The organism is Rhodanobacter sp. FW106-PBR-R2A-2-24 (genome assembly GCF_058789615.1).
In genome coordinates this window covers 2,667,405-2,779,849 of sequence record NZ_JBYTBV010000002.1, presented here as the reverse complement: position 1 = coordinate 2,779,849, position 112,445 = coordinate 2,667,405, and the positions used below count along the sequence as shown (strand labels likewise).

The window sequence follows — 112,445 nt, the reverse complement described above, 5'->3', positions numbered from 1 at the left end:
CCTTGAATGACGTTCTCGGCTTCAGCGACTACGTGAAGAGTGACTCGCTCACCTGGACCGAGGACGCCAACGCGCAGATCAGCAACACCAGCCTGTTCACCCTGCCAGGCGGCGACGTCGGCGTCGCGGCGGTGTTGCAGGCCGGCAAGGAATACTGGAACCAGCCAATCGACCCGCGCGTGGCGGCTGGCGAGTTCTGGGGCACTGGCGGCACCACCGGCAAGGGCAGCCGCACACACAGCGGCATCGCGGCGGAATTCAACCTGCCGATCATCAGCACGCTCACCGCCGACCTGGCCACTCGCTACGACAAGTACCGCTACGCCGGCAACAGCGACAGCCGCATGACCTGGAAGGCCGGCCTGGAATTCCGCCCATGGGATTCGCTGCTGCTGCGAGGCAACTACGGCACAGCCTATCGCGCGCCGGAAATGAGCTATGTCTTCGCCGGCCCCAGCCGCAGTTACACCAACGTCTACGATTACTACCAGTGCCGCCTGCAGTACGGCGACCAAGTGGTATCGACCACCAACTGCCCCTCGACCCTGAGCAGCGTGCAGGTGCAGAGCGGCACCTCCGGCAACCCCAAGCTGAAGAGCGTGACGGCGCGGTCATGGGGCTTCGGCGCCGTCTGGTCGCCGACGGCCAACCTCAACCTGCACGTTGATTACGCCCGCATCGCGATCAGCAACGAGGTCGCCAGCCGCAGCGTGGGCAACATCGCCTCACTGGAAGCCAGCTGCCGCCTCGGCCACACCGTGGACGGCACGCCAATCGACGGCAATTCGACGATGTGCCAGCAGGTCTACGCCCTGATCACCCGCAACCCGGCCAACGATCCGTTGAATCCCAATGGCCTGGCCGTCTCAAACTCCACGTGCAACACCTTGCCGATTCTGACATAGGCTGTTGCGATGAGAACGTACAACGAACTGACCCTGGAAGAGCGAGTGGAGATTCAGCGCCGCTTGGAGGCGGGTGACAGCCTGCGTGCCATTGGCCGCTCGCTGGGACGTGCGACGAGCACGATCAGTCGCGAGCGCCGCCGGGCACGTGTCGACCCGGCGAACTACAAGGCGCAGGCGGCGCATCAGCGTAGTCGGGAATGCCGGAGCAAACCGCGCGTGACGCGAAAACTGGACGACCCTGCGCTGTGGGAAACCGTGCAGGCGCTGTTGCGGGCACGCTGGTCGCCGGAGCAGATCGCCGGGATACTGGCGAGGGCCTTTCCTGACGCGGCGAGCTATCGGGTGTCTCACGAAACGATCTACACCGCGGTGTACCTGGTGCCGCGCGGCGAACTGCGCAAGGAGTTGATCGACTGCCTGCGCCAAGGCCGCAGCACGCGCAAGCCACGCACGCGCGGGATGGATCGACGCGGCCAGATACCGAACATGCAGAGCATCCACGTACGTCCACCGGAAGTGGCGGATCGCTTGATTCCCGGACACTGGGAGGGCGACCTGATCAAGGGCGCCGGCAACCGTTCGTCCGTGGGGACACTGGTCGAACGCACCAGCGGCTTCGTGGTGCTGGCCAAGATGAGCAGCGCCAGCGCAGCCGACGTACTGGAGAGTTTTGGCAAGGCGCTGAAGAGCATCCCTGAAGCCTTGCGCAAGACGCTGACATACGACCAGGGTAAGGAGATGAGCTACCACGACGCCCTGACCTTGCGTACCGGCGTGCAGGTGTACTTCGCCGACCCGCACAGCCCCTGGCAGCGCGGCAGCAACGAGAACACCAATGGCCTGCTTCGACAGTACCTGCCCAAGGGCACCGACCTGTCGGTCTACAGCCAGGACGAGCTCAACCAGATCGCCCTCAGCCTCAACACCCGACCGCGAAAGCGTCATCAATTCCGTACCCCGCTGGAGGTCTACAACGACCACCTGAGGCTCGCCGAAGCAAGCGCCGGAACAATTCATTGATCATGTTGCACGTGGACCTTGAAACCGCCCCTGCAAAAGATCATCACCTACCCGCTGAACATGTCTTCGGAACAGGTGGCCAACGTCACCGCCGGCGCACAGTGGCGTCTGGATGCCGGTCGCTTTGGCGGCTTCGTGTTCAGCGGCGACTTCTTCCGGCCGCTGTTGCACACCGAGCGGGTGAACCCGGAAGACCCGTCCTATGACCTGCTGAACAGCCGCGACTGGGGCTTCGGCACCGAGATCAAGAACATCTTCAGCGGCTCGGTCACCTGGAACTTCCATGACGTCAGCACAACGCTGTACGGCATCCGTTATGCCCCGACATGGAGCTACGACGGCAACCGCCATGTTGGCCCATGGATTCGCTACAACGCCAGCATGAACTGGAAAGTGCGCGACAACGTCACCCTGTCGCTGATCTCGAACAACATCCTCGACAAGATGCCGCCGCGCGACAAGAGTTTCAGCGCCTTCCCGTACTACGACGTGTTCGACTACAACATCTACGGCCGCTCGATCATGGCCGAAATGCAGTTCAAGTTCGGCGGCAGTCACTGAGGCCCCGACTCACGCGAAGGGCCGGCGCAAGCCGGCCCTTCCTTGTACCGGCCGCCATGCGCGAGCCTCCAGGGCTCCCCGCCACTGGCGGTGCCATCAAGCCGGCATCCGACGCCATTCGCAGCATCTGCCAACGCTACCGAAGCCTGCAGCGCCTCACCCCCAGCGCGGCCCCAGCACCAGCGCCCAGCTGAGCACGGTGAGCATCATCAGAGTGAAGGTGGCGGCCGAGCCCATGTCCTTGGCGCGGCCGGCCAGCTCATGATGGTCGGGGCTGACCAAGTCGACCACCGCCTCGATGGCGGAGTTGAGCAACTCGGCGCAGAGCACCAGGAAGATCGGCGCCGCCAGCGCGAGCTTCTCCAGCGCGCCCTGCCCCAGCCACAAGCCCAGCGGCACCAGCCCGATGGCCAGCATGGCTTCCAGCCGGAATGAAGCCTCGTGCGTCCAGCCCGCGCGCAGACCGCGCATCGACCAGCGCAGGGCATTCCAGAGTTGGCGTGGGTTGCCGCGAAATCCGTGGCCAGGCATGGGGCGAGAGTCTCCGGGGGAAAGCCGCCGCGCGGCGCGCGTCAGGCCCGCGATGATGCCACATCGCACCACGCCGACCCCAGCCGATATTGCGCTGCAACGTGGCCCGCGTGACGGATGCGTTACGCTTCGGCGGTTGTGGTGTCGTTCAGCACCGCCTTTCACCGGTCACGTCCGCGTGGCCGTTGTATTCCCAATGTACGGAACCGATGCATGGCCATCCAGAATCCACCTGTTTCGCAAACCCGGTCGTTCAGCACCGTCTTCCTGATCGAGATGTGGGAGCGCTTCGGCTTCTACGGCATGCAGGTGCTGATGGTCACCTACATGATGAAGAAGCTGGGCTTCGTCGATACCAAGGCGAACCTGGTGTGGGGTGCGGCGGCGGCGCTGATCTACGTGACGCCGGCGATCGGCGGCTGGGTGGGCGACAAGCTGATCGGCACCCGCCGCACCATGCGCATCGGCGCCATCGTGCTGATGCTGGGCTATGCCCTCCTGTGGATCCCCACCGAAAACGCCAACTTCCTGTACTTCGCGCTGGGCGTCATCATCGTCGGCAACGGCCTGTTCAAGCCCAACGCCGGCAACCTGGTGCGCAAGATCTACGAGGGCGACGACACCAAGATCGATAGCGCCTTCACCATCTACTACATGGCGGTGAACATCGGCTCGACCATCTCGATGCTGCTGACGCCGTGGATTCGCGACTACGTGGGCGCGCGTTATGGCGACGACTGGGGCTGGCACACCGCTTTCGGCGTGTGCGCCATCGGCCTCGTACTGGGCCTGGCCAACTACGCACTGATGAGCCGCACGCTGCGCCACATCGGCTCGCCCGCCGACGACGCGCCGGTGAAGCTCGACCGCCTTGCCGGCGTGTTCGGCGGCGCCATCGCGCTGGTGTTCGTCTCCGCCTACATCCTCAACAACGAGACGGTGGCGCGCATCTGCGTGTATGCCGCCGGCGTGGTGTTGCTCTTCATCTTCGGCTACCTGATCTCCAACAGCCACCGCGACGAGCGCGCCGGGCTGATCGCCGCGCTGGTGCTGGTGGTGCAGACGATCTTCTTCTTCATCTTCTACCAGCAGATGTCCACCTCGCTGAACCTGTTCGCGCAGAAGAACGTCGACCTCAGCATGAACCTGTTCGGCTGGCACGTGTTCACCTGGATTCCCGAGCAGTACCAGGATCTCAACGCCATCTGGATCGTGCTGCTCAGCCCGGTGCTGGTGTGGATCTACAACGGCCTGGGCCGGCTGGGCAAGGATCCGTCGGTAGCCGCCAAGTTCGCCTGGGGCTTCGCCGCCGTGGCCGCCGGCTACTTCATGTACGGCATCGGTGCACGCTACGCGGTGGCTGGCCAGGTGTCTTCGTGGACGATGGTGTGGGGCTACGGCCTGTACTCGCTGGGCGAGCTGCTGGTAAGCGGCCTGGGCCTGGCGATGATCGCCCGCTACGTGCCGGCGCGCATGGGCGGTTTCATGATGGGCGCCTACTTCGTGGCTTCCGGCATCTCGCAATACCTGGGCAGCGTGGTGGCGAACTTCGCGCACGTGCCCAAGGACGTGGTCGATCCGGTGGTGTCGCTGCCCATCTACATCGACCTGTTCGACAAGCTCGGCTTCGCCGGCGTGATCTGCACCGCCATCGCGCTGGCCATGCTGCCGCTGATGAACAAGCTCTCGGCCAGCCACTCCGACGTGGCGACGAACCACGACCCGCTGCCGGCCGTGCGCAGCGAGGAATTCGAGACGCCGTGACCCTCCCGGCCCGCCGTTTCGCCGCGGCGGGCCGCTTCAGCGCATGCCGCATCGCCACCTGAAAAACCGCCTCGGCCCCTTCGCGCTGGCGCGCACGCTGGCGTGGCTGCGGCTGTGCGCAATCGGCGGCCAGAGCGTGGCGGTGCTGGTGTGCGCCTTCGTGCTGCACCTGCCGATCCCGCTGTTGCCGCTGCTGGCCTCGATCTGCCTGCTCGCCGTGTTCGCGGTGCTGGCCGCGTGGCGGCTGCGCCGGCCCTGGGCGGTGGGCGAATGGGAGACACTCGCCCACGTTGGGGTGGATACCCTGGTGCTGGGCGTGCTGCTGTATTTCACCGGCGGCGCCAGCAATCCCTTCGTCACCCTGCTGCTGGTGCCCATCGCGCTGTGCGCCGCCGCGCTGTCGATCCGCGCCACCGTCGCGGTAGCCGCCATCGTCGGCACCGCCTACCTGCTGCTGCTGGGCCACTACGTGCCACTGCCGGTGCCGCCGGGCGCGCACGACAACGGCTTTGCCCTGCACGTGGCCGGCATGGGCGTGAACTTCGTCATCACCGCCCTGCTGCTGGCTTTTTTCATCAACCGCCTGGCCCGCGCGCTGCACATGCAGCAGATGGCCACCCAGCGCGTGCATGAGCGCGCGCTGCGCGACGAGGGCATCCTCGCCATCGCCACCCAGGCCGCCGGCGCGGCGCACGAGCTGAACACACCGCTCTCCACCATGCGCACCCTGCTGCCCGAACTGCGCCGCGAGCACGCCAACGACGAGGTGCTGGCCGAAGACCTCGCCCTGCTCGAAGGCCAGGTGGACCGCTGCCGCGACATCCTGCGCGAGATGGTGGCCTTCGGCCAGGCCCAGCTTTCACAAGAGCCCGAGCGGCTCAGCGTGGCGCAGTTCGTGCACAACTGCACCGAACGCTTCCAGTTGCTGCGCCCCGAGGCCGAGCTGGAAGTGCAACTCGACGAGGGCGTGGCCGGCTTGCCCCTGCGCGCGCCGCCGGGCCTGCGCCACGCCCTGCTCAACCTGCTCAACAACGCCGCCGACGCCTCCGCCCAATGCGATGCGCGCGAAGTGCTGCTGCAGGTCGGGCGCGAAGGCGGGCATCTGCAATTCCTGGTGATCGACCGCGGCCCCGGCTTCACCGCCGCCAGCAGCGACGCACGGCTGGGCAAATCGCAAAAGCAGACCGGCCTCGGGCTGGGCCTCACCCTTACCGTGGCCACCGCCGAGCGACTAGGCGGCGAGGTGACCACGCGCAATACCGAAGACGGCGCGGTGGTCTGCCTGCGCCTGCCGCTGAGCGCCATCTCGCCGCGCTGAGCGCCAGGCGCGCTTCTGCGCGCATCCCGCCACCAAACCACCGCTGCGACAACGCGCCATCTGCCGCGGGCATGGCAGCGACCTATTCTTGCAACCCTAGATCCCCATCCAGAGTATCGCCTTGAACGCCCTCCCCCTCGGCCTTTGTGCAGTGGCACTCGCCGTGTCTGCCAGCCCGCTGCCGGCCGCCGATGTTCCCGCTCCCACCACCACGCTCGCCCCGGTCTCGGTGCATGCCAGCGACACCATGGTGATGGAAACGCCCAGCGTGCAGGTGCGCATCCGGCGGCAGAAATTGCAGCAGCAGAACGTCACCGAAAGCGCCGACGCGCTGAAGTACGCGCCGAACATGCAGGTGCGCAAGCGCTACATCGGCGACCCCAACGCGGTGATCAGCGGCCGCAACGCCGGCACCCTGCAGAGCGCGCGCAGCCTGGTCTATGCCGACGGCCTGCTGCTCTCCAACCTGATGACCAACGGCTGGGACGGCGCGCCGCGCTGGGGCATGGTCGCGCCCGCGGAAATCGGCGCGGTGGACATCCTGTACGGCCCCTACTCCGCGCTATATCCGGGCAACTCACTGGGCACCACGGTCTTGATCCACACCGTGCTGCCGCAGCAGTTCACCGCCACCGCAAGCACCCAGTTCTTCAGCCAGGAATACCGCGACGCCTACGGCGCCGGCGGCCATTACAACGGCCACCAGGCCGCCGCCACGCTGGGCGACAAACAGGGGCGCTTCAGCTGGTTGCTGGAACTCAGCCGGCTCGACAACCACGGCCAGCCGATGCAGTACGCCACCGCGAAGGCCGGCGGCAACCCGGCTGCCGCAGTGCCGGTCAGCGGCGCCGTGCTGGACCGCAACCCGAATGGCTCGCCGCGACTGGTCTACGGCGCCAACAGCATCGAGCACACCGTGCAGGACCAGGGCAAGCTGAAAGTCGGCGTCGACCTCACCGAGCGCGTCGCCGCGCTGTTCACCGTCGGCTGGTGGCACAACCGCGCCGAGGACCGCACCCGCAGCCTGATCCGCGACGCTGCCGGCAACCCGGTCGCCGGCGGCGTGATCAGCGCCGCCGGCCAGACCTGGACGCTGCCGGCCAGCGGGCTGGCGCCTTCCTCGTCCAATGACACCCACCTGCTGTACGGCGCCGAGTTCAATGGGCGTCTCGACAACGGCTGGCGCTGGACCGCAGTGGCCAGTCACTACGACTTCCTGCGCTCGCAGGCGGCCACGGCCAACCGGGCCGAACCGGGCGCGCCCAGCGGCGGCCCCGGCACCATCGCCGACCGGGCCGGCTCCGGCTGGGACACCTTCGACCTGCGCAGCTCCGGCCCGCTCGGCGAGCGCCACTTGCTGTACGTCGGTGCACATGGCGACCGCTACGTACTGGACAGCCGCGTGCGCAACGCCAGCGACTGGCGCGGCGACGCCGACGGCGCGCGGGTCAGCGCGTTCGCTGGTCGCACGCAGACCCGCGCGCTGTACCTGCAGGACGTATGGAGTTTCGCCGACGCCTGGGCCCTGACTCTCGGCGGCCGGCTGGAGCAGTGGCGCGCCTACGGCGGCCTGCGCGCGAACGCGACGAGCACGCTGCGCTACGCCGATCGCCGGCGCACCGACTTCTCGCCCAAGGCCGCGTTGAACTGGGACATCACCGACGGCTGGGAACTGCGCCTGGCCTACGGCAAGGCGGTGCGCTACCCCACCGTGACCGAGCTGTTCCAGGGCAGCCTGTCGGCCAACGCGATCGTCAACAACAATCCCGACCTCAAGCCCGAGATCGACCAGTCCACCGACCTCACCCTGACCCGCCACCTCGAGCATGGCCACTGGCGCGTCTCGCTGTACCAGGACCGCATCGCCGATTCGCTGTACTCGCAGACCGACATCACCGTCACCCCCACCGTCACCAGCGTGCAGAACATCGACCGCATGCGCAGCCGTGGCGTCGAGGGCGAAATCAGCCTCACTGACGCATGGATCAACGGCCTCGATCTTTCGGCCAGCCTTGCCTTCAACGACGCCAAGACGCTGGCCGACCGCCAGTACCCGCTGGCCAACGGCAAGTCTTTCCCGCGCATCCCGAGAGTCCGCGCCAGCGTATTCGCCGATTACCGCTTCGCGCCGCAATGGGACGCCTCGCTCGGCATCCGCCATTCCGGCCGCCAGTACGGCACGCTGGACAACAGCGACCCCCTGGACACCTACGGCGCGGTCAGCCGCTTCACCGTGGCCGACGCGAAGCTGCGCTGGAAGTTCGCGTCGGACTGGAGCGCCGCGCTCGGCGTGGACAACCTCACCAACGAACACTACTGGGTCTACCATCCCTACGCCGGTCGCACCTGGTTCGGCGAGTTGCGCTGGGAGTTGTGAAAAGCTGCCAGACCCTGCGTGCACTACTCCCTCCCCTGCTCGCAGGGGAGGGTTGGGGTGGGGTCGCTCTTGATTGCAAAGTCAAAAGCCACCCCCTCCCAACCTCCCCCTGCAAGCAGGGGGAGGAGCCAGAAACCGGCTCTCGAGGAAAACTTGTGCGTCGTCTATTGATCACCCTGCTCTGCCTGCTGCCACTTGCCGCATTCGCCCACGACGGCATGCGCATGGAGATGCCGAAAGGCCCGGAGCTGGGCGCCAGCGCCGCGTTCGACAGCCATGGCCGGCTGTACGTGATGGATGCGGCCGACGGCCACGTGCGGCTGCGCCACTCCGACGACGACGGCCGCACGCTGAGTGCGCCGGTCGAGGTGAACGCCACCGCCGAGCGCATCTATGCCGAGGGCGAGAACCGTCCAAAAATCGCGTTCGGGCCGCATGACGAAATCTACGTGAGCTGGTCGCAGCCACGCGTCGCGCCATGGACCGGCTTCGTGCGTTTCGCCCGCTCGACCGACCGCGGCGAGCACTTCAGCGAACCGCTGACCGTGCACCACGACCGCGCCGAGATCACCCACCGCTTTGACGCGCTGGCGGTGGACGGCAAGGGCCGCATCGTGATCGCCTGGATCGACAAGCGCGACCTGATCGCTGCCGGCAAGCCGTACCTGGGCGCGGCGATCTACTACAGCTGGTCGGACGACGGCGGCAAGAGCTTCTTGCCTGAACGCAAGCTCATCGACCAGAGCTGCGAGTGCTGCCGCATCGCACTGGCGCGCACGCCCGATGGTGAGGTCGCCGCCTTCTTCCGCGCCATCTACGGCGCCAACATCCGCGACCACGCCTACGCCGTGCTGCATACGGACGGCCAGACCAGCCCGGTCGCCCGCGCCACCTTCAGCGACTGGCAGATCGCCGGCTGCCCGCACCACGGCCCCGGCCTGGCGATCGGCAGCGACGGGATTCGCCATGCGGTGTGGTACGAGGCCAAACAGGGCCCGGCCATCCATTACGGCCAGCTCGACCCAGGCCACCCGCCGCAACATGCGCTGACCATCGCCGGCGCTGGCGCCAGCCACGCCGACGTGGCGGTGGACGGCCGCACCGTATGGGTGGTGTGGAACCAGGTGAACGCCGGCGGCTACGCGCTGATGCTGCGGCGCTCGAGCGACGGTGGCGTGCACTTCGACGCGCCCCGCGACATCTCCCATAGCAGCGGTGCGGTGGGCTCGCCGCAGCTGCTGCTGAAACAGGGCCGTGCGTTCGTGGCCTGGAACACCGCCGCCGGCTTCCGCCTGGTCGAGGTAACACGATGAAGCGCCTGCTGCTCGCTTTCGCCCTGTGGTTGCCGGCGCTGGCCTGTGCCGGCACGCTGCAGCCGCTGGCCGGCGCCGACGTGCCCGCCCTGCTGCAACCGCCGGCGCACGGCATGCGCATCATCGCGCTGTGGTCGCTCGACTGCGCCTACTGCGAGCCGAATCTCGAGGCGCTCGCCAAGCTGCAGCGTGCCAACCCGCACGGCATCGAACTGGTCACGGTGACCACCGACAGCATCGCATTGCGCACGGCGATCGAGGCGCGCCTGCACAGCATGAAGATGGACGTCTATCCCGCTCGCGCCTACGCCGAGGCCTCGCCCGAACGCACCAACTTCCTGCTCGACCCGAACTGGGGCGGCGAGACGCCGCGCGTGCTGGTGATCCGCGCCGACGGCGGCCGGCGCGGCATCAGCGGCGCGCTCACCCCGGCGCAGCTGCGCAAGCTCCCGTAGCACGGGGGCATCCCACAGGCGTCCTCACGGCGGCGCCGTACTGCCTGCCGGCGCCGGCATCACGGCGCTGCCGTCGCCCCCGCCGCCGTACCGCCCCTGCTCAACAACGCCGCCGACGCCTCCGCCCAATGCGATGCGCGCGAGGTGCTGCTGCAGGTCGGGCGCGAAGGCGGGCATCTTCAATTCCTGGTGATCGACCGCGGCCCCGGCTTCACCGCCGCCAGCAGCGACGCACGGTTGGGCAAATCGCAAAAGCAGACCGGCCTCGGGCTGGGCCTCACCCTTACCGTGGCCACCGCCGAGCGACTGGGCGGCGAGGTGACCACGCGCAATACCGAAGACGGCGCGGTGGTCTGCCTGCGCCTGCCGCTGAGCGCCATCTCGCCGCGCTGAGCGCCAGGCGCGCCACATGCGGCAAAATGGGTGCCGGCCCTCCTCCGGATTCCCCCATGACCGAATCAGTTCAACCCGCCCCCGCCCACCCTCTCCTGCTGGTGGACGACGACGCCACCTTCGTGCGCGTACTCGGTCGCGCGCTGGTGTCGCGCGGTTTCGAGGTCTACACCGCCACCAACCTCGGCGACGCACGCCAGCTGGCGCGCCGCCACCAGCCGCGCTACTGCGTGCTCGATCTCAAACTCGGCGAGGAAAACGGCCTGCGCCTGATCCCCGAGCTGCACACCCTGGTGCCGGAGATGCGCGTGCTGCTGCTCACCGGCTACGCCTCCATCGCCACCGCGGTGGAAGCGATCAAGCGCGGCGCGCACGACTACCTTGCCAAGCCGGTGGACGCCGACGCCGTGGTGCGCGCCCTGCTCGACGGCGACAACGGCGGCGACACCGACGACGACGACCTGCCCGACGCCCCCGAAGCACCGCTGGCGCTGCGCCGGCTGGAGTGGGAACACATCCAGCGCGTGCTCACCGAATGCAACGGCAACATCTCCGAAACCGCGCGCCGGCTCGGCATGCACCGCCGTACCCTGCAACGCAAGCTGAGCAAGCACCCGGTACGCGAGCGACCCGACAGCGAGGATTGAGCCGCCTGTGAAAAAATCGCCCGCCCGCCGCGCCCACCGCCAAACGCCGTGATGCACCACGCGCCGCGCTGTCGTAGCATGGCCGGGCACGGAGCCGGCTGGTCGCCGGGGCGCCGCGCCCACGGGGGTGGTATGGCGGACAGCAGCGGCAAACGCGACAACCGGGTCGGCATCCGCGTCGGCAGCGCCGGGTCGCGGCCTGCAACCCGCAGCCCGGAGCCCGCCCCCCGCATCCGGACTCGGCAGGAGACTCGCGACAGCCACGACCCGCTGCCCGTGTGCGCGCCCGCGCCGACCTTGGCGTCCCTGGAAACGACGCGCCTGCGCCTGCGCCCGCTCTGCGCGGCCGACCACCAGCTCTACCTCGATCTTTATACCCACCCCGACACCATGCGCTACATCGGCCGCCCCCTGACCTAGGCGCAGGCCACCGCCCATTTCAGGCGGGCCGTGCAGCGACAGGCGCGGCCCACCCTGGATGACAAAATCCTCATCATCGAGGAGAAGTCGACGCGGCATCGCCTCGGGATTTGTGCCACGGCAAGCTTCGACGAGCGCACCGCGAGCATCGAGGCCGGCGTGATGTTGCTTCGGCCCTTTCGCGCCTGCGGCTATGCCGGGGAGGCGCTGACGGCGCTCGTGGACGGAATATTCACCCACTCCCCGGTAGATGAGGTTCGGGTGCGATTCTCGGGGCTGTCCCGGGCCGCCGTGCGGCTCAGCGGGCGCCTTGGCCTGCAACCCGTCGCCGCCGTGCCGCAAGACACCGGCCCGCTGTCCGTGCGCACCTGTTCGATGCGAAGGGCAATGTGGCCGCGGCGCCCCGACCCGACTCGATTTTCCCAGCAAGGCCACCCCATGTCGGACGTCATCGGTTTCCTTGAAAGTGTCGGACGCGATGCCAGCCTGCGTTACGCCACACCAGAGACGCTCGAAGATCGGCTGCGCGACGCCAGGCTCGATGTTGGCATCCGGGACGCGATCCTGGCTGGCGACCGGAATCAGCTCGGCGCCCTGCTCGGCTGCCAGGAGCTCTATTGCATGGTTGCCCCCGGCGAGGAGGATGACGACGAGGATCAGGACGACCCCGACGCGCCATCGACGCCAGCCGCATCCCGCTGGGCCCGCATCCGGTAAGCGGCGTCCATCCATGCCAGGACATCCCGCCATATCCAGGATCGGCGACAGCACGGCACCACCCGCCCCTAGCGCGAGGTTCCGCCCGGCGCAAACGCCGTCGCGTCCCGTCGCGTTCAACCGCCGACTGTGGTGGCAAGACGTCGCGCACCGGCTGTTGTCCGCGCGCCAGTTGCTTGCGTGCTGCCTCCTGCTGCTGGCATGCCTGCACGTCGGCCAGGCGCACGCTGCCGGCGATACGCCACCACCTGGTGTCGACCAGTTGCTCGACCAGGCTGACCGCGTCAAAACCTCCGACCATGCCCGCTTCCTGTCGATCCTCGCCCAACTGTCCACCGGCAGCGGCAAGCTGTCCAAGGATCAGCGCCAGTACCTCGATTACCTGCAGGCGTGGCAGTTGGTCTTTAACGGAGACAACGCCGCAGCGATCGCCCGCATGGATGCGATCGTCACCGGCGCCAGCGACCCTAATCTCCGCTTCCGCGCCAATGCCAACATCATCAACATCCTCGGACTCGACTCCCGCTACAAGGAAGCCTTTGCGCGGCTCGCCACCCTGGTGGCCGACTTGCCCAAGGTGAATCGGCAACAGGAACGCGTGCCAGGGCTCGTCACCATCGTGCAGCTCTACATCCAGGCCGGGCAACACGATCTGGCCGTGAACTACGCGAACCAACTGCTGCTGGCCGACACCAGCGACGACGGCCAGTGCAAAGGGGGGTTCTTCCTGGCCTACGCGATCTACAGCGACAACAACGCGCACCAGCCCGACCGGCGCATCCAGCAAGGCCTCGATGCTTGCGAGCACCTCGGCGACCGCATCTACGCGAACGGCATCCGTACTTTCCTCGCCAGCTCGCTCCTGGCCGACCACCAACCCGATGCCGCCATTGCCCTGTTGCGCCGACACTACGCCGAGGCTCTCGGCACCCGTTACAACCGGGTCATCGCCCAGTTCGAAAACCTGCTCGCCCAGGCCTACCTGGCCAATGGCGACGCCACCCAGGCCAGCCGCTTTGCCCTTGCGGCCATTGATCATTCCGCCAAGGGTGAGTCCAGTGCGACGCAGGCACAGGCCTACCGCACACTCTTCGAGGTCGCCAAAGCAGGCCAGAACTGGCAAGCCGCCCTCGGCTACCACGAACAGTACATGGCGATCGACAAGGCTTATCGCGGCGACAGCAGCGCGCGCGCGGTGGCCTACGAGGTCACCAAACTGCAGATGCAGGAACGGCAGCAGAAGATCGCGGCGCTCAGCAAGCAAAACCAGATTCTGCGACTGCAACGCACGCTGGATCGTCAGACGCTGGAAATAAGCCGGCTCTATATCGCCCTGCTGGCACTGGCCGCCGCGGCGATCGCCCTGCTGGCGCTCCGCCTCTGGCGCTCGCAATTGCGCTTCAAGCGCATGGCGCACCGCGACGGCCTCACCGGCGCCTTCAACCGCCAGCAGTTCGTGGCCCTGGCCACCAGCCAGCTCCTGCAGGGCCAGCGCGCGAACCGCGACCTCTGCGTGGCCATCCTGGACATGGATCACTTCAAGCCGATCAACGACCAGCACGGCCACGCCATGGGCGACCGCGTGCTGCAGATCGCCGTGCAGACCTGCCAATCCCATCTGCGCACCCACGATCTGTTCGGCCGGCTCGGCGGCGAGGAGTTCGGCATCCTGCTGCCCGACTGCAGCCTCGCCCAGAGCCGCCTGCGCATCGAGCAGATCCGCACCGCCTTGGCGGCGCAGGCGGCCGATGCCGCAACGGTGAGCATCCCGATTTCCGCCAGCTTCGGCATCGCGCACACCTCGGTGCACGGCTACGAGCTGGGCAAGCTGCTGATCCACGCCGACGCCGCGCTCTACCGCTCCAAGCACGAAGGGCGCAATCGCGTCAGCCTGGCCGGCCGCGACGAAACCAGCTTCGACTGGCCCGCCGCGTCATCGTCCGACCCGGATCAGCCGGTGACGCTGCAGTAGCTCGCCGCATGACGGGAGCAGCTCAGCAACCGATGCTGGGCGTCAGTTCGATCCTGAGCGTATCGTCCTCGACGGTCTTGCCCTGCTTGTCGACGTGTTCGCTGCCAAACTGGATGACACCCATCTCCCCTGGCCTCGTGCGCACCCAAGGACTGCTCGGTTCACTCAGCGGGCCACCACTCATGCTGCCCCGGATTTCCAATTGCCCATGTTCGGCAGGAACCACGGTGAATCGACCCTTCCACGGCGGCATCTTGCCAAGATTCGTCTCCGTCAGATCGTAGAACTGGCCGGGCTTCAGGCACACGGTGGCCTGCAGGCGTGGCGGCTGGTGGCTCACACCAAAGGTCACCTTCAAGGTATAGCCCTGCTCGGTTGTCGCCGAACCGACTCTCCCCGGCGACACCGGCGACGTCGTCGCATAGACGCTGCCGGCAAGCGCCAACGCCGCGTTCAAGACTACAAACGAACCACACGCGCGACGCAACTTTCCCGGCTGATGCAGCTTCAACATGGCAATACGCTCCGTAAGTGGATGCCGCGGGGACCACGTGCAACCCACCGGCAGCGCGAATGCCGCCGACTGGGTTTTCAACATGGCGTTGGCGTAGCTGCGCCGTTGCGTGCCGTGCCTGCGCAACACCGCCGCGTCGCAGGCCAGTTCCTGGTCGTGGCGCAGGGCGGCCAGTGCCCACCAGGCCAGCGGGTGGCACCACAGCAGTGCGACGAACAGTTGCGCGAGCAGGCACCACCAACCGTCGCCGCGCCGCGCATGCGCGTCTTCGTGGGCAAGGATCAAGGCTTGCTCGACGGCGTCATAGCGTTCGGCGAAATCCGCCGGCAGCACGATGCGGCTGCGCCACGCGCCGACCAGGGCCGGGCCGATGTCGCTGCTCGCGGCGCGCAGCACCGGCCGACGCGACGGCATATGCATGAGCGGTGCGGCGTCACGCAGTCGTTGTCGATAGCGGCGTTGCGCCAGAACGGCCAGCGCGAGCACGACGGCGGCACCGGCCAGCCACAGCAACAGGGCGCCGACGCGACCGTCGAATCCGCCTGCGGCGCTTGCGCGCGGTGCTGCCGTGCCCATCGCCGAGGTGATCGTGTAGACCAAGGGCGGCAACGGCGTGGTCGCCACGACAGCGTGCGGCAACTGGCTGGCCAGCAGCGCCAGCGGCGGCAGCAGCCACAACTGGAACGCGCGTTCGGCGCCGAACCCGCGCCGGCACGGCTTGCGCAGTGCGGCGACGAACAGCACCGCCGCGGTGAAGGCCAGCAGCGCCAGCCAGCCGCGCGCGGTCCAGGCCGCCGCCAGCGCTTCAAGGCCCGGCATCTGAGGATTATTCATCGTCGAGCTCCTTCAGCAGCTTGCGCAGTTCGGCAATGTCCTTCTTGCTGAGCTTGCGCTGCTCGGAGAAATGCGCCACCAGCGGCGCCACGCGGCCGTCGAACAGGCGGTCGAGCAGGCCCTTGCTCTCCTGCGAGACGTATTTCTCGCGGGAGAGCAGCGGCGTGTAGAGGTAACGGCGACCATCCTTTTCCGCTTTCACCGCCTTCTTCTTCAGGAGGCGGTTGAGCAAGGACTTCACCGTGCCTTCCTGCCAGTCCTGCGCCGGACCGACCTCGGCGAGGATCTCCTCTGCACTGCGCGGCGATGCGTACCACAGCACCTCCATCACCACCGCCTCGGCTTCACTGATTGCCATGGCACCACCGTTTACACGTGTAAGTGAATCGATGTTTACATGCGTAATTGATCGAGTCAAGCGCTATCCCACGCCGGCATTCCCCGCGCACGGGGGAGGGAGAGCAAGCTTTTGCGACCACGGCACTGAGGCAGGCAGGTGGGTATCCGTCGTATCCTTGGCGTCTGATTCCCACGCATGAAGGCACGGCAATGGACAAGGTTTGCGCTAGCGCTGGCAAGGCTCTCGACGGGCTGCTGTTCGACGGCATGACGATCGCGGCTGGCGGCTTCGGCCTGTGCGGCATTCCCGAAAACCTGATCGGCGCGCTGCTGGAGGCCGGCACCAAGGGGCTGACCATCGTCGGCAACAACGCTGGCGTGGACGATTTCGGCATGGGCCCATTGCTCAAGACCCATCAGGTGAAGCGCGTGTATGCCTCCTACGTGGGCGAGAACAAGGAGTTCGAGCGCCAGGTGCTGGCCGGCGAGCTGGAGCTGCACCTCACCCCGCAGGGCACCCTGGCCGAGAAGCTGCGCGCCGGTGGCGCCGGCATCCCGGGCTTCTACACGCGCACCGCGTTCGGCACCCAGCTGGCCGAAGGCAAGGAAACCAAGCTGTTCGACGACAAGGAGTACGTGCTGGAGGAAGCGATCCGCGCCGACGTCGCCATCGTCAAGGCGTGGAAGGGCGACCGCCTCGGCAACCTGGTGTTCCGCGAAACCGCGCGCAACTTCAACCCGATGATCGCCACCTGCGGCAAGGTCTGCGTGGCCGAAGTCGAGGAACTGGTGGAAGTCGGCACGCTCGACCCGAACAACATCCACGTGCCGGGCATCTACGTCGACCGCATCATCCAGGGCGCGACGTACGAGAAGCGCATCGAGTTCCGCACCATCGCCGGCGCCAACACCGGCAAGGAAAGCCCCTTGCGCACCGCACTGGCGCAGCGCGCCGCGAAGGAGCTGCGCGACGGCTACTACGTGAACCTCGGCATCGGCATCCCCACCCTGGTGGCGAACTTCATCCCCGCCGGCATGGACGTGGTGCTACAGTCGGAGAACGGCCTGCTCGGCATCGGTCCGTTCCCCACCGAGGCGCAGATCGATCCCGACCTCATCAACGCCGGCAAGCAGACCGTGACCACCCTGCCCGGCTCGGCGTTCTTCTCCAGCGCCGAATCGTTCGCGATGATACGCGGCGGCCACATCGACCTGGCGATCCTCGGCGGCATGGAAGTCTCCGCCACCGGCGACCTCGCCAACTGGATGGTGCCGGGCAAGATGGTGAAGGGCCCCGGCGGCGCAATGGATCTGGTCAGCGGCGTGCGCCGCGTGGTGGTGCTGATGGAGCACTGCGCAAAGGACGGCTCGTCCAAGATCAAGAATCAGTGCGACCTGCCCATCACCGGCCGGGAGTGCGTGGATCTCATCATCACCGACCTGGCCGTGTTCGAGGTGGCCAAGGGCAAGGGCCTCACCCTGATCGAGCTCAACCCCGGCGTGACGCTGGACGAGGTGAAGGCCAAGACGGGCTGCGCCTTCGCCGTGGGCGCCGCGCTGGCACGCTGACGCTCACTCCACCACGGGCAGGGCCGCCGGGAAGCGCACGCACGCACAGCCTGGCTGCCCCGGCCCACCCTGCAACTCGAACTGCCAGGCGAAGCGGTCGCTGATGCGCTGGGCGATGGCCAGTTCGAAGCTGTGCCGCGTGTCCTGCGCGGTGACATGGCGCGGCACATGGCTCACCGTGATCGCGGCGGGCTGCACCACGATCCGCACCCGGCCATCTTCGGCATGCTGGCAAGCATCGCGGATCAGCTGCCAGCACAGCACCGAGAACGCGCGCACCGAACCCTGCAGGGCGAAGCTCGCCGACTCGTCCAGTTGCAGATCCAGCGGCTGCTCAGCCATCAGCTCGCGTGCCGTTTCCAGCTCGCGTCGCAGCACCTCGTTCACCACGAAGCGCTCGACGGTGCAGCCGAGGTCGGATTCGCGCGCGAGGATCAGCAGCACCTCCACCAGCGCCTCCAGCTCGCGCGTGGCGCGGTGGATGCGCCGCACCGAGCGCTGGCCGGATTCGCCCAGGCCAGCGTCATCGGCAAGCATGTCCACTGCCACGCGGATCACGGTGAGCGGCGTGCGCAGTTCGTGGCTGGCATCGCGGGTGAAGTTGCGCTCGCGCTCGCCGTAGTCGGCCACCCGCCGGGCCAGACCATGCACGCCGCCGGCCAGCACGGCGAGATCGTCGCCAGCCGGCTCGCGCTGCGCGTGATCCTGCAGCGCGCGCAGGCTCGGCGCATCGCCGCGCCAGTCGCCGACCAGCCGCGCCAGCGCGCTCACCGGCTGCCACGCCCGCCGCAGGCCGACCCAGGCCAGTGCACAGCCCACCGCCAGCGCCGCCAGCACCGGCAACAGCCAAGCCTGATCCCGCGCCACCACGACGCAACCCGTGGTCGCCACCGCCAGCTGCAGGACGAACCACCCGGCGACACGCCGGCCAAATGCGCTCCTGCGGACGAGCGCCGCGTCCCGCCCTGCTTCTGCTTTCATCTACGGACTGATTACCTGCTTGTCACGCCATCTGGGCGACGCCAGCCACTTCCGCATCGAGATCCGCGAGCCGGTAGCCAGCCGAATGGATGGTATGTAGCAGGGGACGCGCGAAGGGTTTGTCGATCACCCGACGCAGGTTGTACAGGTGTGAGCGCAAGGTGTCCGAATCGGGCAGCATGTCGCCCCAGATCTCGCGCTCGATGTCGCGCCGGGAAACCACTCGCGGCGACTCGCGCATCAGGATCGCCAGCAGCTTCAGGCCGATCGGCGAAACGGTGAGCTCCTGCCCCGCGCGCGTGAGCCGCAGCGTGGCGGTATCGAGCACCATATCGCCCACGTTGAGCACCTCGGCGGAAACCTGGCGGCGATCGCGACGAATCAGCGCGCGCAAGCGCGCCTCCAGCTCACGCACCTCGAATGGCTTGACCAGGTAGTCGTCGGCACCGGCTTCCAGGCCGATCAGCTTGTCTTCCAGCGTGTCGCGCGCGGTGAGCATCAGCACCGGCGTGGCCTTCTTCGCCTCGCGGCGCAGCTTGCGGCACACCTCCAGGCCATCCAGGCCCGGCAGCATCAGATCCAGCACGATCACGTCGTAGCTGCCTGATATCGCCAGGTGCAGACCACTGGAACCATCGGCGGCGTAATCCACCGAATAGCCGCGCCCTTCCAGAAACTCCCCCACCGTCTCGGCGATCTGGCGATTGTCTTCCACCAGCAGAATCAGGCCGGCCTGCTCGTCGCGTCCGCTCATGACATCCCCCTGTGTGGTTTCACGTTTGTGAAGGCGAGTCAAACGGGTGCGATGTGATATTCGCGTGAAAATACGTTATCGCACCAACGGACGCAGCTTTTCCCATACATTTTCAAGCACCTGCGGCTCACCGGCAGCAGTCGGATGCAGGCCATCCGGCTGCATCAGGGCCGGCTGGAGCGCCACGCCCTCCAGCAGGAAGGGCAGCAGGGCCACGTGCTTGCGCCTGGCCAGGCCGGCGTATACCGCGCGCAGGCCGTCGCGGTATTGCGGGCCGTAGTTCACCGGCAATTCGATGCCCAGCAGCAGCACTTGCGCATGCGTGGCCTGGGCCGCGCTGACCATCGCGGTGAGGTTGTCGCCCAGCTGGTTCAGCGGCAGGCCTTGCAGGCCATCGTTCGCGCCCAGCTCGATCACCACCACGCGCGGCCGGTAAGTGGCCAGCAGCGCCGGCAAGCGGTTGCGCCCGGACAGCGAGGTCTCGCCACTGATGCTGGCATTGACCACGCGCCACGGTGGCACCATCTTGCCAAGGCGGATCTCCAGCAAATGCACCCAACCTTGATCCACGGCGATGTTGTGCGCGGCGGAAAGCGAATCGCCCAGCACCAGCACGCTACGCGTGGTCGTCTGCGCCATCGCGGCACCCGTCACCAACAGCAAGCACAGCACCCACAGGAAACGACGCATGAGCGGCACGCCTCAAGCCATCCTCGAAGCCACGGATGTTAGCAAGTCGGTGGACGGCCCCGAGGGCCGGCTCGCGATCCTCGACGGCGTGAGTCTCGCCGTGGCCGCGGGCGAGAGCTTCGCCATCGTTGGCGCCTCGGGCTCGGGCAAGACCACCCTGCTCGGCCTGCTCGCCGGGCTGGACACGCCAAGCCGCGGCGGCATCCGCCTGGCCGGCCATGCGCTGGAGACCCTGGATGAGGAAGCGCGCGCCGACCTGCGCCGCCGCCTCGTCGGCTTCGTGTTCCAGTCCTTCCACCTGCTGCCCGCGCTCAGCGCCGAGGAAAACGTGATGCTGCCGCTGGAACTGGAAGGCGATGCGCAGGCGCGCACGAAGGCCCGCGATGCGCTGGATGCGGTAGGCCTGTCGGCGCGGCGCCGGCACTACCCGGCGCAGCTTTCCGGTGGTGAGCAGCAGCGCGTGGCGATCGCCCGCGCCTTCGTGCACGGCCCGCGCCTGCTGTTCGCCGACGAGCCCACCGGCAACCTTGACCAGCGCACCGGCCACCACATCGCCGAACTGCTGTTCGCGCTGAACCACGACCATCGCACCACCCTGGTGCTGGTCACCCACGACGCGCAGCTGGCGGCACGTTGCCAACGGCGCATCGAGTTGGAGGAAGGACGCGTGGTGGCACACGCGGCGGTGGTGGGCGCATGAGCGCACCCATTTCTCCCCTTACCCGCTTTTTACGCTTGTTCCCCTCGCCCGCTTGCGGGAGAGCGGCCGGGGGAGAGGGAGCACATCGGGTCGCACTAACAGATACGGGAAGCAGAACATCGCGCCTCCACGCGCAGGACACCGCGCCCACGTCCACCGGGGCGCAGCCATGAAGCTGCTGCGCCTGGCCCTGCGCAATCTGCGCCGTGAATGGCGGCTACCCGAGCTGCGCACGCTGGCCGGCTCGCTGCTGTTGGCCGTGTTGGCGCTGGGCGTGGTGGCCACGCTGGCCGCGCGGGTGGAGCGCGGCATCCTCGCCAGCGCGGCGGAGTTGATCGGCGGCGACATCGGCATCTCGGCGCCGCAGGCCGTACCGGATGCGTTTGCCGACGTGGCGCGTCGCGATGGCCTCGCCATCAGCCACGCCGCCGGCTTTCCCAGCGTGGCCTTCGCCCATGGGCACAGCCAGTTGCTCGACGTCGAAGCCACCGACGGTGCGTATCCGCTGCGCGGCAAGCTGGTGTTGGCGGATGTGCACGACCACCAGCGCAACGGCCATGGCCCGGCCGTCGGCACGGTCTATCTTGACCACCGCGCGCTGGTGGCGCTCGCGCTCAAGGTGGGCGATACGCTGCAACTGGGCGGCAAGCCGCTGCGCATCGCCGCCGAACTGGTGCAGCAACCCGACGGCGGCGCGCTGGTGTCGCTGGCGCCGCGCGCGCTGATGAGCCTGCCCGACGCGGAGCAAGCGGGCCTGCTCGGCAACGGCAGCCGCGCGCATCACCGACTGCTGCTGGCCGGCACGCCCGAGGCCGTGCAACGCTGGCGCGCCTGGGCACAGCGCCAGACCCTGCCGCAGGGCGCGGAACTGATCACGCCGGAGCAGACGCAGGAACGCATGCGTACCGCCTTCGACCGCGCTGGCGCCTTCCTGCATCTCACCGCTTTGCTGGCCGCGCTGCTCGCCGGCGTGGCGATCGCACTGTCCGCGCAGCGCTATGCACGACGCAAGACGCCCGAGGTAGCCCTGCTGCGCGCGCTGGGCACGCCGCGCCGACGCGTGCTGGGCCTCTTGCTCGCCACGCTCGCCGCGCTGGCGCTGCCGGTGGCGCTCGCCGGCGTGCTGCTCACGCTGGGCGCGGCGCAGCTGGCCTGGCAGTTCGCACGCACGCTGTTCGGCGGCATGCCCACCGAGCTGCCACTGTGGCCCGCGCTGGGTGCTGCGGCGATGGGCCTGGCGGTGCTGGCCGGCTTTGCACTGCCGCCGCTGCTGCGCTTGGCCGACGTACCACCGGTCGCGGTGTTCCGCGAGAGCATGGCGCGCCGGGTGCGCCGCTTCGACGTGTTGTATCTGCTGCCTGCGCTGGTGGTGCTGGCGTTGATCTGGAGCCAGAGCGGCTCGCTGAAACTCGCCGGCATCCTCGCTGCCAGTCTCGCCGGCGTGGCGCTGGTGGCCGCGCTGCTCGCGGCGCTGCTGCTATGGCTGGCGCGGCGCGTGGCGCCGGGCGCGCATCCCGCGTTGCGGCTGGGACTCGCCGCCCTCGCCCGGCGCCGGGGCTTGAGCGTGGTGCAGGCCACCGCGCTCGCGCTCGGCCTTACCGCGCTGCTGCTGTTGTCGGTGGTGGCGCCCGCCCTGCTCGACGGCTGGCGCCAGGAGCTGCCCGTCGACACGCCGAACTGGTTCGCGCTGAACCTGCAGGACGACCAGCGTGCCGGCTTCACGCAGGCGCTGGCAGGCATCGGCGCCGACCAGCTCAACATGATGCCGCTGGCGGTGGGCAAGCTCGTCGCCATCGACGGCAAGCCGATGGACAGCCTGCACTTCGCCGACCCGCGCGCGAAGGACTGGGCGGATCGCCAGCTGCGCCTGTCCTGGGCCGCTGCGCTGCCGGGCGCGAACCGGGTGATCGCCGGCCATTGGTTCGCGGCGCAACCGGCGCAGGCCGAGGTATCGGTGGATCGGATGTGGCGCGACATGTTCGCGCTGAAGCTGGGCGACACGATGCGTTTCGACGTGGGCGAAAGCCGCGTCGACGCGAAGATCACCAGCTTCCGCAACGTGGACTGGAGCTCGTTCCGGGTCAACTTCTTCCTGCTGCTCGACCCCGCGCACGCCGGCGCGCTGCCGCACACCTGGCTGGCCAGCTTCCACCTGCCGCCCGGCCACGCGCAGGCGATGGCGCAGCTGTCGCACGACTATTCCAACCTGAGCCTCGTCGACGTGGACGACCTGCTGACGCGCATCCGCCAGATCGTCGACCGCGTCGGCGGCGCGGTGCGCTGGATCCTTGGCTTCAGCCTGCTCGCCGGCGCACTGGTGCTGGCCGCCTCGCTGGCCGCCAGCGCCGCCGAACGTCGCCACGAAGCCGCCCTGCTGCGTACGCTGGGCTCACGCCGCAGCCAGTTGCGCGTGGCCGCCGCCTGCGAGTTCGCCCTGCTCGGCCTGATCGCCGGACTCACCGCCGCGCTGGGCTCCGCCGGCGCGGGCCTGTGGCTGGGACGCGCGGTGTTCCGCATCGATGACTTCGCGCCGCCGGCATGGCCGCTGGCGCTGGGCGCGCTGGGTTGTGCGCTCGTGGTGATGCTGCTGGGCCTGGTGGGCACACGCAAGGTGACGCGCACCTCGCCGATGCGGCTGTTGCGGGAAGGATGAGGCAACCGTCACCATCCGCGGGTTCGCATCACCACGCGGAGATCCCATGTACACGCTCCACTACGCCCCCGGCACCGCCAGCATGGTGGTGCACCTGGCCCTGCTGGAAATCGGCGCGCCCTACGAACTGCGGCTGGTCGATTTCGAGCACGACACGCAGCACAGCGACGCGTACCTCAGGCTCAACCCGCGCGGCGTGGTGCCCACGCTGGTGATCGACGGCCGGCCGCGCCACGAATCGGCCGCGCTGCTGACGATGCTGGCCGAGCGCCATCCCGAGGCGAAGCTGATCCCGCCGCCGAGTACGCCGGAGCGCGAAGCCTGGCAGCAGTGGGTGGTCTATCTCAGCAACACGCTGATGTCCACCTACCGCTGCTGGTTCTATCCCGCCGACCTGGGCATGGCGGAACATACGCCGGAGGTGCGTGCGGCCCTGCAAAAGAAGATCGAGGCGGTATGGAAGCTGCTCGACGCCCAGCTCGCACAGTGCGGCCCCTACCTGCTCGGCACGGCCTTCTCCGGCGCCGACCTGCTGCTCACCATGCTGATGCGCTGGTCGCGCAACATGCCGCGCCCCGCCACCGAATGGCCGGCGCTGAAGCAGCTGGCTGATCTGGTCCGCGCACGCCCAAGCTGGAAGAAGCTGTACGAACTGGAAGGCCTGGGCGGGTGGTGATGCCCGGCGGCAATGCCGCTGTCGCGGACGGATCGAGCCTGTAGAGTGCGTTCTCCACCCACCAAGGAAACACCCATGGCCGACCAGACCCCACCCGGCAAACCCGGTTCCGGACGCCAGCGCAACATTGGCGTCGGCATTGCCCTCGGCGTAGCCATCGGCTCGGCCATCGGCGTCGCGATACACAACCTGGCGCTGGGCATCGGCGTGGGCGTCGCCATCGGCATCGCGCTCGGCGCCAGCCGCCGCGGGAACGGCAGACAGGATCGCGAGTGATCCCAGCCGCCGTCGCCACCGGCTGGCGCACCAGGCTGCGATCCGAATGGCTGTTGCTGCTGTTCGCCGCGCTCGCCTTCGCACTGGCGTTGCTCGACCCGCACCCGCTGGCGGACTACCGCCGCTGGTTGCAGCTCCCCACGCTGGCCGGCTTGCTGGGCCTGATGCTGGCGATCCAGGGCGTCCGCGACAGCGGGCTGGTGCAACACGCGGCGAGCGTGCTGGCCGCGCGCGTGCACAGCCTGCGCGCACTGGGCCTGCTGCTGGTGACCAGCGCCGCCCTGCTCGCCACGGTGCTGACCAACGACGTGAGCCTGTTCCTGATCGTGCCGCTGACGCTGGCCATCGGCGCCATCTCCAACCTGCCGGTGGCGCGCATGGCGGTGCTGGAGGCGTTGGCGGTGAATGCGGGCAGCACGCTCAGCCCCATCGGCAACCCGCAGAACCTGCTCTTGTGGCAGCACTCGCAGTTGCCGTTCCCGCACTTCGTGCTGGCGATGCTGCCCGTGGCGGCCGTGATGTTCGCCCTGGTCGCCGCGCTCACGCTGGCATGGCTGCCGAAAGGCCGCGCGCAGTTCCATCCCGCGCAGGTGGACGGCCATCCGATAACCCTGCCGTTGGCCGTCGGCTCGCTGCTCGCGCTGGCGGCCATGGTGCTGGCGATGGAATACGGCCAGGCCTTGCCGGGCGCGCTGGCGCTGGCCGTGGCCTATGCGCTTGCGGCGCGGCACGTGCTGGGGCGCATCGACTGGCTGCTGCTGGCCACGTTCGCGGCGATCTTCCTCGGCCTCGGCCACTTCGCCGCATTGCCGCTGGTGCAACACGGACTGGATCAACTCGCGCTGGATGATCCCCGCGCCCTGTTCATCGGCGGCATCGCGGCCTCGCAGCTCATCAGCAACGTGCCGGCCACGGTACTGCTGCTGGACCGCGCGCCCGACGCCATCGCGCTGGCGGTCGCGGTGAACGTGGGTGGCTCGGGGCTGGCGATCGGATCGCTGGCGAACCTGATCGCGCTGCGGCTGGCGGATCAGCCGCATGGCCTGCGGCTGTTCCATCGCGTGTCGATACCATTCCTGCTGGTGTGCGCGCCACTGGCGTACCTGGCGTGGCGGTACACCAGCCTGTAGGAGCCTGCCGGCGGGCGGTTTCTGCCTTGCGGCCCCATGCTGGAAAGGGCGTCGCCCGCACGCGGGCTCCCACGAAAATCGTGATCGACCGGTGCCGGGTCAATCGTCCTCGCGCGGCACGCTGACCTTGCCGCGCACGCCGCTGTGGTTGACGTCGCCGCTGCCCTTCGCGCCCAGCGCCAGGTCGCCAGCCACGTCGTGCACGCCGAGATCGCCCGAGCCCAGCGTATCCACCCGCACGCTGCCCGCCACGTTGCGCAGGGTGACGTCGCCCGAGCCGATGCTGCCCACCTTCGCATCGCCGCGGATGTCGCGTGCCTTCAGGTCGCCCGAACCGACCGCACCGACCTGCAGGGCGCCGACGTCCTGCGCATCGACATCGCCCGAACCCACGCTGGCGCTGAAGCGACCGGCGACATGGCTGGCGTACAGGTCGCCGGAACCCACCGTGCCGGTCAGCTCGCGCACGCCGGTCACATGGGCATCGCCCGAGCCCACGCGCACGGTCAGCGGCAGCTCCGGCGGCAACTGCACGTTCGCCTCCAGGCTGGCATGGCTGCTGCCGAACAGGTGCAGGGTGAACACCCCGCCGCCATCGCCCAGCTCGACGATGAGCTGGTCGCCTTCGCGGTGCTGCCTGACCACCAGATGGGGCAGCATGGCCTCGTCCGAGGCGCAGGCACGGCCATCGAGCAGCAATTGCTTCGCACCGGGCACGCCGGTGACGTGCAGGTCGTGGCTGTTCACCTCGACCTGCACGCCGCGCACGCCGGCCAAGTCGAGCTGCAGATGCCGCGGTGCTGTATAGCGGCAGTTGCCGGCCAGGGCGGACAACGGCAGGCACAGCAGGATGAGCGGGACAAGACGACGCATGTGGCAACTCCTCGGGTTGGCGGTACGGTAGTTGGATGCCGCGTATCGCCAAACGGTTGCAAGACCCTTGTGCAGACGCGGTCAACCGGCGACGAAAGCGGGCGTTTGCATGAGCGCCACCTCCCATGGAGCCACCCCATGCAACACCGCAACCTGATCCTCACCGCGCTCGTCACCCTGCTTGCCGCCGGCCCGGTGGCGATGGCGCAGACAGCCGCCCCGGCCACTCCCGCCCAGCCCACCGCCAGCCCCGCCCATGCCGCCGCGCCGGCCTGGCGCCACGATGGCATGCCGTCGCTGGCCCGCATGCACGACATGCGCGGCATGCGCGACATGCGCGACATGCGCGACATGCACCACGACCACGACGTCGGCGTGATCGGCGACCTGCACAGCCTGGAACACCTGTACCGGCAGAACGGCCACAGCAAGGAAATGGTCGCGGTCTACCAGAACGTGCTGGCCAAGTCGCAGGATCCGCGCGTGCGCGACTATGCCTACCACCACCTCGCCCGCCTGCAGGCACAGCCGGCCGACGTGGATCAGGCCATCGCCACGCTGAAGAAAGGCCTGGACGAGAACCTCGCCAATGAGGCGAAACTGCGCGCCGAGCGCGAGCAGATGCGTGCGGCCTGGCAGGCGCATCACGCCAAATCCGCAGCCGCCGCACCGACGGCAGCCACACCCGCCGCACAATGAGCCGGCGGGCGACGCGGCCTCACCCTGTCGCGTCGTCCCGCTTGGCGCGCTGCCACAAGGCTTCCTGCGCGGCGAGGTCGTGATCGGACAAGGCACCACCCGCTTCGGCGGCGAGTGCTTCCATGCGGCGGAAGCGCCGCTCGAACTTGGCATTGGCGTGGCGCAGCGCGCGCGAGACATCCACCCCGGCATGGCGAGCCAGGTTGGTCGCCACGAACAACACGTCGCCGATCTCGTCCTGCAGCCGCGCGGGATCGGCGCCGGCCTCGAACTCGACGCGCACCTCATCCATTTCCTCGGCCAGCTTGTCCAGCAGCGGCCGATGATCGGGCCAGACGAAGCCCACCGTGGCGGCGCGCTGCTGCAGCTTCACCGCGCGCTTCCACTCGGGCAGGCCATGCGAGACGCCGGCCAGCGCGCTGGCATCGGGCGCCACGCCCTTGGTGGCGCGTTCGGCGGTCTTGAGTTCCTCCCAGGCCTGTTTCTGCGCGTCGAGATCGGCGTAGCTCACGTCGCCGAACACGTGCGGATGGCGACGGATCAGCTTGGCGTTGATCGCCTGCGCCACGTCGGCGAAACCGAACAGGCCGCGCTCGGACGCCATCTGTGCGTGGAACACCACCTGCAGCAGCAGGTCGCCCAATTCCTCGCGCAGGTCCTCATGGTCGCCGCGGTCGATGGCGTCGACCACCTCGTAGGCTTCCTCGATGGTGTAGGACGCGATGCTGGCGAAATCCTGCGCCACGTCCCACGGGCAGCCGCGCGCGGGGTCGCGCAGACGCGCCATGATCGCCAGCAGTTCCCCAAGCTGCTCCTGCGCGGCGGTGGCGTCTGGATGGCTCACGGCAGGCCGGCGGCGCGCAGCTTCGCCGGCCAGTCCAGGCTGGCGTCGCCCACCGCGATGAATTCGGGGTTGAGCAGGGATTCGCCGCGGTCGTAGCGCAGCGGCGCGCCGGCCAGATCCAGCACGGCGCCGCCGGCTTCCTCCAGCACGCATTGCGCGGCGGCGGTATCCCACTCGCTGGTGGGGCCGCGGCGCAGATAGACGTCCGCGCCACCGCGCGCCAGCAGGCAGAACTTCAGCGAGGAACCCAGCGGCCGCAGCGCGTAGCCCTCGCCCACCAGCTGGCGCAGGGTGTCCTCCTGCGAACCACCGTGCGAGCGGCTGCCGGCGACGATGACCGGCGACGCCAGCGTACGGGTGGTGATGCGTTCCCAATCGCCGTTCTCGGCCCGCTGTCGCCATGCACCGAGGCCGCGCGCGGCGGCAAACAGCTCGCCACTGGTCGGCGCCAGCACCACGCCGAGCACGCTCTGGTGGTTTTCGACAAGCGCAATGTTGACGGTGAACTCGCCGTTGCGCTTGATGAATTCGCGGGTGCCGTCCAGCGGATCGATCAGCCAGTGCCGCGGCCAGCTGCAGCGCTCCTGCCACGGCCGCTGGCTGGCCTCCTCGGACACCATCGGCAGGGTGGGATCGAGCGCGGCCAGCCCGGCGGCGATCACCTGCTGCGCGGCCAGGTCGGCGGCGGTGAGCGGGGAGTCGTCGGCCTTCCACTCGATGGCGAAGTCGCCGTCGTAGATCGCCATGATGGCTTCGCCGGCGCGGCGCGCCAGCGTGCCGACGGCCTGCAGCACGGGATGATCCGGAGCGTGGCTCATGCGATTTTCAACCGGCCGGCGAGGTATTCGCGCGCCATGAACAGCGCGGCGATGGAGCGGCCCTCGGTGACGTCGCTGCGCGTCACCAGGGTGTGCAGCTCGGCGAGTTTCCACGGCACCACTTCCAGCGGTTCGGGCTCGTCGCCGGGCAGGCGTTCGGGATAGAGCTCCTGCGCCAGCACCACGTGCGCCAGGTGCGACATGTAGGACGGCGACAGCGACAGCGTGTGCAGTTCCGTGAGCCGATGCGCGCCAAAACCCACCTCTTCCTTCAGCTCGCGATTGGCGCCGTCCAAGGCGTGCTCGCCAGCGTCCAGCCGGCCCTTGGGCAGGCCCAGCTCGTAGCGCTCCAGGCCCACGCCGTACTCGCGTACCAGCAGCACGGTTTCCGCATCGCGCATCGGCACGATGATGACTGCGCCCAGCCCGCCGGGCCGCATGCGCTCGAAGGTGCGGCGCTCGCCGTTGGAGAACTCCAGGTCGACCTGTTCCAGATGCAGGAAGCGGCTGTGCTCGATCGCACGCGTGGCATGAATGATGGGCTTGGACATGCCGCGATTGTATCCGCCTCAGTGCGCCAGCCGCCGCAGCGCCTCGGCATGGATCGCCGGCACCCCGGCCAGTACGCTGGTGGTGTCCAGCGTGAGCGGCTGGCCGTCCAGATCGCTGAACACACCGCCAGCCTCGCGCACGATGGCGGCCAGCGCGGCGACGTCGAGGATGTTCACGTCCGACTCGATCACCAGATCCAGGCTGCCGCGCGCCAGCAGGTGGTAGTGGCAGAAATCGCCATAGCCGCGGATGCGGTTGCTGTCGCGGATCATCGCGCCCAGTGCGCCCCAGCGCGCATCGCCGGTCAGCGTCTTCACGTTGCCGGTGGAAAGCGAGGCCTGCGCGAAGTCCGCGGTATCGGCCACGCGCACGCGCGCGCCCTCGAACCACGCGCCCTGGCCGCGGCTGGCCCACATCGTCTCGCCGTAGATCGGGGCGCTGGAAACGCCCAGCACCAGTTCGCCGCGTTCCATCAGCGCGATCTGGGTGGAGAAGAACGGCGTGCGGCGCACGAAGCTCTTGGTGCCGTCCAGCGGATCGACCAGCCACAGCAGGCCGTCGCGCGCGCTATCGAGGCTGTCGCTGTCGATGCCAAATTCCTCGCCGTAGATCGCGGCTCCGGGCAAGGCCGCGTGCAACACCTGGCGGATCGCCTGCTCGGCCTCGCGGTCGGCGACGGTCACCGGCGTGGCATCGCGCTTGAGCTCCACCGCCACCCCGCGTTTCCAGTAATGCCGGATCACCTCGGCGGCGGCGGCGGCGGCTTCGCGGGCGGCGGCGAGCGCGGCGGCGAGGGTCTCGGGCTTCATCGGGCGGGTTTCTCCGGGGGAAGGGCCGCGGCCAGTCCGCCGCGACGTTGTATGTGCACTGAGCCATCGGCCGCGGGCTTGCCCAGGGCGAGCAACCAGCGATGCAGCGCGGCATCGTTCTGCCGCGCCTGCGCGATGGCGTCGAGGCGCCAGCCCAGCGGGCTCAGCAGCAGCTCGCCCGAGGTGCGCAGCGGGCCGTTGCCGTCATCCTGCCATGACCCGCGGATCACGCCATCGGCTGCGGCGAGCTCGCCATGCAGGTTGCCCAGCGCCACGTCGCCGGTGCGGCTCGCCAACGCCGCCCGCCGCCACTGCCAATGCGCCTGCAACTGACTGGGCCAGCCGCTGCGCAGCAAGGCATGGTCGACGGTGAGCTCGAACTCGCCTCGCACCTGTCCCAGCGGCAGGCGCGGATGCGCCCCGGCAAGCAGCGCAGCGTCCAGCCGCAGGCGCACGTCCGACCATTCGTCCGCGCCATCGACGTGCCGACGCAGCCCGCCGTGCAAGGCGAACTGCGGCCCATCGACATCCAGTCGCAGGGCAACCCTGCCGAACAGCGCGCCACGCGACAGCTGCCACTGCGCCGCGCCGAGCGTATGGCCATCGCGCGTCAGCACTTGGCCGGCGCGGCCATCCCACAATGTGCCACTCACCTGCCGCACGTCCAGCCCGTGCAGCGCTCCCCGCAGCCAGGGCATGGCCCAGCGTGCCGGGAACCACCACAGCAGGGCGGCGGCACCCAGCAGCACGGCGGTCGCGGTCGAGAGGATTTTTCCCGGAGTCTTCAAGCGGCGCATCCGAAAGCCCGCACGCAGCACGGCGTGTGGCGGCGACCCATGATGATAACCGCCCCATGCCCATGCGGCTCATGCTCGCGCGGCGAGGCGGCTTCCTTCATGGGCATATGGAAGCCGGCAACGCGCGCCTCGTCTATGCTTGCCTTTTGTCCGGAACCGCCGCATGCGCACCATCCGCATCCATGTCGACCTGCCGCTTGCCGTCGGCGCCGAGCTGACGCTGCCAGCGGCGGCCGGCGAGCATGTGGCGCGCGTGTTGCGCCTGACCGTCGGCGACCCGCTCACCCTGTTCAACGGCGACGGCGCCGACTATGCGTGCGCCATCCTCGCCGCAGGCAAGCGCGAGGTACGGGTGCAACTGCAAGCGCGGCGGGAGGTGCACAGCGAATCGCCGCTGCGGCTGACTCTGGCGCAGGGCGTGGCGCGCGGTGAAAAAATGGATCTGATCGTGCAAAAGGCCACCGAACTGGGCGTGGCGCGCATCGTGCCGATCTTCACCGAACGCGCGGAGGTACGACTGGACGCCGCGCGTGCCGAGAAACGACTGGCACACTGGCGCGCGGTGGCCGCCAGCGCCTGCGAACAATGCGGCCGGGCCCATCTGCCGGAGATCGCGCCGGCCGCGTCGCTGGACGCCTGGCTGGCCACGCTGGCCGACGACGGCGCGCTGCGTCTGGCGCTGTTGCCCGAGGCCACCACCAGCGCGCGCGCGCTGCCGGACGCACCGAACGGCATGCTGCTCGTGGTGGGGCCGGAAGGCGGGTTGGGCGAGGCCGACGTGGGCGCCCTGTCGGATGCCGGTTTCCATGGCCTGCGGCTGGGGCCGCGTATCCTGCGCACCGAAACCGCGGGTCTGGCCGCGCTGGCCAGCTTGCAGGCGTTGCGCGGGGATTTCTAAAGGGCGTGGCCTCAGGCCGCGTCGCCGTCCTGCGCAGCAAACGCCACCGGCTCATCCTCCGGCAGGTATTGCATCAGTTCCAGCTCGATGCCTTCGAGGTCGGGGATGACGGCGACGTCGTCGCGCACCAACACCCGGGCGGCCACGCCCTGCGGCAAGGCATGCCCGTCGTGGGTGGGAATGACCAATTCGGAGTTCACCGTGGTCAGGCGCGGAAAGCCGCGCGTAAGCACGGCAATGAACGGCAGCCTGGGGTTTTCACCCAGCGCCTTCAGCACGGCGACGCGCACGGTCAACTCGGTATCGCCCTCGCCGACGCCAGCCAGTTTGGCAAAGGCGATCAGCGGCACGCGCCAGCCACGCCAGGCAATACGGCCGACCAGCCAGGCCGGCGCACCAGGCAAGGCCTCGTGCTCCGGCTGGGTGATGACTTCCGCCACGGTGGTATTGGGCAGCAGCAGGCGCAGGCTGCCGGTGGGCACCAGCACGCAGCGGATTTCGCGGGGCAGCACGTCGCTCATGGATAAACCTCGATCAGGTGCGCCGCCAACTCCTGCGGCGTTCCGGAATAGCCCACCAGGTGTTCGGCATAGATGGCGCCGACCATATCGCCGAGGTGCTCCCCGGCGCCGGATTCCACCCAGATTTGCCCACCACGGTCGTGGATGGCCTGCGCTCCGGCCACCGCGTCGGTGGCGCGGCCGGCAAACACGATGCCCAGGGCGTCGCGACCGAACACGCCCGCGGCCATGCTGAAGCTGGCGTCGATGGTGGGCATGCCCGCAGCTGCATCGGCGCTGCCCGGTTTCAATTCGATGCTGCCGTCGCGCAGCAATTGCACCTGGTTGCCGGCGGGCACCAGCAGCACCTCGCCGCCGCGCGCACGCGCGCGATCCGCGGCCAGCCGCACCGGCAAGGCACTGGCGGCCTGCAGGTGTTGCAATATCTCATCCGCGCCGCGCTCACCGTAGTGCTGGGTGAGCACCAGCGTGTAGCGCGCCGTGCCAGGGATGTCCGCCAGGAAGCCGCAGGCCGACGCCAGCCCATCGGGTGCAGCGCCCAGCCAGACCACCCGGGTCGGTACGGCACCGAGATCGTCCAGCAGCATTTCGGTGGGTTCCCACGCCGTGGGCGCCACCGCCTCTTCCATCGACACCAGTTCCAGGCTGAAGGTGGGCTCCAGGTCGGAGGCCACCGGCGCCACGTCGGGCGCGAGGAAATCCGCCGCGCTCAGTTTCTGGATGCCGAACTGGGCGGCATCGGGGCGGGCCGTGTCGGCGGCTGGCTGCGTGTCGTCGACCAGCGACCAGCCTTCCGGCACCGCCGGCGGGGTGGGCGCCGGCGCCTCTCCCACGGGCGCAGGTTCGGCCACGATCCCGGGCGCTGGCGCAAGCGCCGCAGCGGCCTCGGACAATTCTGACCACGCGCTGGACAACTCGGGATTGAGCTCGTCCAGGCGCACAGGTTCGCCGTGCCCCAGCGTCGGCTCCGCCTCGCCATGGTGGGCAAAGTCGCCTTCGGGCGCATCCAGCAACGCGGCAAGCTCGGCTTCCAGATCATCCGTGGTGGCGCGTTCCAGCGGCGCCACTTCCGTGCCCTCGATGTGCGCGTCGGGCGATGCCAGTTCATTCGACGCGGCGAACGCCTCGGCAGGCATGTCCTGCGCGTATCCGGTCGCTGCGATAGCGGCTGTCGGCGCGGGGGGCTCCACGGTGGGAGCCGGCGCTGCCACGGACACCTCCACGGGCTGCGCGCCCGGCGGTCGTGGCGGATCCACGTCGGCGCCGGCCAACACCTTGGCGGCCAGATGGCGTGCCCAGCGCGCGCGATCCCAACCGCCCAACCCCCGGCTTGCGCTGGCGTCGTTGAACACCAGCCGCGGCCGCTCGCCGCCGATCAATGCGTACAGGCGGTCAAAGGCTGCGTCGTCGTCATCGTCGAGGTTGACCACCAGCACGTCGGGATCGAGCTGGCGCAACTGCTCGCCATCCAGGCCGGCGACCTGGCCTTCGTGCACGATCGCCGCGCCCAGCTCCTGCAGCACCTGCCGCAATTGGCCACCCAGTTCGGCATCGTCGAACAGCAGCGCTACCGTCGGCCGGGCCTCAACCATGGTTCGGCTCCGTCGAGGTCAGCTGTCGGGCGCGCTGATCCAGCACTTCGCCGATCTGCACCAGCAGCTCGGCCTCCTGGTAGGGCTTGCCGAGGTAGCGATCCACGCCGATGTCGAAGGCACGCTGGCGGTGTTTCTCGCCGGTACGCGAGGTGATCATGATGATCGGCACCCCACGCAGGCGCGGGTCGGCCTTCATGTGGGTAGCCAGCTCGTAGCCGTCCATGCGCGGCATCTCGATGTCGAGCAGCATGAGGTCGGGCACGCGCTCGACCAGTTTCTCCAGCGCATCGACACCGTCCTTCGCCGTGCTGACGTCGAACTCGTGGCGCTCCAGCACGCGGCCGGTGACCTTGCGCATGGTGATGGAGTCGTCGACCACCATCACCAGCGGGCGGGCACGCTGCTCCTCGATCATCGGCACCTGCACGACGCTCAGGCCTTCGGCCAGGCGCTGCTCGCGGCGTGCCGCGCTGTGGCGTACCAGCGGGGCGAGGTCGAGAATCATCAGCACCGAACCGTCACCCATGATGGTGGCGCCCAGCACGCCGGGCACCGAGCTGACCTGCGGGCCCACCGACTTCACCACCACCTCGCGCGAGCCGAGCACGGCATCGATGCGGATGGCCGCGCGCAAGTCGCCGGTGCGCGCGAGCAGCAACGGCGGCTGCTCGCCCTCCGGCACCACGCCGGGCGGCAGGCCAAGCAGTTCGGCCAGCTCGTGGATGCTGTAGTCCTCGTTGCCGTGGGTATAGCTGGGGTTCTGTTCGGCCAGCCGGGCCGCCAGTTCTTCCGGCGTGACGCGGGCCACGCCCTGCACCGAGGTCATCGGAATGGCGAAGGTGGCTTCGCCGATGCGCACCAGGATGGCCTGGGTCACTGCGAGGGTGAACGGCAGGCGCAGCACGAAGGTGGTGCCACGCCCCTCTTGCGACTCGATCGCCAACGAACCGCCGAGCTGCTTGATTTCGTTGGCCACCACGTCCATGCCCACGCCACGGCCGGCCAGTTGGGTGACCGCGCTGGCGGTGGAGAAGCCGGTCTGGGTGATGAGGCCGAGCAACTGTTCGTCGCTCGGGTTCGCGTCGGCATGCAGCAGGCCTCGCTCGATGCCGCGCTGGCGGATCGCCTCGCGGTTCAGGCCGCGGCCGTCGTCGCTGACGCGAATCACCACTTCGGTGGCCTCGCGCGCCACGGCGATGCGCACGGTGCCCTCGCCGTCCTTGCCAGCCTTGATGCGCTCGGCCGGCAACTCGATGCCGTGGGCCACGGCGTTGCGCAACATGTGCTCGAACGGCGCCTTGATGCGGTCGAGCATGTTGCGATCCATTTCGCCATGCGCCCCGTCCACGTGCAGCTGGGCGAGTTTGCCTTCCTCCTGCGCCGCCTGGCGCAGGGTGCGGCGCAGGTTGGGCACCATGGTGTCGAACGGCAGCATGCGCGTGCGCAGCAGGCCTTCCTGCAGTTCGGTGCTGACGCGCGACTGCTGCACCAGCAGGTTTTCGGCCTGGCGGGTGAGCTCGTCCAGCGTGCCCTGGATGGACACCAAGTCGGAGACCGACTCGGCCAGCGCGCGGGAGTACTGCTGCAACTGCGAGAAACGGTCGAGCTCAAGCGGATCGAACGCCACCGCGCTGCCCGCCTCGCGGTGCTCGCGCTGGAAGCGCGCGATGATCTGCGCCTCGGTTTCGATTTCCAGCATGCGCAGCTGGCCGCGCAGACGCTGCACCGTCTGGTCGAGTTCCACCAGGTTGGAGCGGTAGCCGGTGACCTGCTGCTCCAGGCGGGAACGGTAGATCGCCACCTCGCCGGCATGGTTCACCAGGTTGTCCAGCAGCTCGGCGCGAACGCGGATCTGCTCCTGCACGACGTGCGCCGCCTCGGTCGGCTGTTCGAGCGGCAGCAAGGCGGGCAATCCGGGCTCGGCCGCCATCGGCACGGCAGCCGGCGCAATCGCGACGGGCGCTTCGACCGCTGCCTCGGCGGGTTTCTTCTTGCCGGCCAGTTCCAGCAGGTGATCGATGGCGGCTTGCGGGTGGGCTGGCATCCGGCCCTGCGCTACCTGTTCGGCCATGGCGTGCAACTGGTCGAAGCTGACCTCCAGCTCGCCGATCAGCAGTGCCGCCCGTTCGGCGTCGGACACCGGCTTCTCAAGTACGGTTTCGATGGCGTGGGTAAGGTCACCCACCGGCATCAGGCCGGCGATACGCGCGCCGCCCTTGAGCGTATGCAGGTCGCGCTGCAGTTCCGGCAGGTGCGCCGCCGTGGCCGCCGGCTCGGCGCGCCATTGCGCCAGCACGCCATCGGCATGGTCGAGGATCTCGCGCGCCTCCTCCACGAACACTTCGACCAGGTCGGCGTCCAGCGTCAAGGCCTCGCCCGCCGGAGCCACCGCCTCGGCGGCGGCCCTGGCACGCGCCGCACGCTGTTCGGCTGCCGCGCGTTCCGCCGCCGCACGCATCTGCGCCTCGGCCGCCTCGCGCGCCGCCTGCTCCTGCGCCAGGCGCGCCTTTTCGGCGCGTTCCTGCTCGACGCGTTCCTGCTCGGCGCGCTCCTGCTCGATACGCTCCTGCTCGGCGCGCTCCTGCTCGATACGTTCCTGCTCGGCACGCTCCTGCTCGATACGCTCCTGCTCGGCACGTTCCTGCTCGATACGCTCCTGCTCGGCACGTTCCTGCTCGACACGCTCCTGCTCGGCGCGTTCCTGTTCGATACGTTCCTGCTCGATGCGTTCCTGCTCGGCGCGAGCGGCGGCTTCGGCGCTTTCTTCGTGCGCGGCCTGCGCGGTGTCCGGGTCGAACGAACCCAGGGCCGCCATCAGTTCGCCGACGTAGTCGTCGTGCGCGGCCTCGTGGTGCGCCTCTTCAGGCAGGGTCGGCGTCGCGGGAACCGGCGCCGCCTCATCCGCCTCGGGTGACGACTCGGGCGCGGGCTCGTCGCCGACGGCCGCCTCTTCCGGCTCCACCACGGCAATACCGGTGTCGCCGTGGGCCGTATCCGCATTGACGTGCGCCACCAGCGATTCCGGATAGCGGTCACGCATTTCGGTCAATTGCGCCGTCAGCAGGTCGACATTGGGCAACTGCGGCATGGCGACATCGAACTGCGCCATGACGTGGTCGACCACATCGGCGGCGCGTTCGAGCAGGCGCACGCCGTCTTCCGGCAGCGGCTGGTTTGCGCCGCGTACCCGCTTGAGCAGGCTTTCCAGTGGCGCCAGCAACTGGGTCAGCACGGGAATCTCGACCATCGCGATGGCGCCGTGCAAGGTATGCACCGCACGCAGCAGGCCTTCGCCCACCGACATGGCACCACCGCCACGCTGCACGGCGGTGCGAATGGTCTGCAGGTACTGCGCCACTTCGCTGCGCAGGATTTCGAGCAACACCGGATCGACCGAAGGCAACGGCGAAATGGCAATGGTCGACAGCGGCTCGACCGGCTCGGCAGCGGCAAGACTGAAGGCATCCGTGACGTCGGCCACCGGCACTTCACCCGCACGGGCATCGAGCCGCGGCACGCGCCGGCGGACGATACGGCGCACGGTTTCGGTGGCGGCGCGGGCATGATCTTCGACGCGCGCGTCGGCATCGCCGGCCGCCAGCCGGTTGGCCGTTTCCATGATGGCTTCGAGCGGCGCATGCGGCACGCCCTCGCCCTTCAGGGAAGCAAGCAATTGCGGCAGGGCCTCGATGGCCTGACGCACCACCGCCTGCACGCCATCATGCGGCTCGATGGAGCGATCGAGCACGCGGTTCAGCATGTTTTCAACCCGCCAGGCGAACTCGCCCAGCGCAGCGATGCCGACCAGGCGGCCGGAACCCTTCAGGGTATGGAAGGAGCGGCGAATCGGCGTCAGCGCCTCGAACTTGGTCGGGTCGGCCAGCCAGATGCTCTGCGCACCCTTGAGGCTGTCGATCTCCTCCTGCATCTCCTCCAGGAAGATGTCGCGGATATCGTCATCGATGCCCTCGGCCTGGTCGTCGAAGCGCATGGCCTCGGCCAGCACGTCGTGTGCGGGCACCTGCTCCTCGATTTCTTCCTCGATCTCCATCCAGTCGGCATCGTCGACCGACGCGGCAACCATCGGCGTCGCGGTGGGCTCGGTCTGCGCCAGGCGCAGGCCCCCGATATCGTGTGCCGATGTTTCGGCCGGCGTTTCCGGGGCGACGAACAGCTGGGTCGCATCGCTGCCCGGGTACAGGCTGACGGATTCGGAAAGCGACTGCGCCACCGGTTCCGGCGCGGCTTCCACGGCGGGCTCCGGCAACGCCCGCAGTGCCGGCAACGGCCAGTAGCCAAGCTGCTGGAGGCTGTGCTCGGCCACGTCGATGATGTGATCCAGCCCGGCGCGGTGCTCGCGCGCCGCCTCGAGGTAATACTCCAGCGCGGCCAGCGCATCGGCGAGGTGATCCATCTGCGCGCTGCTGGGCACACGATGGTCGACCAGTATCTCGTTGTGGATGAAACGGCCGATGCCTTCGGCCAACGCGGCGGGACGCTCCGCCGACAACATGCGGACAGCGCCGGCCACTTCGTTCATCTGCGCGGGAACATCAGCCAGGCCGCTTTGATCCCAGCCGGACTCGACGAAGCCGACGACGGCTTCCTTGACGTTTTCGATATTGCGGATGGCCTCGGCCATCACCGCCGTCAGCACGCCTTGCGCCTCGCTGCGCGGCAGGCCGGGCTTCTCATCGCCGGCGTGCGGTTGCTCATCCGAGCCGAGGCTCTCGATGTGGTCGTCCAGCGAAGCCTCGACGTAAAGCAGCGCCCCGGCGATGTCGAGCAGGGCGGCGTCGTTGGCGGCACGCATCTTGCTGGCGATCTCGTCCAGCATGCGGCGTTGTTCGTCGACCACCCGCCGCGGCACCGAGAGCGCCAGCATGCCAAGGGTGTCGGCCACGCGGCCGAGCAGGTCGCACTGCGGCGCCAGCGACGCCGGGTCGGCGCCGGGCTGGCGCTGGAACAGATCCAGCGCCTCCTTGACGCGCAGGAGATCCTCCTTGAGCGCCTTGGCCACCGAGTCGAGCAGGGCGCGGTTGTGCCCGGCCATCGAGCCGCGGGCGTGTTCGAGTTCCTCGGCGTCAGGCAGCAGACTGTCCAGGGCGTAGGTGCGGTTCATCAATTCCATCTGCGGGCTGCGCTGCCGCGACTGCGCCACGAGATAGAGCAGGCGATTGCACAATTCGTCGGTATCACCGCCGCGCAGGCTGTCCTCGCCCAGCTCGATCAGCTGGCGGATGTGGCGATCCACCTTGCCCAGAAGCTGCCGCAACTCGGTGGCTTGCGCCCCGAGCATGCCGTGTTCCAGGCCTTCGATCGCGCCAGCGGCGATCCACCACAAGCGGCGGCCGTGCACGTGAAAGCAGCGTGCGGCGATGGCCAGCAGGGCGCGTCGCATGCCGCCCAGCGGCCGCGTCTGGGTCTGTCCGCGGAACCAGGCCAGCAGATATTGCTGGAACTGCAGGCGCAACTCGGGCAGCTCGCTGCGCTTTTCGCGCGCCTGCGACTCGCTCATCGCTGCCGGCGCCTGCGCCGGCAGGAAGGCGTCGAGATTAGGGCGGAACAGCGCCGCTTCGGTCAGCGCCTCTTCGTTGCGGCAGGCACGCAGGTCGTTCAGCAGCGGCAGCAGCACCACCGGCACATCGCGATGGCCGCCGGCGATGCGTTCCAGGTAATCCGGCAGCTGCATCAGGCCACGCATCATCGTGGCGTAGGCATCCTCGCGTTGCGCGACACGGTTGTCGAGCAGCGCCCTGGCCAGCGCTTCCAGTTCCGTGGCGACCAGCGCCGGCCCCTGCAGCTCCACCATCCGCAGCGTGCCATGCACCTGGTGCAGGTACGCCGCGCAGCTGCGCATGGCGGCGCCGTCGGCGGGGTCGTCGACGTAGGAGGACAGCGCCTCGCGGGCGTCCGAAAGCGTCTGTTCGAGCTCTGGATGCACCCATTGCAGCGTGCTGAAATCGATGTGGTCTTGAATTCTCATGCGACTCTCTCAGCAGCTGCGTGGCACCTTGCCACATCACCAGCGAGACTGCCCCCTGTTGTGTGGATCGCCGTCAACCCGGCAGCTTGAAGTGGGCCACCGAACGCCGCAGGTCGCTGGCGAGCTGGGCCAACGTACCGATCGAATCGGCGGTGCGGCTGGCACCCTGCGAGGTTTGCGAGGTGATTTCCCGGATCGCGTTCATCGATTGCGAAATATCGGTAGCCGCCACCGACTGCTGGCGCGCCGCGCTGGAGATGTTCTGAATCAGCGCCGACAGATCGTGCGACACGCGCTCGATGTCGCCCAGCGCGCTGCCGGCGTCCTCCGCCTTGCGCGCACCGGCCACCACTTCGGCGGTGGTCTGTTCCATTGAGTTCACCGCCTCGTTGGTATCGGACTGAATGGTCTGCACCAGGGTTTCGATACGCTTGGTGGCGCTGGTGGAGCGTTCGGCCAGTCGCTGCACTTCGTCCGCCACCACCGCGAAGCCTCGGCCCGCCTCGCCGGCCGAGGCCGCCTGGATCGCCGCGTTCAAGGCCAGGATGTTGGTCTGCTCGGCGATGTCGTTGATGAGTTCCACGATCGAGCCGATTTCCTGCGAGGATTCGCCCAGCCGCTTGATGCGCTTGGAGGTCTCCTGGATCTGGTCGCGGATCGAGTCCATGCCCGAGATGGTTTCCCGCACCACCTCGGCGCCGTGCGAGGCGATCTGCACCGAGCGCTCGGCCACGTCGGCCGATTCGGCGGAGTTCTTCGACACGTGGTCGAGCGAGCTGGCGATCTCGTTGATGGCGCCGGTGGCGGTGCTGATCTGCTGCGCCTGCTGCTCGGCCGCGTCGGCCAGGTGGCGCGCGGTGGTCTGCGACTCCTGCGCCGAGGTGGACACCTGCTCCGAGGTTTCGTTGATGGTGGTCACCAGGGTGCGCAACTCGTCGATGGCGTAGTTCACCGAGTCGGCGATGGCACCGGTGATCTCCTCGGTCACCGTGGTTTTCACCGTCAGGTCGCCTTCGGCCAGCGCGCCCATTTCGTCCAGCAGGCGCATGATCGCCTCCTGGTTGCGCTGGTTGAGCGAGGTGGATTCGGCGAAGCGGCGGCGCTGGTCGCGCACCAGGCTGACCACCAGCAAGAGGGCAAAAGCCACCGCGGCAATGGCCGACAGCAGGCCCCACCACACGTTGGGGAAGAAACGGCGCAGCGGCAGCTTGCCGATCTGGTCGGCGAGGTCGTTCGCGCGCAGCAGCACGGACTGCGAGTCCAGCGAGGCCTTGGTACCGGCCTGCTTCACCGTGGCGAGATTGCCGGAAGCGGACACCAGTTTGGCCAGCGGATCGGACAACTTGTTCCAGTCGTTCGCCATCCCGGTGAGGATCTTGCGCGCATTGGCGTCGCCGATCGGCTTGACGCCGCTGTCGGCATTGCCCGAGATCAACCCCTGCAGCACGTTGCCGTACAGCTGGCCATCGCGCTGCAGGCCGTCGGCGGCCGCCTGGGCGTTGTCGCCGCCCTGCAGCACCTCCTGCACGCGGCGGATGATGCGGTCGGCCGACAGCATCTGGCGCGAGGTGCCCAGCATCTGCTCGGCGCTACCGTTGTGCTGCTGCAGGATGTTGACCACCTGCTCCATGCTGGAGTTGAGCAACGGCATCTGTTGCGACACGGTGGCCGCGCGCTGGCCCGAATCGAGTACCACGGCCTTGTTCGACAGAATCTGGTTGATGTCGCTGTCGAGCTGTTTCCAGGCGACGTCCAGCGTGCCCAGCGCACGCCCGGCCGGCGTCGCGTTGCCGGAGTAGGCATGCATGCCGGTGGCCGGATCGCCCTTGTCGAGGCGCCGCACGGCGGCATCAATTGCGTTGCGGGTGCCCTCCAGCTCCTTGTACGAGTTGGCATTGCCGTCGGACGACTCCAGCGCGAACTTCGCGGTCTGCTGCGACAGCACCTGGATCTGCGTGGTCAAGGCCACCGCCTGGCGATCCTCGCCGTTCTTCACGTTGAGCTGCCAGAAATCCAGTGCCGCGAAACCGATCGCGACCAGCAACAGGACAATGAGAGTGGTATTGCCACGCTCCTTGCCGACGCCCCCTGTAGTGCTCATGTTCACCTCTGTCCGTCTGCTTCGCCGGATGCCGGCCCGCCTTCGCGGAATTCGGCCCCGTGGATTTGTCGCCTCAAGATACCCGGCCCGTACCAGCGCCCGCCCTGCCCGCCCGCCGCTGCCGTGGCGTCAAGCCGCAGCCTGGCGAAAGTCGGGTGCCCGCACCAACCGGTTCATGCTCAACACCACCACCTGTCGCTCGCCCTCGCCCACGCGCTGCTCGGCGAAACGCACCAGCCGCGGATCGTCCTCCGGCACCGCAGCGCGCCACTGCTCCTGGTCGACGGTGCGCTGGCCGAACACTTCGTCGACCAGCAGCGCCACGCTGCCGCCGGCTTGGCGCACCACCAGGAGCCGGGTGCGGTCGGTCATCGCCGTGCGCTCGTCGAACAGGAAGCGCCCCAGGTCGATCACCGGCATCAGGTTGCCGCGCACATTGGCCACGCCAAGCAGCCACGGCAGGGTGCCCGGCACCGGGGTCAGCGCAGGAATGGCGAGCAGTTCGTTGATCTCGCCGATCTCGCTGGCCAGCGTCCGCGCGCCCACGCGATAACCGATGCCGCGCCACAGGCCGGGCGCGTCCATCCGCCCGCTGGTGTCCGAGGCGTGCGCCAGCGACAGCCGCTCGTAGCGGGCCAGTATCTCGAAGGGGGTAAGGCCTGGGGTTGCGTTCATGCCGCGCTCGACAGCAGTTGGTTGATGCAGGCGAGCAACTCGCCCTCGTTGACCGGCTTGGTGATGAAGGCGCGCGCGCCCTGGCGCAGCCCCCACACGCGATCGGTTTCCATGGCCTTGGTGGTGATCATCACGATCGGCACCATGGACGTGGCCGGGTCGCGGCTCAGCGTGCGGGTGGCCTGAAAGCCGTTCATGCCAGGCATGATGACGTCCATGATGACCAGCGCCGGCGGCGCGCTGCGCACACGCTCGATGCCTTCCTCGGCCGTACCTACCGCCACAGCCTGATGCCCGGCCCGCTGCAGCAGTGCGGTGAGCACGCGCACATCGGTCGGCGAGTCGTCGATGATGAGAATGTCCGCCACAGGTTCCCCCCGAGGATCTGCGGTCAGCGGCTGGCAGGCGTACTGACGTATTGATGGATCGCACCCAGCAGCTCGTCGCGCGTGAACGGCTTGGTGAGGTACTGCTCCGCGCCCACGATGCGTCCACGCGCCTTGTCGAACAGGCCGTCCTTGGAGCTGAGCATGATAACCGGCGTGTTGCGGAACTGCGGATTGTTCTTGATGAGCGCGCAGGTTTGGTAACCGTCCAGCCGCGGCATCATGATGTCGACGAAGATGATCGCGGGCTTCTGGTCGGCGATCAGCGCCAGCGCCTCGAAGCCATCGACCGCGGTGAGCACTTCACAGCCTTCTTTTTTCAGCAGGGTCTCTGCCGTACGCCGGATGGTCTTGGAGTCATCGATCACCATGACCCTCAAACCAGCCAGACCATCCGTATTCGCGTTCAGATTCATTCTCTCCCCCTGCCACCCCGACCGGGCCCAGGACAATCGCAACCGATGGGTGGCTAGCATGACGTCAGCGCACCCGACAAACAATCCCTGCACGCGAACCTTTTGCAGCCCGCACGGCGGCTGCGCTTCCACGTCAGTTGTTTACTGCCTGCCCGCAAGCGCGTCAAGCAACGGCATGCGAGCGCGCGCGTGCGCGGCGGTGCAGCAAGCTGGCGCCACGGGCACGCCCCGCAGCAACACCGCTTGTGGTCGACCGGCGCGCTGGGCGACCATCGCGTCTGCGCCGAGCCCGTCATCGTCCAAGGAGATCCCCATGCCGTTCGCTGTCGCCGTACTGATGGACCCCATCGGCGCGATCAAGCCGGCCAAGGACACCAGCCTGGCGATGCTGCTGGAGGCGCAGCGCCGCGGCCATGCCCTGCACTACATGGAACAGGGCGATCTGGCATTGCGCGACGGCGCGCCGTGGGCCCGGTTGCGCCCGCTGACCGTGCGCGACGACGCCTGCGACTGGTTCGCGCTGGGCGAACCCGCCTGGCGCAAGCTCGCCGACATGGACGTGGTGCTGCTGCGCAAGGACCCGCCGGTGGATGCGCAATTCATCTACGACACCATGGTGCTGGAAGCCGCCCAGCGCCTCGGCGTGAACGTGGTGAACGACCCGCGCGCGTTGCGCGACTGCAACGAGAAGCTGTTCGCGCTGCAGTTTCCGCAATGCATCGCGCCCACCCTGGTCAGCCGCGATGCCGGCGAGCTGCGCCGTTTCGTGGCCGCGTGCGGCGAGGCGGTGCTGAAGCCACTGGACGGCATGGGCGGGCGCGGCATCTTCAAGGTCAAGGCCGGCGACGGCAACCTCAATTCCATGCTGGAAACCCTGCTCGCCGGCGGCCCGCACGGCGAGGGCCGGCAGTTCGCCATCGCGCAGCAGTTCATCCCGGCGATCAGCGCGGGCGACAAGCGCATCCTCGTGATCGACGGCGAGCCGGTGCCCTACGCGCTGGCGCGCATTCCGCAGGGCGACGAGTTCCGCGGCAACCTCGCCGCCGGCGGCCGTGGCGAGGGCGTGCCGCTGTCCGAGCGCGACTGCTGGATCGCCGCCCAGGTGGCACCGGAGCTGCGCCGGCGTGGACTGCGCTTCGTGGGCCTGGACGTGATCGGCGACTACCTCACCGAGATCAACGTCACATCGCCGACCTGCGCCCGCGAGCTGGATCGGCAATTCGGACTTAATATCGCCGGCTTGCTGTTCGACGCCATCGAACAACACCCTGCCGGACATCCCGCTACGTGAGTACCGTTGCCGCACGCCCCGCCGATCCGATCGGTGCCACCTTGCTGTTTTCCCTGCTGCTGCACGGCGTGCTGCTGCTGGGCATCACCTTCCATTTCGCCAAGCCGCGGCCCAGCCTGCCCACGCTGGACGTCACCTTGGTCAACGTGGCCAACCGCGAAGCGCCGGACAAGGCCGACTTCCTCGCCCAGGCGAACAACCGCGGCGGCGGCCAGGACGACCATGCGGCGCGCCCCTCGCAGCCCTTCACCGGCGCCCTGCCCAAGCCCACGCCCGGCACCGCCGAGCAAGCCGTGACGGCGGCCACCCCGGCGGCGCGTGAAGCCACCCCCGAGCGTCTCGTCACCACCCGCGGTCAGACCGACTTTGGCGCACCCAGCGACACCGCACAGACCGCGGTGCCAGCCGACACCGCGCCCAATGCCGCCGAACTGCGCCGCGCACAGGAAATGGCCCAGCTTGCCGCCGAGGTACGCGCGCAGTCGCAGGCCTATGCCAGGCGCCCACGCAAGAAGTACATCTCGGCCAACACCACCGAATACGCCTACGCCGCCTATATGCGCGGCTGGTCCGACCGCGTCGAGCGGGTGGGTAACCTGAACTACCCGGAGCAAGCGCGCGAACGCGACCTGCACGGCGACCTGCTGCTCACCGTGGGCATCAACCGCGACGGCTCCATCCGCAGCATCGACATAATCCGCAGCTCCGGAGAGCCGCTGCTGGACGCCGCTGCCAAACGCATCGTGCAGTTGGCCGGGCCGTTCCCGCCGCTGCCCGGCGACGCCCCGGTGGATCAGCTCTACATCACCCGCACCTGGCAATTCCTGCCCGGCGGCGTCCTGCGCAGCAAGTAGGCCGGCGCTGCCGACTCTTCACGGTCGCGGGCTTACAATGGGCGCATGAGTCGCACCGCTCCCTCCTCGCTCACCGGCCACTTCCTGATCGCCATGCCGGCGCTGGCCGAGCCGCCGTTCGCACGTGGCGTGGCGCTGTTGTGCCAGCACAGCGAAGAAGGCGCGGTCGGCCTGCTGGTCAACCAGATCTCGCCCTACCGCTTCGGCGACGTGCTGGCACAGCTGAAACTGGCCTGCAGCGACCCCGAACTCATCGACGCGCCGGTGCTGATCGGCGGCCCGGTGCAGCCCGAACGCGGCTTCGTGCTGCACCGCGAGCACGGCCACTGGGAAGCCAGCTATCGCGTCAATTCGGCCTGGTCGGTCACCACCTCGCGCGACATCCTGGTGGCCATGGCCGCTGGCGAAGGCCCGCACCAGGCGATCATGGTGCTGGGCTATGCGGGCTGGGACGCCGGCCAGCTCGAACAGGAGTTGATGGCCAACGCCTGGCTCACCACCGAAGCCTGCGAGCGGGTGATCTTCGACACGCCGCTGGAAGAACGCTGGAGCGCCGCCGCCGGCCTGGTCGGCTTCGACCCGCGCCAGCTCGCGATCTACGCGGGCCACGCATGAGCTGCGCCTTCGGTTTCGATGTCGGCAGCAAGCTGATCGGCGTGGCGGTGGGCAACGCGCTCACCGCCAGCGCCCGTGCGCTGGCCACCGTGGCCGTGCACGACGGCACGCCCGACTGGCCGGCGCTCGATGCCCTGCAACGCGAATGGCAACCTGCATCCTTGGTGGTCGGCCTGCCGCTCACCCTGGACGGCGGCGAACAGCCCGCCAGCCGCCGCGCCCGCCGCTTCGCCGAACAGTTGCAGGCACGCTACGGCACCCCCGCCATGCTGGTGGACGAACGCCACAGCTCGCAGGAAGCCGCGCGCCGCTTCGCCGCCGCGCGCGCCGCCGGCCAGCAGCGCCGCCGCGATGGCGCCGCCATCGACGCCGTGGCTGCCGCCGTGATCCTCGAACGCTGGCTCACCCTGCCCGCGCCCCTTTCCGTCATCGATACCACCACGCCATGAGCCCACGCCTGCGCCATCTCACCACCCTGGAAAACCTGCCACGCGAGAGCATCGAGCGCCTGCTCGATCGCGCCATCGCCATGCGCGACGCCTGCGCCCACGGCACGCGCAAGCTGGACACGCTGGCTGGGCGCACCGTGCTGAACTTCTTCTTCGAACCCTCCACCCGCACGCGCACCTCGTTCGAGCTGGCGGCGCGCCGGCTCGGCGCCGACGTGGTGAACTTCAATATCGGCGCCTCCTCCACCGTGAAGGGCGAGGCGCTGTACGACACCTTGCACACGCTGGAAGCCATGCATCTGGACGCCATCGTGGTGCGCCACAAGGTTTCGGGCACGCCGGACGAGATGGTGCGCCACGCGATGAGCGGCGTGTCGGTCATCAACGCCGGCGACGGCAACCGCGCCCATCCCACCCAAGGCCTGCTCGACGCGCTCACCATCCGCCAGCACCGGCCGGATTTCGAGGACCTCACCATCACCATCTGCGGCGACATCCGCCACTCGCGCGTGGCGCGCTCGGATGTGCACGCCTTCAGTGCATTGGGCGCGAAGGAAATCCGCCTGTGCGCCCCGGCCGCGCTGTTGCCCGAGGCCGCCGAATTCCCGCAGTGCCGCCTGCTGGACAACTTCGACGACGCCATCGAAGGCAGTGACGTGGCCATCATGCTGCGCCTGCAAAAGGAGCGCATGGCCGACACCGAACTGCCCGACGAGGCCGCCTACTTCCAGCACTACGGCCTGGATGCGCGCCGCCTCGCCCGCGCCGCCAAGGGCTGTCTGGTGATGCACCCGGGCCCGCTCAACCGCGGCATCGAGATCGCCGACGAGGTGGCCGACGGCGCGCAATCGCGCATCCTCGAACAGGTCGCCAACGGCGTGTTCGTGCGGATGGCCGTACTGGGCGAACTGTTGGCGCGCTGAGCGCCGTTTTGCGCCGCAACAAAGTCGCGAAACCGGGCATAATCCCCGCTTTCCCCACTCTCCGGAATTCGTCATGGCATCGAGGACGCGGTTGACCGCGCTGGGGCTGGCCTTCGTTCTGCTGACGGCCTGCTCGCACAAGGACAAGAACGCGCCACTGGCCTTCGTACCGGCAGACACGCCCTACGTCGTCGCCAACCTGGACGTGCCGGACGAGGCCACGCGCCAGGCGCTGCTGGCCCAGAGCGATGCGCAGCTGCCCGCACAACTGGCGCAACTGGACGCCTTCGCCACTCGCCTTGCCCCGAACGATCCCGACGCCGCCCGCCTCGCGCGCGCCTTCTCCGCCGAACTCAAGGGCAAGACCATCGAGGCCTTCGCCCAAGCCAACGGCCTCGACCTCAAGGGCCATTTCGCGCTCTATGGTGAAGGCATGGCGCCGGTGCTGCGCGTGGAACTGCGCGACCCCAAGGCCTTCGACGCCTTCGTCCGCCGGCTGGAAACCGCCTACGGCAAGCCGCTCGACACTGCCACGCTGGCCACGCAAAGCTACCGCCGACAGGTGCTCGCCACCGCCGGCACGCAGGTGATCCTGGCCGTGGTCGGCAAGCAGATGGTGGCGGCCCTGCTGCCGATGGATGCCTCCACCGCCCTGTTGCGCCAGACGCTGGGGCTGGATCGGCCGGCGAAGAGCCTGCAGGACGACGGCCGGCTCGCCACCCTGGCCAAGGGCAAGGGCTACGCCAAATGGCTGGTGGGCCAGCTCGACCTCACGCGCGCCCTGCCGCTCCTGCTCGGCGGCAACGACCCGCTGATGGCCGCGATCGAACAAGCCCATGCCCGCGCCGAATCGGCCCGCACCGGCGAGCCGGTGGCCAACCTGCTCACCAGCCACCCGCCCGCCTGCACCAGCGAAGCGGCCCGCATCGCCGCGCGGGTGCCCACAGCCAGCTTCGGCTACACCCGGCTCGACGCCCACCACCAGGACGCACGCTTCGACGTGGCGCTGGCCGGCGACATCACCCAGGCCTTCGGCGGCCTCAAAGTGGCGCTACCCGGGCTGGGTGGCGGTGACGCCGCGCCGCTGGACGTGAGCCTCGCCCTGCCGGTGGCGGAGCTGCGCACGTTCTGGACGGCGCAAGCCGACGCAGTCGCGGCCAAACCCTTCGCCTGCCCGGCGCTGGCCGACCTCAACGACACCTTCGCCAAACTGGGCGAGGCCTTGCCCAAGGCGGCGATCCCGCCGTTCGGCAACCTGCTCGGCCTGCGCATCGCGCTGGACAGCTTCGGCGCCGCCAAGGCCGACGGTCTGCCCGACATCAGCGGCCGCCTGGTGATCGGCAACAGCGACCCCACCGGCCTGCTCGCCACCAGCCAGATGATGGTGCCCGCGCTGGCCAAGCTGCGCGTCGCCCCCAATGCCGCGCCGGTGGCTCTGCCCAAGGAGATGAGCGCCCTGTTCGGCCAGCCGGCATGGCTCGCGCAGGGCGACCGGGCGCTGGCGCTGGGCGTGGGCGCGGGCGAGGACGCCAAGCTGGCCGCCAGCCTGCACGACCGTACCGGCGAAGCCGGGCAAATGGCCCGTATGCACCTCGCCGGCGGCATGTACCTCGCCTGGCTGAAGTTCATGGAGGCCAAGGCCGACGACCTGGCCGCCGTCGCCGGCCAGTTCGACCAGCACGATGCGGCGCCGGACGATGCCGCCGCCGTGGCCGCCGGCACCGACGTCGCACGCAACAAGGCGCAGTTCGCCAGCATGGAGGCCCAGGCGCAGCGGGTGGAAAGCATCGACGCCGAGCTGCGCGTGGACACCGCCGGCCTCGTCGTCACCAGCCACACCACGCTGAAGTAGCCCGCCGCCGGCCGGCCGTGAACGAAGAAGGCGCCCCATGGGCGCCTTCTTCGTTCACGGCACGTGCCGTTTCAGCGCTGCAGCAGCCGCCCGTTGAAATTGTCGCCACCACGGGTTTCCTCCACCTCCACGCCCTCCAGCCCCTGCGACAGCGTGTGCGCGTCGCCACCCTGGGCCAGCTTGATGCGCAGGCGCACCTCGTTGGCGCTGTCGGCGTGGCGCAGCGCATCCTCGTAGCTGATCTCGCCGGCGTGGTAGAGCTCGACCAGGCTCTGGTCGAAGGTCTTCATGCCGAGCAGGTTGGAGTCCTTCATCACATCCTTGAGTTTGTGGATGTCGCCCTGGCGGATGTAGTCCTGCACCAGCGGTGTGCCCAGCAGGATTTCCACCGCCACCCGCCGCGCCTTGCCGTCCGGGGTGGGGATCAGCTGCTGCGCCACCACGCCCTTGAGGTTCATCGACAGATCCATGAAGAGCTGCTGGCGGCGATCCTCGGGGAAGAAATGCAGGATGCGATCCATCGCCTGGTTGGCGTTGTTCGCGTGCAGCGTGCACAGGCACAGGTGGCCGGTCTCGGCGAAGTTGATCGCGTGCTCCATCGTCTCGCGCGTGCGCACCTCGCCGATCATGATGACGTCGGGCGCCTGGCGCAGGGTGTTCTTCAGCGCGTTGTCCCAGCTGTCGGTGTCGATGCCCAGCTCGCGCTGGGTGATGATGCAGCCCTCGTGCTTGTGCACGTATTCGATCGGGTCCTCGATGGTGATGATGTGGCCGGTCGAGTTCTGGTTGCGGTAGCCGATCATCGAGGCCAGCGAGGTGGATTTGCCGGTACCGGTGCCGCCCACGAAGATGATGATGCCGCGCTTGGTCATCGCCAGCTGCTTGATGACCGGCGGCAGGCTCAGCTCCTCGATGGTCGGGATCTTCGACTCGATCCGACGCAGCACCATGCCCACGCAGTTGCGCTGGTAGAAGCACGACACGCGGAAGCGGCCCACGCCCTGCGCGGAGATCGCGAACTGGCACTCGTGGGTCTTCTCGAACTCCTCGCGCTGCGAGGGCGTCATCACGTTCAGCACCATGTCGCGCGACTGCTGCATCGACAGCGGACTCTGCGTGATCGGCACGATGCGCCCCTGAATCTTCATCGACGGCGCCACGCCCGCGGTGATGAACAGGTCGGAGGCCTGCTTGTGCACCATCAGCTTGAGGAAGGAGGTGAAATCGAAGTCGCTCATGGCTTTGGTCCGGGCATGGGGGATCGAGGATAAGGCACAGGTGGAAGCAGCGGATGCGCGGCAGGAAACCGCGTGGCGTCGGGCAGGCATGAAACAGGCTTTCCCATGCCCCGCTCCCGCTTCCCGATGCCCTCGTCCGTCAGCGGAAGAGATCCTTGTTCTTGGCGTAGCTGCCCGCTTCCTGGCGCGACACCAGGCCACGCTTGACCAGATCCTGCAGGCACTGGTCGAGCGTCTGCATGCCGAACTGCTGACCGGTCTGAATCGACGAGTACATCTGCGCCACCTTGTCCTCGCGGATCAGGTTGCGGATCGCCGGCACGCACACCATGATCTCGTGCGCCGCGATGCGGCCGCCGCCGGTCTTCTTCAGCAGCGACTGCGAGATCACCGCGCGCAGCGACTCGGACAGCATCGAGCGCACCATCGGCTTCTCGCCAGCGGGGAACACGTCGATGATGCGGTCGATGGTCTTGGCCGCCGAGCTGGTGTGCACGGTGGCGAACACCAGGTGGCCGGTTTCCGCGGCGGTCAGCGCCAGGCGGATGGTCTCCAGATCGCGCAACTCGCCGACCAGGATGAAGTCCGGGTCTTCGCGCAGCGCCGAGCGCAGCGCCTCGTTGAAGCCGTGCGTGTCGCGATGCACCTCGCGCTGGTTCACCAGGCACTTCTGCGAGGTGTGCACGAACTCGATCGGATCCTCGACGGTGAGCATGTGACCGTATTCGGTCTTGTTGATATGGTCGACCATCGCCGCCAGCGTGGTGGACTTGCCCGAGCCGGTGGGCCCGGTCACCAGGATCAAGCCCTGCGGCTGCTCGATCAGCTCGCGGAACACCTTGGGGCAGCCCAGATCATCCAGCGACAGCACCTCGGAGGGAATCGTGCGGAACACCGCGCCGGCGCCGCGGTTCTGCGTGAACGCATTGACGCGGAAGCGCGCCAGGCCCGGGATCTCGAAGGAGAAGTCCGTCTCCATGAACTCCTCGTAGTCGCGCCGCTGCTTGTCCGACATGATGTCGTACACCAGCGAGTGCACCTGCTTGTGCTCCAGCGCGGGAATGTTGATGCGGCGGACGTCGCCATCCACGCGGATCATCGGCGGCAGACCGGCGGACAGGTGCAAGTCCGAAGCTTTGTTCTTCACCGAGAAGGCAAGCAGTTCGGCGATATCCATGGTGGTTCCCCTCAACCGGTCGTCGGGATGCAGTGTGGCGATGGCCGCCCAGGCAACGATGGTCGCCGCGTCCGCGACACGATCCGCGAACGCCGACCATCCGCCTCCCTTTGCAGCGAGCCGATACTACTCGCGGCACAGGGCGAACGGCCAGCCTCCGGCGCGATTTTCGCGCACGCCATCACCCACGCGACGCGCAGTACGCGGCCGGCTCGGGTAAGGTAGGCGCCCGTTCCCACCCGCGAGGTTTTCCACCCATGACATGCATTGCCTTCGTCGGCGGCGGCAACATGGCGCGCAGCCTGATCGGCGGGCTGCTGAAGACCGGCCTGGCGCCTGCCGACCTCCGCGTGACCGAGCCGCAGGCCGAGGCGCGCGACCGTCTGGCGCGCGACTTTGGCGTGGCCGCCTGGGCCGAATGCCAGGCCGCCGTGAGCGAAGCCGATGCCGTGGTGCTGGCAGTGAAGCCGCAAGTGATGCCGGCCGTCTGCGCCACCGTGCGCAGCGCACTGCAAGGCCGCCATCCGCTGATCCTCTCCATCGCCGCCGGCGTGCGGCTGGATCAGCTGGAACGCTGGCTGGGCGCCCTGCCCCTGGTGCGCTGCATGCCCAACACGCCGGCGCTGATCGGCGAGGGCGCCAGCGGCATGGTGGCCAACAGTCGCGTCACCCCGGCCCAGCGCGCACTGGCGCAGCAGATCATGGATGCCGCCGGACTCACCCGCTGGATTGCCGACGAGGCGCTGATGGACACCGTCACCGCGCTCTCCGGCTCCGGCCCGGCCTACTTTTTCGCCCTGGTCGAGGCGTTGGAGGCAGCCGCCGTGGCGCAGGGGTTGCCGCGCGACACCGCCCGCGCACTGGCCGCGCAGACCTGCCTCGGCGCCGGGCGCATGCTGATCGAGAGCGGCGAAGATCCCGCCGAGCTGCGCCGCCGCGTCACCTCGCCGAACGGCACCACCCAGGCCGCGCTGGAAAGCTTTGCCGCCGACGGCCTGACCGACATCACCGCCCGCGCCGTGGCCGCCGCCACCCGCCGCGGTGCCGAACTCGCCGCCGCACTGGATCGGGAGCCGCGCCCGTGAGCTACTTCCTCAACGCCTTCGCGCTGCTGATCGAACTGGCCTTCGACGCCATCACCACGCTGTTCCTGCTGCGCGTGGCCGCCGAAGCCTGCCGCGCCGAGTTCCACAACCCGCTCAGCCAGTTCATCTACCGCTCCACCAACCCGGTGCTGGCGCCGCTGCGTCGCGTGCTGCCCAACTGGCGGCGACTCAACCTCTCCGCCCTGCTCATTGCCTGGCTGGCCATGCTGGCCAAGCGCCTGGCGCTGTTCGCGCTGGCCGGTTTCGCGCCGCAGTTCGCCGGTCTCGTCGCGCTCTCGCTGGCCGAACTGCTCGACTATGCGCTGCTGTTCTACCTGGTACTGGTCTTCGCCTGGTCGCTGATGAGCATGTTCGCGCCCGACCCCTACCAGCCCATGCAGCGCCTGCTCGGCAGCCTGATCGATCCGCTCGTGCGCCCGCTGCGCGGCCGGCTCAGCGTGGGCATGCTCGACTTCTCGCCCACCGTGGTGATCGTGGCGCTGCTGCTGGCGCGCATGCTGGTGGCGGCACCGCTGCTGGACTGGGGCATGCGCCTGGCGGTGACGGGCTGAGGGGCCGTGATTTTTTCAGCCTCGACGCCCGGCCACGGAGGGCCGGTCGCGGGTCGATCACGCAAGCAATTGATCCGCAAAGGCGCGTACGAACCTGCGCCGGACGCGCCGATGAGGATTTCCGCAGAAAGCGGAAATCCTCATCGGCTCTGAGGCTCACGCCGCGAAGAACTGGCGAAACGCCTGCGCCACGCGCTCGATGCCGACGTCGTCCACGTCGAGGTGGGTCACCAGCCGCAGCGTCGGCAGATAGCCGATGCTGATGCGGATACCGGCCGCGCGCAGGTGCTCGTCCAGCGCGCGCAGGCGCGCGGCCGGCACGTCGACGAAGACCATGTTGGTGTGCTGGCCAAGCAGGTTCACGCCCGGGATCTCGCGCAGGCAACCGGCAAGGTGGGCGGCGCGGCGGTGGTCGTCGGCCAGCCGCGCCACGTGGTGGTCGAGCGCATGCAGGCCCGCCGCGGCGAGCAGGCCGGCCTGGCGCCAGCCGCCGCCGGTCACCTTGCGCCAGCGCCGCGCCTTGCCGATCAGCGCCGCCGAGCCCAGCAGCACCGAACCCACCGGCGCGCCCAGTCCCTTGGACAGGCATACGGAGACGCTGTCGAAATGCTGCGCGATGGCGCGCGCGGGTACGCCGCACGCCACCGCCGCGTTGAAGATGCGCGCGCCATCGAGGTGCAGCGCCAGGCCGTGCCCGCGCGCGAAGTCGTGCGCGGCGGCGAGGTAATCCAGCGGCAGCACACGGCCGTGCCAGGTATTTTCCAGCGCCAGCAGGCGCGTGCGCGCGAAGTGCGGATCGACCGGCTTGATCGCCGCCGCCACGCGATCCAGCGGCAGGCTGCCATCCTCGTCCTGCACGATGGGCTGCGGCTGGATCGAGCCCAGCACCGCCGCGCCGCCGCCCTCGAACTTGTAGGTATGCGCGTCCATGCCCACCAGGTATTCGTCGCCGCGCTCGCAGTGGCTCATCAGCGCCAGCAGGTTGGACTGCGTGCCGCTGGCGACGAACAGCGCATCCTCGAAACCGAGATCCCCGGCCAGGCGCCGCTGCAGCGCGTTGACGGTGGGGTCTTCGCCGTAGACATCGTCGCCGACGGCGGCGGCCAGCATCGCCTCGCGCATTGCCGACGTGGGCACCGTGACGGTATCGCTGCGCAGATCGATCAGGTTCATGGCACAAGCCTCAGGCATGTTTGCGGAAATGCAGCCACGCCAGCACCGCCAGCAGCAGCGCCGGCAGCAGGTTGGCCAACAGCGGCGCGAGCCCGTAGACCGTGCCAAAATTCACCATCGCCTTCTGCAGGAAATACCAGCCGATCGCCAGCAGCATGCCGATGAAGATGCGCTTGCCCAGGCCGCCCGAACGCATCGCGCCAAAGGCAAAGGGCATCGCGCACAGCACCAGCAGCAGCACGTTCAGCGCGTACAGCGCGCGGCCCCAGAATGCCACCGCGTAAACCCCGGGGCTTTCGCCGTTGCGTTCGAGGTAAAGCATGTTGCGATGCAGGTCGCGCATGGAGAGGTACTGCGGCTGGATCACCGACTGCGCCAGCACCTGCGGGTTGAGGCTGGACTGCCATGCCTCGCTGGGCACCGTGCTACTGTGCACGCCCGTCGCATCCAGCGTGGTGCTGCGCACGCCGTGCAGCACCCAGGTCTGGCCGTCGTGGTCGGCGCTTTGCGCCCAGTCAAGGCGGCGGAGCTGGCCGTCGGGGGCGAGCGTGAACACGCGCACGTCGGCGAGCTGCACCGCATCGTGCTCGCCCACCCGGCGCATCACCCGGCCGCGTGCGTTGATGATGCGGTCGCCGTCCTTCGCCCACAGCCCGCTGCCCGTGGTGCCGAGGTTGCCGGACTTCAGCCGCAACTGCATGGCCTGTCCGAGCTGGTCGCCCCACGGCGCTGCCGTTTCGCCCAACACCACCACGCCCAGGGTCAGCGCGGCGATCACCCCGGTGGCCGAAGCGGCGATGCGCAGACGCGACATGCCGGCGGCGCGCAGCGCGGTGAGCTCGCCGCTGGCAGCCAGACCGCCCAGACCCAACAGGCCGCCGATCAGCGCGGCGTTGCCGAACATCTCATAGGCGCGGCGCGGCGTGGTCACCAGCACATAAACCGTCGCGTTGACCAGGGTGTAGCCGTGCTTGCCCACGTTGCCGAGCTGGCGCAGGAACTGCGTGACCGCGTCGAAGCCGGTGAGCACCAGCCACACCGCGACGATCGAGCCCAGTACGCTGAGCGCGACCAGCTTATCCACGCGCTTGACGGAAAGCCTCACGCGGGTAGCGCCTTGTCGTCGCGCGGCTGGCGCGCCGCATGCTGCTTCCACCACAGCCAGCCGGCGAAGGCCAACATCAGCGCGTGCAGCACCCACAGCGCGGTCTGGTGGTGCCAGTGGCCCTTGCCGATCTGCGCGCGGCCCAGCGCCAGCAGCAGGTAGTACAGGTAGAAGCTCAGCATCGCCAGCATCAGGCGGCCGTAGCGCGGCTCGCGCGGGCTCTGCCGCGACATCGGCAGGGCCAGCATCAGCATGACCAGGGTCAGCGCCGGCGCGTTGGTGCGCCAGGCCAGCTCGGCGCGCGCATCGGGCGAGCCGCTGTGCCACAGCGCGGCGGTGGTCATGCTCTCGGCCGGGTCGCCGCCGTCGTCGCTGGTCACGCTGGACAGCGCGGTATCGTTGCGCCGGTACTGCATGCGCCGCCAATTGTCCGCGCCCAGCGGAATGTCGTACTGCCAGCCGTCGCGGAAGGAAATGAAACGGTTGTCGCCGCTGCTTTCCTGGTACAGCCCACCGCTGGCGGCAGTGACCACCTTGAGGTGCGCCTTGCCGTCCTTGCCCTCGCGCTGGGTGGCGACGAAGGCGCGCCCGAGCTGGGTGCCGTCCTTGCTCAGCGCATCGACGAAGATGATGCCGCCCTTGCCCGGCAGTTCGGTAAAGCGGCCGGCGTCCAGCCCGGCGGCGATCACCGAGCGATTGGCCGCCGTCACCAGGGCGTCGCTGGTGCGCGCGGCCCATGGCCCCAGCCACAACGACACCAGCGCGGTGAGCGCCACCAGCACCGCCGCCAACGCCAGCACCGGCCGCAACAAGCCGTGCGGCCCCATGCCGGAGGACATCAGCACGTGCATCTCGCTCTCCCGGTACATGCGCCCCAGCGCCATCAGCACGCCGATCAGGCTGGCCAGCGGCAACATGTTGGTGAGCTGGCCCAGCGTGCGCAGGCCCAGCACCTGGAACATCACGCTGGCGGGGAAGCTGCCCTTGGCCACCTGCTGCAGCACGGCGGCAAAGGCGGTGCCGGCCACAATCAGCATCAGCACCACGACGGTGGCGGCCACGGTCTGCGCCAGCTCGCGCAGGAAATAGCGGTCGAGAATGCTCGGCATCGTATCGGCTAGAATGATCGGCTGGTATCCACGCCGAACGCTCGGCGAACCGTCAGTCTAACGGGTTCGCCCCGCCTCGCGCCCCTGCAGGAACACTCATGACCCTCCAGTTCAGCTTGACCGCCAGCCACCCCGAAACCGCCGACACCGCCTGCCTCGTGGTGGCCGTGTACGAACACGGCGTGCTGAGCAGCGCCGCCGCTCGCGCGGACGGCGCGATGGCCGGTGCGATCAAGCGCTTGGTGGAAAGCGGCGACGTCAGTGGCAAGATCGGCAGCAGCCTCGTGTTGCACGCCCCTGCCGGCCTCAAGGCACGGCGTCTGCTGGTGATCGGCCTGGGCGCGCAGCAGGGCTTCGACGCGGCGCGCTTCCGGAAGGCGGCCATCGAGTCCGCCCGCGCATTGGACAAGCTGCCGGTGGCCGAGGCCGTCTCGTACCTGTGCGAAGTGGACGTGCCCGGTCGCGACGCCGCCTGGCGCATGCGCACCGCCGCGCTGGCCGCCGACCACGCCGCCTACCGCTACACCGCCACCATCAAACCGCGCGAGCAGGGCGCACAGCCGGAACTCGCCGCGCTCGCCTTCGCCGCCGGCGTGGATGCGGAGGTCGGTCTGGCGCAGGCGCGCGGCATCGCCGCCGGCGTGCGTTTCGCGCGCGAACTGGCCAACCTGCCGCCGAACATCTGCACGCCGGCCTACATCGCCAGCCGCGCGCAGGCCTTCGCCGAAGGTCGCGAGAAGATCGACTGCCGCGTGCTCGACCACGTGGAGATGGAGCAGTTGGGCTTCGGTTCGCTGCTCGCGGTCGGCCGCGGCTCGGCCAACAAACCGAAATTGATCGCGCTGGAATACCACGGCGGCGCCGCGGGAACGGCGCCCTACGCCTTCGTCGGCAAGGGCATCACCTTCGACACCGGCGGCATCAGCCTCAAGCCCGGCCCCGGCATGGAGGAGATGAAGTACGACATGGGCGGCGCCGCCGGCGTGCTCGGCGCCTTCGTGGCCGCGGTGGAAATGGGCCTGCCGCAGAACCTGGTGTGCGTGGTGCCCTCGGCCGAGAACATGCCCGACGGCGACAGCTACCGCCCCGGCGACGTGCTCACCAGTCTGTCCGGCCTCACCATCGAGGTGCTCAACACCGACGCCGAAGGCCGCCTGATCCTGTGCGACGCACTCACCTGGACCGCGCGGACCTTCCAGCCCAAGGCCATCGTGGACGCCGCCACGCTCACCGGCGCCTGCGTGATCGCGCTGGGCAAGCACGCCAGCGGTCTGTTCAGCAAGCACGACGACCTCGCCGACGAACTGCTCGCCGCGGGCGAACACACGCTGGATCGCGCCTGGCGCATGCCGCTGTGGGACGACTACCAGAGCCAGCTCGACTCCGGCTTCGCCGACGTCGCCAATATCGGCGGCAAGAGCGCCGGCGCGATCACCGCCGCCTGCTTCCTGTCGCGCTTCGCCGAAGGCCAGCGCTGGGCGCATCTGGACATCGCCGGTACCGCCTGGGACGAAGGCCGCAAGGGCATGGCCACTGGCCGCCCGGTGGCGCTGCTGGCGCAGTGGCTGATCGACCGCGCCAGCTGATCGGCACGGCCCGCATCGAGAGTCCGTCGCCATGCCACGCGCCGACTTCTACCTGATCGCCAAGCCGCGCTTCCGCGAGCAGCCCCTGCTGCTCGCCTGCGAGTTGGCGAAGCGCGCGTTCGCGGCGCAGCAACCCATGCTGATCCTCGCCCGCGACCACGCGCAGGCCGAGGCGCTGGACGAGCTGCTGTGGGCGTTCGACGAAGACGCCTTCATCCCGCACCAGCTCGCTGGCGACGACGACGATGCGGGCGCCGCCGTGCTGATCGTGCCACCCGGCGTGGACACGCCCGACCGACCGCTGCTGCTCAACCTGCGCGAGCACTGCGCGCAAGGCAGCTTCCAGCGCGTGCTCGAAGTGGTGCCCGCCGACGAGGCCGAGCGCACGGGCTCGCGTGAGCGGTGGGGCGAATACAAACGGCGCGGCCTCGAGCTGGCCAAGCACGACATGTGAGGAAGGCCGCGACGCCAAGGATCATTCCCACGTCAAGCCGGTGCCTGAAAGCCCATGGTCATTGCCGTTTCCCCTTTGGCGCAGGCATGCCAGCGCATGGCGGCGGAATACGGCAAGGCTACGCCAGCGCCACGCCGTCCAGCACGCTGCGCAGTGTCGCCGCCAGTTGCTCGCCGCTGAGCGGCTTGCGCAGGAAACCGTCCATGCCTGACGCATACGCCTCGGCCTCGCCCGCCTCACCCGAGCGTGCGGTCACCGCGACGATGGGCAGGCGCGTACCCGCCCAGCGCTGGCGTATCAGTCGCGCGATCTGGAAACCGTCCACGCCGGGCAGGTCGAGGTCGAGCAGCACGGCGTCGTAGCGCTCGCTCTCCAGCTCGGCCAGCGCCAGCAGGCCATTGCCGACGTGGCAGACCGCATGCCCCTGTTGTTGCAGCAAGCCGGTGATGACCGTCGCCACGATGGCATCGTCCTCCACCAGCAGCAGGCGCAGCGGGCGATCCTCGGCGAACGCCGCCACGGGCGCGGGTGCGGCCGGTGCCGCCTCGACCAGTGGCAGGCGCACCTGGAAATGGCTGCCCGCACCCAACTGCGATTGCAGTTCGATCCGGCCGCCCATCATCTCCACCAACTCGCGGCAGATCGCCAGACCCAGCCCGCTGCCCACCCGGCGCTGCGGGCTGTCTTCCTGCTCGAAGCGCTGGAACAGGCGCGACTGGCTACCTGCGGGAATGCCCGGGCCGGTGTCGATGACGTCGAACAGCAGCCAGGCATCCTCGCGTTTCGCGCCCAGCGTCACGCCGCCGTGCCCGGTGAATTTCAGCGCGTTGCCGACCAGGTTGAGCAGCACCTGCTTGATGCGCACGGCGTCGCCGAGCACCTGCGCCGGCAAGTCGTCGGCAAGCACCAGCTCGAAGCGCAAGCCCTTGCTCCACGCCACGCCTTGCTGCAGTTGCGCCACGTCCTCCAGCAACTGGCGCGGATCGTAGGGCGCTGGCTCCAGCGCCAGCTTGCCGGCATCGATGCGCACCAGGTCGAGCGCATCGTTGAGCAGCTTCAGCAGCATGCCGCCGGAACGTTGCATGGCGCGGGTGTAGCCCTGCTGGCGCGTATCCAGCGGGGTGTGCAGCAGGAGCTCGGCCATGCCCATCACGCCGGTCATCGGCGTGCGGATTTCGTGGCTCAACGTGGCGAGGAATTGCGTCTTCGCCGCGCTCGCCTGCTCGGCAAGCTGGCGGTGCTGCTCGCTCAGCTCGATGCGATGGCGCTGCGCCAGGCGCTTGCGCCACGCCCACAGCACCAGCCCCAGCGCCGCGAGCAGCCACAGGACGTACAACAGCCAGGCCCACCAGCGCAGCCATGGCGGCGCCTGCACATGGATGCGCAACGGCTGCGGCAACCGCACCCACGCTCCATCGGCACCCGCCGCCATCAGATCCAGCGTGTAGTCGCCACTGCCCAGACCTGAAAGATCGCGCTCGCCGGCGCTGCCCACATCCACCCAGTTGCTGTCAAAACCATGCAGGAAAAAGCGGTAACGGTTGGCTGTCGGGTCGAGGTAGGAATACAGCCGCGCCTGGATACCGAGCTGGCGATCGCGCCAGCCCACCCGCACGCGACCTCCCGACGCCGACAGGCTCTGCCGCACGCCGCGCCGCTGCACGCTGATGCCGGTGACCGCCAGCGGCGGCGCGCTCTTGCGCGCATGGATGCGGTTGGGATCGAAGGCCACCACGCCACCCAGGCTGGGCGCATAGATGTAGCCGCTGGGCATGGCTGCGTAGCCGCGCGAGAATTCGCTGTTGGCCAAACCGTCCTGCAACCCGAACGAACGGAACGATCCGTCCGCCGGGTCGTAGCGCCACAAGCCGTCGTGGCCAAATACCCACACCCGCCCGCGGCGATCCACGTTGAGGTCGACCACGCTGACCGAAGGCCAGCCCTGCGCCACGCCCACCATACGGTCGCGCACCACGCCGCCCGCCTCGATGCGGTAATGCGCCAAACCGTCGGCATTGCCCATCCACACGCCGCGCGCGGTGAAGGCGAAGGCATCCACGCTTTTGCCCGTGGGCCCACCCGGCACCATCACGAAGCGCCGGTGGCCACTGTCCAGCCACAGCATGCCGCCGTCGCTGGCGTACCAGAACACGCCATCGCGCAAGGTCATCTGGCTGCCCCAGCGCACCTTGTCGTTGGCCATCTGCGTCGGCACGGGGTGCACCGCCAGCGTGTCCGGGTCGATGCGGAAGATGCCTTCACCGAAGCTGCGCGCATACATCTGGCCATCCGGCCCCGGCTCCACTTCCAGCGGTATCTGCATGCCGCTGGAACCCGGATTCACGGCCGTGCAGCGATGGTGCGTGGTATCGCATACGTCGATGCCGCCCTGCACGATCACCCACAGGCGGTCGCGGCTGTCCTCGGTCATGCCGGCCACGTCGCCGCCGAGGCCGGAAAAACTGTGCTCCACCTGCCCGGTGACCGGATCGAGCCGATCCACCCGGCCGGCGCGCTCGCCCACCCACACGTGCCGGCCGTCGCGGCCGCGCGCCATGGTGGCGACGATGGAATCGCGCAGGCTGGCCGGGTCGTCGGGCACATGGGTGAAGCGGCTGAAGCCGCCCCAGCCGGGTGCGAGGTAGGCCACGCCACCATCGAACAAGGCCAGCCACAGGCCACCGGCGCGATCCACCCACATCTGCCACACCCAAGTGCCTGGCAGGTTGCCGGCCAGCGCGGGTTGGTTGGTGATCGCCAGCGGCGCCGCATCGGCGCGCGACTGCATGAACAGGCCACGCTGGGTGCCGATCCACAGGCGCCCCTCGCGATCACGCACGCTGTCCATCACGTTGGTGGCGGGGATAGCCGCGCCGCCAAAGCGACGCGCCACGTCGTCCGGCCCGACCATCAGCAGATCGTGGGTGGTGGCGAGGCGCACCTCGTCGCCGTCGCCCGCGATGTTCCAGGCCGACAGCGACAGGCCGGGCTCGGCGGCCCGCACCGGGTGCATGACGCCCTGCGCATCGCGGCGGAACACGCTGCTCGCGCGACCTATCCACAACTGGCCGCGCGCATCGGCATAGAGCGCCGCCACCTCGCCGCAGGTGGCGGGCTTGCCCGTCGGCGTGGGGCAGTCCACATGCGCAAAACCACGCCCACCGGGCAACAGGCGATCCAGTCCGTGGCCGGTGCCCACCCAGATCGTGCCATCCTTCGTTTGCGCCACCGCCCAAGCACGGTCGCTGGACAAGCTGGCCGGATCGTCGGGGTCGTGGCCCCAGTGGATGAACTTGCCGCTGGCGGCGTCATAGCGGTTCAAGCCGGCATTCAGGCCCACCGCCCACAGCCGGTTCTGCGCGTCCACCATGAGCGCCGCGATGCCGTTGTCGTGCAGCGAGCCGGGATCGTTCGCCACGTGGCGGAACACCTCGAAGCGCACGCCATCGAAACGCGCTATACCGCCCTTGGTGCCGAACCACAGCGCGCCGTCATGATCCTGCACCACCGCATAGACATTGGAACTGGGCAGGCCATCGTCCACCCCGTAGCGGCGAAACTGCGGCGTGGCCAAGGGCGCGGCATCCGTCGCGAGCGGCGGCGCGGCAGCGGCACCCAGCACCGGGGCCGGCCCGCTGGCCAGCACCAGGCCGAGCCAAGCGGCGATCATCCACGGCCGGAATGCCATGCTATCCCCATGCATGAGAGCGTCAGGAACGCACGCGGCGGTCGCCGCCCCGGCGTGTCGGTCGATCATGCCAAAACTGGTCGGCCACCGCGAGTGCGGCCCGTCGCCACACCCGGTGGCTGCAGGCACGCCACGCACGCACGCCACGCATCGTGCGCCGGCACGAACGCTGCGTTCGGCCGCCCTCGCTGGCATACGCCCTGGCGATCCTCCAGACTTCGCAGCCACGACGACGCAGGAGTCCGACATGCTGCTGAGCAACGAACGCCGCTGGGGCACGGTCGCCAAGGCCCTCCACTGGCTGGTGGCGCTGGCCATTCTCGGCAACGGCGTGTTCGGCCTGTGCATGGATCTGGCCGCCAACCCGATGCAGAAGATCAACTGGCTGGCGCTGCACAAGTCGATCGGCCTCACCGTGCTGGCGCTGATGCTGCTGCGCCTGGCCTGGCGCGGCATCGACGGCCGCCCGCGCGAGGAGCCGGCGCCGCGCTGGCAACAGCTGGCCGCGCGCGCCATGCACGGCCTGCTGTACCTGCTGGCGCTGGCGCTGCCGCTTTCCGGCTGGTGGTTCAACTCGGTCACCGGCAAGCCGCTGCAGTGGTTCAAGCTGTTCAACCTGCCCGGCATCGCGGCGAAGGACGACGCGCTGCGCCACCTTGCCCATGCCGTGCATGAGTACCTGTTCTGGGCCATCGTGCTGCTGCTGGTGGCGCATGTAGGCGCCGCGCTCAAGCACCATGTCTTCGACGGCGACGACGTGCTGCGCCGCATGCTGCCGTTTGGCCGTCTGCGCAACACCACCGACAACACCAAGGGAGCACGCTCATGACCACCCGCCACCTCGGCGCCACCTTGCTGTTGGCGCTGGCCCTGCCCGCCACCGCGCTGGCCGCCGACTACACCGTGCGCCCCGGCAGCACGCTGGGCTTTTCCGGCAGCTTCCAGGGCGCGAGCTTCGACGGCACGTTCAAACAGTGGCAGGCAGCGGTCAGCTACGACCCGGCGCAGCTCGCCAAGTCGAAGTTCGACGTCACGGTGACCCTCGCCAGCGTGGCGGTGAGCGACCGCGACCAGCAAGCCGCCCTGCCCGGCAAAGCCTTCTTCGACGTGGCGCAATTCCCCAGCGCGCACTTCGTCACGACCGCCTTCCGCAACGTGGCCGGCAAGGTCATCGCCGACGGCACGCTCACCCTGCGCGGCGTGAGCAAGCCGGTGAGCCTCGCAGTGGACTTCAAGCCGCAGGGGAAGAACGCCACGCTCGACGTCGCCACCACGCTCAAGCGGCTGGATTTCAACGTGGGCAGCGGCGACTACGCCGACACCTCGGTGATTGGCGCCGACGTGAAGGTGCACGCGCACCTGGTGCTGGCGACAAAGTAAGCCCGCCCATCCTGACTCGCCGCCGAAGCGGCGCAGGCGTGCGCCGCGCGCAGTGGTCACATATCGAGGAAAGCCCGCACTGCCGCCGCATCGAACGGCCAGTCCAGCTCGCGCCCATCACGCTCATCGCGCAACACCGGCACGCGCGTGCCGTAGCGTTGCTCCAGCGCGTCGCTGTCGTCCACCCAGCGGCTCTCGAACTCCGGTGCCAGCGCCTGCGCCATGACCTCCAGCGCGAGGTCGCACAGGTGGCAGTAGTCGCGCTGGTAGAGGATCAGGTCAGACATTCGGCTGCGGATGGTCGATACCGCTCGTAGAATAGCCTTCTTTTTCCCCACCCCGCGAGCAGCGCATGGCCGTCAGCGTCTTCGACATCTTCAAGATCGGCATCGGACCATCCTCCTCGCACACGGTCGGGCCGATGCGCGCCACCGCGCGCTTCACCGAACACTGGCTGGAGGAAAAAGGCGTGCTGGATCGCGTGGCGCGCGTGCGCGGCGAACTGTACGGCTCGCTGGCGCTCACCGGTCGCGGCCACGGCACCGACAAGGCCGTGCTGCTGGGCTTCGAGGGCCAGCACCCCGACACCGTCGACCCCGATGCCATCCCCGGCATCCTCGAACGCATCCGCGGCAGCGGCCGCATCCGCCTGCTGGGCAAGCACGAGATCGGCTTCGACGAGAAACGCGACCTGGTGTTCAACAAGCGCGAGAAGCTGCCCTTCCACACCAACGGCATGCGCTTCACCGCGTATGACGAGGCCGGCAACGAGCTGGCCACGCGCGACTACTACTCCGTCGGCGGCGGCTTCGTGGTGAACACCGACGAGGCGGCCGAAGACCGCATCGTGGCTGACACCACCGCCCAGCCCTATCCGTTCAACAACGGCGAGGAACTCCTGGCGCAGTGCGCAAAGCACGGTCTTTCCATCGCGCAGCTGATGCTGGCCAACGAAGGCGTGTGGCGCAGCGAGGCCGAAGTGCGCGCCGGCATCCTCACCATCTGGAAGGCGATGGCCGACGGCGTGGCGCGCGGCCTGCGCTCGCCCGGCACCCTGCCCGGCGGCCTGCACGTGGCGCGGCGCGCACCGGCGATGGCCGAGGAACTGCGCAAGACGCCCGAAGCTTCGCTGAAAGACCCGCTCACCATCCTGGACTGGGTGAATCTCTACGCGCTGGCGATGAACGAGGAAAACGCCGCCGGCGGCCGCGTGGTCACCGCGCCCACCAATGGCGCTGCCGGCATCATCCCCGCCGTGGGCCACTACTACCTGCGCTTCTGCCCCAAGGCCGACGAGGCCGGCATCGTGGAATACCTGCTCACCGCTGGCGCCATCGGCATCCTATACAAGGAAAACGCCTCGATTTCCGGCGCCGAGGTCGGCTGCCAGGGCGAAGTCGGCGTGGCCTGCTCGATGGCCGCCGGCGGCCTCACCGCCGCGCTCGGCGGCACGATCCACCAGGTGGAAAACGCCGCCGAAATCGGCATGGAACACAACCTCGGCCTCACCTGCGATCCGATCGGCGGCCTGGTACAGATCCCCTGCATCGAACGCAACGCGATGGGCTCGGTCAAGGCGATCAACGCCAGCCGCATGGCGCTGAAGAGCGACGGCAAGCACCGCGTCAGCCTCGACAAGGTCATCAAGACCATGCGCGACACTGGCCGCGACATGAAGGACAAGTACAAGGAAACCTCGCGCGGCGGCCTGGCGGTCAACGTCATCGAGTGCTGAAGCCAATCGAGGCCGCTGCACCCTGATGGCAGGCGACCAGTCTTAAGCAGCAGCCAAGACGCGGTCGAACCATAGGCGCACCCCGACAGATTCCAGAGACAAGTACCGTGACGATCAGGGCGACGTCATCCCTGCGCCGATACACACCAGCTGAGCAAGGAACGCTGCCATGGACTCCCACGACAAGCCGGGCCCAGACGGCATCCAGGACGACGGCGTGCCCTGTGCGGATGCCACCGACCGCCTGCCCGCTTGCTCCGAAACAATGCCAGCAACTGGCTTCGTTCAAGGTGCCGGTATTACTGCGCGCCGACAACCCGCACGAGCGTCTGTTCGCGGCGGCATTGGACGACAAGACTTCCGATTTGGGGCGTGCCATCTTTCACATACAGCGACTGCCAGATGGATGGAACCATGCCTAACCGATCCCCGTTTTTTCGCGCCACCTTGCCGACCGCCGCTCTCCTCCTGCTGACCACGGGGTGCCAGCCCGTCATGTCCACCCGGCCTGATGCACCGAAGGGGCACGCAGTGGCTTCATCCATGTTCCCGTTGAAGTTCTACGATCATGCGTTCGCTGCTTACTGCTACAACACGGTGCGCTGCCATGTGATCTACGCCAACATGAACCTCACGCCCTACAAGGCGGATATACAGGGCCGTCTCAAACTCCACGTGCAACACCTTGCCGATTCTGACATAGGCTGTTGCGATGAGAACGTACAACGAACTGACCCTGGAAGAGCGAGTGGAGATTCAGCGCCGCTTGGAGGCGGGTGACAGCCTGCGTGCCATTGGCCGCTCGCTGGGACGTGCGACGAGCACGATCAGTCGCGAGCGCCGCCGGGCACGTGTCGACCCGGCGAACTACAAGGCGCAGGCGGCGCATCAGCGTAGTCGGGAATGCCGGAGCAAACCGCGCGTGACGCGAAAACTGGACGACCCTGCGCTGTGGGAAACCGTGCAGGCGCTGTTGCGGGCACGCTGGTCGCCGGAGCAGATCGCCGGGATACTGGCGAGGGCCTTTCCTGACGCGGCGAGCTATCGGGTGTCTCACGAAACGATCTACACCGCGGTGTACCTGGTGCCGCGCGGCGAACTGCGCAAGGAGTTGATCGACTGCCTGCGCCAAGGCCGCAGCACGCGCAAGCCACGCACGCGCGGGATGGATCGACGCGGCCAGATACCGAACATGCAGAGCATCCACGTACGTCCACCGGAAGTGGCGGATCGCTTGATTCCCGGACACTGGGAGGGCGACCTGATCAAGGGCGCCGGCAACCGTTCGTCCGTGGGGACACTGGTCGAACGCACCAGCGGCTTCGTGGTGCTGGCCAAGATGAGCAGCGCCAGCGCAGCCGACGTACTGGAGAGTTTTGGCAAGGCGCTGAAGAGCATCCCTGAAGCCTTGCGCAAGACGCTGACATACGACCAGGGTAAGGAGATGAGCTACCACGACGCCCTGACCTTGCGTACCGGCGTGCAGGTGTACTTCGCCGACCCGCACAGCCCCTGGCAGCGCGGCAGCAACGAGAACACCAATGGCCTGCTTCGACAGTACCTGCCCAAGGGCACCGACCTGTCGGTCTACAGCCAGGACGAGCTCAACCAGATCGCCCTCAGCCTCAACACCCGACCGCGAAAGCGTCATCAATTCCGTACCCCGCTGGAGGTCTACAACGACCACCTGAGGCTCGCCGAAGCAAGCGCCGGAACAATTCATTGATCATGTTGCACGTGGACCTTGAAACCGCCCAGCCTTCGCCACCACCGCCATCACCGAATTACAGGGAGCGCTGGAGGCTGGCCGGGTATCTCGGTATCCGCAACTTCCCGCCGCCCGCCGAAGTGAGGTGGACATCGCTGGATGGCTCTACGCACGAGGCCAAGGTGGATATCGGCGCCATCTTCAAGGATCAGCGTGTGCTGTACCACGTGCCGGATTCGGAAATACCGGATGGCTCTTGGGGAGGGGCGCCCGGCATCTATCTTGAGATCAACGACCGCACCATCAACGTGTACATGCGTGCGTTCATTGCCACCAAGACGGAACAGGTTCCAGGCAACAAAGACAGTGATTTTCGCGACGATGTCATCCTCGCGTGGACCCACACCTACTGAGCAAGGAACGCTGCCATGGGCTCCCACGACAAGCTTGATCCGGACGGCATCCAGGACGACGGGGTGCCCTATGCGGATGCCACCGGCCAACTGTCCACCTACGCCGAAGCACGCCAGCAACTGGCCACGTTCCAGGTACCGGTATTGCTGCACGCCAACAACCCGCACGAGCGTCTGTTTGTGTAGGCATTGGACGACAAGACTTTCGATTTGGGGCGTGCCATCTTTCACATACAGCGACTGCCAGATGGATGGAACCATGCCTAATCGATCCCCGTTTTTTCGCGCCACCTTGCCGACCGCCGCTCTCCTCCTGCTGACCACGGGGTGCCAGCCCGTCATGTCCACCCAGCCTGATGCACCGAAGGGGCACGCAGTGGCTTCATCCATGTTCCCGTTGAAGTTCTACAACCATGCGTTTGCGGCGTACTGCTACAACACGGTGCGCTGCCACGTGATCTACGCCAACATGAATCTCACGCCCTACAAGGCGGATATACAGCCTTCGCCACCACCGCCATCACCGAATTACAGGGAGCGCTGGAGGCTGGCCGGGTATCTCGGTATCCGCAACTTCCCGCCGCCCGCCGAAGTGAGGTGGACATCGCTGGATGGCTCTACGCACGAGGCCAAAGTGGATATCGGCGCCATCTTCAAGGATCAGCGGGTGCTGTACCACGTGCCGGATTCGGAAATACCGGATGGCTCTTGGGGAGGGGCGCCCGGCATCTATCTTGAGATCAACGACCGCACCATCAACGTGTACATGCGTGCGTTCATTGCCACCAAGACGGAACAGGTTCCAGGCAACAAAGACAGTGATTTTCGCGACGATGTCATCCTCGCGTGGACCCACACCTACTGAGCAAGGAACGCTGCCATGGGCTCCCACGACAAGCTTGATCCGGACGGCATCCAGGACGACGGGGTGCCCTATGCGGATGCCACCGGCCGACTGTCCGCCTACGCCGAAGCACGCCAGCAACTGGCCACGTTCCAGATACCGGTATTGCTGCACGCCAACAACCCGCACGAGCGTCTGTTCGTGGCGGCGATGGATGGTACCGGCAACGACATGGTCAACGACCCGGAACACATCACCAATGTAGGGTTGACGGTCAGGCAGATACAGACCAGCAACAATCCGAGTATCGGCTACGGCTATGTCTCCGGCCCCGGCACCGAGCAGCACGCCCCGTTCGTCAAGCTCCTGGACAACATGACTGGCTACACCGTTGATGAACGCGCCGAAGGTATGTATCTGCAGTTCATCGAGCAAGCAAAGCACTGGCGCAACGAAGACCCGCACGCCCAAATCCGCGTCGCCAGCATCGGCTTCAGCCGCGGTGCCGAGGTGGAAGCGCTGTTTGCACGCATCGTGGAAGAGCGCGGCATCCAGGATCCCACCGGTGCCCATTACACCTACGGCTCCCGACATCAGATCACCTCCGTCGAATACACCAAGCCAGCCCTGATCGGCGCGCATGAAGTGGCGCAGGCTGTGGCGCTGTTCGACCCGGTGGGTACCGGTCACGCCATGAACGAGGATCGCCGCCTGCCGCCGTCGGTGATTTCCGGCATCCAGTTCACGGCACTGGACGAGCACCGCAGTCTGTTCAAATCCGACCGCCTCATCGACCCCGGCATCACGCCGGATGGCCGCTTCGCCGGGGTCTACGTGCCGGGTGCGCATTCGGATGTGGGTGGTGGTTATCACCGCGATGGCCTGGCGGTACGCACCGGCAATCTCGCGGTCGATTACTTGAACGGATTGAGCGATCGGCCGTTCCTCGAAAAGGGCGTTGAGCCGGATGATCCGCGTCTGGACGTGATCCACGATTCGCGCAAGGGCATGCTGATCTACGAGCTCACGCCGCGTATCAACCGTCTTGACACCGACGGTTACGTAACGCGGGAGGTGCCACGCAGCGAGATGGGGCGCATACCCAACCCGTACGATGCCGAGCCACGCAACGAGGCCCTGAGCCGGCAATTTGAGCGCCAACTCATGCCGAATGCGCCCGTGCCGGATGCGCTGGCGCGACAGCCGAATACGCCGCAAAGCGCATTCGACCAGTGGCTGGATCGCCTCTATGTGGCCGCGCAAAACCCGGACAACGGTGTGTGGGATCAGGCGCGGCACGAGGCGGCGCAAGCTTACCTGTGCACACCAGATGGGCAACAGTTCCAGCAGCAGGCCCACGACCTGAATCGCGACTGGGACTTGCAGCAGGCCGCGCAGCTGGCGCAGCAGCAAGCGCTCCAGCAGCAGACGCATCAGCAATCCCAGGGCTTCTGCCTGTAACTTCACGTGAGCATCGAACGCATGGACGGCAATACGGAGCAGGTTCAACAGTCGTTGGCGAAACTGCTGGCCGTCGTGGATCGACTCGACGACCGCAACCTGCAGTCCGTGCAGCGGATCGAGGCGGCGACGGCGGCCTTGGAACAGGGGGTTGGCCGGCTGAATGGCGGCGGCGAGCAATTCGCGCAGCAAGCCTTGCAGCGCATTGGCGCCGATACCCAGCGGGCCATTGCGCAGGGCGCCGGCCAGGCCGTGGCGGGTTTCCAGCACCAGTTGCAGCAAGCCTCGAACAGCATGCAATCGGCGGTGCGGGCCATGGACGAGCAACGCGCAGGACTGGCGGCAGCGCGCCGCTCCATGGTCTGGATGGGGGCAGTGGCCTTGCTGGCGGGGTCGCTGTTGGCCGCAGGTGGCGCTGCATGGATCGCGCACCGGAGCATGCAGGAGGTTGAGCAGGCGCATTTTGGCAGGGACATCCTGCAAGCCACCCAGAGCGGCGCAATCACGCGCTGTGGGGAGTCGCTATGCGCGCGGGTTGGCAAGCAGCCGCAGCGCTTCGGCAAGCACGGCGAGTATGCAACGCTGCAACCTTGATCGACTTGCTTCGTCGTAAAAGGGCACGCGCCAAACAGCCCATCCCCCAGCATCACCCTCGTGGTATCGCACGCACTGCAACGCGTGGAGCGTTCGCCGCGTGACAAGCATGGCGCAAGTTTGCAACCATTCACCTTTCAGCGGACACGCGATGCGTGCCCAGAGGTGTCTTCATGTCTCCCCACAGCTCGATCCGCCGCGACGTCGGCCCGTTCGCCCTGATGCTCACCGGCCTGGGCTCGATCATCGGCTCGGGCTGGTTGTTCGGCGCCTGGCGCGCGGCGCAGATCGCCGGCCCTGGCGCGGTCTGGGCTTGGGTGATCGGCGCGGTCATCATCCTGTTCATCGCGCTGACCTACGCCGAGCTGGGCGCGATGTTCCCCGAATCCGGCGGCATGGTGCGTTACGGCCATTACTCGCACGGCTCGCTGGTGGGCTTCATCGCGGCCTGGGCGAACTGGATCGCCATCGTCTCGGTGATCCCGGTGGAGGCCGAGGCCTCGGCGCAGTACATGTCCTCGTGGAAGTGGGACTGGGCGAAGAACCTCTACCACCAGGCGCCGGGCGGCCACGGCGAACTGAGCCACGCCGGCCTCGCCATCGCGGCGGTGCTGGTGATCGGCTACTTCCTCTTGAACTACTGGAGCGTGAAGCTGTTTGCGCGCTCCAACACCGCGATCACCCTGTTCAAGCTGGTGATCCCCGCGCTCACCGCCGTGCTGCTGATGATGAGCGGCTTCCACCCCGAGAACTTCAGCGTCGGCATCCACGGCGAAGTGCATGCCACCGATTTCGCCGCGGTGCTCACCGCCGTGGCCATCGCCGGTATCGTGTTCAGCTTCAACGGCTTCCAGAGCCCGGTGAATCTCGCCGGCGAGGCGAAGAACCCCGGCAAGAGCATCCCCTTCGCCATCGTCTGCTCGATCGTGCTGGCCACGGTGATCTACGTGCTGCTGCAGGTGTCCTTCATCGGCGCGGTGCCGCGCGAGATGCTGGCCAACGTGGGCTGGCACGGTATCGACTTCAGCTCGCCGTTCGCCGATCTGGCCATCATCCTCGGCCTGCACTGGCTGGCCACGCTGCTGTTCATCGACGCCGTCATCAGCCCCAGCGGCACCGGCATGACCTACACCGCCACCACCGCGCGCATGCTCTACGGCATGGAGCGCAACGGCACGCTGCCGAAGATCCTCGGCCGCGTGCATCCGCAGTGGGGCGTGCCGCGCCCGGCGATGTGGGTGAACCTGGCGGTGTCGTTCCTGTTCCTGTTCTTCTTCCGTGGCTGGGGCACGCTGGCGGCGGTGATCTCGGTGGCCACGATCATCTCCTACCTGACCGGCCCGGTCAGCGTAATGACCCTGCGCCGCACCGCGCCAGGCCTGCTGCGCCCGCTGCGTCTTTCGGGCCTGCCGGTGCTGGCCGGCATCGCCTTCGTGATGTCCACCGAGCTGCTGTACTGGGCGAAGTGGCCGCTGACCGGCGAGATCATCCTGTTGATGGTCGTGGCACTGCCGATCTACTTCTACTACCAGGCCAAGGCCGGCTGGCACGACTTCGGCCGGCAGCTGAAGGGCGCCTGGTGGCTGATTGCCTACCTGCCCACCATCGCCTTCGTCTCCTGGGCCGGCAGCACCACCTTCGGCGGCAAGGGCTACCTGCCCTACGGTTGGGATCTCGTGGTGGTCGGCGTGATCGGCTTGGTGTTCTACCTGTGGGGCGTGGCCTCCGGCTGGCGCACGCCGTCGGTGGAGGCGGCCGAGCGCGAGGCTGCCGCGCACCCGGACGCACCGCTGGTGCCGCCGGATGAAACCATGGCGGAGCGCCTCGCTAGGCAGGGCGGCTGAGCGCCTGCGAAAACCCGAACGTCCGTGCCGATTCCCGCGCGACGACGTTCGGTTTTTTTCACTAGCTGACGGCCACGCGCCTAGCCGCCTAGCCGCCTAGCACCCCCCACAGCACGCGATCCAGGTCGGCATCCAGTCCGAATGCCGACAGCGCCACGCGCCCGTTCCTCACCTCCACGCCCTCGGCCCGCAAGCGCCGCACTTGTTCGCGGAAAGCCCGGCTGCCCTTGGGCAGGGCGATCTCGCCCGAGGCGCGCAGCACACGGAACCAGGGCAGTTCCATGCCGGCGGGCGTCTCCCCCAGCAATCTGCCGACCAGCCGCGCGCGCCCCGGCACCCCGGCCCGGGCGGCAATGGCGCCATAGCTGGCCACGCGTCCGGGCGGGATCGCGGCGATGGCGGCATAGATGCGCGCACGACTGTCTTGCATGGCGTTGACCGGCACTGAACGATGGACGTGCCAGAGTAGCAGCGTGATCCGTTCCCTCCGGGAGCCTGCCATGCACCACTTTGAAGCCGTACGTTCCCACGTAGGCAGCCTGCATGCGCTGCGCCAGAGCGATCCCTACCTCATCAGCTTCGACCTCGACCTGCCACAAGGGCGCCGGCAAAGCATGTACCTGGCCGAGCTGGAGGACGACGCCGGCTACCGCTGCCTGCGCATCTCCACGCCGGTCTGCCCGCTGGTCGGCACCGATCCGCAGCGCTGCCTGCGCTTCAACTGGGAACAACGCTGCGGCTACCTGGCCATCGCCGACCTGGACGGCACACCCTACCTGCACCTGTGCGAAAACCGCCCCTATCGCCTGTTGGACGAAGGCGAGCTGCGGCGGGTGATCGCGGAACTCGGGCGGCTGGCCGGCGAGCTTGGCCAACTGGTCGCCGGCGGACGCTGCCGCCGGCACTGACTCAGGGCCCGTGAAAAATCGCACGTCGTCGCGAGGGCGTCGCCGGGCGCCCCTGGCTGGGCGCACGGCGTGAAAACCAGGGCATTTGGTGCAGCCCATGACCGCCGCTTTCGCGCAGCGGGCCGCCGCCAAAGGCGCCGCGACAGCTGCAACGGAAGGGCGATTTTTTCGCCGGCTCGCAGTCGAACCCGCTTCAGCCGAACGCGCGGGCGAGCACGACGAAACCCCAGGCGATCAGCGAGGTGATCGGCAGGGTGAGTATCCACGCCCACACCATGCGCTCCACCACCGACCAGCGGATGGCGTTGGAGCGCTTGGCCGAACCCACGCCCATGATGGCCGAGGACACCACGTGGGTGGTGGACACCGGCAAGCCGAAGTGCGAGGCCACCAGAATCACGATCGCCGAACTGCCCTCGGCGGCGAAGCCGTTGATCGGGTGCAGCTTCACCATCTTGTGGCCCAGCGTCTTGATGATGCGCCAGCCACCGCCGGCGGTGCCGGCCGCCATGGTCAACGCGCACACCACCGCCACCCACGCCGGCACCACGAAACCGCCGTGGGCGCCACCCTGGATGCGCAGGAAATGCAGCCATGCCGGCAGGTGATCGAACTGCCCCGCCGCGGTGGCGCTGGCCAGCGCCAGCGCGATGATGCCCATGCTCTTCTGCGCGTCGTTCATGCCGTGAGCCAGGCCCATGGCGCTGGCCGAGACGATCTGCGCCTTGCCGAAAAAACCGTTGACGAAGGGCGTGCGCCCAAGCAGGCGCAACCAGCCGCCGCGCCGCGAGAACCACGCCAGCAGCGCATACAAGCCGCCCATCAGCACGAAACCGAGCACCAGACCCGCGATGGGCGAGGCCACCATCGGCACCACCACCTTGGGGATCACGCCCTTGCCCAGCCACCAGTGCGCCCCGCCCTGCGCCCACACCACCGCATTGAAATGACCGCCCGCCTCGGCGAGCGCGGCGCCCACCAGCGCGCCCACCAAGGCGTGGCTGGAACTGGATGGCAGGCCCAGCCACCAGGTGATGAGGTTCCAGACGATGGCCGCGAGCAGCGCGCAGATGAGCAGTTGCGGCCCAGCCTCCACCACGCCGGTATTGACGATGCCGGCGGCGATGGTGGCCGCCACCGCCGTCCCCCACAGCGCGCCGATGAGGTTGGTGATCGCCGCCAGCAGCACCGCCTGGCCCGGCGTGAGCACCTTGGTCGCCACCACCGTGGCGATGGAGTTCGCCGTGTCGTGGAAGCCGTTGATGTAGGTGAAGACCAGTGCGATCAGCACTACCGTCACCACGAGTCCGAGGCTCATGGGCGAGGCCTTAGGAATTCTTCAGCACGATCGAATAGACGATGTTGCCAACGTCACGGCACTTGTCGATCGCCTTCTCGATCAGCTCGAACAGGTCCTTCGCCAGCATCGCCTTCATCGCATCGTTGCCCTCGACGTAGAGCGTGTGGTACGGCGACAACAGCATGCGGTCACCTTCGGACTCCAGCGCCTGCAGGCGATCCTGCAGCTTCTTCACCGGGTCGATGCGCAGGCCGCGGCGCAGCTCGCCGATCATCTCGGCCACCACCGTGGCGGAGCGCTCCAGCACCTGCGCGCGCTGGGCGAAATCCACGCCATCGAGTCGCGCGGCGACGATGGCATAGCGCTCGGCGAACTTCTCCACCGTCTTGGGAATCTTGTACAGCGCGGAGTTCAGCGCCTCGATGTCCTCGCGATCCAGCGCAGTGACGAAGGTGTTGACCAGTTCCTCGCTGATCTGCGCAGCCAGCGACTTCTCGCGCGCCCGGGTGGCGGTAAAGGCGGCCATCACCGGGCTCTGGTCGGCCTGGGTGACCAGTGCATGCAGCGCCTTGGCGCTCTCGTGCGCCGCCTCGGCGCTCTGTTCCAGCAGGCCGTAGAACTTGTCACCCTTGCCGAAGATGGTTTGCAATGAAAACATGCGGGCCGCACCTGAAAGTCGAGTGGCGCAATGTTACAGGACGGCGACATCGCACCGCAGCACGATGTGCGCAGGCGCCGCGCCATGCGCCGTCGCCCGACAAGCTTTTCAAGAGCTTGCGGTGCAACGCACCAGTACGGCGCGGTCCCTTTCACCGTGCGGCAAAGCACTGCCGCTACACTTTCGCCCATGAGCCTTGCCCCGTCACCCTCGAAAACCGACCAGGCCCATCCGCGCCCGGTCGCGGGCCACGCCCCCTTGCGCAGCGCCCTGTCCGCCGCATGCAGACGTTGCCGCCCGCCATGCTGAGCGAAATCGCGTTCATCCTCGTGCTGGCGCTGTGCAACGGCTTCTTTGCGCTGTCGGAGATGGCGCTGGTGGCATCGCGCAAGAGTCGCCTGAAACAGCTGGCGCGCAGCAGCCGGCGCGCCGCGCTGGCGCTGCGTCATGCCGAGCATCCCGAATACTTCCTCTCCACCATCCAGGTCGGCATCACCCTGGTGATGCTGATTACCGGCGCACTGGCCGGCGACGCACTGGGCGGGCACATCGCCAACCTGCTGCGCAGCGGCCGTGCCATGTGGCTGGAGCCCTACGCGCGCATCATCGGTGTGGCGCTGGGTTTCGTGCTGATCTCCTTCATCCAGATCGTGGTGGGCGAACTGGTGCCCAAACGCATCGCACTGGCCGCGCCGGAAAAACTGTCCGCCGCCGTGGCCATCCCGATGCTGGTGCTGTCGCGCATCACCGCGCCCTTCGTATGGCTGCTCAACACTTCCAGCAGCCTGCTGCTGCGCCTGCTGCGCATCCACAACCGCGGCCACGCCGCCGCCAGCGAAGAGGAAATCCGCCTGCTGGTGGCCGAAAGCGCCGAACAAGGCGTACTGGACGCCGACGAGCACGCCATGGTCAACCGCGTGCTGCGCCTGGGCGACCGCAGCGTGGACAGCGTGATGACTCCGCGCGTGCGCATCGCCTGGCTGGACACCGCCGCGACGCGCGAGGAAAACGTGGCCGTACTGCGGCAGACACCCTACTCGCGCTACCCGGTGTACCGCGGCGACGAGCGCGAGGTGGTGGGCGTGGTCGAGGTGAAACGCCTGCTGCAATCCTTCGCCGAAGGCCACCCGCAGCTGTTCAACCACCTCGCCAAGCCACTCTACGTGCCCACCACCGCGCGCGCGCTCGACCTGCTGGAAGAATTCCGCGACGCCGAAACCCCGCTGGCCCTGGTGGTGGACGAATACGGCGACATCGAGGGCCTGGTCACCGTCAACGACCTGCTCGCCGCCGTGGTCGGCGCCAGCCAGCTCGGCCACGGCGAGGCCGCCGCCGACGCCCCCATCGTCGAGCGCGCCGACGGCAGCTGGCTGATCGACGGCAGCCTGCCCACCGACGACCTGCGCGAACTACTCAAGGTCGAGCGCCTGCCCGGCGAGGACGAGCACGACTTCCGCACCGCCGCCGGCATGGTCACCGCCGCGCTGGGCCACCTGCCGCAGACCGGCGAAACCTACGCCTGGCACGGCACCCGCTTCGAAGTGGTGGATCTGGACGGCGCGCGCATCGACAAGCTGCTGGTGACGCGCGAAGCGAAGGCGGAGCAGGAGGAGGACGGCTAACGTCTTGGCGAGAGCAGAGGCGAGCCACGGAAGCGTTTGGCGAGACTCAAAGGCGAGCAAGAGCCCGTATTGATGCCCCTGAAAGGGCTTCCTGCCCTTTCAGGGGCTCGTCCCATCCGGTGAAGCCGGATGGGGCTCCGTCAATCAGGCGATGCCTGATTGACGTGCGATCCCTCCGTGGATCGCGGCGATGCTGGCGCGGCCCGCGCCAGCATCGCCATGCGCTGCGCGTCGGCGAGGATGCCGTGCAGCACGCGCAGCTCGCGCTGGTCGGGCTGGGCGCGCTGGAACAGCTTGCGCAGCCGCAACATGATGGTTTCCGGCGAGCGGCCCTTGTGGAAGTCGATGTCGTCCAGCGTGGCGGCGAGGTGTTCGTAGAAACGCTCCATCTGCGCGGCGTCCGCGGGCGGCTCGTCGTGCGCCGGCGGAGCTGCGGGCAGCTCGTCGCCCAGCATCGCCAGGCGCAGCTCGTAGGCCATCACCTGCACCGCCTGCGCGAGGTTCAGCGAGCTGTAATCCTCCACGCTGGGAATGCGCACCATCGCGTGGCAGGTCGCCAGTTCGTCGTTCTCCAGCCCCGTGCGCTCGTTGCCGAACAGCACCGCCACCTGCTCGCCGCGCGCGGCGGCGGCCAGCGCCTGCAGCGCGCCCTCGCGCGGGGAAAGCTCGGGCAGGTTCACCCCGCGCCGCCGCGCCGACAGGCCCAGCGCGAAGCTCGCCCCGCTCAAGGCACCGGTCAGCGAATCGTGCACGCCGGCTTCGGCCAGCACGCGCACCGCGTTGGCCGCCAGCGCATCCGCCTCACGGTCGGGGAAGCGGTGCGGCGCCACCAGTTCCATCCGGGTGAAACCCATGGTGCGGATCGCCCGCGCCGCGCTGCCGATATTGCCGGGATGCGAGGTGCGCACCAGCACGAAACGGAACAGCGCGGCGAGATCGGTGGCGTTCATCGGCAAAACCCGGCAGAGACAAGCCCTCTAGCATACGTCCTGCCGCGCCTCTGCTAGAATCGCCGGCCGCAACCCCGCTCTTTTGCCAAGTCGAAGCCATGACCCGACCCGCCATCACCATTGCGGTGCGCGCCGCGCGCGCCGCCGGCAACGTCATCCTGCGCTACATGAACCGCATCGACGGCCTCACCGTCGTCGAGAAGCAGCGCATGGATTTCGCCTCCGAGGTCGACAAGCTGGCCGAGGCCGAGATCGTCAAGGAACTGCGCCGCGCCTATCCCGACCACGGCATCCTCGCCGAGGAAAGCGGCGCCAGCGGCAAGAAGAGCCCGCTGACCTGGGTGATCGATCCGCTGGACGGCACCCACAACTACCTGCGCGGCATCCCGCACTTCAGCGTCTCCATCGCCATGCTCGACCGAGGCGTTCCCGTCTACGGCGTGGTGTTCGACCCGCTGCGCGGGGAACTGTTCACCGCCAGCAAGGGCGACGGCGCGTATCTCGACCGGGGCACCGGCCCCAGCCGCATGCGTGTCGGCAAGCGCGAGAACCTCGGCGGAGCGATGATCGCCACCGGCTTCCCCTACCGCCAGCGCGCGCATCTGGACACCCAACTGGCGATGACCCGCGCCCTGCTCGGCCAGGCCGAGGACATCCGCCGCAGCGGCTCCGCCGCGCTGGATCTGGCCTACACCGCTGCCGGCCGCTACGACGGCTACTTCGAGATCGGCCTCAAGCCCTGGGACATGGCCGCCGGCGTACTGCTGGTGCACGAGGCCGGCGGCCGCTACGGCGACTTCGCCGGCCGCGACGGCATCCCCGCCAGCGGCAACCTCATCGCCGGCAACCTCGCCGTGGCGAAGGCGATGCAGGACGCGATCGGCGGGCTGGCGACGCCGGAGTTGCTGAAGGCGTAAGCGTCCGCCGGCTACTTCGCGGCGTCTTCCGCCCAGTTCACCAGCTTCAGGCCCGGAACGCGACTGAACTCGCGCATGTTGTTGGTGACCAAGGTCACCCCTTCCGCACGCGCATGCGCCGCGATCCACAGGTCGTTGTTGCCGATCGGCGTGCCCTGCTGCTCCAGTACGGCGCGAATGTCGCCGTAGTGCCCGGCCACGTCCTCGGACAGCGGCAAGACGGCGATGATTCGCGCCAGCGCAACCAGGTTCGCGTGCGCCGCATCCGCCTGCTGGCTCTTGTTGGCACCGAACTGCAATTCGCCCCAGGTGACGACCGACATGCCCAGGCTGCCCGGTCGCTGCCGGGCCATGTGCGCGCGCACCGTCGCCGGTCGCTCGCGCTTGATGTAGATGCAGATGTTGGTATCCAGCAGATAGCGCAACGCCATCACAGGCCCTCGCGCGACTGCGGCGGCAGGTCGACGCGATCATCCACCAGAAAGTCGTCCGGCATCTCGGCCAAGAGGTCGAACGCCTCGATCAGGCTGGTGCGCTTCTCGCGCAGCACCACCTCCTGCCCACGACGGAAGATTTCGACCTCGCTGCCGTCGAAGCGGAACTCCTTGGGCAGGCGCACGGCCTGGCTATTGCCGGACTGGAACACCTTGGCAAGGTTCATGGCATTCTCCATCCATACGTATATACCTTTAGTATATACGCCAATGATCCACTGCGCGTCAGCCCCCGGCAGCGTCCGCCTCACGCAGCAGCTCGCGCAGGAACGGAATCGTCACCCGCCGTTGCGCCGCCAGCGAGGCCTGGTCGAGCCGGTCGAGCAAATCCAGCAGCGCGCCGAGGTCACGGGTGTGGCGGGCGAACAGCCAGTCCAGCACGTGATCGTCCAGCTCGATGCCGCGCAGGCCGGCCTGGGCCTTGAGCACGGCGCGGCGCTCGGCGTCCTCCAACGGCTGCAGGGCGAACCGGGTGCAGGCGCCGAGGCGCGAGCGCAGGTCGGGCAGGCCCAGGCCGAGTTGCGCGGGCGCGGCCTCGGCGGCGAACAGCAGCGCGGCGCCTTCGGCTTTCGCGCGGTTGTAGAGGTCAAACAACGCGTGCTCGGCCCCGCGTTTGCCGGCGATGGTGCCAAGGTCGTCCAGCGCCAGCAGCGCGCCGCCGGCCACGCCACGGATTGCCGCGGCGCCGTCAGCGAGCCTTGCCAACGGCAGGTATTGCACGCCCCGCCCTGCTTCGCCAGCGGCTTGGCAGGCGGCCATCAGCAGGTGGCTCTTGCCGCAGCCGGCGGGGCCGTGCAGGTACAGCCACGGCGCGCCGGGTTCGCGCGCGAGCTGTTCGACGGCGGCCAGCGCGGCGGCGTTGGCACCAGCGTGGAAATGATCGAAACGCTGGCGGCGCGGCCAGCGCAAGGCAAGCGGCAGTTGCGGGATCATGGTGGCGCGGATGGCGCAGGCGGCGATGGCGCGGGCGACGCAGGCGACGCGATTTCCGGCGCGACCGAGGCACCCGGCACCGCCGCCTCGTGCAACGAGGGATCGGCCGTGCCTTCCCCGTTGTACAGCTCGCTCATGCGGTAGCGCTCCATCAGGTAGCGCAGCAGCACCATCACCACCGAAGCGACCGGCAGCGCCAGCAGCACGCCAAGGAAGCCGGCCAGCTCGCCGCCGGCCAGCACCGCGAAGATCACCGCCACCGGATGCAGGCCGATCTTCTCGCCCACCAGCTTGGGCACCAGCACGTAACCTTCCAGCAACTGCCCGACCACGAACACGCCGCAGACGATCAGCACGTGCGTCCAGTCCCCGTACTGCACCAGCGCGGCGATCAGCGCAGCACCGAAGCCGGTGATGAAACCGAGATAAGGCACGAAGCTGAGCAGGCCCGCCACCATGCCGATCAGCACACCCACCGACAGTCCGGCCACCAGCGACAGCGCGCCGCCGTAGTACACGCCCAGCATCAGCATCACCATGAGCTGGCCGCGCACGAAGGCGCCGAGCACGGCATCGGCCTCGCGCGCGAGGTGGGCGATGGTCGGCTGGATCGAGCGCGGCAGCAGGCGGTCGAGCGCCGCCACCAGCCGATCCCAGTCGCGCAGTAGGTAGAAGGTGACCACCGGAATCAATACCAGGTTGGTCAGCCACAGCACGAAGCCCAGGCCGGAGCGCGACACCGTACCCAGCACATGGCTGGCGACGCCGCCCACCGAACCGATGTGCTCCTTGAGCGCCGCCACCAGCTTGTCGTTGTCGAAGGTTTGCGGATCCAGGTGCAGGCGATCCCGCAGCCACGGCCACGCGGTGTGCTCGGCCCAGTCCACGTAATGCGGCACGTTCTGCGCCAGGTTTTCGATCTGGTGCGTGATCAGCGGAATCAGCAGCAGCAAGGCGCCGCCCAGCAGCAGGGTCAGCAGCAGGAACACGATGGCGACCGCCAGCGTGCGGCTGAGGTGCCAGCGCTCCAGCCGGTCGGCCAGCGGGTCGCCCAGATAGGCCAGCATGGCCGCCGCCGCGAAGGGCATCAGCATCGGCGACAACCGCCACAGCAGGAAAGCGACGACCGCGAGGATCGCGCCGAGTTGCCAGTGTCGATGATGGTCCGGCGTCATCACTGTCCCCCGTGCAGCCAGCGCAGGCTGGCGTCCGCGCCGGCGTGCGCACCGCCACGCATCACCCGCCCGCCGGCGGCGAGGTTGGCGGCCAGCGCATCGGCGGGCATCGCCGACTGCACCAGGAACAGCATGCCGTCATCCTGTGCGCCCAGCGTGGTCACGCCGCGCACGGCAGGATCGGCGCGCAGTGCGGCGAGCAGGCTGGCGTAGTCCGTCGCGCTGTCCAGGTTGCTCACCCACAATTTCACGCCGCTCACCGCCGCGCCGATCACGTTGAGCTGCCTGCCGAGGCGATCGGCCATCGCGCCGCCGGCACCGGCCATCAGTGCATCCTCGGTCTTGTCGCTGGAACTCCATGCCTGCGCCTTGCCACCCGATACCAGCGTCCACTGCGCGCTGGTGCCGTGCAGGCTGCCCACCAGCACCAAGCCGGTGTGATATTGCTGATTGACCGCCGCCAGCGTGGCCGGATCGGCGGCGCCCACCTTGGCGGCATCGGGCGCACTGGCCGGATCGGCATAGGCCACATCGTAGCCGCGCGTCGCCGCCGTCTGGGCGAGACTGGCGAGGGCATCCTTGTCCAGCGGCTTGCCGTCGTCGCCGCTCACCAGGAGCAGCACCGGCGGCCGGGCGCCCGCGCTGCCCGCCACGCCCAGCTTGTCCACCAGATGGCGCACCGCGCCGGGCTCGAAATCCACCGTGAGGTTGATGCCGCCGGCGGCGCGCGCGTACTGGAAATGCCGCACCAGCGCGGAAGCGTCCTTCAACGCGTCGCCATAACCCGGCTTGCTGCGCAGATCCTGCCCGCCGGCCAGCCGCGCCAGCACCTGGGCCAACGCCGAGGCAAAGGCCTCGCCGCGCTGGGCGTCGCCGGTGTCGGTCACCGGCACCATCACCGTGTAGGGCGAGGCCACCTGCGCATGCGCGCCCGGCAACGCCACGAGTCCGAACAGCAGGATGACAAGCAGCAGGCGAGACAGGCGCATCGGCATGGCACATGGCGGGGAATACGCGGAAGTCTGCCCAATCGCCCTGCCCGCGTCCATGCCGGCCAGCGGCAAATGGGTGCGATGGGGTAGAATGGCGCGCTTTCCACCGCCGGTTTCCGTCATGTCCGACGCCCTCACCTACCGTGCTGCCGGGGTCGATATCGACGCCGGCAATGCCCTGGTCGAACGCATCAAGCCACTGGTCAAGCGCACCACCCGCCCCGAGGTGATGGGCGGGCTGGGCGGCTTCGGCGGCCTGTTCAACCTCGGCGGCAAGTACCGCGAGCCGGTGCTGGTGTCCGGCACCGACGGCGTGGGCACCAAGCTCAAGCTGGCGCAGATCCTCAACCGCCACGACACCATCGGCATCGACCTGGTCGGCATGTGCGTCAACGACGTGCTGGTGCAGGGCGCCGAGCCGCTGTTCTTCCTCGACTACTTCGCCACCGGCAAGCTGGACGTGGACACCGCGGCGGCAGTCGTCGGCGGCATCGCCAAGGGCTGCGAGCTGGCCGGCTGCGCGCTGATCGGCGGCGAAACCGCCGAGATGCCCGACATGTACCCGCCCGGCGAATACGACCTCGCCGGCTTCACCGTGGGCGCGGTGGAGAAATCCGAACTGCTCAGCGGCGACGCCATCGTGGCCGGCGACGCGGTGCTGGGCGTGGCCTCCAGCGGCCCGCACTCCAACGGCTATTCGCTGGTGCGCAAGATCCTCGAACGCGCTGGCCGCCCGCTGGATCTCGACCTCGGCGGCGTAACGCTGGCCGACGCCCTGATGGCCCCCACCACGATCTACGTCAAACCCATGCTGGAACTGCTGGGTGCCGGCCCCGCCCGAGTCCCGGTTCATGGCATGGCCCACATCACCGGCGGCGGCCTCAAGGAAAACATCATCCGCGTGGTGCCCGACGGCCTCGGCCTCGCGCTGGACGCATCCACGCTCACCCTGCCGCCGGTGTTCGACTGGCTGCAGCGCGAGGGCCAGGTGGCGCGCGAGGAAATGTGGCGCACCTTCAACTGCGGCATCGGCTTCACCGTGATCCTGCCGCGCGATGCCGTGGCGGCGGCGGCGGCCCTGCTGGCGAAGCACGGCTTGGCCAGCCGCGTGATCGGCGCCGTGGTGAAGGCCGCCGGCGATGAGCGCGTGCATATCGGCTGAACTCCATCCCATACCGTTCGCCCTGAGCGCAGGCGCATCGCGCCAGAGTCGAAGGGCCCTTTCGACTTCGACCCTGCGCGCCTACGCTCCCTTCGACCCCAGCGCTGCGCGCTTGCGCCCAAGGCGAGCGGTTACAAACTCATCCATGTCCAGTCCACTCAAAATCGCCGTGCTCGCCTCGGGCCGCGGCAGCAACCTCGCCACGCTGATCGCCGCGCGCGACGCCGGCACGTTGCCGGTGGAGTTCGTGCTGGTGGGCAGCGACAAGGCCAGCGCGCCGGCATTGCGGCTGGCCGAAGCGGCCGGCATCCCCACCCTCGCGCTGTCGCCCAAGGGCCATGCGGATCGCGTGAGCTACGACCTCGACCTGCTCGCGCACGTTGCCGCCAGCGGCGCGGAACTGCTGGTGCTGGCCGGTTTCATGCGGGTGATTTCCGGCGCCGCGCTGGCCGACTGGCCCGGCCGCGTGCTGAACATCCACCCCTCGCTGCTGCCCAAGTACCGCGGCCTGCACACGCACCGCCGCGCGCTGGAAGCCGGCGACGCCGAGCACGGCGCCAGTGTGCACTTCGTCACCGCCGAACTCGACGGCGGCCCGCTGATCGCCCAGGCGCGCCTGTCGATCCGGCCCGGTGACGACGAGGACAGCCTCGCCGCCCGCCTCTTGCCGCTGGAACATCGCCTGCTGCCGGAGGTGGTGAAGCTCGTCGCCCAACGCCGCCTCGCGCTCACCGCGGCCGGCGTGGCGCTGGATGGCCGCGTGCTCACCGCCCCGCTGCGCCTCACCGACGCCGGACTGCAACGCGTGGCGTGACGGCATTCAGCCGGGCCCGGGCATGCTCGGCGCATGAACGCCCACCTCGCCCGCCTCGCCGCCCTCGCCCTGCTCACTGTCAGCGCCGCCGCCAGCGCCGCCGTACCGGGCGCCTTCACCGCGCGCTACCAGGTCAGCCAGGACGGCCAGCCCATGGGCACCGCCACCGTCACCCTGCGCCCCGCCGCGAACGGCCAATGGGTACTCAGCAAGGACAGCCAGGGCAGCAGCGGCCTCGCCGCCCTGCTCGGCGCCAGCACGCGGGAAAGCTCGACCTTCCGCTGGCGCGGCAACCGTCCGGAAGCGGTGAGCTACGACTACCGCTCACGCATCGCCGGCAAGAAAAAGCAACGCGAATTGCGCGTGGACTGGGCCACCGGGCAGGTCAGCGTGGACGAAGGCAAGGGTGCCGACACCTATCCCGCCCAAGCCGGCATGGTGGAGCGCAACACCTTGCCACTGGCGCTGGGCCTGGCGCTGGCCGCGGGCCAGCGATCCATCAGCCTGCCGGTCGCCGTGCGGCAGAAAGTGGAAAGCGAGCGCTTCAAGGTCGCCGGCGACGACACCATCCAGGTGCCCGCCGGCCACTTCAAGGCAGCACGCGTCGAACGCAGCGACAACTCGAAAAACTTCAGCGCCTGGTACGCCACCGATCGCTACCCGATGCCGGTGAAGCTCGCGCAAACCGACGGCGGCAACCTGGTGCTGGAGCTGGTGGGCTACTCGCAGCCGTGATCCGGGGGTCGGGAAGCGGCATCGCCGCGGCATCCCGCGCCCGGACGAGTCATGCCGGCACGTAGCGATCCAGCTCGTGCGCGTGCTCGCGCAGCCAGCAGCGCGCGGCCGACGTGTGCACCGTGGTGTCGTAAACGACGCCGCTTACCGTCAAGGCGAGCAGGCCCGGCCACCATGGCGAAACCGCGGGCAGCAGCAGCCAGCACAGCCCACTGATCGCCAGCGATGCCACGAAGCGCACGCCGAGCGCCATCCACAAACGACGCGGCGTGAAACAGCGCGTCCTGGCTTCGCGCCACAAGCGGCCACGCCGCTGCGATGGAATGCCGTGCAACTCGGGAATGTCCTGCAGGCGCCAGTAGATCGTCATCGCCATGACCTGCCGGCAGCTTCGGCGTGGCTTTCGTCCGTGCGGAATGCATGCAGGTGCTCGCGCAGCCAACGCCGTGCGCGTGGCTGCCGGTAAACAGCATCCCAGATGCGTGCGCCAACGGCAGCGAGCGCGAGGATCGGCACCACGAACAGCCAGTCCAGGCGCAACCAGTCCTGAAGCAGCCCGGCCACGAGCACGGCCAGCGCGACGGCCAGCGTCGACAACCGCCTGATACCACGCGGCAAACTGCGCTCTTCCGCCACGTGCAACCACTCGCGCCGATCCTCGGCCTGCACTTCCTGCAGCTCCGGGATCTTCCCTGCCCGCCAGTAGTACGCCATGCCCATCTCCCTCACGCGTCTTGCCGCCTGCCGGCTCCGGACGGAGCCCGGCGCCGCAACATCAGTTCGGCAAACGGCGGATATGCGCGCCCAGCACGCCGAGCTTTTCCTCGATGTTCTCGTAGCCGCGGTCGATGTGATAGACGCGATCCACCACGGTGTCACCCTTGGCCACCAGGCCGGCCAGCACCAGGCAGGCGGAGGCACGCAGGTCGGTGGCCATGATCGGCGCGCCGCTCATGTGATCCACGCCCTTGATGATGGCGGTGTTGCCTTCGAGCTGGATGTCGGCGCCCAGGCGCTGCAGCTCGTGGGCGTGCATGAAGCGGTTTTCGAACACCGTCTCGGTGATGACGCCGGTGCCCTCGGCCACGCAGTTGAGCGCGGTGAACTGCGCTTGCATGTCGGTGGGAAACGCGGGGTAAGGCGCGGTGGTGATGTTCACCGCGCGCGGGCGGCGGCCGCCCATGTCCAGCTCGATCCAGTCGTCGCCGGTAGTGATATGCGCGCCGGCGTCTTCCAGCTTGGCCAGCACCGCTTCCAGCGTGCGGGCGCGGGCGTGGCGTGCGCGCACCTTGCCGCCGGTCATCGCGGCGCCGACCAGGAAGGTGCCGGTCTCGATGCGGTCAGGCAGCACGCCGTAGTCGGCGCCGTGCAGGCGCTCCACGCCGTGGATGGTGATGGTGGAGGTGCCCTCGCCTTCGATCTGCGCGCCCATGGCCATCAGGCAATGCGCGAGGTCGACCACTTCGGGCTCCTGCGCGGCGTTCTCGATGATGGTGGTGCCTTCGGCCAGCGTGGCGGCCATCAGGATGTTCTCGGTGCCGGTGACGGTGACCATGTCCATCGCGATGCGCGCGCCCTTGAGGCGCCTGGCGCGCGCCTTGATGTAGCCGTTTTCCACAGTGATTTCGGCACCCAGCGCGCGCAGGCCGCGGATGTGCTGATCCACCGGCCGCGAGCCGATCGCGCAACCGCCGGGCAGCGACACTTCGGCCTGGCCGAAGCGCGCCACCAGCGGGCCCAGCACCAGGATGGACGCACGCATGGTGCGCACCAGGTCGTAGGGCGCGATGCAGGTGCTGGTGGTGCGCGGATCGACGTGGATCTTCATGCGGTCGTCAAGCACCAGCTGCACGCCCATCTGGCCGAGCAGCTCGATGAAGGTGGTGACGTCGTGCAGGTGCGGCACGTTGCCGATGCTCACCGGCGCGTCGGCCAGCAGGCAGGCGGCGAGGATGGGCAGCACGGCATTCTTGGCGCCGGAGATGGGCACTTCCCCTTGCAGGGGGATGCCGCCGTTGATGAGGATTTTGGCCATAAAGTCAGGGAATCGGGAATGGGGAATCGGGAATGGGACAAGCGCGGTACGGAAGTCTGGAGGGGAATGGCGTTTGCCAATCCCGAATCACGACTCCCGAATCCCGGCCTCTTCAGGCGTCAACGTCTTCAGCGCCAGCGCGTGGATGTCGCCGCCCATCAGGCTGCCAAGCGTGGCGTAGACGCGGCGGTGGCGGGCGAGCGGCAGTTTGCCGGCGAATTCGGCGGCGATCACGGTGGCTTCGAAGTGCACACCGTCGGCGCCTTCCACGCGCACGTGGGCGCCGGGCATGCCGGTTTCGATCAGGGTCTGGATACGTGCGGGGTCCATCGGGATTCCACGGAATACAGGCCAACGCGGCCATCGCGTCGGCATATGACGGTAAAATGCGAATATGCCATGGTAATGGAAATCCCCTGTCGCCAAAACGACACAGCCCGCACCCTGGCCTCCAAACATCCCCCGCGAGCCGCCATGAACCCTCGTTCCACCCCGCCCGTCGCCACCGAACTTGCGCCCGACACCATCGTGCGCAGCGCCCGCGCGGCGATCGCCACCGAGGCGGCAGCCATCGCCGAACTGGGGCCGCGCATCGACGGCGCCTTCGTGGAAGCCTGCCGGCTGATGCTGGCCTGCCGCGGTCGCGTGGTGGTCACCGGCATGGGCAAATCCGGCCACGTGGGGCGCAAGATCGCCGCCACGCTGGCCTCCACCGGCACGCCGGCGTTCTTCGTGCATCCGGGCGAGGCCAGCCACGGCGACCTCGGCATGATCCAGCCCGACGATGTGGTGCTGGCGATCTCCTACTCGGGCGAAACCGACGAGCTGCTTTTGATCCTGCCGCCGATCAAGCGGCAGGGCATCCCGCTGGTTGCCATCACCGGGCGGCCCGGCTCCGCGCTGGCCAGCCAGGCCGACGTGCACATCGACGGCAGCATCGGCATCGAGGCCTGCCCGCTCGGCCTGGCGCCCACCACCAGCACCACCGCCGCGCTGGTGCTGGGCGATGCGCTGGCCATCGCCCTGCTGGAGGCGCGCGGCTTCACCGCGGACGATTTCGCCCGCTCGCACCCGGCCGGCGCGCTGGGCCGGCGCCTGCTTATCAAGATCGGCGACGTGATGCATAGCGGCGAAGCGGTGCCCTGCGTGCCGCCGGAGGCCAGCCTCAGTGCCGCGCTGATGGAAATGACCCGCAAGCGCCTGGGCATGACCGCCGTGGTGGACGCCGAACAGCGCCTGCTCGGCGTGTTCACCGACGGCGACCTGCGCCGCGCGCTGGACGACACCCAGATCAACCTGCGCGACGCCCACGTGGCCGAGTTGATGACCCGCGCGCCCAAGACCATCGCCCCGGACAAGCTCGCCGCCGAGGCGGCCCAGCTGATGGAACAACACCAGATCCACGCCCTGCTGGTGGTCGACGCCGACCAGCGCGTGGTCGGCGCGCTCAACATTCACGACCTGCTCAAGGCGCGGGTGGTCTGATTCGCCTTCCCCGATTCGCCGCAGGCGAATCGGGAAAATCAAACACGTACGCTCTTGACGCCTTCCCAGCCAGAACACCGAACCGTGCCCACCGACTACCTCGCCAACGTTCCCACCGCGATCATGGCCCGCGCCGCGCAGATCCGCCTGGCGGTGTTCGACGTCGACGGCACGCTCACCGACGGCCGCCTGTGGTACGGCGAGGACGGCCGCGAGGCCAAGCTGTTCCACGTGCACGACGGCCTGGGCCTGAAGCGCCTGCAGGCCAACGGCGTGCAGGTGGCCTTCATCACCGCGCGCATCAGCCACCCGGTGGCGCTGCGCGCCGAGGAGCTGGGCATCGCCCACGTCTACCAGGGCCAGGGCGACAAGCGTGCCTGCCTGCAAAGCCTGCTCGATGCGCTGCACCTCACACCCGCACAAGCCGCCTTCACCGGCGACGACCTGCCCGACCTGCCGCCCATGCGCCTCGCCGGCCTCGCCGTGGCGGTGGCCAACGCCCACCCGTGGGTGATCGAGGCCGCGCACTGGCAAACCCGCCTTGCCGGCGGCATGGGCGCGGCGCGCGAAGTCTGCGACCTGCTGCTGCACGCGCAGGGCAAAGGCGACGCCGAGCGGGAGCGCTGGCGGTGATCGCCCGCCTGCGCCGCTGGCTGCGCGACCGCAAGCTGGCCAGCACCATCGTGCTGGTGGGTCTCGGCGCCGGCTTCGTGCAGCTGGTGACGTGGTGGATGGGGCCGGTGCCACGCAACACCGACTTCGTCGGCCCGCCGCGCTCGGGTTACGTGCTCTACGACGCCCACGTGTGGAGCTACAACACCGCCGGCCAGAGCGCCTTCCGCATGCAGTCGCCGCACCTGGAACGCCGCGAGGGCGACGCGTCGCTGTACATCGACGCGCCCAGTTTCCAGCTCGCCGCCAAGCAGCCCGGCGTGCCCGACTGGCAGGGTCACTCGCTGTACGGCTGGGTGGACAAGGCTGGCACCCTGATCCGGCTGCAAGGCCCGGTGACCATGCACCGCCCGGCCTGGGCCGACACCGCGGCAACCGACCTCGTCACCGCAGACGTCACCGTGTGGCCGCGCGAAAACCGCATGGCCACCGCCGCGCCGGCACAGATGACGCAGGGCGAAAGCAGAATGCGCGGTGTCGGCATGCGTGCCAACCTCAACGACAATCACCTGGAGTTGCTCGACGATGTCCATGCCACGTTCGCGCCGCGCAAGCACAAATCGTAAGTCCGCCATCGCCTGGCTGGTCGTGGCCGCGCTGGCGCTGCTGCCCGCGCTGGCGCAGGCGAAAAAATCCGACCGCCAGCAACCGATGAACGTCGAGCACGCCGACTCCTTCGACGGCAGCTACGCACCCAACAGCACGGTCAAGCTGCATGGCCACGTGGTCATCACACAGGGCACCATGAAGATCACCGGCGACCTCGCCACCGTGCACTTCGACGCCGACCAGAACGTCGACCACGTGCAGATCACCGGCGCGCCGGCGCACATCCAGGAGCTGGACGATGCCGGCAACCTGATGAATGGCAACGCCGCCGCGCTCGACTACGACAACATCCACGGCGTCGCCGTGCTCAGCGGCAACGCCGTGGTCACCCAGCAGGGCCGCGGCGAGGCGCATGGCGACAAGCTCACCTACGACACCCAGACCAGCCAGATGACCGGCAGCAGCGGCAGCGACGGCTTCGTGCACATGACCTTCCTGCCCAAGCCCGGCAAGCACGCGCCGGCGACGCCCGCACCTGCCGCCAGCGCCCCGGCCGGCGGCAAGTAAGCATGCTGTCCGCCGAAGGCCTGCAAAAAAGCTTCAAGTCGCGCCAGGTCGTGCGCGACTTCGGTTTCTCCATCCGCGAGGGCGAAGTGGTCGGCCTGCTCGGCCCCAACGGCGCCGGCAAGACCACCTGCTTCTACATGGTGGTGGGCCTGATCGAAGCCGACGGCGGCGTCATCAAGCTCGACAAGGAGGACATCACCGGCCTGCCGATGCACCAGCGCGCACGCTTGGGCATCGGCTACCTGCCGCAGGAGGCCTCGGTGTTCCGCAAGCTCAGCGTGGCCGACAACATCATGGCCGTGCTGGAGCTGCGCGCAGGGCTTTCCGTGCAACAGCGCGAGAGCGAGCGGGACAACCTGCTGGACGAGCTGAAGATCGCGCACATCGCCACGCAGAAGGGCATCAGCCTGTCCGGCGGCGAGCGGCGCCGGGTGGAGATCGCCCGTGCGCTGGCCGCCAACCCGCGCTACATGCTGCTGGACGAACCCTTCGCCGGCGTCGACCCGATCTCGGTGGGCGAAATCCAGCGCATCGTGCGGCACCTGAAGGAACGCGGCATCGGCGTGCTCATCACCGACCACAACGTGCGCGAAACCCTGGGCATCTGCGACCGCGCCTACATCCTGAGCGACGGCGCGGTGCTCTCGCGCGGCACGCCCGCGCACATCCTCGCCGACGAGAAGGTGCGCGAGGTCTACCTGGGCCGCGAATTCAAGCTTTGACGGGGGCTTCACGGCCCCCAAGCCGACTATGGTCGCCCCCGCCGCCGGCGGGTAGGATGGAGCCACGACTTTCCCCCTCGGGTCGGCATGAAACCTTCACTGCAGCTGCGCCTCCACCAACAGCTCACCCTCACGCCGCAACTGCAGCTGGCGATACGCCTGCTGCAGCTCTCGCAACTGGAACTGGAATCCGAGCTGCGCGAACTGGCCGAGAGCAACCCGCTGCTGGAATTCGCCGACGAGGCCGAGTCCGGGGACGCGGCCGCCACCGACGCCGATGACACCCCGGAAGCCGACTACCCGTCCATGAGCGGCGCCGCCGAGCCCGCCAACGACGCCAGCGGCGAAGGCGACGAGGCATCCGAGTGGAGCGAAGGCGGCGGTGCCAGCGTCGAGACGCCGATCGACTTCTCCACCACCGCGTCCGGCAGCGGCGCCGCACGCGGCGACGAGGATTTCGAACCGCAAAACGCCGCGACCGAAACGCTGCAGCAGCACCTCGCATGGCAGTTGAACCTCGCCGGGTTCAACCCGCGACAGACCGCCATCGCCACCGTACTGATCGACGCGCTGAACGCCGACGGCTACCTCGCCGACGGCATCGAGTCGGTGCGCGCCGCCCTGCCCGAGAGCTTGAACGCTAGCCTCGACGAAATCGAGGCGGTACGCCGCCGCCTGCAGGGCTTCGATCCGCCGGGCGTAGCCAGTCTGGATCTGCGCGACTGCCTGCGTTGCCAGCTCGAACAGCTCGACCCCGCCACGGCGCAGCGCGAGCTGGCGCTCGCCCTGATCGACGAAGGGCTGGATCTGCTCGCCCGCAACGACATCGCCAAGCTGGCGCGCAAGCTGCGTGCCGACGAGGGAGCCGTGGCCGAAGCCGCCGCCCTGGTGCGCGGCCTCGACCCACGCCCCGGCGCAGCGCTGGACTCCACCCCGGTGGAATACGTCGCCCCCGACGTCTACGCAGTGAAGGACGCCGGCCACTGGCAGGTGCGCCTCAACGCCAGCGTGCAGCCGCGACTGGGGCTCAACCAGCACTACTGCAACCTGATCGCCAAGGCCCGTGGCGAGGACGCCAGCTGGATGAAGGGCCAGTTGCAGGAGGCGCGCTGGCTGCTGAAGAGCCTGGAGTCGCGCGCCGAGACCCTGCTCAAGGTGGCCGGCGCCATCGTCAAGCGGCAGAGCGCCTTCCTCGACTACGGCCCCGAGGCCATGCACCCGCTGGTGTTGCGCGAGGTGGCCGAGGAGGTGGGCATGCACGAGTCCACCATCTCGCGCGTCACCACGCGCAAGTACCTGCACACCCCGCGCGGCACCTTCGAGCTGAAATATTTCTTCTCCAGCGGCGTGGCCACCGAAGACGGCGGCAGCGCCTCGGCCACCGCCATCCAGGCCATGCTGCGCAAGCTGATCGACGCGGAAGACCCGCGCAAGCCGCTGTCCGACCAGACCCTGACCGAGGAACTGCAACGCAAGGGCATCCAGGTGGCGCGCCGCACCGTGGCCAAATACCGCGAAGGGCTGCGCATCCCCAGTTCCAGCGAACGCCATCGCGCCAGTTGACCGGGAACTTGCCTGCCGGGAAAACACTCCCATATCGGTACCCATGGATGATCGAAGGCACGTCCGGATTCCCCGCCGGACGCGCCCATCCCGCCGCCACCGCGGCCTGCACCACCAGAGGAGGCGCCACATGCAATTCCAACTCAGCGGCCAGCAGATCGAAGTCACCCCGGCCTTGCGCGAGCACGCCACCGCCAAGCTCGACCGCCTCACCCGCCTCGACGACAAGCTGAAGAGCCTCACCATCGTGCTCTCCATCGACAAGCTGCAGCACCGCGCCGACGGCACGTTGAACGCCATCGGCACCACCTTGCACGCCGAGGCCACCGAACCGGACATGTACGCCTCCATCGACATCCTGTTCGACAAGCTGATCAACCAGTTGCGTCGTCATCGCGAGAAAGCCGCCGACAAGCACCAGCGCGACGTGCGCGACGAACGCCAGTACGGCTGAGGTGCCCCGCCGCGTGCCGCGCCCACGCGCGGCACGCGGCTTTATCCGGCCCAGGCTCCGAGCTGGCACAATGACGTGCCCCCGCCGCTGCCCGTGTCGGCGGCGCGCGACAGGGGACCCAAGGCTTGGATCGGCTCACCGCACGACAACTCTTCGATAGCGTCAACGAACGCATGGCGCTGCGTTGGCTGGCCGGCATGCGCGGCGAGACGCGCCCGCTGGAGCCCGGTGCCGCACAGGCGCGTCGACCCTCGCTGATCGGCTACCTCAACGTCATCTACCCCAACAAGATCCAGATCATCGGCTCGGAGGAACTGAACTTCCTCGACGGCCTGGATTCGCGCCAGCGCTGGGAGGCGATCCACAAGATCGCCGCCAGCAAGCCGGTGGCGCTGATCGTCACCCGCGACCAGTCGGTGCCTTCCGACCTGCGCGAGCTGGCCGAGGAGACCGATACCCCGCTGTGGGTGAGCGCCAAGCGCGGGCACGAGCTGTTCACCTTCCTGCAATACCACCTGGCGCGCACGCTGGCCGCCAAGACCACCCTGCACGGCGTGTTCATGGAGGTGTTCTCGATCGGCGTGCTGATCACCGGCGAGGCCGGTGCGGGCAAGAGCGAGCTGGCGCTGGAGCTCATCAGCCGCGGCCATCGGCTGGTGGCCGACGACGCCACCGAGTTCACCCTGATCGCGCCGGACGTGATCGACGGCAACTGTCCCGAACTGCTGCAGGATCTGCTCGAAGTGCGCGGCCTGGGCGTGCTCAACGTGCGCGAGATGTTCGGCCACATGTCGGTGAAGCCATCCAAGTACCTGCGCCTGGTGATCCACCTGAAGCCACTGCGCGAGGGCGAGGAGATCGACGCCATGACGCGGCTCACCGGCGACATCGGCCATCGCGAGGTGTTCGACGTCAAGGTGCCGATGATCACCATCCCGGTGGCACCGGGCCGCAACATCGCCGTGCTGGTGGAGGCGGCCGTGCGCAGCCACGCGCTCAAGAGCAAGGGCATCGACCCCGCGCAGACCTTCATCGACCGCCAGGCGCACCAGATGCGCCGCCTGCCGCCGTGGTGAATCCATGACCGACGATCACGCCCCGCCGCACCCCGATCCACACGCCACCCACCTGGTGGTGCTCACCGGCATGTCCGGCGGCGGCAAGACGGTGGCATTGCGCGCGCTGGAAGACCTGGACTTCTACTGCGTGGACAACCTGCCCGCCGCGCTGTTGCCGCAACTGGTGGAGGCGGTGGCCAGCCGCAAGCACCGCCTGCTGGCGGTGGGCGTGGACGCGCGCAACCGGGGCGCCGACTTCAGCCAGATGCCGCAGGTGCTTTCCACGCTGGCCGCCAGCGGCGTCGCGGTGCACCTGTACTTCATCGACTGCCGCAACGACGTGCTGCTCAAGCGCTATTCGGAAACCCGCCGCCGCCACCCGCTGGCCAGCCGCGGCGTCTCGCTGGCTGATGCCATCGGCAAGGAGCGCCGCCTGCTGCGCCCACTGATGGCCATTGCCGAAAAAGTGATCGATTCCAGCGAGCTCAACGTGCACCAGTTGCGCCGGCTGGTCGCCACCGGCTACGCGCAGGCCACCGCCGGGCTCACCCTGATGTTCCAGTCCTTCGCCTTCAAGCGCGGGCTGCCGCTGGATGCGGATTTCGTGTTCGACGCGCGCTGCCTGCCCAACCCGCACTGGCTGCCCGCGCTGCGCCCGCTGTCGGGCAAGGACACGCCAGTGCGCGAGTACCTCGACGCCGAGCCGCTGGTGGCCGAATACCTTGCCGACACCAGGCGCTGGCTGGATGCCTGGCTGCCGCGCTTCGAGCAGGACGACCGCAGCTACGTCACCATCGCCATCGGCTGCACCGGTGGCCGCCACCGTTCGGTCTACCTGGTCGAGCAATTGGCCGCGTACTACCGCAGCCAACGCGACGGCGTGCTTTCTTTCCATCGCGAACTGGACTAACGGCCATGCGCGTCGGCGTGCTCCTGATGACCCATGAGGCGGTTGGCCAGGCGCTGATCTGCGCCGCCCGCCACGTCATGCCCAACCTGCCGCTCAAGCTGGACGCGGTGGAAGTGCCGCCGCAGGCCGACCTGGACGCCATGCGCACGCTCACCGCCGGCCACGTGCGCGCGCTCGATCAGGGCGACGGCGTGCTGGTGCTCGCCGACCTGTACGGCGCCACACCATGCAACATCGGCCTGTCGCTGGGCAGCCTGGGTTTGCGGCTACGCTGTGTCTCCGGACTCAACCTGCCGATGCTGCTGCGCGTGCTCAACTACGCCGAGAAATCGCTGGACGAACTGGCCGAAATTGCCGCCAGCGGCGGTCGCAACGGAATCCATATCGACCATGCTTGAACAGGACATCGTCGTCTCCAACAAACTCGGCCTGCACGCCCGCGCCTCGGTCAAACTGGTGCAACTGGTGCAGGGCTTCAAAGCCACCGTCTGGCTGGTAAGCCGCGGGCGCGAAGTCAACGCGCAAAGCATCATGGGCGTGATGATGCTCGCCGCCGGCATCGGCACCGCGCTCACCGTGCGCGCCGACGGCCCCGACGAACAGGCCGCGCTGGGCGCCGTGGTCGCGCTGTTCGAACGCAAGTTCGATGAGGGTGGTTGAGATGACTCTTTCCCCGGCCTCCACATCCCGAGTCCCGGCCCCGTGAGGCTCGTCCTGCCCGGCACACTGGCTTCGCGCGGCATGACGCTGGGCCGCGCGCGGCTGGTGCAGCCCAGCCGCTACGCGGTGGACACACGCCCGCTGGCCGAGGCCGAGGTGGAGGCCGAGCTGGCCCTGCTGCACCGCGCACTCGACATCGCGCGGCAGGAGCTGCGCGAGCTGCGCGGCAAGCTGCACGGCGCGCTGGCGCGCGAGGTCAACGAATTCATCGACGCGCACAGCCTGCTGCTGGACGACGCCGAACTGCTGCGCGGGCTGGACGAACTGGTGCGGGAAGGCCATTACCGCGCCGGCGCCGCACTGAAGAAGCAGCGCGACAAGGTGGTGGCGATCTTCGAGGCGATGGACGATCCCTACCTGCGCAGCCGCAAGGAAGACATCGACCAGGTGATCGCACGCGTGGTCTCCGCCCTGCAGCGCCAGACCAGCGTGGAGGAGCGCAAACTCGCCGCGCGTGTGGGCGAAATCCTGATCGCCGACAGCATCGCCCCCGCCGACATGGCGCAGTTGGCCGGCAACGGCCTGCTCGGCGTGGTGGCCAGCGGCGGCAGCGCCTACTCGCACAGCGCCATCCTCGCGCGCAGCCTCGGCCTGCCGATGCTGGTGGGCGCGCGCGACGCGCTCTCCACCATCCACGACGACGACCTGATCCTGCTCGACGCCGAGCACGGCGAGGCCATCGTCCACCCCACCGCGCAGGATCTCGCCCGCTGCCGCGCCTGGCAGCGCGAGGCCGCCGCCGAGGGCCGTCGCCTCGCCACGCTGGCCAACGCGCCCACGCGCACGCGCGACGACATGGCGATCCGCCTGCTGGCCAACGCCGAATCCCCCGCCGACGTGGCGCTGGCGCGCACGCGCGGCGCCGACGGCGTGGGCTTGTACCGCACCGAATTCCTGTTCCTGCGCCGGCGCGGCCTGCCCAGCGAGGACGAGCAGTTCATCGCCTACCGCGACCTGGTACTCGGCATGGGCGGCGCGCCGGTCACCATCCGCACGCTGGATCTGGGCGCCGACAAGGCCGACGCCGCCGGCCTGGTGCTGCGCGGCGAGGACAACCCCGCGCTGGGCGTGCGCGGCGTGCGGCTGTCGCTGCGCTACCCGGCGGTGTTCACCACGCAAATTCGCGCCATCCTGCGCGCCGCCTGCTACGGCCCGGTGCGCGTACTGGTGCCCATGATCACCCAGCCCGACGAACTGATCGCCGTGCGCGCCCTGTTCATGCTGGCCCGACAGGATCTCAAGCGCGAAAACGTCGACCTGCCGGAAAAACTGCCGCTGGGCGCGATGATCGAAGTGCCCGCCGCCGCGATCAACGTGCGCGCGCTGCTGGCGCACGCCGACTTCCTCGCCATCGGCACCAACGACCTGGCCCAGTACACGTTGGCCGCCGACCGCGGCAACGACGCCCTGGACAACATCTACACCCCGCTGCAGCCGGCGCTGCTGCGCTTGCTCTCGCACGTGATCGGTGCCGGCCACCGCGCGAAAAAACCCGTGAGCCTGTGCGGCGAGATCGGCGGCGACGTCAACTTCACCGCCCTGCTGCTCGCGCTCGGCCTCACCGAATTCAGCATGCACCCCAGCAAGCTGCTGGAAGTGCGCGACCGGCTCGCCACGCTCGACCGCGCCAGGCTGCGCGCGCACGCCCCGCGCCTGCTGCACGCCGCCACCCACGAAGACGTCTCCGCGCTGCTGACGCGACTGGCCGAGCCGTCCGGGCCGGCGTCAGGCTGAGAGGCTGTGATTTTTTCAGCCTCGAAGCCCGGCCACGGAGGGCCGGTTGTGAATCAAGCACGCAAGTGATTAATTCACGGAGTCGCGTCCGGACAGGCGTCGGGCACGGCGATGGAAAATTCCACAAGACGTGGAATTTTTCACAGGTTCTGATCGCGCGCCGGCGCGCGCCTACCGCCCCAGCCCCACCTGCGCGACGAAAGCATCCAGCAACGCGCCCCGGTATTTCTGCCGATGCAGCAGCATGGAGAGCTTGCGGCGCAGGTCGAGGAAGGGGGTTTTCAGCGCGCGCAACCGCCCGGTGGCAAGTGCGTCGACCACCGCCACCTGCGGCAGGCAGGCGATGCCGAGGCCGGCGATCACCGCCTGCTTGATCGCCTCGATCTGATCCAGCTCCAGCACCGTCTCGCCGGGCGGCAGCTGCGACAGCACGCGCTCGCTGGTGGCGCGGGTGGCCGAGCCGGGCTCGCGCAGCACCCAGCGCGCGCCGGCGAAGTCGGCGGGCTTCAGGCCGCGGCGGCGCGCCAGCGGGTGATCGGGCGGCGCGCACACCACCAGCAGGTCGTCGCGCCATGGCCGCACCTCCAGCTGCGGATGCGTCACCGGGCCCTCCACGCAGCCGATGTCCAGGCTGTGATCCAGCATCGCGGCGGCGATGGCGGCGGTATTGGCCACACGCAGGCGCACCGCCACCTGCGGCTGCGCACGCACGAAGGCGCCCAGCAGCTCGCCCACGCGGTAATTGCCCACCGTGTTGCTGGCGCCAATGCGCAGCTCGCCGCTGAGCGCATCGCCGGCCGCACGGCCGCGCCGGCCGAATTCGGCGTGGCGTTCCAGCAGTTCCTGCGCCAGCGGCAGCAGCTCGCGGCCGCGCGCGTTCAAGCGCAGGCGGCCGCGTTCGCGCGCGAACAGTGGTGCGTCGAGCTGTCGCTCCAGCTCGGCCAGCGCCATGCTGGCCGCCGGCTGGGTGAGGTAGAGCCGCTCGGCGGCGGCGCGCACGCTGCCCAGCAGTGCGATCTGCACGAATACCTCGAGCTGGCGCGGGCTGGTGTTCATCATCAACCACCCTTATGCGTTCAATCAGGTATTTCAAGTTTTACTGATAACGCGGCTTGCGCACAATGGCGCCTCCACCGCCGCACGCACTGCCATGAACATCCCGCTCGCCGCCGCCCTCGCCCGCCCCAGCCTGCGCAGCCGCGTGCCCGGCCTGCTGCTCGCCGGCGCCATCGCGCTTGCCGCGTGGTGGCTGGGCCGCCTGGCGCCGCTGATCGGCGGGCCGGTCATCGGCATCGTGCTCGGCATCGTCGTGCGCAACACCCTCTCGCCCGGCGAACGTTTCACGCCCGGCATCGCATTCGGCGGCAAGCAGGTGCTGCAGTGGTCGATCGTCGCGCTGGGCTTCGGCCTCAGCCTCGCCCAGGTGGCCAAGACCGGGCTGGAATCGCTGTCGGTGACCCTGGTGACGCTGACCGTGGCCTTCCTGAGCGCGTGGGCGTTGGGTCGCGCGCTGGGCGTGCACGACAAGCTGAAGATCCTGATCGGCGTGGGCACCGCGATCTGCGGCGGCTCGGCGATCGCGGCGGTGACGCCGATCATCCAGCCCGCCGAGCACGACACCGCGTTCGCGATCTCCACCATCTTCCTGTTCAACGTGATCGCCGTGCTGCTGTTCCCGCTGCTCGGGCATCTGCTGCATCTGTCCGACCTCGGCTTCGGCTTGTGGGCCGGCACCGCGATCAACGACACCTCCTCGGTGGTGGCCGCCGGCTACAGCTACAGCCATGCGGCGGGCGACTACGCCACCATCGTCAAGCTCACCCGCGCCACGCTGATCATCCCGGTCTGCCTGATCCTGGCCTTCGCGGTGGCCGCGCGCGAAACGAAGCGCGGCGCCGCCGATTTCAGCCTGCGCCGCATCTTCCCGTGGTTCATCCTGTGGTTCCTGGTGGCCTCGGGCATCCGCACCGCCGGCCTGCTGCCTGCCGCCATCCTGCCCGCGCTGCACGCGCTGGCCGAGTTCCTCATCATCGTGGCGCTCACCGCCATTGGCTTGTCCGCCAACCTGCGCAGGATGATCGCCAGCGGCGCGCGGCCGATCCTGCTGGGGCTGGGCGTGTGGGCGGCGGTGGCGGTGAGCAGCCTGGCGGTGCAGTTGGTGATCGGGCGGTTGTGACATTCCAGCCTGCGCAGCTCACGAAGCGGATACGTGTGAAACGCCAGGCATGGGTAAATGCAGACGTCGAACCGCCTCAATCAAACTCGCCGTAGATGCTGTCGAACACCTTCGAATCGCGCAAGAAAGCAACCATCCAGGTAGGGCCATGCACCTTTCCGGAGGTTGGAATCATTCTTCCAAGGCCATCAAGAATCGCCAATCGTCGGGATTCCGAGATTTCAAAATCCAGTGCATCCGTAATGGATACGGCAACAAGAAGAGATTCGCCGCCGTCCTGATGCTCCCAGCGAATGTTGCTCCAGGAGCCTTGGCCGATGGCGCGAACGAACTCAACAGCAGCGTCGACGGTTTGTTGTTCGATCATGCGATCCGCTCCTTCGGGACAGTTGCTTGGACGTCTTTGGCGCGCTGACCACACGGCGAAACGCACCAGTGCTCAGGGCCCGCCCGGCTCTTCCCGAATGAACTTGCCAGCGGCCGTGAAGATGAAGACGCGCTGTGCGTCCACGGCACAACAAAGGATCTCGCCGCGCTTCCCGGGGAACAACGGTTCGGCAATCACGACCCACTCGCCATGCATGAACATCGGAGACAGGTCGCAGCCGATGCGTCCCGAGTCGTGACAGAACGACCACGATGCACGCGCAGCAATTTCGTGAACTTCGGCCTTCGATAGCGGCGACGTTACCGGCCCATGACTCGTCCCCGCAGAAGAGGCAAGCCAGACAGCCAACGCGATGCTTGTGCCGACCATACAGCCTCCGGAGCATGTTCCTCGCCATCGCGACTGAAACACCCCTACACGGGTTGTGGCTTCCCCTGCTCCACCAGCGTCAACGCCACCTTGTCGCGCAGGTACACCGGCAGGGCTTGCTCGGGCGGCAGTGCGCGGCCGGCCTTGAACTCGCGGGCGGCGAGTTCGGCCACGTGCACGGCTTGCGGGTAACGGGCGCCGTCGGCGTGGCGCGGCTCCACGCCCAGGCGTTCGCGCAGCACGCTTTCGTAGCTGGCCCAGCCACTGCCGACCACCTGCCAGGCGTTCGCTTCCGGCAACACCAGCGCGTCGGCGGTGCAGACGCGCTCGTCGTCCAGCGCGACCAGCCCGCCGTGGCCGTCGCGGCGAAAGCTGCCGGCGTAGATCTCGCCCATGCGGGCGTCGATCACGGCGAGGATGGCGGCATCATCGCCATCTTCCGGCGCCTCCAGCGCCAGCGCGGCGAGCGAGGAGACGGTGACCACGGGCAGCGCCAGCGCCAGCGCCATGCCCTGCGCCAGCGACACCGCGAGGCGCACGCCGGTGAAGGCGCCGGGGCCACGCCCGACGGCGATGGCATCGAGCGCGTGGCGGCCGAGGCCGGCTTCGGCCAGCAGCGCGTCGGCCATCGGCAGCACCAGGTCGGTGTGGCGACGCGGCGCGATTTCGCTGCGGGCGATCAACTGGTCGCCGTGGATCAGGGCGACGGAGCAGGCTTCGGTGGCGGTTTCGATGGCAAGCAGGTTCATGGCCGCTCCATGATAGCCGCTGCCGGCGTGGTGGCGGCCGCGTACCAGTCGATGCGGCGGGTGAGGTACATCAGGAGCGCGACCGTGGCGAGCAGCACCAGCGCACCGACCAGCAGCGCGTACTGCTCGGCGGCGATCAGGCCGTAGAGCATCGCGTAGATCAGCGCGAGCACGCCGCCCAGCAGGGCACCGGCGCGCCGCGCACGCAGCACGGCGGCCGCGTAGCCACCCACGATCAGGGCCACCGCCAGCGCTGCCACCGCATAGGCGGCGCCGAAACCGATCTGCTCGGAGAGCGCCAGCAGCACCACGTAGAACGTCGTCAGCGCCGCGCCCACCAGCAGGTATTGCACGGGATGCACGCGCAACTTCCGCAGCACCTCGAACAGGAAGAACACCACGAAGCTCAACGCGACGAACAGCAGGCCGTATTTGCCCGCGCGCACGTTGCGCTGGTAGACGTCCACCGGCTGGTACAGCGCCACGCCGAAGCTGGAGCCGGGCAAGGCAGTGAACACCGCTTCATCGGCGTCGTTCCAGTGCTGGCCATAGCTGCGGTTGAGGTCGAGCAGGCGCCAATGCGCCTGAAAACCCTGCGCGTTGATCGTGTGCGCCAGCGGCAGTGCCGCGCCGGTGAAGCTGGGATCGCGCCACGGCGCACGCAGGGCAAGCTCGGTGCTGCGCGCCAACGGCAGGAAATCCAGCGCTGCGGTGCCAGCCAGCGTGAGTCCGATGTCGACCGTGATCGGCTGCTTGCCCAGCGCATCGAGATCCAGCGGCACCACGATGGTCGGCCAGTTGCCGAAGCGCTGCGCCGAGGAATCCATGCGCACGGGCCGTCCATTCACCCGCACGTCCACCGCGCGCAGGCCGCGCAGGTCGCCCAGCGGCAGGCGCAGCTCGGCCCTGTCGCCCTGCCATGCCGCCACGCTGGCCGCGCGGAACTGCGCGATGTCATCGGCACGGAACGTGGCCGCGAGTTTCACCGTGGCGTCGTAGACCGGCACCCGGTAGATGCCGTAGCCACGCACGGCCGTGGCCAGCGCCGCATCGATGCGCAAGCTGTCGGCGAGTACGGTTTCGCTGCCGCTGCGCCAGGCCGGCGCCTGCCCCGCCGCCGTCGCCAGCGCCACGCGCGTGGGCACCACCAGCACCGGCCCACCCAGCACCTGCTGGCCGCCCCAGCCCTGCGCCACCTGTTCGACCGCTGCCGCGCGCAAGGCCTGGCGTTCGCCCACCAGGGCGTTCACCTGCACCAGCGGTAGCGTCATCAAGAGGGCCAATAGCCCCACGCCCAGCACCTTGGCCGTCGCCGTCTGCCACCACTTGTCCATGCGCCGCACTCCCGGAAATGGAGCGTCCATCACAGCAGGCGACGCGGCAAGCGCGCGGGCGGCCATGGGCCACGCCGGGCCGGAATGATGGCAAACCGCTGCCGCGTAGTGCGCGAACACGCCGCCGGCGGCCTTCATCCCCCGCATGCGCGGTTTCGCATTATCTTCGTGCCGCGCCGCGTGGCGCCGCCATCCGTGATTGGCCAAGCATGCTGCACCATCTGTTCCCTTCGCGCCGCCTGCACGACACGCTGGCCCGATTGCGCGCCGCCAAGGACGAGCTGCGCATCGCCGAGGCGCTTTACCAGACCCTGCAACCGGTGATGGTGACCGACGCACGGGCGCACATCCTGCGCGTGAATCAGGCCTTCGTCGAGATGATGGGCTATGCCGAGGCGGACGTGCTCGGCAAGACACCCAGGCTGTTTCGCTCCAACCACCACGACGAGGCCTTCTACCAGGCCATGCTGGCCTCGATCGCGCAGACGGGCCAATGGCAGGGGGAAATCTGGGATCGCCGCAAGAACGGCGAGGTGTTCCCCAAGTGGATGCGCATCGCCACGGTGCGCGATGCGGCGGGCGAGGTCACCCGCATGGTGGCCAGCTACATCGACATCAGCGGACAGAAGCGCGCCGAGGAACGCATCCAGCGGCTGGCCTTCCACGACGTGCTCACCGGCCTGGCCAACCGCAGCCTGCTGCGCGAACGATTGCAGCGCGCGATGGCCGAGACGGCGCGCCACGACCGCTACGGCGCCCTGCTGCTGCTCGACCTCGACCATTTCAAGCTGCTCAACGACAGCCTGGGCCACCCTGCGGGCGACGCGCTGCTGCAGCAGGCCGGCGAGCGGCTGTCACGTGGCGTGGCCGAAGCCGATACGGTGGCGCGGCTGGGCGGCGACGAATTCGCCGTGGTGCTGGCCGAGCTGGGCCGCTCGCCGGAACAGGCCGCCGCCGGCGCCGAAGCCGTATCGGTGCGCCTGCTGGAGACACTGGCGCGCGGCTACCGACTGGGCGACACCGACTACCAAGGCAGCGCCAGTCTCGGCGTGGCCCTGTTTCACGATGAACGGCACGATGCCGATGCCTTGTTCAAGCAGGCCGAGCTGGCGATGTACCAGGCCAAGGCCGACGGTCGCGGCCGCCTGCATTTTTTCGATGCCGTACTGGAACGCGCCATCGCCGAGCGCATGACGCTGGAGCATGAGCTGCGCGAGGGCATCGCGGCCGATCAACTGGAGCTGTACTACCAGCCGCAGGTGGCGGCGGGGCACGGCGTGACGGGGGCCGAGGCGCTGGTGCGCTGGAACCATCCGCGCCGCGGCCTGCTCGCGCCGGCCCTGTTCATCCCGCTGGCCGAGGAAACCGGCCTGATCCAGGGACTGGGCGACTGGGTGCTGGCCGCCGCTTGCCGGCAGTTGGCGGATTGGGCGAATGATCCCGCCTTCGCCGGGCTGACGCTCGCCGTCAACGTCAGCGCGCCGCAATTCCTGCACGGCGATTTCGTCGCCCATGTGCTGCAACTCCTGGCCCGGGCCGGCGCACGGCCGGATCGGCTCAAGATCGAGCTGACCGAAAGCCTGCTGGTGCAGGATGCCGACGCGGTGGTGGCCGCCATGCGGGCCTTGCGCAGCCACGGCGTGCGCTTTTCGCTGGACGACTTCGGCACCGGCTATTCCTCGCTGACCTACCTGAAGCGCCTGCCGCTGGATCAACTGAAGATCGACCAGTCCTTCGTGCGCCAGCTGGAGCACGACGCCAACGACGCCGCCATCGCCCGCTCGGTGGCCGCGCTGGCGCACAGCCTGGGCCTGGCGGTGATCGCCGAAGGCGTGGAGACGCCCGCCCAGCGCGATTTCCTCGCCAGCGTCGGCTGCACGCTTTACCAGGGCTATTACTTCAGCCGCCCGCTGCCGCTGGCCGATTTCGAGCCGTGGGTGCGCGCGGCATCTCCCCATCTCGCGGACTGAACCCACCCCGGAGCACTCAACCATGGCACTGCGCGACTACCTTGGCGAACAGCGGCTGAGCATTCTCGCCGCCTATCGTCCCACCGGCATCGTGCACTACATCGGGCTGGCCTACCCGACACGCGACAACCGCCTGCGCATCTTCATCCCCGCCGGACACTGCGCGGGCGGCGCGCATTGCCTGCAGGAGGGTGCGCTGGTCACGGTGCATCTGGACAACCGCACCGGCATCGACGCGTTCGATGCCGAACTGCACGTGTACCGCGCCTCGTACAAGGGCCGCGTGGTGGCCGTGGAGGACAACTGGCTGACGCTGGCACCGGTGGAGTTCACGCTGATCCACGGCATCGACGTGGTGGAGGAACATCGCGAACCGGGCTACGCCTTCCCTGCCGACCCGCGCCCGCCACGCGCGCTGCCCACCTCGCCATTGACCCGCCTCGGGACGCTGGAGGAACGCGACCACGACAACAAGATCGGCGTGCTCACCACCTTCGCCCAGGGCCAGCCGCACACCACCGTGCTCGCCTTCCTCTCCACGGTGGACGACGACATATTCGTGATATCGGTGCCGGACACCTTCAAGCTGCACGTGCTCGAACGCGAGCCGCGCTGCGTGTTCACCATCGACGAGCGCGCAAAATTCACCTTCGAGGCGTCCATCGACTGGAATTACACCATCCTCGAAACCCGCGCCCACGTGGTGCCGGCCACGGCGCCACTGTACGAAGAGGTGCGCCAGGCCTTCATCCGCAAGAACCCCTGGGAAGTCGGCTTCTTCATCATCCCCGGCCTCACCATGCTGCACTTGTCGCACGGCGATGTCGTGGCCGCCGGCGAACCGCGCCCGCTGCCCGCCAACCTCACTGCCGGGCGTTGAACGCCGCCACCGCCTCGCGCAGGCGCCGGTAACCCTCCACCAGGCGCGGCCCGGGACGACCGAGGAAGGCCTCGCTCACGGCATGGATGCGGCCGTGGCGCACGGCGGGTACATCGGCCCAGCCCGCGCGGTCACGCACCTTGTCGGCGCGGTAGTGTTCCACCTTCACCCCGCACCAGCTCATCACCACGATGTCGGGGCGCTGCGCGGCGGCGGCGGCGTTGTCCAGCGGCAGGCTCTTGGCGACGGACTCGCCCCATGGGTTGCTGCCGCCGGCGCGCACGATGAGGTCGTTGACCCAGGAAAGCTTCGCCGCCGCGATCACCGGCTTGGGCCACCATTCGACCAGCACGCGCGGACGCTCGCCGGATGGCGCCACCGCCGGCATCGCGGCGTCCATGTCGGCGACCAGCGCCGCACCGCGTTCGGGCACGCCCAGCGCAACGGCGATGCGGCGGATGTCGTCGTACACGTCCGACAGCGATTGCGGATCGCAGACCAGGGTGTGCAGGCCTACCGCTTCCAGCTCGGCCACCACCCGTTCGTGCCCCGGCACGGTGAGCGAGGTCAGCACGAGCTCGGGCGCGAGCGCGCGCACGGCGGCGATGTCGAGCTGCAGGTCACGCCCGGTCTTGGGCAGGCCGGCGACAGCCTCGGGCGGGTAATCGGAATCGGCGTCCACGCCCACCAGCATCTCCGCGCAGCCCAGCGCGCAGACGATCTCGGTGTTGGAGCAGGTGTGGGAAAAGATGCGCATGGGTGCCTCCGCAAGCGTTGCACGCTGCCTGGTCAGGCGAAAAATGCCTGCACGTCGGCCAACTCGCGCGTGCGCGGCATGGCGGGCAGGCTGGCGAGGAAGAGTTTGCCGTAGCCCTTGCTGGTCAGGCGCGGATCGCCGAGCACCAGCACGCCACGGTCGGTGAGGCTGCGGATCAGCCGGCCCGCGCCCTGCTTGAGCGCGATGGCGGCGGCCGGCACCTGCCAGCCCATGAAGGGGTTGATGCCTGCGCGCTCCAGCGCTTCGAGGCGCGCCACCAGCACCGGATCGTCGGGCGCGGCGAAGGGCAGCTTGTCGATCACCACCACGCTGAGCGCCTCGCCGGCCACGTCCACGCCCTCCCAGAAGCTGGCCGCGCCCAACAGCACGCCGTGGCCACTGCGGCGGAATTCCTCCAGCAATTGGTGCCGCGGCGCGCTGCCTTGCACGTAGAGCGGCCAGGGCATGCGCGCGGGAAGGATTTCGGCGGCGCGGCGCAACGCGCGGTGCGAGGTGAACAGCAGGAAGGCGCGACCCTGCGAGGCCGTGAGCACCGGCAGCACGGCGTCGAGCAGGCGCTCGGTGTAGTCGCGCGCGGCGGGATCGGGCAAGCCTTCGGGCAGGTAGCACAGCGCCTGGCGCGCGTAGTCGAACGGGCTTTCCAGCAGCAGCGTGCGCGGCTCGTCCAGGCCGAGCTGGCGCGCGAAGTGCTCAAACTTGCCGGCTACCGAGAGCGTGGCCGAGGTGTAGATCCACGCCGCTTCGCTGCGTTCGCGCAGGGTGCGCAGCGGCGCGGCAAGATCCAGCGGCGTGGCATACAGCGCGAAGCCGCGCGGGAACAGTTCGTACCAGCGCACGTCGTGTTCGGAAGACCGCTCGACGATGCGTTCCAGCCGCTCGGCATACAGCACGGCGCGCTCGTGCACGTTGGCCAGCCCGCGCGAGCGCTCGGCCTGCGTGGCCAGCAGGTCGGCCAGCGCGGCCAGCAGTTCGCCCAGCTCACGCAAGCCTTCGCGCACTTCGGCCGACGCGTCGAGCTGGCCGCAGCTGCCGCGCGGCGGCAACGGTGCCATCGCCAAGCGCAGCTTGCGCAGCACGGCTTGCAGCGCCTCCACCGGCTCCAGCAGCAGGCTGACCGCGCCGGTGACGCCGTGGCATTCGCGCAAGGCGTCCTGCGCCAGTTCGCCGAGCTGGCGCGCGCTGACGCTCTGCGAGAAGAACTGCCCGGCCAACTCGGGCACCTGATGGGCCTCGTCCAGAATGTAGGCCGCCGCGCCAGGCAGGATTTCGCCGAAGCCCTCCTGTTTGAGCGCGAGGTCGGCAAACAGCAGGTGATGGTTCACCACCACCAGATCCGCCTCCATCGCCTCGCGGCGAGCACGAAACACGTGGCAATCCTCGTAGAACGGGCACTCCACGCCAAGGCAGTTTTCCGCGGTGGAGGTGACCTGCGGCCACAGCGGCGAATCCTCCGGCACCTGCGCCAGCTCGGCGCGGTCGCCGTGGCGGGTGCGGGTGGACCAGGCGCGGATCGCGGCGAGCTGCGCGGCCTGTGCCGGCGCCAGCGCCGTGCCCTCGCGCACGGTCTGCTGCAGGCGGTACAGGCACAGGTAGTTCGCGCGGCCCTTGAGCAGTGCGGTCTTGCTGCGCGTGCCCAGCACGCCGCACACCCGCGGCAGGTCGCGAAAGTAGAGCTGATCCTGCAGCGCCTTGGTGCCGGTGGAAACGATCACCCGCTCGCCCGAGGTCAGCGCGGGCACGAGATAGGCATAGGTCTTGCCGGTGCCGGTGCCGGCCTCGGCGAGCAGGGTTTCGCGTTGTGCGATGGCTTCGGCCACGGCGGCCGCCATCGCCTGCTGCGCCGCGCGCGGGGCGAAATCGGGCAGTTCGCGTGCGAACGGGCCGTCCTCGCCCAGGAGCGCGGCCGCGTGGCCGGGCGCGGTGTCATCGGGTTCCATCATCGGGGCAGTATCGCCCAAGAGCGTGGGCGGCTGGAATGGTGCGGCGCCTACGGCTGACGCGAAGGCGGGCAAGTCCTCCAACCATCCGGCGGCACGGGGGTACCGCCGGATGGTTGGAAAAGCGTCGTCCCGACGCCGACCCGCTTGCCCATGACGCCGGCTCGCGTACAGCTCCGAAACCTTGCAGGGCAACCCGCTTCCGTTTGGGCTCCGCTGCGCGCATCCGCTACTGCTGGTTACGCCCCGCGACCGGCGATGCCACCGCCGGCGCACGGTCGGCCCACCCTGGCCGTCGGCGGGCAGTTCCGGCCCGTCACAGAACTAGACGAACGAGCGGCGCGAAAGTGAAATGCCCGGCGCGATGCGGGCGAAATTTATTTTTGCCCCACCACGGCGCACCACCTAACACCTTTTGCATCAGTCACTTGCGCAACGGCAAGGCGCGGAGCTGAGCAAGCTCGGATCGGCGTCGACCCTCATTGGTTCGCCGTCCGGTTCGCCCTGCGCGAGGCGCACGGCACCGCCGCGGGAGTGGCCACGTTCTGGAAGCGGGGAAATCGAAGGGTGCGCGGGCCGGCGCTCAGAAGCGCTGGATGCCCTGTACGTGGCACTTTGCCACCCGTTTCCTGGCGGTAGCGACGCCGGCATCGTCGGCGTCGGCCAGGCGCGTCTGCGCGATGGTTTCCCAGTTGCGCGCGCACAGCGGGCCAAGCTTGGGGCCCAGCGTCCACGACTCCTGTGCCAGCTTCTGCGCCTGCGCGTAGTCGTGCTGATAGATCGCCACCTCGGCGCGATCCTGCAGCAGCTCGGGCGAATCCGGGCTGCGGCCCAGCGCCTGGTCGAGCTTGAGCGCGGCGGCCGCGTACTTGCCGGCCTGCACGTCCGCTTCGGCGGTGGCCTTCCAGGCGTCGATGCCGGGGTCGGCCAGCGGATGCACCGCGATCACTGACTCCTCGCTCGCGCCGGCGGTCTGGATCGCCGCGACCATCGCCGCCGGCGTCGGCACCGGACGCGGCGGCGGCAGTGGCGCCGGCACGGGGGCGCTGGCGCAGGCGGCCAGCAACACGGTCAGTGGCAGCGCCGCGTGGCGCACTCGGAGTCGTGCGGCAAACATGGTTCAGTGTCCGGGGCTGGGGGCGGATATGGCAGCGGCAGCCGGCGCCACGACTGGCGCGGCGGCGGGTGCCGGCATGGCGCCGGGGGTTGGCGGCGCGGCATTGCTCGACGCGCCCGCCGGGCCGGCGCCGAACAGGCTTTGCCAGAAGCAGCCCTCGACCTCGCTGGGCAGCGAGCCGGCCACCACCGGCACCTGCTGTGCGCCGGCGCATTGCGGTTCGGTGGGCTTGCCGTCGGCGGGGTTGATCCAGGCCATCGTGAGGCCCTCGCCGGGCGCCGCCGACAACGGTCGGGTAGGCAGCTTGGCGAACAGGTTGCGCCAGATGCGCAGCGCGCCGGTGGCGCCGAACAGGTGCGCCGGCTTGTTGTCGTCGCGGCCCATCCAGAACACCGCGAGATGCTCGCCGGTGAAACCGGCGAACCAGCTGTCGCGCAACTCGTTGCTGGTGCCGGTCTTGCCGGCGGCGTGCAGGCCGGCAAGGTTGGAGTTGCCCAGCGAGCTGGCGGTGCCGTACAGCGCCACCTGCTGCATGGCCCAGGTGGTGAGCCGCACCGCACCCTGGTATTCGCCCTGCCCACCCAGCACCTCGTAGCGCTTGATGGTGCGGCCGTTGCCGTCCACTACGCCGCGCACCGCGAGCAGCGGCAGCGCATGGCCGTCGGAGGCGATGTATTCGTACATCTGCGCCAGCTGGAATGGCGAGATGTCCAGCGCGCCGATCAGGAGCGAGGGGCTGGGGTTGACGTTCTTCAGGCCGAAGGATTCCAGGAAGGCGCGGATGCGCGGCAGCCCCACCGCCAGCCCCAACCGGATGCTGGCGAGGTTCCACGACTTGGCCAGCGCGTCCACCATCGGCACCATGCCGTGGCTCTGGTCGTCGTCGTTGTGCGGCGCCCACAGCGTGCCGTTGGGCATGCGCATGCTGATCGGGCCGTCGTCCAGCGCGGTGGCGAGGTTCCAGTGCGCCGGGTCGGTCAGCGCCACCAGGTAGACGAAGGGCTTGATGGTGGAGCCGATTGGCCGCTGCGAATCCAGCGCGCGATTGAAGCCCTGGTCGCCGGGAAACTTGCTGCCGATCATCGCCAGCACGCTGCCGTCGTGCGCGTCCGTGACGACGCCGGCCGCCTGCGTCGTCTCACCGCGCTTGCCCAGGCTTTTCACCGTCTCGGCCACCGCCTGTTCGGCGTACAACTGCGCGGCCGGGTCGAGCGTGGTGAAGACCGACAGGTTGCCCTCGCGCAGCGTGTCCTCGTCGAAATCGCTGGTGATCTGCTGGCGCACCAGCTGCATGAAGGCGGGGAAACGGTCATGCGGCAACTGGCCGTTCCTGACGATCTCCAGCGGTGTGGCTTGCGCGGCCTTGGCCTGCTCGGGCGTGAGCAGGCCGGTGGTGACGAATTCCTGCAGCACCAGGTTGCGCCGCGCCAGCGCGCGATCCGGATAGCGGCGCGGGTCGTAGTAGCTCGGCCCCTTCACCAGGCCCACCAGCATGGCGATCTCCTGCGTCCGCAGGTCGCGCAGCGGGCGGCCGAAGTAGAACTCCGCCGCCGCCGCAAAGCCGTGCACCGCCTGGTCGCCCTGCTGGCCGAGGAAGACCTCGTTGACGTAGGCCTCCAGGATGCGGTCCTTGCTGTAGTGCGCCTCCAGCAGCATCGACATCAGCGCTTCGTTGATCTTGCGCTTGAAGGTCTGCTGGCGACTCAGGAACAGGTTGCGCACCAGTTGCTGGGTGAGCGTGGAGGCACCCTGCACGGTGTGGCCGGCGCGCAGGTTGGCAAAGGCGGCGCGGGCGATGGCGGAAAAATCGACGCCGAGGTTGTGGCGGAAGTCGCGATCCTCCACCGCGATCAGGCCGTTCTCCAGCAGCGGCGGCAGGTCAGTCAGGTGCACGATGCGCCGATCCACCTGCTGCGCGCCGTATACCGTGGCGATGCGCGCGGGGTCGAGATGGGCGAGCGCGACGGCCTTGCCGGTGGCCAGGTCGCGCACCGCGGTCACCGTGCCCTGCCCCAGCGTCACCTCGACGCGCTTGGGCAGCTCGCCGCCGTCCGGCCCCGCGTAGCCGCGCGAGGAGATCACATAGCTTGCGCCGTGCTTCGTCCAGCTGCCGCCCACCTGGCCCTGGCCGTCCTCGCTGTAGCCGGCAAAGGTCAGCTCCAGTTGCAGCGCCGCCGACGTCAGCGGCTCGCCCGCGGCCAGCGGCAGCGGCCGCGCGAACACGCGCGTGGGCACGGCGAACACCAGGTCGTCGAAACGTTGCTGCACGCGTTTGTTCAGCACCAGCGTGTAGGGCAACACAAAGCCGACAAACAGACCGAGGCACACCCAGAACGGAAGGCGCAGCCACGGCCAGCAGGCGCGGAACAGCGAGCGGGTGCGGGTCAGCAAGGCGGCGGAATCCTGGGACGAAAGCTGAATGATACGTGCCCCCGCCCGGCGCGGGTCTGAACGGGCGGGGCGTTTTTGGGGACACGCTACAGCCAAGCCCCCTCACCCCAACCCTCTCCCCCAAGCTTCGCCTGGAGGAGAGGGGGCCAAGCACGCCCGCGCCCGATTGGCTGCCACCGCCACCCCCTCTCCCCCGCTTTCCGGGGGAGAGGGTTGGGGTGAGGGGGGCTTTGGCTTGTCGCAAAATCGCCGAAGAGCGTCCATGCCTGATTTGCTGATATCGGCGTAGCCGATATCAGCGGCGCCGATATCAGCCCGCCTCATCCCCCGCCCTGTGCGCGATCCACGCGCCGAGCACCGCCGAGAGATAAGGCACCGACTGCGCGCCCAGAATGAACATCCACAACGTGCCTTCGACGTAGTGCGTGCCGTAGGCGTGCGCCATGCCCACGATGCACAGGATCAGCGCCGCCGCCATCAGGAGCTCCTCGCGCACCGGCGCAAAGGCGTCCAGGCTGGAGCCGCCCATGCGGCGCTTCTTGGCGGTCACCACGAAGGCGGTCTTCTTGCGCGTGAGGCCGTGCAGGATGCCGCG

110 protein-coding genes and 1 pseudogene (2 of these 111 cut by a window edge) are annotated in these 112,445 nt (G+C 68.6%); 62 read left to right on the top strand and 49 right to left on the bottom strand.

Annotated elements, in window-relative coordinates:
- The 3 genes in view from AC3WQA_RS13810 to AC3WQA_RS13800 are tightly spaced (at most 18 nt apart) and all read left to right on the top strand, a layout consistent with a single transcriptional unit that may run on beyond the window.
- Positions 1–905, top strand: partial view of a TonB-dependent receptor plug domain-containing protein gene (locus tag AC3WQA_RS13810; RefSeq protein ID WP_492675619.1) — the 3' end only. Its footprint begins 1,435 nt before the window's first position; only the last 905 of its 2,340 coding nucleotides appear in the window; its start codon lies beyond the left edge, outside the window; its stop codon occupies positions 903–905.
- Positions 906–914: 9 nt separating this feature from the next.
- Positions 915–1,928, top strand: coding sequence for an IS30 family transposase (locus tag AC3WQA_RS13805; protein WP_492673427.1), 1,014 nt, complete (start codon positions 915–917; stop codon positions 1,926–1,928).
- A gap of 18 nt (positions 1,929–1,946) precedes the next feature.
- Complete coding sequence (locus tag AC3WQA_RS13800; RefSeq protein ID WP_492675618.1) at positions 1,947–2,489, top strand: hypothetical protein; 543 nt, start codon at positions 1,947–1,949, stop codon at positions 2,487–2,489.
- A 156-nt stretch (positions 2,490–2,645) separates the two neighbouring features.
- Here the strand turns inward: AC3WQA_RS13800 and AC3WQA_RS13795 are convergent, their stop codons facing one another.
- Positions 2,646–3,020, bottom strand: coding sequence for a diacylglycerol kinase (locus AC3WQA_RS13795; protein WP_492675617.1), 375 nt, complete (start codon positions 3,018–3,020; stop codon positions 2,646–2,648).
- Between the two features lie 213 nt (positions 3,021–3,233).
- On the opposite strand from AC3WQA_RS13795, the gene AC3WQA_RS13790 reads away from it, so the two are divergent.
- The 10 genes and pseudogenes from AC3WQA_RS13790 to AC3WQA_RS13745 all read left to right on the top strand — a co-directional run bounded on the left by AC3WQA_RS13790 (position 3,234) and on the right by AC3WQA_RS13745 (position 14,396).
- The gene (locus tag AC3WQA_RS13790) at positions 3,234–4,784 is read left to right on the top strand and encodes a peptide MFS transporter (protein WP_492675616.1); all 1,551 of its coding nucleotides are present in this window, start codon (positions 3,234–3,236) and stop codon (positions 4,782–4,784) included.
- Between the two features lie 43 nt (positions 4,785–4,827).
- Positions 4,828–6,102: an ATP-binding protein gene (locus AC3WQA_RS13785; protein ID WP_492675615.1), complete on the top strand. Its 1,275-nt coding sequence runs from the start codon at positions 4,828–4,830 to the stop codon at positions 6,100–6,102.
- A gap of 121 nt (positions 6,103–6,223) precedes the next feature.
- A complete protein-coding gene (locus AC3WQA_RS13780) occupies positions 6,224–8,479 on the top strand; it encodes a TonB-dependent receptor (protein ID WP_492675614.1) in 2,256 nt (751 codons plus the stop codon).
- A gap of 155 nt (positions 8,480–8,634) precedes the next feature.
- Positions 8,635–9,792, top strand: a complete 1,158-nt coding sequence (locus tag AC3WQA_RS13775) for a sialidase family protein (RefSeq protein ID WP_492675613.1) — start codon at positions 8,635–8,637, stop codon at positions 9,790–9,792.
- Entirely contained in the window at positions 9,789–10,247 is a 459-nt protein-coding gene (locus AC3WQA_RS13770; protein ID WP_492675612.1) for a hypothetical protein, read from the top strand. The genes AC3WQA_RS13775 and AC3WQA_RS13770 overlap by 4 nt, the downstream gene beginning before the upstream one ends.
- 9 nt (positions 10,248–10,256) lie before the next feature.
- Positions 10,257–10,640: an ATP-binding protein gene (locus AC3WQA_RS13765; protein WP_492676365.1), complete on the top strand. Its 384-nt coding sequence runs from the start codon at positions 10,257–10,259 to the stop codon at positions 10,638–10,640.
- 56 nt (positions 10,641–10,696) lie between these two features.
- On the top strand, positions 10,697–11,287 hold the full coding sequence (locus tag AC3WQA_RS13760; protein WP_492675611.1) for a response regulator transcription factor: 591 nt from the start codon (positions 10,697–10,699) through the stop codon (positions 11,285–11,287).
- 297 nt (positions 11,288–11,584) lie between these two features.
- Positions 11,585–11,707 (top strand): GNAT family N-acetyltransferase, encoded by a 123-nt coding sequence (locus AC3WQA_RS13755; RefSeq protein ID WP_492675610.1) that lies wholly within the window; start codon positions 11,585–11,587, stop codon positions 11,705–11,707.
- Between the two features lie 21 nt (positions 11,708–11,728).
- A pseudogene (locus tag AC3WQA_RS13750) lies at positions 11,729–12,424 on the top strand (GNAT family N-acetyltransferase); the annotation flags it as partial.
- Between the two features lie 157 nt (positions 12,425–12,581).
- Positions 12,582–14,396 carry a sensor domain-containing diguanylate cyclase gene (locus AC3WQA_RS13745; RefSeq protein WP_492675609.1) on the top strand — a complete coding sequence of 605 codons (1,815 nt, stop codon included), beginning with the start codon at positions 12,582–12,584 and terminating at the stop codon, positions 14,394–14,396.
- Positions 14,397–14,418: 22 nt separating this feature from the next.
- Here AC3WQA_RS13745 and AC3WQA_RS13740 read toward each other — a convergent pair whose 3' ends face one another.
- Together AC3WQA_RS13740 and AC3WQA_RS13735 are read right to left on the bottom strand one after the other, a co-directional pair.
- Positions 14,419–15,729 carry a M56 family metallopeptidase gene (locus AC3WQA_RS13740; RefSeq protein WP_492676364.1) on the bottom strand — a complete coding sequence of 437 codons (1,311 nt, stop codon included), beginning with the start codon at positions 15,727–15,729 and terminating at the stop codon, positions 14,419–14,421.
- Positions 15,730–15,736: 7 nt separating this feature from the next.
- Positions 15,737–16,102, bottom strand: coding sequence for a BlaI/MecI/CopY family transcriptional regulator (locus AC3WQA_RS13735; RefSeq protein ID WP_492675608.1), 366 nt, complete (start codon positions 16,100–16,102; stop codon positions 15,737–15,739).
- 191 nt (positions 16,103–16,293) lie between these two features.
- Between AC3WQA_RS13735 and AC3WQA_RS13730 the strand changes: the two genes are divergently transcribed.
- Positions 16,294–17,652, top strand: coding sequence for a 3-oxoacid CoA-transferase subunit B (locus AC3WQA_RS13730; RefSeq protein ID WP_492675607.1), 1,359 nt, complete (start codon positions 16,294–16,296; stop codon positions 17,650–17,652).
- A gap of 3 nt (positions 17,653–17,655) precedes the next feature.
- On the opposite strand, the gene AC3WQA_RS13725 is transcribed toward AC3WQA_RS13730, so the two are convergent.
- The 3 genes from AC3WQA_RS13725 to AC3WQA_RS13715 form a co-directional block, all read right to left on the bottom strand.
- Positions 17,656–18,633, bottom strand: coding sequence for a sensor histidine kinase (locus AC3WQA_RS13725; RefSeq protein WP_492675606.1), 978 nt, complete (start codon positions 18,631–18,633; stop codon positions 17,656–17,658).
- Between the two features lie 22 nt (positions 18,634–18,655).
- Complete coding sequence (locus AC3WQA_RS13720) at positions 18,656–19,387, bottom strand: response regulator transcription factor (RefSeq protein ID WP_492675605.1); 732 nt, start codon at positions 19,385–19,387, stop codon at positions 18,656–18,658.
- Between the two features lie 75 nt (positions 19,388–19,462).
- A complete protein-coding gene (locus AC3WQA_RS13715) occupies positions 19,463–20,077 on the bottom strand; it encodes an arylesterase (RefSeq protein WP_492675604.1) in 615 nt (204 codons plus the stop codon).
- On the opposite strand from AC3WQA_RS13715, the gene AC3WQA_RS13710 reads away from it, so the two are divergent.
- From AC3WQA_RS13710 to AC3WQA_RS13690, 5 genes are all read left to right on the top strand, one after another.
- The gene (locus tag AC3WQA_RS13710) at positions 20,076–20,777 is read left to right on the top strand and encodes an ABC transporter ATP-binding protein (RefSeq protein WP_492675603.1); all 702 of its coding nucleotides are present in this window, start codon (positions 20,076–20,078) and stop codon (positions 20,775–20,777) included. The genes AC3WQA_RS13715 and AC3WQA_RS13710 overlap by 2 nt on opposite strands.
- Positions 20,778–20,946: 169 nt before the next feature.
- Positions 20,947–23,430: an ABC transporter permease gene (locus AC3WQA_RS13705; protein WP_492675602.1), complete on the top strand. Its 2,484-nt coding sequence runs from the start codon at positions 20,947–20,949 to the stop codon at positions 23,428–23,430.
- Between the two features lie 46 nt (positions 23,431–23,476).
- Complete coding sequence (locus AC3WQA_RS13700) at positions 23,477–24,106, top strand: glutathione S-transferase family protein (RefSeq protein WP_492675601.1); 630 nt, start codon at positions 23,477–23,479, stop codon at positions 24,104–24,106.
- Between the two features lie 75 nt (positions 24,107–24,181).
- Positions 24,182–24,382, top strand: a complete 201-nt coding sequence (locus AC3WQA_RS13695; RefSeq protein ID WP_492675600.1) for a glycine zipper domain-containing protein — start codon at positions 24,182–24,184, stop codon at positions 24,380–24,382.
- Positions 24,379–25,512 carry an SLC13 family permease gene (locus AC3WQA_RS13690; RefSeq protein WP_492675599.1) on the top strand — a complete coding sequence of 378 codons (1,134 nt, stop codon included), beginning with the start codon at positions 24,379–24,381 and terminating at the stop codon, positions 25,510–25,512. Before AC3WQA_RS13695 ends, AC3WQA_RS13690 begins: the two co-directional genes overlap by 4 nt.
- Before the next feature lie 99 nt (positions 25,513–25,611).
- On the opposite strand, the gene AC3WQA_RS13685 is transcribed toward AC3WQA_RS13690, so the two are convergent.
- Positions 25,612–26,385 (bottom strand): DUF4097 family beta strand repeat-containing protein, encoded by a 774-nt coding sequence (locus AC3WQA_RS13685; RefSeq protein WP_492675598.1) that lies wholly within the window; start codon positions 26,383–26,385, stop codon positions 25,612–25,614.
- A gap of 138 nt (positions 26,386–26,523) precedes the next feature.
- On the opposite strand from AC3WQA_RS13685, the gene AC3WQA_RS13680 reads away from it, so the two are divergent.
- Positions 26,524–27,084 (top strand): hypothetical protein, encoded by a 561-nt coding sequence (locus tag AC3WQA_RS13680; RefSeq protein WP_492675597.1) that lies wholly within the window; start codon positions 26,524–26,526, stop codon positions 27,082–27,084.
- 19 nt (positions 27,085–27,103) lie between these two features.
- Here the strand turns inward: AC3WQA_RS13680 and mazG are convergent, their stop codons facing one another.
- The 5 genes from mazG to AC3WQA_RS13655 are packed head-to-tail and all read right to left on the bottom strand — an operon-like array spanning position 27,104 to position 30,895.
- Positions 27,104–27,928: a nucleoside triphosphate pyrophosphohydrolase gene (gene mazG, locus AC3WQA_RS13675; protein ID WP_492675596.1), complete on the bottom strand. Its 825-nt coding sequence runs from the start codon at positions 27,926–27,928 to the stop codon at positions 27,104–27,106.
- The gene (gene cysQ, locus AC3WQA_RS13670; protein ID WP_492675595.1) at positions 27,925–28,746 is read right to left on the bottom strand and encodes a 3'(2'),5'-bisphosphate nucleotidase CysQ; all 822 of its coding nucleotides are present in this window, start codon (positions 28,744–28,746) and stop codon (positions 27,925–27,927) included. The genes mazG and cysQ overlap by 4 nt, the downstream gene beginning before the upstream one ends.
- A complete protein-coding gene (gene nudE / locus AC3WQA_RS13665) occupies positions 28,743–29,297 on the bottom strand; it encodes an ADP compounds hydrolase NudE (RefSeq protein ID WP_492675594.1) in 555 nt (184 codons plus the stop codon). Before nudE ends, cysQ begins: the two co-directional genes overlap by 4 nt.
- Positions 29,298–29,315: 18 nt before the next feature.
- Positions 29,316–30,107: an inositol monophosphatase family protein gene (locus AC3WQA_RS13660; protein ID WP_492675593.1), complete on the bottom strand. Its 792-nt coding sequence runs from the start codon at positions 30,105–30,107 to the stop codon at positions 29,316–29,318.
- Positions 30,104–30,895, bottom strand: coding sequence for a type II secretion system protein N (locus AC3WQA_RS13655; RefSeq protein ID WP_492675592.1), 792 nt, complete (start codon positions 30,893–30,895; stop codon positions 30,104–30,106). Before AC3WQA_RS13655 ends, AC3WQA_RS13660 begins: the two co-directional genes overlap by 4 nt.
- A gap of 172 nt (positions 30,896–31,067) precedes the next feature.
- Between AC3WQA_RS13655 and AC3WQA_RS13650 the strand changes: the two genes are divergently transcribed.
- Entirely contained in the window at positions 31,068–31,802 is a 735-nt protein-coding gene (locus tag AC3WQA_RS13650; RefSeq protein WP_492675591.1) for a 16S rRNA (uracil(1498)-N(3))-methyltransferase, read from the top strand.
- A gap of 11 nt (positions 31,803–31,813) precedes the next feature.
- Here the strand turns inward: AC3WQA_RS13650 and AC3WQA_RS13645 are convergent, their stop codons facing one another.
- The 7 genes from AC3WQA_RS13645 to AC3WQA_RS13615 all read right to left on the bottom strand — a co-directional run bounded on the left by AC3WQA_RS13645 (position 31,814) and on the right by AC3WQA_RS13615 (position 43,482).
- Complete coding sequence (locus tag AC3WQA_RS13645; protein ID WP_492675590.1) at positions 31,814–32,323, bottom strand: chemotaxis protein CheW; 510 nt, start codon at positions 32,321–32,323, stop codon at positions 31,814–31,816.
- Positions 32,320–33,915, bottom strand: a complete 1,596-nt coding sequence (locus AC3WQA_RS13640; protein WP_492675589.1) for a chemotaxis protein CheB — start codon at positions 33,913–33,915, stop codon at positions 32,320–32,322. The genes AC3WQA_RS13645 and AC3WQA_RS13640 overlap by 4 nt, the downstream gene beginning before the upstream one ends.
- Positions 33,908–39,904 carry an Hpt domain-containing protein gene (locus AC3WQA_RS13635; RefSeq protein WP_492675588.1) on the bottom strand — a complete coding sequence of 1,999 codons (5,997 nt, stop codon included), beginning with the start codon at positions 39,902–39,904 and terminating at the stop codon, positions 33,908–33,910. The genes AC3WQA_RS13640 and AC3WQA_RS13635 overlap by 8 nt, the downstream gene beginning before the upstream one ends.
- Before the next feature lie 73 nt (positions 39,905–39,977).
- Complete coding sequence (locus AC3WQA_RS13630) at positions 39,978–42,005, bottom strand: methyl-accepting chemotaxis protein (RefSeq protein ID WP_492675587.1); 2,028 nt, start codon at positions 42,003–42,005, stop codon at positions 39,978–39,980.
- 129 nt (positions 42,006–42,134) lie between these two features.
- Positions 42,135–42,680 carry a chemotaxis protein CheW gene (locus AC3WQA_RS13625; protein WP_492675586.1) on the bottom strand — a complete coding sequence of 182 codons (546 nt, stop codon included), beginning with the start codon at positions 42,678–42,680 and terminating at the stop codon, positions 42,135–42,137.
- Positions 42,677–43,048 carry a response regulator gene (locus tag AC3WQA_RS13620; protein ID WP_492675585.1) on the bottom strand — a complete coding sequence of 124 codons (372 nt, stop codon included), beginning with the start codon at positions 43,046–43,048 and terminating at the stop codon, positions 42,677–42,679. Before AC3WQA_RS13620 ends, AC3WQA_RS13625 begins: the two co-directional genes overlap by 4 nt.
- Before the next feature lie 23 nt (positions 43,049–43,071).
- Entirely contained in the window at positions 43,072–43,482 is a 411-nt protein-coding gene (locus AC3WQA_RS13615) for a response regulator (protein ID WP_492675584.1), read from the bottom strand.
- Positions 43,483–43,795: 313 nt separating this feature from the next.
- Between AC3WQA_RS13615 and gshB the strand changes: the two genes are divergently transcribed.
- From gshB to AC3WQA_RS13585, 6 genes are all read left to right on the top strand, one after another.
- Positions 43,796–44,773, top strand: coding sequence for a glutathione synthase (gene gshB, locus AC3WQA_RS13610; RefSeq protein WP_492675583.1), 978 nt, complete (start codon positions 43,796–43,798; stop codon positions 44,771–44,773).
- Positions 44,770–45,627 (top strand): cell envelope integrity TolA family protein, encoded by an 858-nt coding sequence (locus AC3WQA_RS13605; protein ID WP_492675582.1) that lies wholly within the window; start codon positions 44,770–44,772, stop codon positions 45,625–45,627. The genes gshB and AC3WQA_RS13605 overlap by 4 nt, the downstream gene beginning before the upstream one ends.
- 45 nt (positions 45,628–45,672) lie before the next feature.
- Entirely contained in the window at positions 45,673–46,242 is a 570-nt protein-coding gene (locus AC3WQA_RS13600; protein WP_492675581.1) for a YqgE/AlgH family protein, read from the top strand.
- A complete protein-coding gene (ruvX, locus tag AC3WQA_RS13595; RefSeq protein ID WP_492675580.1) occupies positions 46,239–46,691 on the top strand; it encodes a Holliday junction resolvase RuvX in 453 nt (150 codons plus the stop codon). The genes AC3WQA_RS13600 and ruvX overlap by 4 nt, the downstream gene beginning before the upstream one ends.
- A complete protein-coding gene (locus AC3WQA_RS13590; protein ID WP_492675579.1) occupies positions 46,688–47,614 on the top strand; it encodes an aspartate carbamoyltransferase catalytic subunit in 927 nt (308 codons plus the stop codon). Before ruvX ends, AC3WQA_RS13590 begins: the two co-directional genes overlap by 4 nt.
- Positions 47,615–47,687: 73 nt before the next feature.
- On the top strand, positions 47,688–49,466 hold the full coding sequence (locus tag AC3WQA_RS13585) for a hypothetical protein (protein WP_492675578.1): 1,779 nt from the start codon (positions 47,688–47,690) through the stop codon (positions 49,464–49,466).
- 71 nt (positions 49,467–49,537) lie between these two features.
- On the opposite strand, the gene AC3WQA_RS13580 is transcribed toward AC3WQA_RS13585, so the two are convergent.
- On the bottom strand, positions 49,538–50,704 hold the full coding sequence (locus AC3WQA_RS13580) for a PilT/PilU family type 4a pilus ATPase (RefSeq protein ID WP_492675577.1): 1,167 nt from the start codon (positions 50,702–50,704) through the stop codon (positions 49,538–49,540).
- A 139-nt stretch (positions 50,705–50,843) separates the two neighbouring features.
- The gene (locus AC3WQA_RS13575) at positions 50,844–51,881 is read right to left on the bottom strand and encodes a type IV pilus twitching motility protein PilT (RefSeq protein WP_492675576.1); all 1,038 of its coding nucleotides are present in this window, start codon (positions 51,879–51,881) and stop codon (positions 50,844–50,846) included.
- A 257-nt stretch (positions 51,882–52,138) separates the two neighbouring features.
- On the opposite strand from AC3WQA_RS13575, the gene proC reads away from it, so the two are divergent.
- Positions 52,139–52,966 (top strand): pyrroline-5-carboxylate reductase, encoded by an 828-nt coding sequence (proC, locus tag AC3WQA_RS13570; protein ID WP_492675575.1) that lies wholly within the window; start codon positions 52,139–52,141, stop codon positions 52,964–52,966.
- The gene (locus AC3WQA_RS13565; RefSeq protein ID WP_492675574.1) at positions 52,963–53,538 is read left to right on the top strand and encodes a YggT family protein; all 576 of its coding nucleotides are present in this window, start codon (positions 52,963–52,965) and stop codon (positions 53,536–53,538) included. The genes proC and AC3WQA_RS13565 overlap by 4 nt, the downstream gene beginning before the upstream one ends.
- Before the next feature lie 156 nt (positions 53,539–53,694).
- On the opposite strand, the gene ltaE is transcribed toward AC3WQA_RS13565, so the two are convergent.
- Genes ltaE through lptF form a run of 3 tightly spaced genes read right to left on the bottom strand, consistent with a single transcriptional unit; the run spans position 53,695 to position 56,925 of the window.
- The gene (gene ltaE / locus AC3WQA_RS13560) at positions 53,695–54,711 is read right to left on the bottom strand and encodes a low-specificity L-threonine aldolase (RefSeq protein ID WP_492675573.1); all 1,017 of its coding nucleotides are present in this window, start codon (positions 54,709–54,711) and stop codon (positions 53,695–53,697) included.
- Between the two features lie 10 nt (positions 54,712–54,721).
- Positions 54,722–55,816, bottom strand: coding sequence for an LPS export ABC transporter permease LptG (lptG, locus tag AC3WQA_RS13555; protein ID WP_492675572.1), 1,095 nt, complete (start codon positions 55,814–55,816; stop codon positions 54,722–54,724).
- Positions 55,813–56,925, bottom strand: coding sequence for an LPS export ABC transporter permease LptF (gene lptF / locus AC3WQA_RS13550; RefSeq protein WP_492675571.1), 1,113 nt, complete (start codon positions 56,923–56,925; stop codon positions 55,813–55,815). The genes lptG and lptF overlap by 4 nt, the downstream gene beginning before the upstream one ends.
- Before the next feature lie 98 nt (positions 56,926–57,023).
- Here lptF and AC3WQA_RS13545 point away from each other — a divergent pair, with 98 nt between their 5' ends.
- Entirely contained in the window at positions 57,024–58,511 is a 1,488-nt protein-coding gene (locus tag AC3WQA_RS13545) for a leucyl aminopeptidase (RefSeq protein ID WP_492675570.1), read from the top strand.
- 31 nt (positions 58,512–58,542) lie between these two features.
- Positions 58,543–58,965, top strand: coding sequence for a DNA polymerase III subunit chi (locus tag AC3WQA_RS13540; protein ID WP_492675569.1), 423 nt, complete (start codon positions 58,543–58,545; stop codon positions 58,963–58,965).
- Between the two features lie 118 nt (positions 58,966–59,083).
- Here the strand turns inward: AC3WQA_RS13540 and AC3WQA_RS13535 are convergent, their stop codons facing one another.
- Complete coding sequence (locus tag AC3WQA_RS13535; RefSeq protein WP_492675568.1) at positions 59,084–62,653, bottom strand: hybrid sensor histidine kinase/response regulator; 3,570 nt, start codon at positions 62,651–62,653, stop codon at positions 59,084–59,086.
- 247 nt (positions 62,654–62,900) lie between these two features.
- Here AC3WQA_RS13535 and AC3WQA_RS13530 point away from each other — a divergent pair, with 247 nt between their 5' ends.
- Both AC3WQA_RS13530 and AC3WQA_RS13525 read left to right on the top strand, forming a co-directional pair.
- Positions 62,901–63,482 (top strand): cytochrome b, encoded by a 582-nt coding sequence (locus tag AC3WQA_RS13530; protein ID WP_492675567.1) that lies wholly within the window; start codon positions 62,901–62,903, stop codon positions 63,480–63,482.
- Entirely contained in the window at positions 63,479–64,033 is a 555-nt protein-coding gene (locus tag AC3WQA_RS13525; RefSeq protein WP_492675566.1) for a YceI family protein, read from the top strand. The genes AC3WQA_RS13530 and AC3WQA_RS13525 overlap by 4 nt, the downstream gene beginning before the upstream one ends.
- Positions 64,034–64,089: 56 nt before the next feature.
- Here AC3WQA_RS13525 and AC3WQA_RS13520 read toward each other — a convergent pair whose 3' ends face one another.
- The gene (locus AC3WQA_RS13520) at positions 64,090–64,320 is read right to left on the bottom strand and encodes a glutaredoxin family protein (RefSeq protein ID WP_492675565.1); all 231 of its coding nucleotides are present in this window, start codon (positions 64,318–64,320) and stop codon (positions 64,090–64,092) included.
- A 65-nt stretch (positions 64,321–64,385) separates the two neighbouring features.
- Here AC3WQA_RS13520 and AC3WQA_RS13515 point away from each other — a divergent pair, with 65 nt between their 5' ends.
- From AC3WQA_RS13515 to AC3WQA_RS13480, 8 genes are all read left to right on the top strand, one after another.
- Complete coding sequence (locus tag AC3WQA_RS13515) at positions 64,386–65,768, top strand: L-serine ammonia-lyase (RefSeq protein WP_492675564.1); 1,383 nt, start codon at positions 64,386–64,388, stop codon at positions 65,766–65,768.
- Positions 65,769–66,480: 712 nt separating this feature from the next.
- The gene (locus AC3WQA_RS13510; protein ID WP_492673427.1) at positions 66,481–67,494 is read left to right on the top strand and encodes an IS30 family transposase; all 1,014 of its coding nucleotides are present in this window, start codon (positions 66,481–66,483) and stop codon (positions 67,492–67,494) included.
- Between the two features lie 2 nt (positions 67,495–67,496).
- Complete coding sequence (locus AC3WQA_RS13505; protein ID WP_492675563.1) at positions 67,497–67,889, top strand: hypothetical protein; 393 nt, start codon at positions 67,497–67,499, stop codon at positions 67,887–67,889.
- A gap of 15 nt (positions 67,890–67,904) precedes the next feature.
- Positions 67,905–68,075, top strand: a complete 171-nt coding sequence (locus AC3WQA_RS13500; RefSeq protein WP_492675562.1) for a hypothetical protein — start codon at positions 67,905–67,907, stop codon at positions 68,073–68,075.
- 73 nt (positions 68,076–68,148) lie between these two features.
- Positions 68,149–68,754 (top strand): hypothetical protein, encoded by a 606-nt coding sequence (locus AC3WQA_RS13495; protein ID WP_492675561.1) that lies wholly within the window; start codon positions 68,149–68,151, stop codon positions 68,752–68,754.
- 15 nt (positions 68,755–68,769) lie between these two features.
- Positions 68,770–70,194, top strand: a complete 1,425-nt coding sequence (locus AC3WQA_RS13490) for a phospholipase effector Tle1 domain-containing protein (RefSeq protein WP_492675560.1) — start codon at positions 68,770–68,772, stop codon at positions 70,192–70,194.
- Between the two features lie 6 nt (positions 70,195–70,200).
- Entirely contained in the window at positions 70,201–70,788 is a 588-nt protein-coding gene (locus AC3WQA_RS13485) for a hypothetical protein (RefSeq protein WP_492675559.1), read from the top strand.
- Between the two features lie 173 nt (positions 70,789–70,961).
- A complete protein-coding gene (locus AC3WQA_RS13480) occupies positions 70,962–72,632 on the top strand; it encodes an APC family permease (RefSeq protein WP_492675558.1) in 1,671 nt (556 codons plus the stop codon).
- An 88-nt stretch (positions 72,633–72,720) separates the two neighbouring features.
- On the opposite strand, the gene AC3WQA_RS13475 is transcribed toward AC3WQA_RS13480, so the two are convergent.
- Positions 72,721–73,062, bottom strand: coding sequence for an MGMT family protein (locus tag AC3WQA_RS13475; RefSeq protein WP_492675557.1), 342 nt, complete (start codon positions 73,060–73,062; stop codon positions 72,721–72,723).
- A gap of 70 nt (positions 73,063–73,132) precedes the next feature.
- On the opposite strand from AC3WQA_RS13475, the gene AC3WQA_RS13470 reads away from it, so the two are divergent.
- Positions 73,133–73,540: a hypothetical protein gene (locus AC3WQA_RS13470; RefSeq protein WP_492675556.1), complete on the top strand. Its 408-nt coding sequence runs from the start codon at positions 73,133–73,135 to the stop codon at positions 73,538–73,540.
- A gap of 193 nt (positions 73,541–73,733) precedes the next feature.
- Here the strand turns inward: AC3WQA_RS13470 and AC3WQA_RS13465 are convergent, their stop codons facing one another.
- Both AC3WQA_RS13465 and AC3WQA_RS13460 read right to left on the bottom strand, forming a co-directional pair.
- Complete coding sequence (locus AC3WQA_RS13465) at positions 73,734–74,858, bottom strand: inorganic phosphate transporter (protein WP_492675555.1); 1,125 nt, start codon at positions 74,856–74,858, stop codon at positions 73,734–73,736.
- A 10-nt stretch (positions 74,859–74,868) separates the two neighbouring features.
- Positions 74,869–75,498 (bottom strand): DUF47 domain-containing protein, encoded by a 630-nt coding sequence (locus AC3WQA_RS13460; RefSeq protein WP_492675554.1) that lies wholly within the window; start codon positions 75,496–75,498, stop codon positions 74,869–74,871.
- Between the two features lie 302 nt (positions 75,499–75,800).
- Between AC3WQA_RS13460 and AC3WQA_RS13455 the strand changes: the two genes are divergently transcribed.
- Positions 75,801–77,120: a hemolysin family protein gene (locus AC3WQA_RS13455; protein ID WP_492676363.1), complete on the top strand. Its 1,320-nt coding sequence runs from the start codon at positions 75,801–75,803 to the stop codon at positions 77,118–77,120.
- Positions 77,121–77,260: 140 nt separating this feature from the next.
- Here AC3WQA_RS13455 and AC3WQA_RS13450 read toward each other — a convergent pair whose 3' ends face one another.
- Entirely contained in the window at positions 77,261–78,070 is an 810-nt protein-coding gene (locus AC3WQA_RS13450) for an RNA methyltransferase (protein WP_492675553.1), read from the bottom strand.
- Between the two features lie 98 nt (positions 78,071–78,168).
- Here AC3WQA_RS13450 and AC3WQA_RS13445 point away from each other — a divergent pair, with 98 nt between their 5' ends.
- Entirely contained in the window at positions 78,169–78,987 is an 819-nt protein-coding gene (locus AC3WQA_RS13445; protein WP_492675552.1) for an inositol monophosphatase family protein, read from the top strand.
- Between the two features lie 11 nt (positions 78,988–78,998).
- Here the strand turns inward: AC3WQA_RS13445 and vapC are convergent, their stop codons facing one another.
- The 5 genes from vapC to AC3WQA_RS13420 are packed head-to-tail and all read right to left on the bottom strand — an operon-like array spanning position 78,999 to position 82,578.
- The gene (vapC, locus tag AC3WQA_RS13440; RefSeq protein ID WP_492675551.1) at positions 78,999–79,418 is read right to left on the bottom strand and encodes a type II toxin-antitoxin system tRNA(fMet)-specific endonuclease VapC; all 420 of its coding nucleotides are present in this window, start codon (positions 79,416–79,418) and stop codon (positions 78,999–79,001) included.
- Complete coding sequence (locus AC3WQA_RS13435; protein ID WP_492675550.1) at positions 79,418–79,648, bottom strand: antitoxin; 231 nt, start codon at positions 79,646–79,648, stop codon at positions 79,418–79,420. The genes vapC and AC3WQA_RS13435 overlap by 1 nt, the downstream gene beginning before the upstream one ends.
- 58 nt (positions 79,649–79,706) lie before the next feature.
- Positions 79,707–80,414, bottom strand: coding sequence for a DnaA regulatory inactivator Hda (gene hda, locus AC3WQA_RS13430; protein ID WP_492675549.1), 708 nt, complete (start codon positions 80,412–80,414; stop codon positions 79,707–79,709).
- Positions 80,411–81,589 carry an AI-2E family transporter gene (locus tag AC3WQA_RS13425; protein WP_492675548.1) on the bottom strand — a complete coding sequence of 393 codons (1,179 nt, stop codon included), beginning with the start codon at positions 81,587–81,589 and terminating at the stop codon, positions 80,411–80,413. Before AC3WQA_RS13425 ends, hda begins: the two co-directional genes overlap by 4 nt.
- Positions 81,589–82,578 carry a DUF8605 domain-containing protein gene (locus tag AC3WQA_RS13420; protein WP_492675547.1) on the bottom strand — a complete coding sequence of 330 codons (990 nt, stop codon included), beginning with the start codon at positions 82,576–82,578 and terminating at the stop codon, positions 81,589–81,591. Before AC3WQA_RS13420 ends, AC3WQA_RS13425 begins: the two co-directional genes overlap by 1 nt.
- A 124-nt stretch (positions 82,579–82,702) precedes the next feature.
- Here AC3WQA_RS13420 and purM point away from each other — a divergent pair, with 124 nt between their 5' ends.
- From purM to AC3WQA_RS13405, 3 genes are all read left to right on the top strand, one after another.
- Entirely contained in the window at positions 82,703–83,743 is a 1,041-nt protein-coding gene (gene purM / locus AC3WQA_RS13415; RefSeq protein ID WP_492675546.1) for a phosphoribosylformylglycinamidine cyclo-ligase, read from the top strand.
- A gap of 145 nt (positions 83,744–83,888) precedes the next feature.
- Positions 83,889–84,557 (top strand): phosphoribosylglycinamide formyltransferase, encoded by a 669-nt coding sequence (purN, locus tag AC3WQA_RS13410; RefSeq protein ID WP_492675545.1) that lies wholly within the window; start codon positions 83,889–83,891, stop codon positions 84,555–84,557.
- A gap of 33 nt (positions 84,558–84,590) precedes the next feature.
- A complete protein-coding gene (locus AC3WQA_RS13405; RefSeq protein WP_492675544.1) occupies positions 84,591–85,292 on the top strand; it encodes a DUF3108 domain-containing protein in 702 nt (233 codons plus the stop codon).
- Positions 85,293–85,341: 49 nt separating this feature from the next.
- Here AC3WQA_RS13405 and AC3WQA_RS13400 read toward each other — a convergent pair whose 3' ends face one another.
- From AC3WQA_RS13400 to AC3WQA_RS13385, 4 genes are all read right to left on the bottom strand, one after another.
- Positions 85,342–85,662 carry a hypothetical protein gene (locus tag AC3WQA_RS13400; RefSeq protein ID WP_492675543.1) on the bottom strand — a complete coding sequence of 107 codons (321 nt, stop codon included), beginning with the start codon at positions 85,660–85,662 and terminating at the stop codon, positions 85,342–85,344.
- The gene (locus AC3WQA_RS13395) at positions 85,659–86,006 is read right to left on the bottom strand and encodes a hypothetical protein (protein WP_492675542.1); all 348 of its coding nucleotides are present in this window, start codon (positions 86,004–86,006) and stop codon (positions 85,659–85,661) included. The genes AC3WQA_RS13400 and AC3WQA_RS13395 overlap by 4 nt, the downstream gene beginning before the upstream one ends.
- A 61-nt stretch (positions 86,007–86,067) precedes the next feature.
- Positions 86,068–87,327 (bottom strand): UDP-N-acetylglucosamine 1-carboxyvinyltransferase, encoded by a 1,260-nt coding sequence (murA, locus tag AC3WQA_RS13390; RefSeq protein WP_492675541.1) that lies wholly within the window; start codon positions 87,325–87,327, stop codon positions 86,068–86,070.
- An 87-nt stretch (positions 87,328–87,414) separates the two neighbouring features.
- On the bottom strand, positions 87,415–87,657 hold the full coding sequence (locus AC3WQA_RS13385; RefSeq protein WP_492675540.1) for a BolA family protein: 243 nt from the start codon (positions 87,655–87,657) through the stop codon (positions 87,415–87,417).
- 144 nt (positions 87,658–87,801) lie between these two features.
- Between AC3WQA_RS13385 and AC3WQA_RS13380 the strand changes: the two genes are divergently transcribed.
- The 12 genes from AC3WQA_RS13380 to ptsP all read left to right on the top strand — a co-directional run bounded on the left by AC3WQA_RS13380 (position 87,802) and on the right by ptsP (position 97,761).
- On the top strand, positions 87,802–88,812 hold the full coding sequence (locus AC3WQA_RS13380) for a KpsF/GutQ family sugar-phosphate isomerase (protein ID WP_492675539.1): 1,011 nt from the start codon (positions 87,802–87,804) through the stop codon (positions 88,810–88,812).
- 84 nt (positions 88,813–88,896) lie between these two features.
- Complete coding sequence (locus AC3WQA_RS13375) at positions 88,897–89,445, top strand: KdsC family phosphatase (protein WP_492675538.1); 549 nt, start codon at positions 88,897–88,899, stop codon at positions 89,443–89,445.
- A complete protein-coding gene (gene lptC, locus AC3WQA_RS13370) occupies positions 89,442–90,050 on the top strand; it encodes an LPS export ABC transporter periplasmic protein LptC (RefSeq protein ID WP_492675537.1) in 609 nt (202 codons plus the stop codon). The genes AC3WQA_RS13375 and lptC overlap by 4 nt, the downstream gene beginning before the upstream one ends.
- Positions 90,016–90,600 carry a lipopolysaccharide transport periplasmic protein LptA gene (lptA, locus tag AC3WQA_RS13365; protein ID WP_492675536.1) on the top strand — a complete coding sequence of 195 codons (585 nt, stop codon included), beginning with the start codon at positions 90,016–90,018 and terminating at the stop codon, positions 90,598–90,600. Before lptC ends, lptA begins: the two co-directional genes overlap by 35 nt.
- A gap of 2 nt (positions 90,601–90,602) precedes the next feature.
- Entirely contained in the window at positions 90,603–91,322 is a 720-nt protein-coding gene (gene lptB / locus AC3WQA_RS13360; protein ID WP_492675535.1) for an LPS export ABC transporter ATP-binding protein, read from the top strand.
- Positions 91,323–91,409: 87 nt separating this feature from the next.
- Positions 91,410–92,885: an RNA polymerase factor sigma-54 gene (locus AC3WQA_RS13355; RefSeq protein WP_492675534.1), complete on the top strand. Its 1,476-nt coding sequence runs from the start codon at positions 91,410–91,412 to the stop codon at positions 92,883–92,885.
- Between the two features lie 130 nt (positions 92,886–93,015).
- Positions 93,016–93,339, top strand: coding sequence for a ribosome hibernation-promoting factor, HPF/YfiA family (gene hpf / locus AC3WQA_RS13350; RefSeq protein ID WP_492675533.1), 324 nt, complete (start codon positions 93,016–93,018; stop codon positions 93,337–93,339).
- Positions 93,340–93,464: 125 nt separating this feature from the next.
- Complete coding sequence (hprK, locus tag AC3WQA_RS13345; RefSeq protein WP_492675532.1) at positions 93,465–94,415, top strand: HPr(Ser) kinase/phosphatase; 951 nt, start codon at positions 93,465–93,467, stop codon at positions 94,413–94,415.
- 4 nt (positions 94,416–94,419) lie between these two features.
- Entirely contained in the window at positions 94,420–95,307 is an 888-nt protein-coding gene (rapZ, locus tag AC3WQA_RS13340) for an RNase adapter RapZ (protein WP_492675531.1), read from the top strand.
- 5 nt (positions 95,308–95,312) lie between these two features.
- Positions 95,313–95,705: a PTS sugar transporter subunit IIA gene (locus AC3WQA_RS13335; protein ID WP_492675530.1), complete on the top strand. Its 393-nt coding sequence runs from the start codon at positions 95,313–95,315 to the stop codon at positions 95,703–95,705.
- On the top strand, positions 95,698–95,967 hold the full coding sequence (locus AC3WQA_RS13330) for an HPr family phosphocarrier protein (protein WP_492675529.1): 270 nt from the start codon (positions 95,698–95,700) through the stop codon (positions 95,965–95,967). Before AC3WQA_RS13335 ends, AC3WQA_RS13330 begins: the two co-directional genes overlap by 8 nt.
- Positions 95,968–96,009: 42 nt before the next feature.
- Complete coding sequence (gene ptsP, locus AC3WQA_RS13325) at positions 96,010–97,761, top strand: phosphoenolpyruvate--protein phosphotransferase (protein WP_492675528.1); 1,752 nt, start codon at positions 96,010–96,012, stop codon at positions 97,759–97,761.
- A 171-nt stretch (positions 97,762–97,932) separates the two neighbouring features.
- On the opposite strand, the gene AC3WQA_RS13320 is transcribed toward ptsP, so the two are convergent.
- Positions 97,933–98,820 (bottom strand): LysR substrate-binding domain-containing protein, encoded by an 888-nt coding sequence (locus AC3WQA_RS13320; protein WP_492675527.1) that lies wholly within the window; start codon positions 98,818–98,820, stop codon positions 97,933–97,935.
- A 91-nt stretch (positions 98,821–98,911) separates the two neighbouring features.
- Here AC3WQA_RS13320 and AC3WQA_RS13315 point away from each other — a divergent pair, with 91 nt between their 5' ends.
- The gene (locus AC3WQA_RS13315) at positions 98,912–99,937 is read left to right on the top strand and encodes a YeiH family protein (RefSeq protein ID WP_492675526.1); all 1,026 of its coding nucleotides are present in this window, start codon (positions 98,912–98,914) and stop codon (positions 99,935–99,937) included.
- A gap of 76 nt (positions 99,938–100,013) precedes the next feature.
- Here the strand turns inward: AC3WQA_RS13315 and AC3WQA_RS13310 are convergent, their stop codons facing one another.
- The 4 genes from AC3WQA_RS13310 to creD form a co-directional block, all read right to left on the bottom strand.
- A complete protein-coding gene (locus tag AC3WQA_RS13310) occupies positions 100,014–100,304 on the bottom strand; it encodes a hypothetical protein (RefSeq protein ID WP_492675525.1) in 291 nt (96 codons plus the stop codon).
- Between the two features lie 72 nt (positions 100,305–100,376).
- Positions 100,377–100,694: a hypothetical protein gene (locus AC3WQA_RS13305; protein WP_492675524.1), complete on the bottom strand. Its 318-nt coding sequence runs from the start codon at positions 100,692–100,694 to the stop codon at positions 100,377–100,379.
- Between the two features lie 44 nt (positions 100,695–100,738).
- Complete coding sequence (tsaB, locus tag AC3WQA_RS13300) at positions 100,739–101,443, bottom strand: tRNA (adenosine(37)-N6)-threonylcarbamoyltransferase complex dimerization subunit type 1 TsaB (RefSeq protein WP_492675523.1); 705 nt, start codon at positions 101,441–101,443, stop codon at positions 100,739–100,741.
- Positions 101,440–102,777 (bottom strand): cell envelope integrity protein CreD, encoded by a 1,338-nt coding sequence (gene creD / locus AC3WQA_RS13295; RefSeq protein WP_492675522.1) that lies wholly within the window; start codon positions 102,775–102,777, stop codon positions 101,440–101,442. Before creD ends, tsaB begins: the two co-directional genes overlap by 4 nt.
- A 209-nt stretch (positions 102,778–102,986) precedes the next feature.
- On the opposite strand from creD, the gene AC3WQA_RS13290 reads away from it, so the two are divergent.
- Together AC3WQA_RS13290 and AC3WQA_RS13285 are read left to right on the top strand one after the other, a co-directional pair.
- Complete coding sequence (locus tag AC3WQA_RS13290) at positions 102,987–104,747, top strand: putative bifunctional diguanylate cyclase/phosphodiesterase (protein ID WP_492675521.1); 1,761 nt, start codon at positions 102,987–102,989, stop codon at positions 104,745–104,747.
- 22 nt (positions 104,748–104,769) lie between these two features.
- The gene (locus AC3WQA_RS13285) at positions 104,770–105,627 is read left to right on the top strand and encodes a hypothetical protein (RefSeq protein ID WP_492675520.1); all 858 of its coding nucleotides are present in this window, start codon (positions 104,770–104,772) and stop codon (positions 105,625–105,627) included.
- Here the strand turns inward: AC3WQA_RS13285 and AC3WQA_RS13280 are convergent.
- The 5 genes from AC3WQA_RS13280 to AC3WQA_RS13260 form a co-directional block, all read right to left on the bottom strand.
- On the bottom strand, positions 105,611–106,384 hold the full coding sequence (locus AC3WQA_RS13280) for an ABC transporter substrate-binding protein (protein ID WP_492675519.1): 774 nt from the start codon (positions 106,382–106,384) through the stop codon (positions 105,611–105,613). The two genes, AC3WQA_RS13285 and AC3WQA_RS13280, sit on opposite strands and share 17 nt — an antisense overlap.
- Before the next feature lie 32 nt (positions 106,385–106,416).
- Positions 106,417–108,345: a DNA repair helicase YoaA gene (yoaA, locus tag AC3WQA_RS13275; protein ID WP_492675518.1), complete on the bottom strand. Its 1,929-nt coding sequence runs from the start codon at positions 108,343–108,345 to the stop codon at positions 106,417–106,419.
- 580 nt (positions 108,346–108,925) lie between these two features.
- Entirely contained in the window at positions 108,926–109,459 is a 534-nt protein-coding gene (locus AC3WQA_RS13270; RefSeq protein WP_492675517.1) for a tetratricopeptide repeat protein, read from the bottom strand.
- Between the two features lie 3 nt (positions 109,460–109,462).
- Entirely contained in the window at positions 109,463–111,850 is a 2,388-nt protein-coding gene (gene mrcB / locus AC3WQA_RS13265; protein WP_492675516.1) for a penicillin-binding protein 1B, read from the bottom strand.
- A gap of 310 nt (positions 111,851–112,160) precedes the next feature.
- A protein-coding gene (locus tag AC3WQA_RS13260; protein WP_492675515.1) for a glycosyltransferase family 2 protein crosses the window boundary here: on the bottom strand, positions 112,161–112,445 show its end. The gene runs 2,313 nt beyond the window's last position; only the last 285 of its 2,598 coding nucleotides appear in the window; the start codon falls outside the window, past its right edge — the gene reads right to left on this strand; its stop codon occupies positions 112,161–112,163.

Coding starts and splice junctions, on each gene's coding strand:
- AC3WQA_RS13805 (WP_492673427.1), top strand. CDS start 915: ATGAGAACGTACAACGAACTGACCCTGGAAGAGCGAGTGGAGATTCAG.
- AC3WQA_RS13795 (WP_492675617.1), bottom strand. CDS start 3,020: ATGCCTGGCCACGGATTTCGCGGCAACCCACGCCAACTCTGGAATGCC.
- AC3WQA_RS13790 (WP_492675616.1), top strand. CDS start 3,234: ATGGCCATCCAGAATCCACCTGTTTCGCAAACCCGGTCGTTCAGCACC.
- AC3WQA_RS13785 (WP_492675615.1), top strand. CDS start 4,828: ATGCCGCATCGCCACCTGAAAAACCGCCTCGGCCCCTTCGCGCTGGCG.
- AC3WQA_RS13770 (WP_492675612.1), top strand. CDS start 9,789: ATGAAGCGCCTGCTGCTCGCTTTCGCCCTGTGGTTGCCGGCGCTGGCC.
- AC3WQA_RS13760 (WP_492675611.1), top strand. CDS start 10,697: ATGACCGAATCAGTTCAACCCGCCCCCGCCCACCCTCTCCTGCTGGTG.
- AC3WQA_RS13740 (WP_492676364.1), bottom strand. CDS start 15,729: ATGCCGGGCCTTGAAGCGCTGGCGGCGGCCTGGACCGCGCGCGGCTGG.
- AC3WQA_RS13735 (WP_492675608.1), bottom strand. CDS start 16,102: ATGGCAATCAGTGAAGCCGAGGCGGTGGTGATGGAGGTGCTGTGGTAC.
- AC3WQA_RS13730 (WP_492675607.1), top strand. CDS start 16,294: ATGGACAAGGTTTGCGCTAGCGCTGGCAAGGCTCTCGACGGGCTGCTG.
- AC3WQA_RS13725 (WP_492675606.1), bottom strand. CDS start 18,633: ATGAAAGCAGAAGCAGGGCGGGACGCGGCGCTCGTCCGCAGGAGCGCA.
- AC3WQA_RS13720 (WP_492675605.1), bottom strand. CDS start 19,387: ATGAGCGGACGCGACGAGCAGGCCGGCCTGATTCTGCTGGTGGAAGAC.
- AC3WQA_RS13710 (WP_492675603.1), top strand. CDS start 20,076: ATGAGCGGCACGCCTCAAGCCATCCTCGAAGCCACGGATGTTAGCAAG.
- AC3WQA_RS13715 (WP_492675604.1), bottom strand. CDS start 20,077: ATGCGTCGTTTCCTGTGGGTGCTGTGCTTGCTGTTGGTGACGGGTGCC.
- AC3WQA_RS13705 (WP_492675602.1), top strand. CDS start 20,947: ATGAAGCTGCTGCGCCTGGCCCTGCGCAATCTGCGCCGTGAATGGCGG.
- AC3WQA_RS13700 (WP_492675601.1), top strand. CDS start 23,477: ATGTACACGCTCCACTACGCCCCCGGCACCGCCAGCATGGTGGTGCAC.
- AC3WQA_RS13695 (WP_492675600.1), top strand. CDS start 24,182: ATGGCCGACCAGACCCCACCCGGCAAACCCGGTTCCGGACGCCAGCGC.
- AC3WQA_RS13685 (WP_492675598.1), bottom strand. CDS start 26,385: ATGCGTCGTCTTGTCCCGCTCATCCTGCTGTGCCTGCCGTTGTCCGCC.
- AC3WQA_RS13680 (WP_492675597.1), top strand. CDS start 26,524: ATGCAACACCGCAACCTGATCCTCACCGCGCTCGTCACCCTGCTTGCC.
- cysQ (WP_492675595.1), bottom strand. CDS start 28,746: ATGAGCCACGCTCCGGATCATCCCGTGCTGCAGGCCGTCGGCACGCTG.
- nudE (WP_492675594.1), bottom strand. CDS start 29,297: ATGTCCAAGCCCATCATTCATGCCACGCGTGCGATCGAGCACAGCCGC.
- AC3WQA_RS13660 (WP_492675593.1), bottom strand. CDS start 30,107: ATGAAGCCCGAGACCCTCGCCGCCGCGCTCGCCGCCGCCCGCGAAGCC.
- AC3WQA_RS13650 (WP_492675591.1), top strand. CDS start 31,068: ATGCGCACCATCCGCATCCATGTCGACCTGCCGCTTGCCGTCGGCGCC.
- AC3WQA_RS13645 (WP_492675590.1), bottom strand. CDS start 32,323: ATGAGCGACGTGCTGCCCCGCGAAATCCGCTGCGTGCTGGTGCCCACC.
- AC3WQA_RS13640 (WP_492675589.1), bottom strand. CDS start 33,915: ATGGTTGAGGCCCGGCCGACGGTAGCGCTGCTGTTCGACGATGCCGAA.
- AC3WQA_RS13635 (WP_492675588.1), bottom strand. CDS start 39,904: ATGAGAATTCAAGACCACATCGATTTCAGCACGCTGCAATGGGTGCAT.
- AC3WQA_RS13630 (WP_492675587.1), bottom strand. CDS start 42,005: ATGAGCACTACAGGGGGCGTCGGCAAGGAGCGTGGCAATACCACTCTC.
- AC3WQA_RS13625 (WP_492675586.1), bottom strand. CDS start 42,680: ATGAACGCAACCCCAGGCCTTACCCCCTTCGAGATACTGGCCCGCTAC.
- AC3WQA_RS13615 (WP_492675584.1), bottom strand. CDS start 43,482: ATGAATCTGAACGCGAATACGGATGGTCTGGCTGGTTTGAGGGTCATG.
- gshB (WP_492675583.1), top strand. CDS start 43,796: ATGCCGTTCGCTGTCGCCGTACTGATGGACCCCATCGGCGCGATCAAG.
- AC3WQA_RS13600 (WP_492675581.1), top strand. CDS start 45,673: ATGAGTCGCACCGCTCCCTCCTCGCTCACCGGCCACTTCCTGATCGCC.
- ruvX (WP_492675580.1), top strand. CDS start 46,239: ATGAGCTGCGCCTTCGGTTTCGATGTCGGCAGCAAGCTGATCGGCGTG.
- AC3WQA_RS13590 (WP_492675579.1), top strand. CDS start 46,688: ATGAGCCCACGCCTGCGCCATCTCACCACCCTGGAAAACCTGCCACGC.
- AC3WQA_RS13585 (WP_492675578.1), top strand. CDS start 47,688: ATGGCATCGAGGACGCGGTTGACCGCGCTGGGGCTGGCCTTCGTTCTG.
- AC3WQA_RS13580 (WP_492675577.1), bottom strand. CDS start 50,704: ATGAGCGACTTCGATTTCACCTCCTTCCTCAAGCTGATGGTGCACAAG.
- AC3WQA_RS13575 (WP_492675576.1), bottom strand. CDS start 51,881: ATGGATATCGCCGAACTGCTTGCCTTCTCGGTGAAGAACAAAGCTTCG.
- proC (WP_492675575.1), top strand. CDS start 52,139: ATGACATGCATTGCCTTCGTCGGCGGCGGCAACATGGCGCGCAGCCTG.
- ltaE (WP_492675573.1), bottom strand. CDS start 54,711: ATGAACCTGATCGATCTGCGCAGCGATACCGTCACGGTGCCCACGTCG.
- lptF (WP_492675571.1), bottom strand. CDS start 56,925: ATGCCGAGCATTCTCGACCGCTATTTCCTGCGCGAGCTGGCGCAGACC.
- AC3WQA_RS13545 (WP_492675570.1), top strand. CDS start 57,024: ATGACCCTCCAGTTCAGCTTGACCGCCAGCCACCCCGAAACCGCCGAC.
- AC3WQA_RS13540 (WP_492675569.1), top strand. CDS start 58,543: ATGCCACGCGCCGACTTCTACCTGATCGCCAAGCCGCGCTTCCGCGAG.
- AC3WQA_RS13535 (WP_492675568.1), bottom strand. CDS start 62,653: ATGGCATTCCGGCCGTGGATGATCGCCGCTTGGCTCGGCCTGGTGCTG.
- AC3WQA_RS13530 (WP_492675567.1), top strand. CDS start 62,901: ATGCTGCTGAGCAACGAACGCCGCTGGGGCACGGTCGCCAAGGCCCTC.
- AC3WQA_RS13525 (WP_492675566.1), top strand. CDS start 63,479: ATGACCACCCGCCACCTCGGCGCCACCTTGCTGTTGGCGCTGGCCCTG.
- AC3WQA_RS13520 (WP_492675565.1), bottom strand. CDS start 64,320: ATGTCTGACCTGATCCTCTACCAGCGCGACTACTGCCACCTGTGCGAC.
- AC3WQA_RS13515 (WP_492675564.1), top strand. CDS start 64,386: ATGGCCGTCAGCGTCTTCGACATCTTCAAGATCGGCATCGGACCATCC.
- AC3WQA_RS13510 (WP_492673427.1), top strand. CDS start 66,481: ATGAGAACGTACAACGAACTGACCCTGGAAGAGCGAGTGGAGATTCAG.
- AC3WQA_RS13505 (WP_492675563.1), top strand. CDS start 67,497: ATGTTGCACGTGGACCTTGAAACCGCCCAGCCTTCGCCACCACCGCCA.
- AC3WQA_RS13500 (WP_492675562.1), top strand. CDS start 67,905: ATGGGCTCCCACGACAAGCTTGATCCGGACGGCATCCAGGACGACGGG.
- AC3WQA_RS13495 (WP_492675561.1), top strand. CDS start 68,149: ATGCCTAATCGATCCCCGTTTTTTCGCGCCACCTTGCCGACCGCCGCT.
- AC3WQA_RS13490 (WP_492675560.1), top strand. CDS start 68,770: ATGGGCTCCCACGACAAGCTTGATCCGGACGGCATCCAGGACGACGGG.
- AC3WQA_RS13480 (WP_492675558.1), top strand. CDS start 70,962: ATGTCTCCCCACAGCTCGATCCGCCGCGACGTCGGCCCGTTCGCCCTG.
- AC3WQA_RS13475 (WP_492675557.1), bottom strand. CDS start 73,062: ATGCAAGACAGTCGTGCGCGCATCTATGCCGCCATCGCCGCGATCCCG.
- AC3WQA_RS13470 (WP_492675556.1), top strand. CDS start 73,133: ATGCACCACTTTGAAGCCGTACGTTCCCACGTAGGCAGCCTGCATGCG.
- AC3WQA_RS13465 (WP_492675555.1), bottom strand. CDS start 74,858: ATGAGCCTCGGACTCGTGGTGACGGTAGTGCTGATCGCACTGGTCTTC.
- AC3WQA_RS13460 (WP_492675554.1), bottom strand. CDS start 75,498: ATGTTTTCATTGCAAACCATCTTCGGCAAGGGTGACAAGTTCTACGGC.
- AC3WQA_RS13455 (WP_492676363.1), top strand. CDS start 75,801: ATGCTGAGCGAAATCGCGTTCATCCTCGTGCTGGCGCTGTGCAACGGC.
- AC3WQA_RS13450 (WP_492675553.1), bottom strand. CDS start 78,070: ATGAACGCCACCGATCTCGCCGCGCTGTTCCGTTTCGTGCTGGTGCGC.
- AC3WQA_RS13445 (WP_492675552.1), top strand. CDS start 78,169: ATGACCCGACCCGCCATCACCATTGCGGTGCGCGCCGCGCGCGCCGCC.
- vapC (WP_492675551.1), bottom strand. CDS start 79,418: ATGGCGTTGCGCTATCTGCTGGATACCAACATCTGCATCTACATCAAG.
- AC3WQA_RS13435 (WP_492675550.1), bottom strand. CDS start 79,648: ATGAACCTTGCCAAGGTGTTCCAGTCCGGCAATAGCCAGGCCGTGCGC.
- hda (WP_492675549.1), bottom strand. CDS start 80,414: ATGATCCCGCAACTGCCGCTTGCCTTGCGCTGGCCGCGCCGCCAGCGT.
- AC3WQA_RS13425 (WP_492675548.1), bottom strand. CDS start 81,589: ATGACGCCGGACCATCATCGACACTGGCAACTCGGCGCGATCCTCGCG.
- AC3WQA_RS13420 (WP_492675547.1), bottom strand. CDS start 82,578: ATGCGCCTGTCTCGCCTGCTGCTTGTCATCCTGCTGTTCGGACTCGTG.
- purM (WP_492675546.1), top strand. CDS start 82,703: ATGTCCGACGCCCTCACCTACCGTGCTGCCGGGGTCGATATCGACGCC.
- purN (WP_492675545.1), top strand. CDS start 83,889: ATGTCCAGTCCACTCAAAATCGCCGTGCTCGCCTCGGGCCGCGGCAGC.
- AC3WQA_RS13405 (WP_492675544.1), top strand. CDS start 84,591: ATGAACGCCCACCTCGCCCGCCTCGCCGCCCTCGCCCTGCTCACTGTC.
- AC3WQA_RS13400 (WP_492675543.1), bottom strand. CDS start 85,662: ATGACGATCTACTGGCGCCTGCAGGACATTCCCGAGTTGCACGGCATT.
- AC3WQA_RS13395 (WP_492675542.1), bottom strand. CDS start 86,006: ATGGCGTACTACTGGCGGGCAGGGAAGATCCCGGAGCTGCAGGAAGTG.
- murA (WP_492675541.1), bottom strand. CDS start 87,327: ATGGCCAAAATCCTCATCAACGGCGGCATCCCCCTGCAAGGGGAAGTG.
- AC3WQA_RS13385 (WP_492675540.1), bottom strand. CDS start 87,657: ATGGACCCCGCACGTATCCAGACCCTGATCGAAACCGGCATGCCCGGC.
- AC3WQA_RS13380 (WP_492675539.1), top strand. CDS start 87,802: ATGAACCCTCGTTCCACCCCGCCCGTCGCCACCGAACTTGCGCCCGAC.
- lptA (WP_492675536.1), top strand. CDS start 90,016: ATGCCACGTTCGCGCCGCGCAAGCACAAATCGTAAGTCCGCCATCGCC.
- lptB (WP_492675535.1), top strand. CDS start 90,603: ATGCTGTCCGCCGAAGGCCTGCAAAAAAGCTTCAAGTCGCGCCAGGTC.
- AC3WQA_RS13355 (WP_492675534.1), top strand. CDS start 91,410: ATGAAACCTTCACTGCAGCTGCGCCTCCACCAACAGCTCACCCTCACG.
- hpf (WP_492675533.1), top strand. CDS start 93,016: ATGCAATTCCAACTCAGCGGCCAGCAGATCGAAGTCACCCCGGCCTTG.
- rapZ (WP_492675531.1), top strand. CDS start 94,420: ATGACCGACGATCACGCCCCGCCGCACCCCGATCCACACGCCACCCAC.
- AC3WQA_RS13335 (WP_492675530.1), top strand. CDS start 95,313: ATGCGCGTCGGCGTGCTCCTGATGACCCATGAGGCGGTTGGCCAGGCG.
- AC3WQA_RS13330 (WP_492675529.1), top strand. CDS start 95,698: ATGCTTGAACAGGACATCGTCGTCTCCAACAAACTCGGCCTGCACGCC.
- AC3WQA_RS13320 (WP_492675527.1), bottom strand. CDS start 98,820: ATGATGAACACCAGCCCGCGCCAGCTCGAGGTATTCGTGCAGATCGCA.
- AC3WQA_RS13315 (WP_492675526.1), top strand. CDS start 98,912: ATGAACATCCCGCTCGCCGCCGCCCTCGCCCGCCCCAGCCTGCGCAGC.
- AC3WQA_RS13310 (WP_492675525.1), bottom strand. CDS start 100,304: ATGATCGAACAACAAACCGTCGACGCTGCTGTTGAGTTCGTTCGCGCC.
- AC3WQA_RS13305 (WP_492675524.1), bottom strand. CDS start 100,694: ATGGTCGGCACAAGCATCGCGTTGGCTGTCTGGCTTGCCTCTTCTGCG.
- tsaB (WP_492675523.1), bottom strand. CDS start 101,443: ATGAACCTGCTTGCCATCGAAACCGCCACCGAAGCCTGCTCCGTCGCC.
- creD (WP_492675522.1), bottom strand. CDS start 102,777: ATGGACAAGTGGTGGCAGACGGCGACGGCCAAGGTGCTGGGCGTGGGG.
- AC3WQA_RS13290 (WP_492675521.1), top strand. CDS start 102,987: ATGCTGCACCATCTGTTCCCTTCGCGCCGCCTGCACGACACGCTGGCC.
- AC3WQA_RS13285 (WP_492675520.1), top strand. CDS start 104,770: ATGGCACTGCGCGACTACCTTGGCGAACAGCGGCTGAGCATTCTCGCC.
- AC3WQA_RS13280 (WP_492675519.1), bottom strand. CDS start 106,384: ATGCGCATCTTTTCCCACACCTGCTCCAACACCGAGATCGTCTGCGCG.
- yoaA (WP_492675518.1), bottom strand. CDS start 108,345: ATGATGGAACCCGATGACACCGCGCCCGGCCACGCGGCCGCGCTCCTG.
- AC3WQA_RS13270 (WP_492675517.1), bottom strand. CDS start 109,459: ATGTTTGCCGCACGACTCCGAGTGCGCCACGCGGCGCTGCCACTGACC.